The 115343-nt window shown below is 70.7% G+C and carries 93 protein-coding genes, 3 tRNA genes and 2 rRNA genes (1 of these 98 running past the window's edge); 69 read left to right on the forward strand and 29 right to left on the reverse strand.

Going from position 1 to position 115343, the window contains the following annotated elements; all coding sequences use genetic code 11:
- The 17 genes from ABD093_RS02065 to ABD093_RS02145 form a co-directional block, all read left to right on the forward strand.
- Positions 1-82 (forward strand): 23S ribosomal RNA (locus tag ABD093_RS02065); the annotation flags it as partial.
- Positions 83-201: 119 nt separating this feature from the next.
- Positions 202-323, forward strand: a 5S ribosomal RNA gene (gene rrf / locus ABD093_RS02070).
- Between the two features lie 368 nt (positions 324-691).
- Complete coding sequence (locus ABD093_RS02075; RefSeq protein WP_193117471.1) at positions 692-1699, forward strand: polyprenyl synthetase family protein; 1008 nt, start codon at positions 692-694, stop codon at positions 1697-1699.
- A gap of 200 nt (positions 1700-1899) precedes the next feature.
- Positions 1900-3195: an NHL repeat-containing protein gene (locus ABD093_RS02080; protein WP_193117470.1), complete on the forward strand. Its 1296-nt coding sequence runs from the start codon at positions 1900-1902 to the stop codon at positions 3193-3195.
- Entirely contained in the window at positions 3192-4166 is a 975-nt protein-coding gene (locus ABD093_RS02085) for an AAA family ATPase (protein WP_193117469.1), read from the forward strand. The genes ABD093_RS02080 and ABD093_RS02085 overlap by 4 nt, the downstream gene beginning before the upstream one ends.
- A 149-nt stretch (positions 4167-4315) precedes the next feature.
- Positions 4316-5395, forward strand: a complete 1080-nt coding sequence (locus tag ABD093_RS02090) for a DUF58 domain-containing protein (protein ID WP_226850032.1) — start codon at positions 4316-4318, stop codon at positions 5393-5395.
- Complete coding sequence (locus tag ABD093_RS02095; protein WP_193117467.1) at positions 5392-7989, forward strand: transglutaminase domain-containing protein; 2598 nt, start codon at positions 5392-5394, stop codon at positions 7987-7989. The genes ABD093_RS02090 and ABD093_RS02095 overlap by 4 nt, the downstream gene beginning before the upstream one ends.
- Positions 7989-10136, forward strand: a complete 2148-nt coding sequence (locus ABD093_RS02100) for an RDD family protein (protein WP_193117466.1) — start codon at positions 7989-7991, stop codon at positions 10134-10136. The genes ABD093_RS02095 and ABD093_RS02100 overlap by 1 nt, the downstream gene beginning before the upstream one ends.
- The gene (locus tag ABD093_RS02105) at positions 10133-11008 is read left to right on the forward strand and encodes a PP2C family protein-serine/threonine phosphatase (protein WP_193117465.1); all 876 of its coding nucleotides are present in this window, start codon (positions 10133-10135) and stop codon (positions 11006-11008) included. The genes ABD093_RS02100 and ABD093_RS02105 overlap by 4 nt, the downstream gene beginning before the upstream one ends.
- A complete protein-coding gene (locus ABD093_RS02110; protein WP_343922153.1) occupies positions 11005-13380 on the forward strand; it encodes an FHA domain-containing protein in 2376 nt (791 codons plus the stop codon). Before ABD093_RS02105 ends, ABD093_RS02110 begins: the two co-directional genes overlap by 4 nt.
- Positions 13377-15068 (forward strand): serine/threonine-protein kinase, encoded by a 1692-nt coding sequence (locus ABD093_RS02115; protein ID WP_343922155.1) that lies wholly within the window; start codon positions 13377-13379, stop codon positions 15066-15068. The genes ABD093_RS02110 and ABD093_RS02115 overlap by 4 nt, the downstream gene beginning before the upstream one ends.
- 90 nt (positions 15069-15158) lie before the next feature.
- Positions 15159-15869, forward strand: a complete 711-nt coding sequence (locus ABD093_RS02120) for an FHA domain-containing protein (protein WP_193117462.1) — start codon at positions 15159-15161, stop codon at positions 15867-15869.
- A 105-nt stretch (positions 15870-15974) separates the two neighbouring features.
- A complete protein-coding gene (locus tag ABD093_RS02125) occupies positions 15975-20438 on the forward strand; it encodes a type VII secretion EssC family protein (RefSeq protein WP_193117461.1) in 4464 nt (1487 codons plus the stop codon).
- Positions 20439-20598: 160 nt separating this feature from the next.
- On the forward strand, positions 20599-20868 hold the full coding sequence (locus tag ABD093_RS02130) for a WXG100 family type VII secretion target (RefSeq protein ID WP_343922158.1): 270 nt from the start codon (positions 20599-20601) through the stop codon (positions 20866-20868).
- Positions 20869-20989: 121 nt separating this feature from the next.
- Positions 20990-21472 carry a hypothetical protein gene (locus tag ABD093_RS02135; protein WP_193117460.1) on the forward strand — a complete coding sequence of 161 codons (483 nt, stop codon included), beginning with the start codon at positions 20990-20992 and terminating at the stop codon, positions 21470-21472.
- Between the two features lie 341 nt (positions 21473-21813).
- A complete protein-coding gene (locus ABD093_RS02140; RefSeq protein ID WP_193117459.1) occupies positions 21814-22074 on the forward strand; it encodes a hypothetical protein in 261 nt (86 codons plus the stop codon).
- Positions 22075-22133: 59 nt separating this feature from the next.
- Entirely contained in the window at positions 22134-22406 is a 273-nt protein-coding gene (locus tag ABD093_RS02145; protein WP_226850029.1) for a hypothetical protein, read from the forward strand.
- A gap of 103 nt (positions 22407-22509) precedes the next feature.
- Here ABD093_RS02145 and ABD093_RS02150 read toward each other — a convergent pair whose 3' ends face one another.
- The gene (locus ABD093_RS02150; RefSeq protein ID WP_193117458.1) at positions 22510-22998 is read right to left on the reverse strand and encodes a YajQ family cyclic di-GMP-binding protein; all 489 of its coding nucleotides are present in this window, start codon (positions 22996-22998) and stop codon (positions 22510-22512) included.
- Positions 22999-23249: 251 nt separating this feature from the next.
- Here ABD093_RS02150 and ABD093_RS02155 point away from each other — a divergent pair.
- The 11 genes from ABD093_RS02155 (at position 23250) to ABD093_RS02205 (ending at position 30057) form a co-directional block, all read left to right on the forward strand.
- Positions 23250-23331 (forward strand) — tRNA-Tyr (locus ABD093_RS02155).
- Positions 23332-23442: 111 nt separating this feature from the next.
- Positions 23443-23515, forward strand: a tRNA-Thr gene (locus ABD093_RS02160).
- Between the two features lie 54 nt (positions 23516-23569).
- Positions 23570-23646 (forward strand) — tRNA-Met (locus ABD093_RS02165).
- A gap of 97 nt (positions 23647-23743) precedes the next feature.
- Positions 23744-23914: a 50S ribosomal protein L33 gene (gene rpmG / locus ABD093_RS02170; protein ID WP_029360274.1), complete on the forward strand. Its 171-nt coding sequence runs from the start codon at positions 23744-23746 to the stop codon at positions 23912-23914.
- 194 nt (positions 23915-24108) lie between these two features.
- Positions 24109-24558: an FAS1-like dehydratase domain-containing protein gene (locus tag ABD093_RS02175; protein WP_193117457.1), complete on the forward strand. Its 450-nt coding sequence runs from the start codon at positions 24109-24111 to the stop codon at positions 24556-24558.
- Positions 24559-24712: 154 nt separating this feature from the next.
- Entirely contained in the window at positions 24713-25189 is a 477-nt protein-coding gene (locus ABD093_RS02180; protein ID WP_343922162.1) for a MaoC/PaaZ C-terminal domain-containing protein, read from the forward strand.
- The gene (locus ABD093_RS02185) at positions 25186-26313 is read left to right on the forward strand and encodes a UDP-N-acetylmuramate dehydrogenase (protein ID WP_193117455.1); all 1128 of its coding nucleotides are present in this window, start codon (positions 25186-25188) and stop codon (positions 26311-26313) included. Before ABD093_RS02180 ends, ABD093_RS02185 begins: the two co-directional genes overlap by 4 nt.
- Positions 26314-26375: 62 nt before the next feature.
- Positions 26376-27644, forward strand: coding sequence for a serine hydroxymethyltransferase (glyA, locus tag ABD093_RS02190; protein WP_319021567.1), 1269 nt, complete (start codon positions 26376-26378; stop codon positions 27642-27644).
- A gap of 177 nt (positions 27645-27821) precedes the next feature.
- On the forward strand, positions 27822-28718 hold the full coding sequence (locus ABD093_RS02195; protein ID WP_193117454.1) for a bifunctional methylenetetrahydrofolate dehydrogenase/methenyltetrahydrofolate cyclohydrolase: 897 nt from the start codon (positions 27822-27824) through the stop codon (positions 28716-28718).
- A gap of 147 nt (positions 28719-28865) precedes the next feature.
- The gene (locus tag ABD093_RS02200) at positions 28866-29090 is read left to right on the forward strand and encodes a hypothetical protein (protein WP_343922165.1); all 225 of its coding nucleotides are present in this window, start codon (positions 28866-28868) and stop codon (positions 29088-29090) included.
- Positions 29091-29235: 145 nt separating this feature from the next.
- Positions 29236-30057: an exodeoxyribonuclease III gene (locus ABD093_RS02205; protein WP_193117452.1), complete on the forward strand. Its 822-nt coding sequence runs from the start codon at positions 29236-29238 to the stop codon at positions 30055-30057.
- Between the two features lie 106 nt (positions 30058-30163).
- On the opposite strand, the gene ABD093_RS02210 is transcribed toward ABD093_RS02205, so the two are convergent.
- The 4 genes from ABD093_RS02210 to sdhC form a co-directional block, all read right to left on the reverse strand.
- Complete coding sequence (locus ABD093_RS02210) at positions 30164-30934, reverse strand: succinate dehydrogenase iron-sulfur subunit (protein WP_343922167.1); 771 nt, start codon at positions 30932-30934, stop codon at positions 30164-30166.
- A complete protein-coding gene (gene sdhA / locus ABD093_RS02215) occupies positions 30934-32709 on the reverse strand; it encodes a succinate dehydrogenase flavoprotein subunit (RefSeq protein WP_193117450.1) in 1776 nt (591 codons plus the stop codon). Before sdhA ends, ABD093_RS02210 begins: the two co-directional genes overlap by 1 nt.
- Before the next feature lie 81 nt (positions 32710-32790).
- On the reverse strand, positions 32791-33249 hold the full coding sequence (gene sdhD / locus ABD093_RS02220) for a succinate dehydrogenase, hydrophobic membrane anchor protein (protein WP_193117449.1): 459 nt from the start codon (positions 33247-33249) through the stop codon (positions 32791-32793).
- Between the two features lie 2 nt (positions 33250-33251).
- Entirely contained in the window at positions 33252-33629 is a 378-nt protein-coding gene (sdhC, locus tag ABD093_RS02225) for a succinate dehydrogenase, cytochrome b556 subunit (RefSeq protein ID WP_193117448.1), read from the reverse strand.
- Between the two features lie 278 nt (positions 33630-33907).
- Between sdhC and ABD093_RS02230 the strand changes: the two genes are divergently transcribed.
- The 8 genes from ABD093_RS02230 (at position 33908) to ABD093_RS02265 (ending at position 44559) form a co-directional block, all read left to right on the forward strand.
- Entirely contained in the window at positions 33908-35068 is a 1161-nt protein-coding gene (locus ABD093_RS02230) for a mannose-1-phosphate guanylyltransferase (RefSeq protein WP_193117447.1), read from the forward strand.
- Between the two features lie 73 nt (positions 35069-35141).
- Positions 35142-36383, forward strand: a complete 1242-nt coding sequence (locus ABD093_RS02235) for an amidohydrolase (protein WP_193117446.1) — start codon at positions 35142-35144, stop codon at positions 36381-36383.
- 305 nt (positions 36384-36688) lie between these two features.
- Complete coding sequence (locus tag ABD093_RS02240; protein ID WP_193117445.1) at positions 36689-37804, forward strand: BMP family lipoprotein; 1116 nt, start codon at positions 36689-36691, stop codon at positions 37802-37804.
- Positions 37805-37905: 101 nt separating this feature from the next.
- Positions 37906-39477 (forward strand): ABC transporter ATP-binding protein, encoded by a 1572-nt coding sequence (locus tag ABD093_RS02245; protein ID WP_193117444.1) that lies wholly within the window; start codon positions 37906-37908, stop codon positions 39475-39477.
- Positions 39474-41135, forward strand: a complete 1662-nt coding sequence (locus ABD093_RS02250; RefSeq protein WP_193117443.1) for an ABC transporter permease — start codon at positions 39474-39476, stop codon at positions 41133-41135. Before ABD093_RS02245 ends, ABD093_RS02250 begins: the two co-directional genes overlap by 4 nt.
- Entirely contained in the window at positions 41132-42469 is a 1338-nt protein-coding gene (locus ABD093_RS02255; protein WP_193117442.1) for an ABC transporter permease, read from the forward strand. The genes ABD093_RS02250 and ABD093_RS02255 overlap by 4 nt, the downstream gene beginning before the upstream one ends.
- 103 nt (positions 42470-42572) lie before the next feature.
- Positions 42573-43046 carry a cytidine deaminase gene (locus tag ABD093_RS02260; RefSeq protein ID WP_343922173.1) on the forward strand — a complete coding sequence of 158 codons (474 nt, stop codon included), beginning with the start codon at positions 42573-42575 and terminating at the stop codon, positions 43044-43046.
- Positions 43047-43230: 184 nt separating this feature from the next.
- On the forward strand, positions 43231-44559 hold the full coding sequence (locus ABD093_RS02265; protein WP_193117440.1) for a thymidine phosphorylase: 1329 nt from the start codon (positions 43231-43233) through the stop codon (positions 44557-44559).
- A gap of 106 nt (positions 44560-44665) precedes the next feature.
- On the opposite strand, the gene ABD093_RS02270 is transcribed toward ABD093_RS02265, so the two are convergent.
- Positions 44666-45727 (reverse strand): NUDIX domain-containing protein, encoded by a 1062-nt coding sequence (locus tag ABD093_RS02270; RefSeq protein ID WP_319021566.1) that lies wholly within the window; start codon positions 45725-45727, stop codon positions 44666-44668.
- 106 nt (positions 45728-45833) lie between these two features.
- Between ABD093_RS02270 and deoC the strand changes: the two genes are divergently transcribed.
- Positions 45834-46499 carry a deoxyribose-phosphate aldolase gene (gene deoC, locus ABD093_RS02275; RefSeq protein WP_193117439.1) on the forward strand — a complete coding sequence of 222 codons (666 nt, stop codon included), beginning with the start codon at positions 45834-45836 and terminating at the stop codon, positions 46497-46499.
- Between the two features lie 149 nt (positions 46500-46648).
- On the opposite strand, the gene ABD093_RS02280 is transcribed toward deoC, so the two are convergent.
- Positions 46649-48367 carry a phospho-sugar mutase gene (locus tag ABD093_RS02280; protein WP_193117438.1) on the reverse strand — a complete coding sequence of 573 codons (1719 nt, stop codon included), beginning with the start codon at positions 48365-48367 and terminating at the stop codon, positions 46649-46651.
- Positions 48367-49239 carry a purine-nucleoside phosphorylase gene (locus tag ABD093_RS02285; RefSeq protein WP_343922177.1) on the reverse strand — a complete coding sequence of 291 codons (873 nt, stop codon included), beginning with the start codon at positions 49237-49239 and terminating at the stop codon, positions 48367-48369. The genes ABD093_RS02280 and ABD093_RS02285 overlap by 1 nt, the downstream gene beginning before the upstream one ends.
- Before the next feature lie 79 nt (positions 49240-49318).
- Between ABD093_RS02285 and ABD093_RS02290 the strand changes: the two genes are divergently transcribed.
- A complete protein-coding gene (locus ABD093_RS02290) occupies positions 49319-50797 on the forward strand; it encodes an NAD(P)H-quinone dehydrogenase (protein ID WP_193117436.1) in 1479 nt (492 codons plus the stop codon).
- Between the two features lie 11 nt (positions 50798-50808).
- Here the strand turns inward: ABD093_RS02290 and ABD093_RS02295 are convergent, their stop codons facing one another.
- From ABD093_RS02295 to ABD093_RS02315, 5 genes are all read right to left on the reverse strand, one after another.
- Positions 50809-52587, reverse strand: coding sequence for an acetyl/propionyl/methylcrotonyl-CoA carboxylase subunit alpha (locus ABD093_RS02295; protein ID WP_226850026.1), 1779 nt, complete (start codon positions 52585-52587; stop codon positions 50809-50811).
- A gap of 54 nt (positions 52588-52641) precedes the next feature.
- Positions 52642-53421: a Maf family protein gene (locus ABD093_RS02300; RefSeq protein WP_193117435.1), complete on the reverse strand. Its 780-nt coding sequence runs from the start codon at positions 53419-53421 to the stop codon at positions 52642-52644.
- On the reverse strand, positions 53418-55097 hold the full coding sequence (locus ABD093_RS02305) for a DUF885 domain-containing protein (protein ID WP_193117434.1): 1680 nt from the start codon (positions 55095-55097) through the stop codon (positions 53418-53420). Before ABD093_RS02305 ends, ABD093_RS02300 begins: the two co-directional genes overlap by 4 nt.
- Positions 55098-55171: 74 nt before the next feature.
- Positions 55172-55411 (reverse strand): hypothetical protein, encoded by a 240-nt coding sequence (locus ABD093_RS02310; protein ID WP_193117482.1) that lies wholly within the window; start codon positions 55409-55411, stop codon positions 55172-55174.
- A gap of 2 nt (positions 55412-55413) precedes the next feature.
- Positions 55414-57003, reverse strand: coding sequence for an acyl-CoA carboxylase subunit beta (locus tag ABD093_RS02315; protein ID WP_193117433.1), 1590 nt, complete (start codon positions 57001-57003; stop codon positions 55414-55416).
- 237 nt (positions 57004-57240) lie between these two features.
- Between ABD093_RS02315 and ABD093_RS02320 the strand changes: the two genes are divergently transcribed.
- The 13 genes from ABD093_RS02320 (at position 57241) to ABD093_RS02380 (ending at position 72902) form a co-directional block, all read left to right on the forward strand.
- Entirely contained in the window at positions 57241-58287 is a 1047-nt protein-coding gene (locus ABD093_RS02320; RefSeq protein WP_319021565.1) for a biotin--[acetyl-CoA-carboxylase] ligase, read from the forward strand.
- The gene (locus ABD093_RS02325; protein ID WP_193117432.1) at positions 58284-59450 is read left to right on the forward strand and encodes an adenylate/guanylate cyclase domain-containing protein; all 1167 of its coding nucleotides are present in this window, start codon (positions 58284-58286) and stop codon (positions 59448-59450) included. The genes ABD093_RS02320 and ABD093_RS02325 overlap by 4 nt, the downstream gene beginning before the upstream one ends.
- 48 nt (positions 59451-59498) lie before the next feature.
- Complete coding sequence (locus ABD093_RS02330) at positions 59499-60194, forward strand: response regulator transcription factor (protein WP_319021564.1); 696 nt, start codon at positions 59499-59501, stop codon at positions 60192-60194.
- A 3-nt stretch (positions 60195-60197) separates the two neighbouring features.
- Positions 60198-61553, forward strand: coding sequence for an ATP-binding protein (locus tag ABD093_RS02335; protein ID WP_343922183.1), 1356 nt, complete (start codon positions 60198-60200; stop codon positions 61551-61553).
- Positions 61554-61725: 172 nt separating this feature from the next.
- A complete protein-coding gene (locus ABD093_RS02340) occupies positions 61726-62904 on the forward strand; it encodes a 5-(carboxyamino)imidazole ribonucleotide synthase (protein WP_343922319.1) in 1179 nt (392 codons plus the stop codon).
- Entirely contained in the window at positions 62901-63419 is a 519-nt protein-coding gene (gene purE, locus ABD093_RS02345; RefSeq protein WP_193117429.1) for a 5-(carboxyamino)imidazole ribonucleotide mutase, read from the forward strand. The genes ABD093_RS02340 and purE overlap by 4 nt, the downstream gene beginning before the upstream one ends.
- 204 nt (positions 63420-63623) lie before the next feature.
- Positions 63624-64310: an acyltransferase gene (locus ABD093_RS02350; protein WP_343922185.1), complete on the forward strand. Its 687-nt coding sequence runs from the start codon at positions 63624-63626 to the stop codon at positions 64308-64310.
- Positions 64307-65416 carry a DegT/DnrJ/EryC1/StrS family aminotransferase gene (locus ABD093_RS02355; protein ID WP_193117427.1) on the forward strand — a complete coding sequence of 370 codons (1110 nt, stop codon included), beginning with the start codon at positions 64307-64309 and terminating at the stop codon, positions 65414-65416. Before ABD093_RS02350 ends, ABD093_RS02355 begins: the two co-directional genes overlap by 4 nt.
- Positions 65417-65418: 2 nt before the next feature.
- Positions 65419-66432, forward strand: coding sequence for a Gfo/Idh/MocA family protein (locus tag ABD093_RS02360; RefSeq protein ID WP_193117479.1), 1014 nt, complete (start codon positions 65419-65421; stop codon positions 66430-66432).
- The gene (locus tag ABD093_RS02365) at positions 66422-67921 is read left to right on the forward strand and encodes a glycosyltransferase family 4 protein (RefSeq protein WP_193117426.1); all 1500 of its coding nucleotides are present in this window, start codon (positions 66422-66424) and stop codon (positions 67919-67921) included. The genes ABD093_RS02360 and ABD093_RS02365 overlap by 11 nt, the downstream gene beginning before the upstream one ends.
- A gap of 40 nt (positions 67922-67961) precedes the next feature.
- On the forward strand, positions 67962-69914 hold the full coding sequence (locus ABD093_RS02370; protein WP_343922188.1) for a DUF6541 family protein: 1953 nt from the start codon (positions 67962-67964) through the stop codon (positions 69912-69914).
- A gap of 22 nt (positions 69915-69936) precedes the next feature.
- Entirely contained in the window at positions 69937-71781 is a 1845-nt protein-coding gene (locus tag ABD093_RS02375; protein WP_343922190.1) for an ABC transporter ATP-binding protein, read from the forward strand.
- On the forward strand, positions 71778-72902 hold the full coding sequence (locus ABD093_RS02380) for a glycosyltransferase (protein WP_193117423.1): 1125 nt from the start codon (positions 71778-71780) through the stop codon (positions 72900-72902). The genes ABD093_RS02375 and ABD093_RS02380 overlap by 4 nt, the downstream gene beginning before the upstream one ends.
- Here the strand turns inward: ABD093_RS02380 and ABD093_RS02385 are convergent.
- Positions 72889-75171 (reverse strand): glycosyltransferase, encoded by a 2283-nt coding sequence (locus tag ABD093_RS02385; protein ID WP_343922192.1) that lies wholly within the window; start codon positions 75169-75171, stop codon positions 72889-72891. The two genes, ABD093_RS02380 and ABD093_RS02385, sit on opposite strands and share 14 nt — an antisense overlap.
- A gap of 156 nt (positions 75172-75327) precedes the next feature.
- On the opposite strand from ABD093_RS02385, the gene ABD093_RS02390 reads away from it, so the two are divergent.
- The 4 genes from ABD093_RS02390 (at position 75328) to ABD093_RS02405 (ending at position 80215) form a co-directional block, all read left to right on the forward strand.
- On the forward strand, positions 75328-76533 hold the full coding sequence (locus ABD093_RS02390) for a glycosyltransferase family protein (RefSeq protein WP_193117421.1): 1206 nt from the start codon (positions 75328-75330) through the stop codon (positions 76531-76533).
- Positions 76534-76642: 109 nt separating this feature from the next.
- Positions 76643-77824, forward strand: coding sequence for a glycosyltransferase family protein (locus tag ABD093_RS02395; protein WP_193117420.1), 1182 nt, complete (start codon positions 76643-76645; stop codon positions 77822-77824).
- Between the two features lie 103 nt (positions 77825-77927).
- Positions 77928-78992 (forward strand): non-hydrolyzing UDP-N-acetylglucosamine 2-epimerase, encoded by a 1065-nt coding sequence (gene wecB, locus ABD093_RS02400; protein WP_343922195.1) that lies wholly within the window; start codon positions 77928-77930, stop codon positions 78990-78992.
- Positions 78992-80215 carry a glycosyltransferase gene (locus tag ABD093_RS02405; RefSeq protein WP_193117418.1) on the forward strand — a complete coding sequence of 408 codons (1224 nt, stop codon included), beginning with the start codon at positions 78992-78994 and terminating at the stop codon, positions 80213-80215. Before wecB ends, ABD093_RS02405 begins: the two co-directional genes overlap by 1 nt.
- Before the next feature lie 19 nt (positions 80216-80234).
- Here the strand turns inward: ABD093_RS02405 and ABD093_RS02410 are convergent, their stop codons facing one another.
- From ABD093_RS02410 to ABD093_RS02425, 4 genes are read right to left on the reverse strand one after another with little or no spacing between them, the layout of a single operon-like run.
- Entirely contained in the window at positions 80235-81374 is a 1140-nt protein-coding gene (locus ABD093_RS02410) for an acyltransferase (protein ID WP_193117417.1), read from the reverse strand.
- Positions 81361-83313 carry a DUF6541 family protein gene (locus ABD093_RS02415; RefSeq protein WP_343922197.1) on the reverse strand — a complete coding sequence of 651 codons (1953 nt, stop codon included), beginning with the start codon at positions 83311-83313 and terminating at the stop codon, positions 81361-81363. Before ABD093_RS02415 ends, ABD093_RS02410 begins: the two co-directional genes overlap by 14 nt.
- Positions 83310-83735 (reverse strand): DUF2304 domain-containing protein, encoded by a 426-nt coding sequence (locus ABD093_RS02420; RefSeq protein ID WP_193117415.1) that lies wholly within the window; start codon positions 83733-83735, stop codon positions 83310-83312. The genes ABD093_RS02415 and ABD093_RS02420 overlap by 4 nt, the downstream gene beginning before the upstream one ends.
- 4 nt (positions 83736-83739) lie before the next feature.
- Positions 83740-85065, reverse strand: a complete 1326-nt coding sequence (locus ABD093_RS02425; protein ID WP_343922199.1) for a nucleotide sugar dehydrogenase — start codon at positions 85063-85065, stop codon at positions 83740-83742.
- 166 nt (positions 85066-85231) lie between these two features.
- Between ABD093_RS02425 and ABD093_RS02430 the strand changes: the two genes are divergently transcribed.
- On the forward strand, positions 85232-85951 hold the full coding sequence (locus ABD093_RS02430; RefSeq protein WP_193117413.1) for a glycosyltransferase family 2 protein: 720 nt from the start codon (positions 85232-85234) through the stop codon (positions 85949-85951).
- Positions 85952-86004: 53 nt separating this feature from the next.
- Here the strand turns inward: ABD093_RS02430 and ABD093_RS02435 are convergent, their stop codons facing one another.
- Together ABD093_RS02435 and ABD093_RS02440 are read right to left on the reverse strand one after the other, a co-directional pair.
- Entirely contained in the window at positions 86005-87579 is a 1575-nt protein-coding gene (locus ABD093_RS02435; RefSeq protein WP_193117412.1) for an ankyrin repeat domain-containing protein, read from the reverse strand.
- A gap of 187 nt (positions 87580-87766) precedes the next feature.
- Positions 87767-88972, reverse strand: a complete 1206-nt coding sequence (locus ABD093_RS02440; RefSeq protein WP_319021563.1) for an LCP family protein — start codon at positions 88970-88972, stop codon at positions 87767-87769.
- 304 nt (positions 88973-89276) lie between these two features.
- Here ABD093_RS02440 and ABD093_RS02445 point away from each other — a divergent pair, with 304 nt between their 5' ends.
- From ABD093_RS02445 to ABD093_RS02470, 6 genes are all read left to right on the forward strand, one after another.
- Entirely contained in the window at positions 89277-90284 is a 1008-nt protein-coding gene (locus ABD093_RS02445; protein ID WP_343922203.1) for a glycosyltransferase, read from the forward strand.
- Entirely contained in the window at positions 90281-91198 is a 918-nt protein-coding gene (locus ABD093_RS02450; protein WP_343922205.1) for a glycosyltransferase, read from the forward strand. Before ABD093_RS02445 ends, ABD093_RS02450 begins: the two co-directional genes overlap by 4 nt.
- Positions 91199-91316: 118 nt before the next feature.
- Positions 91317-92477 (forward strand): UDP-galactopyranose mutase, encoded by a 1161-nt coding sequence (gene glf, locus ABD093_RS02455; protein ID WP_193117410.1) that lies wholly within the window; start codon positions 91317-91319, stop codon positions 92475-92477.
- 58 nt (positions 92478-92535) lie between these two features.
- On the forward strand, positions 92536-94665 hold the full coding sequence (locus ABD093_RS02460) for a glycosyltransferase (RefSeq protein ID WP_193117409.1): 2130 nt from the start codon (positions 92536-92538) through the stop codon (positions 94663-94665).
- Entirely contained in the window at positions 94662-95597 is a 936-nt protein-coding gene (locus ABD093_RS02465; protein ID WP_193117408.1) for an ABC transporter permease, read from the forward strand. Before ABD093_RS02460 ends, ABD093_RS02465 begins: the two co-directional genes overlap by 4 nt.
- A 13-nt stretch (positions 95598-95610) precedes the next feature.
- Positions 95611-96381 carry an ABC transporter ATP-binding protein gene (locus tag ABD093_RS02470; RefSeq protein ID WP_193117407.1) on the forward strand — a complete coding sequence of 257 codons (771 nt, stop codon included), beginning with the start codon at positions 95611-95613 and terminating at the stop codon, positions 96379-96381.
- Between the two features lie 56 nt (positions 96382-96437).
- On the opposite strand, the gene ABD093_RS02475 is transcribed toward ABD093_RS02470, so the two are convergent.
- Both ABD093_RS02475 and ABD093_RS02480 read right to left on the reverse strand, forming a co-directional pair.
- The gene (locus tag ABD093_RS02475) at positions 96438-97172 is read right to left on the reverse strand and encodes a TIGR03089 family protein (protein ID WP_193117406.1); all 735 of its coding nucleotides are present in this window, start codon (positions 97170-97172) and stop codon (positions 96438-96440) included.
- On the reverse strand, positions 97169-98398 hold the full coding sequence (locus tag ABD093_RS02480; protein WP_193117405.1) for a coenzyme F420-0:L-glutamate ligase: 1230 nt from the start codon (positions 98396-98398) through the stop codon (positions 97169-97171). The genes ABD093_RS02475 and ABD093_RS02480 overlap by 4 nt, the downstream gene beginning before the upstream one ends.
- A 140-nt stretch (positions 98399-98538) precedes the next feature.
- Between ABD093_RS02480 and ABD093_RS02485 the strand changes: the two genes are divergently transcribed.
- The 3 genes from ABD093_RS02485 to ABD093_RS02495 are packed head-to-tail and all read left to right on the forward strand — an operon-like array spanning position 98539 to position 103954.
- On the forward strand, positions 98539-98838 hold the full coding sequence (locus tag ABD093_RS02485) for a WhiB family transcriptional regulator (RefSeq protein WP_343922210.1): 300 nt from the start codon (positions 98539-98541) through the stop codon (positions 98836-98838).
- A gap of 12 nt (positions 98839-98850) precedes the next feature.
- Positions 98851-102315 carry a hypothetical protein gene (locus ABD093_RS02490; RefSeq protein WP_343922212.1) on the forward strand — a complete coding sequence of 1155 codons (3465 nt, stop codon included), beginning with the start codon at positions 98851-98853 and terminating at the stop codon, positions 102313-102315.
- Positions 102308-103954 (forward strand): DUF5719 family protein, encoded by a 1647-nt coding sequence (locus tag ABD093_RS02495; protein WP_226850024.1) that lies wholly within the window; start codon positions 102308-102310, stop codon positions 103952-103954. Before ABD093_RS02490 ends, ABD093_RS02495 begins: the two co-directional genes overlap by 8 nt.
- Before the next feature lie 114 nt (positions 103955-104068).
- On the opposite strand, the gene ABD093_RS02500 is transcribed toward ABD093_RS02495, so the two are convergent.
- Positions 104069-104527: a metallopeptidase family protein gene (locus tag ABD093_RS02500; RefSeq protein WP_193117403.1), complete on the reverse strand. Its 459-nt coding sequence runs from the start codon at positions 104525-104527 to the stop codon at positions 104069-104071.
- Between the two features lie 133 nt (positions 104528-104660).
- Here ABD093_RS02500 and ABD093_RS02505 point away from each other — a divergent pair, with 133 nt between their 5' ends.
- Positions 104661-104987, forward strand: a complete 327-nt coding sequence (locus ABD093_RS02505) for a DUF3499 domain-containing protein (protein ID WP_377802285.1) — start codon at positions 104661-104663, stop codon at positions 104985-104987.
- The gene (locus ABD093_RS02510) at positions 104980-106686 is read left to right on the forward strand and encodes a phosphomannomutase/phosphoglucomutase (protein WP_343922215.1); all 1707 of its coding nucleotides are present in this window, start codon (positions 104980-104982) and stop codon (positions 106684-106686) included. The genes ABD093_RS02505 and ABD093_RS02510 overlap by 8 nt, the downstream gene beginning before the upstream one ends.
- Before the next feature lie 201 nt (positions 106687-106887).
- On the opposite strand, the gene ABD093_RS02515 is transcribed toward ABD093_RS02510, so the two are convergent.
- Complete coding sequence (locus ABD093_RS02515; RefSeq protein WP_193117400.1) at positions 106888-107739, reverse strand: RDD family protein; 852 nt, start codon at positions 107737-107739, stop codon at positions 106888-106890.
- Positions 107740-107855: 116 nt separating this feature from the next.
- On the opposite strand from ABD093_RS02515, the gene ABD093_RS02520 reads away from it, so the two are divergent.
- Both ABD093_RS02520 and ABD093_RS02525 read left to right on the forward strand, forming a co-directional pair.
- Entirely contained in the window at positions 107856-108851 is a 996-nt protein-coding gene (locus ABD093_RS02520; RefSeq protein WP_193117399.1) for a stage II sporulation protein M, read from the forward strand.
- A gap of 41 nt (positions 108852-108892) precedes the next feature.
- On the forward strand, positions 108893-109564 hold the full coding sequence (locus ABD093_RS02525) for a class I SAM-dependent methyltransferase (protein ID WP_343922217.1): 672 nt from the start codon (positions 108893-108895) through the stop codon (positions 109562-109564).
- Between the two features lie 360 nt (positions 109565-109924).
- Here the strand turns inward: ABD093_RS02525 and ABD093_RS02530 are convergent, their stop codons facing one another.
- From ABD093_RS02530 to ABD093_RS02550, 5 genes are all read right to left on the reverse strand, one after another.
- Entirely contained in the window at positions 109925-111223 is a 1299-nt protein-coding gene (locus ABD093_RS02530; protein WP_193117397.1) for a DUF58 domain-containing protein, read from the reverse strand.
- Positions 111224-111234: 11 nt separating this feature from the next.
- Complete coding sequence (locus ABD093_RS02535) at positions 111235-112320, reverse strand: AAA family ATPase (RefSeq protein WP_343922219.1); 1086 nt, start codon at positions 112318-112320, stop codon at positions 111235-111237.
- On the reverse strand, positions 112317-113426 hold the full coding sequence (locus tag ABD093_RS02540; RefSeq protein ID WP_343922221.1) for a DUF4350 domain-containing protein: 1110 nt from the start codon (positions 113424-113426) through the stop codon (positions 112317-112319). Before ABD093_RS02540 ends, ABD093_RS02535 begins: the two co-directional genes overlap by 4 nt.
- 113 nt (positions 113427-113539) lie before the next feature.
- Positions 113540-114292: a DUF4129 domain-containing protein gene (locus ABD093_RS02545; protein ID WP_343922223.1), complete on the reverse strand. Its 753-nt coding sequence runs from the start codon at positions 114290-114292 to the stop codon at positions 113540-113542.
- A protein-coding gene (locus tag ABD093_RS02550) for a glycerophosphoryl diester phosphodiesterase membrane domain-containing protein (protein WP_343922225.1) crosses the window boundary here: on the reverse strand, positions 114289-115343 show its 3' portion. Its footprint extends 82 nt past the window's final position; the window shows 1055 of its 1137 coding nt (coding positions 83-1137); the start codon falls outside the window, past its right edge; the stop codon is at positions 114289-114291. The genes ABD093_RS02545 and ABD093_RS02550 overlap by 4 nt, the downstream gene beginning before the upstream one ends.

Raw genomic sequence — 115343 nt, forward strand, 5'->3', positions numbered from 1 at the left:
AGATGACTGGGTTGATAGGCCAGATGTGGAAGCACGGCAACGTGTGGAGCTGACTGGTACTAATGGCTGATGACTTAACAACACATTTTTTGTTTGCTGCTGTTCGCGTCCACTGTGTGGTTCTGGAGAAACAATTCCTGGACACGCTTGCTTCCTTTGTGGGGTGGGTTGTGTTTTAGGGCTGGTAGGGTCTCGCCGTGTTACGGCGGTCATAGCGTCGAGGAAACGCCCGGTTCCATTCCGAACCCGGAAGCTAAGCTCGATTGCGCCGATGGTACTGCACTCGGGAGGGTGNCCCCGTGAGGGTTTCGCTCCTCCCACTCCCTTTTTTTATGCCCAAAAAAGGCAGCTCACCGATAGTGGGTTCCGCGTCTCGAGGCTCGCCCCGGTGGGCGTGTTCGTTGGCTGGCCGGCGGTGTCAGGCGCGTGGTGGGTCTCCGTGGAGTCGCCCCGCAGAGGTGATGCGTGCTCGAGGTCCTCAATCGGCCGCGTGCTGCCCGGGTTCTACGCGTCACGAAGGGACCACCGGACCGGTCCGGTTGCGTGACGGATGGGTAGACTGGGTGGTCGTGTGGACGGTTGTTCCGCACACGAGAATCTGATGTCGGTGTCGATCAGTTCGCCACCGGCCACCCGCCATCTGCGCCGGGGAGCCACTCCAAGAGCATCCCCGCCGACTTCCAGGAGAGCCATGCCGTCCTCGCTGCCGGTCGTCCCCGAGATCGATGAGCAGCTTGCCTCGCGCGTCGCAGAGCATCTCGCGATCATCGAGAGTCGTCTGCGGGAGTCTGTCGCGACCTCGGATGATATGGCGCGCTGGACTGCCCGGCATCTGATGGACGCCGGCGGCAAGCGAGTGCGTCCGATGCTCGTGCTGCTTGCTGCTTCGCTGGGCGAGATCGACCGGGAGAGCGTGCTGGACGCGGCGGTGCTGGTGGAACTGACGCATCTTGCGAGCCTCTATCACGATGACGTGATGGACTCCGCGCCCACTCGGCGCGGCGCAGACAGCGCCCATTCGCTGTGGGGGAACAACGTCGCGATCCTCACCGGGGATTTCCTGTTCGCGCGAGCCAGTGGGCTGAGCGCGAAGATCGGCGTCGAGGCAGTGCACCTGCATTCGGAGACGTTCGAGCGTCTGTGCCTGGGTCAGCTGCACGAGACCGTCGGCCCCTCGGACGATGAAGATCCGTTCGAGCACTACATCTCTGTACTCGCGGACAAGACTGCCTCCCTGCTCGCTCTCGCTGGGGAGCTCGGTGCGCTGCTCTCCGGGGCGCCTGCCGGGACGGACGACGTGATGCGCCGCTATGGGGAGAAGGTCGGTGTGGCGTTTCAGCTCGCCGACGACGTGCTCGACCTGGGAAGCGACGCCGCGACGAGTGGGAAGACGCCCGGCATCGACCTTCGCGAAGGCGTGCCCACCATGCCGACCCTGCTCGTACGCCGACGAGCCGCGCAGACCGGCGACGCGCAGAGCGTGGAGATCGTGGCCCGGCTGGATGGTGACCTCACCGAGGACAAGGTGCTCGACGAACTCGTCACGATGCTTCGCGAGGATCCCGCTCTCGAAGAGACGCGTGAGCTTGCCGCCCGCACAGCGGATGAGGCAGTGGAGATCCTCGGTGAGCTCCCGGCAGGGGCCGTCCGTGACGCGCTGACGGAATTCACCCGGTCGCTCGTGCAGCGCCGGCGGTAACCGGCAAAGGGGCGGCAGCGTGGTCGAAAGTGTGGCCGCACCTGCGCGTTGTGGATGAACCGAGGGCTCGCTGCGGGGCCGCGATTACGCTGAGGCGGTCGCGCGTGCGGCTGGGATCGATGGTGTGCCCTGGCTGAGGATCCGGGGGTGGTCCGTCATTCGTGACGCGCACTTCGATGCCACCACTGGGGGATCCGGCCATGCTTGACATTGCTGCGCAGACGCGACGCCGACGGCGCACCACGGCCGTCTCCTTCGCGGTGCTGGCAGTGATCGCCCTGGTGATCACTGGGTTCGCCGTCAAGTATCCAGGGCTGTCGCCCTCTGAGGTCGACGTCTCCAACGGCGGAGTCTGGGTGAGGGACGAGGCTGCCGGGCTCGTGGCCCGGGTGAACGTCGATGCTGGGGAGCTCGATGCCCGGTTGACCGTGGCCGGAGAAGATCTCGAGATCATCCAGGACGGCTACACGGTTCTGCTGATCGACGCCCGGTGGATCACGCCCGTCAACACGGCGAGCGTGCAACGTGATCCGCTCGTCGATCTCACCCCCGGCTCGACAGTTCGTCTGGGCCATGACCGGGTCGCCATCGCATCGCCGGAGGGCAAGGTCTGGATCCTGTCCCCGGGGCAGGTGCCCGGGTTCAGTCCTGCGGAGGTCGAGCCCGCCTATACGACCGGTGGCAGCGCGGCCGAGATCGTCGTGGGCTCGGACGGCACGGTCTTCGTGCTCGACGGGACCACCTTGATGACCTTCCCGCACGCCGATGACCCCGGCCGGACCACAGCGGCGGAGCCCGCCGAGCTCGACGCCCTGTCCACCGCCGCCGACCAGGTGCAGCTGAGCGCAGTGGGCAATGTGCCGGTTCTCCTCGACGCAGAGAACAGCATGCTCCGGCTCGGAGTCTCAGGCATGGAGCACGACCTCGCAGCAGACGGAATCGGCTCCCTGGACGACGCTGAGCTCCAACAAGCCGGACCCGCGGCCGACGACGTGGTCCTCGCGACGGAGTCCGCCCTCGTCCGAGTGCCCCTGGCCGGAGGCGAGGCACGCGAATCCGCTGCGGGAGCGCCGGGCACCCCAGTGCCGCCGGCGCAGGTCGGCAGCTGCGCCTACGGCGCGTGGACGCAGTCGAACCTCTACGTGCGAGCGTGCGACGGCGCCGAGGCGATGGTGGCGTCCGTGCCCGACGCAGACTCCTCGGCAGATCTCGCCCTTCGGGTCAACCGGGGCCTGGTGGTCCTGAACGATCAGGGATCCGGTCTGTCCTGGAAGATCGCCGAGGACATGGAGTTGGTCGACGAGGGTCGAGAGGACAAGGGCACGGGCACGGGCACGGTGACGCTCGACATGCGCCAGGAGGGAGAGACGCCCGGGCCCCAGGCTGCCGCTGACGCGGTCACCACGGTGCAGGTCGGCGGGGGTTGGAAGCCTCCGGTCGAGGCGCATCTCCACGCATCGTTGCCCAGCGGCCACGAAGGCAGGCGTATCCCGTGACCATGACCTCTGAGCAGGCCCGCTGGTTTGCCGAGACCTTCGACAAGCTCGTCCAGAACATCAGCACGGCGGTCCTCGGCAAGCACGAGGTGATCCGGCTCGTGCTGACCGCGATGATGGCGCCCGGGCATGTGCTGCTCGAGGATGCCCCGGGTACCGGGAAGACGTCCTTGGCCCGGTCGATCGCCGCCACGGTGCAGGGCTCCAGCAGCCGGATCCAGTTCACCCCGGACCTCCTGCCCTCCGACGTGACGGGTGTGACGATCTACGACCAGAGTTCGAAGTCCTTCGAGTTCCACCAGGGACCGGTGTTCGCCGACATCGTGCTCGCCGACGAGATCAACCGCGCCTCACCGAAGACCCAGTCGGCGCTGCTCGAGGTGATGGAGGAGGGACGGGTCACGGTCGACGGCATCACCCACGAGGTCGGGGCCCCGTTCATCGTGATCGCGACCCAGAACCCGATCGAGCAGGCGGGAACCTATCGCCTGCCCGAGGCGCAGCTTGACCGCTTCCTGCTGAAGACGTCGATCGGCTACCCGGATCACGCTTCGAGCGTGCAGATCCTGCAGGGCGCATCCGTCCTGGACCGCAGCAGTCAGCTCTCCCCGCGGATCTCCCTGCAGGCAGTCGACGACATGACCCAGCTCGCCTCCACGGTGCATGTGGACGCGGCGGTGCTGGAGTACGTCTCCCGCCTCATGGAAGAGACGAGACTGGCATCGGAGGTCCGGGTCGGCGTCTCCATCCGCGGCGGGATCGCGCTGATGCGTGCGGCGAAGGTCTGGGCGGCGGTCAGTGGTCGCCACTACGTAGTCCCCGATGACGTCAAGCATCTCGTCGAGCCGGTCTGGCTCCACCGCGTCGTGCTGGATCCCGAGGCAGAGTTCGCCGGGTCCACCGCGGCTTCGGTGATGGCGAAGATACTCACCGAGGTGGCACCTCCCCAGGAACGGCAGCACACAGCATGAGATCGAGGACCGTGCGCAGCTCGGACACGTCAGGGGGCCCTTCAAGGCGTTCCTGCCGGTGGAGTCGTCGCGTCGGGCCCGTGCTCGACCTCGTGTCACCGATCGGGTGGGCGGTTCTCGCCGGTGCCGTTGGCTGCTGGTCACTCGGGATGCTGCTCCACGTCACCGAGCTGAACGTCATCGCTCTGGCACTGACGGTGATGCTCGTCGTCGCGGTGCTGTTCGTGCTGGGCCGGGCCACCTCTGCGGTCACCCTCGATCTGCAGACGGATCGCGTCGTGGCCGGCACCAGGGCCGTCGGCCGAATCGAGGTGGCCAATCCTTCCGGGCGTTCGATCCTGCCCACACGGATCGAGCTCGCCGTCGGCTCCGCGGCCACCCACTTCCCGGTGCCGCGACTCGCCCCGGCCGGCACCCATGAGGAGCTGTTCGCCGTCCCGACCACGCGACGAGCGTTGCTGGTCATCGGCCCGGTGCGATCGATACGTGATGATCCGCTCTCCTTGGTGCGCCGGCAGGTGACCTGGGTGAGGGAGCAGGATCTGTTCGTCCACCCACGAACCGTGCGTCTGGACGGTGCATCCAGCGGGCTCCTCCGTGACCTCGAAGGCACGCCGTCGGCGGAGCTGTACAGTTCCGACATCGCCTTCCACGCCCTGCGGGAGTACACCCCCGGGGACGACCGACGACACGTGCACTGGCGCACCACGGCACGCACGGGAACGCTCATGGTCCGTCAGTTCGAGGAGACCCGCCGGTCCCATGTGGTGGTGGCGCTGGGCAACCTCGCAGCGCATTACGAAAGGGCCGAGGAGTTCGAGCTGGCCGTCTCGGTCGCCGCCTCGATCGCGGCGCAGACCCATCGCGAGGAGAAGGAGCTGACCTCCTTCACTGTCGATGCCCGCCAGCGCACCCGGACCCACCGACACTTGATGGACGACTTCACACTGGTCGGTCAGCTCGAGAACCGCGTCCCGTTCCATGCGCTCGGGCAGAAGGCCGCCGAACTGGCGCCCGGGGCCTCGGTCGTCATGATGGTCATCGGTCCTCTGACCACGGCGAGCGAGCTGAACACCGCCGCCCATAAGCTCCCGGTCGGGGTCAGGGCCGTGGCGATCCGTTGCGCGGAGGGCGCCGAGATGCGGCGCTCCGCCATCGGCGGGCTCGACGTGGTCACGGTGGGCTCCCTCGACACCCTGCCGCGGGCGCTTCGGGCGGTGGGACGATGACCACGGCGACGTCGAGGTTCGCAGCACCGTCGGAGCCTGCAGCGCCATTGGGGCCTGCAGCACCGTCCGAGCCTGCACCGTCTCCTCCCCGCACCTACTTCGCGAGCGTCCGGAACAGCCGCAGGGCGATCGACATCGCCCTGCTCGGGACCCTGTTCCTCCTGGCCCTGGCCGGATTTCAGCCGGCCTACGGCGGCGTCGACTATCTCTTCACCGGCACCATGGCGACCGTCCTGGGCACGATGATCGCTCTGATCGGTGCCCGCTTCCGCTGGGGCCCCCTGCGCATCGCGGCGCTCCTGGTCCTCGTCTACGCCCTGTTCGGCTCTCTGCTCGCAGCCCCCGTCCGGGCCCTGTGGGGGGTGCTGCCCACCCGGGGGTCGCTCCTGGAGCTGCTCGCCGCGCCGGTGGTCACCTGGAAATCCGCTCTCACGGTGGTGCCGCCGGTGGGGACGGCCCAGGGAGTTCTCGGCGTGGTCTGGATCAGCGTGCTGCTGCTGACGGTGCTCGGGACGAGCGTGGCGCTGCGCAGCCGTCGCTATCTGATCGCCTGGTTCTTTCCTCTCGCGCTGCTGCTGCTGTCCATCGCTTTCGGTACCACGGAGACCTTTCTCCCGGTGGTCCGGGGAGTGCTCTTCGCCGTGCTGTCCGTCGGGTGGCTGACCTGGCGTTACGAGAGCGAGAGGCTGGACGGCGCCCGATCAGCGATCACCTCCGACGTGGCGCTCCCCGGGTTCAGGAGCAACCCCGTACCTCGGCGTCGGATGATCGGTGGCGCGCTGGTCATGCTGCTCGCGGGGAGCGTCGCCGTCGGTGCGCACTCGCTGCTCGATCCGCCGGAGGGGACCGGACGCTTCGCGGTGCGCGATCGGATCACGCCGCCGTTCGACCCGCGGGAGTATGTCTCGCCGCTCTCCGAGTTTCGGGGCTATCTCAAAGATCAGCGTGAGGCTGAGCTGTTCTCCATCACCGGCGTCGCGCCGGGGGAGTACGTGCGATTGGCCGCGATGGACCTGTATGACCTCCAGGCGTACAACGTCGCCGGGAACGTCGAGAAGGACAGTGCCTCCGGAGCGTTTCTGCGGGTCGCAGACGGCGTGGATCTGCATCGGCCGACCGATGAGCAGCGCACCTCCACCGTGCGGATCAGCGACTACACGGGAGTGTGGTTGCCGACCGTCGGCGACCGGACAGACCGGATCGAACTCGACGGCCTGTCGTCGTCGAGAGCCGGAGCCACGGCCGAGAGCCTCTTCCTCAACGACCGGTCCCAGACCGCGGTGAACGCCAGCGGGGTCCGGACGGGGGACGTCTACACGCTCCGGTACGAGCCGTATCGGGAACCGACCATCCAGCAGCAGAACACCGCGACGTTCGCCGAGGTGCGCCTGCCTCAGAACGCGGACATCGACGTGATGACGTCGCTCGCCGCGGAGTGGGCCGGTGACTCGGAGTCGGACTACGAGAGGTTCCTGGACCTCTCCCGCTCGATCACAGCAGATGCCACCTTCTCCCACGGCATCGATGACGGCGAAGCAGCCTCCTTCTCCGGCCATGGCGCGAGCAGGCTGCTGGCGATGCTCGAGCCCGTCGGGTTCGACGAAGCCCCCGCCGCACAGCCCGTCGGCCGCATCGGCGACCAGGAGCAGTTCGCTGCACTCACCGCGGTGATGGCGAGGTCGATCGGGATGCCGGCGCGCGTCGTGATGGGATTCGAGGTCCCGCCAGGTGCCGGGGAGACGGCGTCGATCACCGGCGAGGACGTCACCGCGTGGGTCGAGGTGAAGTTCGAGGATCTCGGCTGGGTGCGCTTCGCCTCCGCCCCTGAGGAGGACGAGACCCCGACGGGCCGCACGCCCGGGAAGGTCGACGGCCCTCTGCCCCAGGTCGCGCACCCGCGTCCATCTCCGGCCGACCCGACTCCGGGTGCGACGAGTGGCGACTCCGAGGGGGACGAGCTGGCGACGGATGAGTCCGTGCCCTGGACCGGGTACGTCGCCTACCCGCTGATCCCGGCGACGCCGGTGCTCGCGCTCGTGGTCGTGGTCCTTGTGGCCAAGTCTGTGCGTCGTGGCCGGCGCCGGACCCGTGGCTCGCTCGCAGCTCGCATCGACGGCGGATGGCAGGAGATCCTCGACCTCCTCACGGACCTCGGGCACCCGCCGGATCCGATGCGGACCCGTGCGGAGACCGCGGAACTCCTGGAGAGGCACCTCCCGGCGATGGGTGCCCTGGCGCTCGCCCGGGAAGCGGATCGCGCCGTCTTCGGACCCGACGACCAGCCCGACTCGACCGCGGAGGAGTATTGGTGGCGCGTGAGGGGCTCCCGCCGCATCCTGACCGATTCTGTCCCGTGGCACAGGCGGCTACGAGCGGCCATCTCCCCGAGATCGCTCTGCATCCGGTCCCGGCGCCGGACGCAGGAGGGGCGACGGGCCCGCACGACGGCGCCTGACCCGGAGCGGGCCGCGCGAGGCTCCGAAGCGCTGCGCCGTCGCCACTCGTCGATACGCGACTCCACCAGCAGGCCGCCGACCACCAGAGCACCCGCCAGCAGGGCATCGAAGAGACCACCGACGAAGGGCCGATCCTGATGAACCAGACCCGATACTGCAGCACCTGTGGGTCCCTGCTGTCCGAGGAGGCCGCGCTGTGCGGGGAGTGCGGTGCGCGCTATCAGCCCTCGCCCTATGCGCGGCGCGCCACCGACGCTCCCGGAGCCTGGTCGCAGGCGCCCCGACCACGGTCCCGGGGCCGGGGCACCGAGGCTCGGCCGGTGGAGACAGTCGCGGCGATCGAGCTGATCTCCCAGGACTCCCTGGACTCTATGGATTCCCTGGACCGGCGCGAGCAGCAGACTCCGGCACCACGCCCCGTAGAACAGTACGATCGGATGATGGTCACTCAGCCACCGCTCACCCAGAACGGCCCCGGAGCTCCCTTCGGGCAGTCCAGCGGCCCCGGCTCGCCGGGCGCAGCGCCGGATCCCACGACCCCGGGCACCGTCACCGGCGCCGAGATGGAGCCGCCATTGGACGGCTGCGTCCCCTCCTCGCCGGTCAAGCGGCTCGTGGCAGCGCTGATCGACGGCGTCATCGTGATGGTCCTGCTGATCCCGATGATCGTCGCCATCGTGCTGCTCGCCGTCCAGGACCCGATCACCCTGTTCACCCAGATCCTGTCCGGCATCAGCGTGGTGATCCCCGTCGCCTACACACTCCTGGTAATCTGGCTGACCGGCGCCAAGGGGTTCTCCTTCGGCAAGCTGATCATGGGCCTGCGCATCGCCCGGACCCACGACGGCAAGGGGATCGGCTTCCTCCGAGCCGCTGGCCGCTGGGTGCTCTACAGCATCATCCCGTGGCTGATGGGCCTGTCGATCTTCCTGGATCCGCGATCCCTCCTGCGCGGCTTCCACGACCGCGCGGTGGATTCCGTGGTCGTCGACGTCAAGAGCGGGCGGAATCCGTTCGTGAAACGGGCCGACGACTACGAGCGCGCCGACGCGGACCACTACCTCGGTGATCCGTCCGTGGCGGTGAGCGCCCACGAGAACCTGCTCGCCGAGCCCGGAGAGGCCTGGACCGGTGGGCATCATGACGTTGCCGCCGACGCTCAGCACTCTGACGTTCAGCACTTTGACGTTCAGCCCAGCGGTGGCTGGGGCGGCCCTCCATCGAGCGGTGCCAGCCCGGTTCCATCCAGCAGCTCCAGCGCGGCTCCATCGAGCAGCTCGAGCCCGGTTCCGTCGAGCGGCGGCAGCCCATTCGCGGCCTCCGCCGGCCCGGCTCCGAGCCCCGCTGCCGCGCCGATGACGAACGTGCCCGTCGGGCAACCGTCGGCGGGCGCCGCCGACGCCGACGCCGCCCAGGTCGGGCGGGGGCCGGACCAAGGCCAAGCCGCCGCGACACCGGAGAACACGTGGGCACCTCCCCGCGATGAGTCCGCCGACCAGCAGCAGTGGGGACCGCCTGCCCCTCAGCAGGAGCAGCAGTGGGGACCGCCAGCCCCTCCTGCACCCCAGCCGGAGCAGCAGTGGGGCCTGCCGGCGCCGCCTGCCTCTCAGCCGGAGCAGCCGTGGGGACCGCCCACGCCGCAGACCCAGACCCAGACTCAGACCCAGACCCAGGCTGAGGGCGGAGCCCCGGAGCTGGACCAGGATCACGCCGAGAGTCAGCTGGCGTCCCCGCAGTGGGATCAGCCGCAGCACACGGCATCCCCGGCGCAGCAGTCGCTGGCAGCGCCGTTCTGGGACGCTCCCCGGGAGGACCCGTCTGAGGCTCCGAACGGGCCCAGCGGCGCCGCAGGGGGCCCGCAGGACCACGACGTCGACGAGCAGCCCCGCCTGATCCCGAGCGAGGAGTCCCCCGAGGACCTCGAGCAGACGAGGATCACTGCCGTCCCGCCGCCGGCCGTCAAGAAGCTCCGCCTGACCGTGGACGACGGCACCGAGCTTCTCGTCGAGAAGGCGGCCGTGATCGGTCGTAACCCGTCGGCCGCGGACGGCGCTGAGCAGCTCGTGCTGAAGGACGGCACCAGGTCGGTCTCCAAGACGCACCTGCGCATCGACGACTCGGGGGAGGACATCACCGTCACCGACCTCGGCTCGACCAACGGCTCGACCATCGTCCACGAGGACGGCTCCCGGGTGGCCCTCCTCCCGGACGCGGCCACGATCCTGCCGCTCGGCGCTCAGCTCACGTTGGGCGACCGGACCCTGTCTGTGGAGCGCGAGCTGTGATCGACCGTTCCCTGTCGGACCCGGACGTCCACGGCACGGTCCGTGTCGTCTCGGCAGCTGCCACCCATGTGGGCCACGTCCGCGCCACCAATGAGGACAGCATCCTCAACGCCACCCCGGTCTACCTGGTCGCCGACGGCATGGGCGGGCACAACGCCGGCGAGGTGGCCAGCGCGATCGCCGTGGAGGAGTTCGAGAAGCTCACCCTGCAGGAGAACGTGACCGTCGAGCAGCTGGGCGAGTCGCTCGGCTCCGCCGCCGAGCGGATCGCAGAGCTCGGTGGCGAGGGCACCCAGGGCGCCGGGACCACGGTCGCCCTGGTCGCCACCATGGTGCTCGACGGAGTGGCGTACTGGGTCGTCATGAACCTCGGGGACTCCCGCGTCTACCGCCTCTCCGGGGACATCTTCGAGCAGGTCAGCGTGGATCACTCCGTGGTCCAGGAACTGATGGACCGAGGCGACATCACTCCGGAGGAGGCTCGTGTCCATCCCTACCGGCACATGGTGACCCGGGCACTCGGCGCCGGTCCGGATTCCGATCCGGACTACTGGCTGATCCCCGTCGAGGTGGGTGACCGGATGCTGGTCTGCTCCGACGGGCTGACCGGGGAGATCAGCGACGCCGCCATCGAACGCGTGCTGCGCAGCTCCTCGGACCTGCGCACCCTCAGCGACGATCTTGTGCATCAGGCCCTCGACGGCGGCGGACGGGACAACGTCAGCGTGGTCCTCGTCGAGGCCGTCGAGGTCGTAGGTCTCGCGCCGGCCCTCGAGGGCACCACCGCGACCGCGACATCCCCCGATCCGGAGGTCGAGGTGGACGAGGACACGCTCCCGAGGGCGGGCGCCGACGGCACGATCGGTGCATGATGACCCCGGAGAGCGACGCTGATCCTGCTGATCCTGCTGATCCTGCTGATCCTGCTGATCCTGCTGATCCTGCTGATCCTGCAGATTCTGCTGATCTGCTCGGGCCCGGTCTCTGGACCCGGCAGGGCCCCGCGACCCTGGTGGCGCGGGAGACGGGATGGGTGGTGCTGGTGCCCGGCGCCCGCTCGGAGCTCGTCGAAGCAGCCTGGAATCTTCTCGGGGAGGCCCCGACTCCCGAGAGCTTCCTCGACGAGCTGGTCGCCGCCGCCGGTCTGGCCAGCACCGATGATCTCGCCGCGATCCTGTTCGCGATCGTCGACGGCACCTCAGCGGTCCTCGGCGTGAAGGGCAGCACCCCGCTCGCGGTCTACACCGCCGCCGGATCGCAGCGGATCGCGGGAACCGAGACAGGCCCTGTCGTCGTGCAGTCTTTCCAGCACGTGCGCCGCATCGCCTTCGGCGACCTCCCGCCGGAGACGTCCCTCGGCGCGCCTCGTGTCGTGGCAGGAGTCGCTCGCGTGCGCGGTTTCGTGCACGCCATAGTGGACCCCGCCTCCCTGGGCGACGAGGGTCGCACTGCGCTCGCCGGGCAGGTCGAGGCCGATGGCCGGTCGATCGAGGACCCTGAGGAGGCACGCTCTCGCGCCGAGCGTCCGGCCCGTACCGCACCCCCGACCCTCGGGGAACAGCCTGCGGCGGTGAGGACCCCTGCACCGGCCCTCGCTGAGCGGGAGCAGGTGTCGATGCACGCCGTGTCCGAGCGAGGCATCTCCTCCGCGTCGTCGACCGCCCCGACAGCGGTCCCGGAAGCCCCCAATGTGTTCGACAGCCTCCTCGCCGGCCCCTCGTCGCCGACCGCAGCGACGGGGAGGGAGCAGCCGGCACCCGGAGCGCTCGGGTCCGAGCCGTCGCAGCAGCAACAGCAGCAACCCGGCCCGCAGGTATTCCCTTCTCAGCAGGATCAGGCTCCGCGACGCCCGCTGGTGAGCACCTCGTTGTTCGATCGACCGCGACGCACTCCCGACAGGCCCGGGAGCACGGCTGACATCGAGAACGGTCGGGAAGCCGCGCCGTCGACGTCGGCCGCCTTCCTGACCTCGGAGGCGCCCGAGGACGACACCACCCGATCGGCAGATACCTTGATCGCCCCGATCGACGAGGGGGAGCGGACGGAGGAGGTCGAGAACTCCGCGCCGCGCCATCGATCCCGATCCCGCAGCGACTCCCGAGCTCGCAACGACTCCCGATCTCTCAGCGCCTCCCCGTCCCTCAGCGACCAGCAGGCGGCGGACCCCGGCCGGACCTCCGCCGCCATCGGGGCGTACGACGACCTGTTCGGTGAGACCCTGCACCGCCGGGTCGAGGATGCGGCGGTGCGCCGGACGGACGGCGAGGAGACCGCGATACCAGCCGCGTCGGCACACCCCGGAGCGCCGATGACCTCGCTCCCCGCGTCGGACGCATCCCCCGAGACCTCCGCGGAGGCCATGTCGAACCCCCAGCTGAGGAGTGCCGACGGTGGCCAGAGTCCGAGGCCTGCGGCACCGGGCGCGGAGACGCGCCCCGAAAGCGACCTCATCGACTGGGTGCCCGGCGTCGGTCGCGCGGCGCCGGAGATCACCCCCGCAGCCGCCCGCCGCACCGCGGCACCGCCGCAGCAGGAGCCCGGCGGCCCGCAGCAGTCACCGTCGGGACAGTCTCTCCCGCAGCAGCCACCTCCGGGGCAGGCGCTCCCGCCTCACCCGCACTCGCAGCAGCCGCCCCCGCATCAGTCCCTTCCGGTCCAGCCCGGGCCGGTGCCGCCCGGTTCCACTCCGCCGCGCCCGGTGGGCCGTCCCGAGACCACGACGCCCCCCACCGGTTCCGTGCCACCCCCGCACGGACACCGGAACGCGGGGTCCACGAGCCTCACTGCCGTGCTGCTGTCCGGCCTGGTCTGCTCGAACGGACATGCCAACTCGCCCGAGCGCATGGCGTGCGGCGCCTGCGGCACGGCGCTGACCGGCACCCCGCGCACGGTCTCGCGCCCACCTCTGGGCGTCATCGAGCTGTCGACCGGAGAGCAGATCGTGCTCGACCGCTCGGCGATCCTCGGGCGTCGGCCGCGCGCCTCCCGGGTGAGTGCGCGCGACGTCCCCCAGCTGATCACCGTTCCCAGTCCGCAGCAGGACATCTCCCGGTCCCATCTCGAGCTGCGCCTCGAGGGCTGGCACGTGGTCGCCTTCGATCTCGGGACGACGAACGGCACCACGCTGTATCGGGCGAACACGGAACCGGTGCGTCTGCGCTCGCGCGAGGGTGTCATGCTCCGCGACGGGGACACCATCGATCTCGGCGACGGGGTCCTGCTCCGGATGAGGGAGCGCATGTGAGCTCTCGTCCACCGTCGGCGCCGCCACAGCTGCCGGGCTACGAGCACGAGCAGCTGCTGGGCTCCGGAGGATTCGCCGATGTCTTCCTCTACCGGCAGTTCCGCCCCCGTCGCCAGGTCGCGATCAAGGTCCTGCTCGCGACTGTGCTGGACGAGTCCGTGAGGCGTCAGTTCGACGTCGAGGCGGACGTCATGGCCCAGCTGTCCACGCATCCGTCGATCGTCACGATCCACCAGGCGGAGGTGTCCGGCGACCACCGGCCCTACCTCGTGATGGAGTACTGCCCACGCCCGAACTACGGGGTTCGCTTCCGCAGGCAGCGCATCACCGTCGCCGAAGCGCTGCGAGTGGGCGTCCAGATCGCCGGCGCCGTGGAGACCGCGCATCGTGCCGGGATCCTCCACCGCGACCTCAAGCCGGCGAACATCCTGGTCACGGAGTACAACCGGCCAGCGCTGACGGACTTCGGCATCTCGATCGCCACCGGGCAGGGCCACGAGGTCGACACCTCCCAGGTCATGTCGATCCCGTGGTCGCCCCCGGAGTTCTTCGCGGATCCACCGCGCGCCGACGTGCGCAGCGACGTGTTCTCCCTCGCCGCGACCGTCTACTCGCTGGTGGCCGGGCAGACGCCGTTCGAGCTGCGGGGGCAGCGGAACACGGCCGCCGATCTCCTCCACCGCATCGACTCCGAGCCCCTGCGACCGCTGATCCGACCGGATGTGCCGCTCGAGCTGAACCGGGTGCTGTCGATCGCTATGGCGAAGGATCCGTCGAGCCGGTACGACACCGCGCTCGCCCTGGGCCGCGGCCTGCAGCGGGTCGAGCGTGCGCTGTCGCTGCCCGTCACCCAGATGGACGTCCTCGATGAGCGGGGCCCACACACCGCGCACGGTGACGACGACGAGCTGGAGATGCATACGCGGATCCGGAAGGTCGTGACCGTCGAACCGGATGCGAGACACGGCGCGGAGGGTGGGCGACGTCCACCGGACCGCTACGCCGGGATCGCTCCAGCGCTCGAACCGCATGCTGCTTCCAGCCCCAGCTCCAGCTCCAGCCCCGGCCCCGCCTCGAGCCCCGGTCCCGGTCCGGCGACTCGTCATCCCGCACCGCCACTCTCGCAGGGTGCGACCGTGCTGCGACCGGCAGGAGCATTGGCGCAGGCGAGCGGGAACCCAGCGGTCCCGCCCGGGGTGGCCGGAGCGGAGAAGGACGAGGAGCAGCGCCCGACGGCGATGTGGCCCTACGTGGTGCTCGCCGCGGTGCTGCTGATCGCCCTCGGGGTGGGCACGACCCTGGGGGTGCGGCACGTCTTCGTCGAGGAGCAGCCCGAGCTCGAGACCACGGACATCAACGTCGCCCAGGCGCCCGTCGAGCCGCCGGGCGAACCGACGGCGGTGTCCGTCCAGATCGTGTCGCCCGAAGCCGCGGGAGGGGTCCGGGCTCGTGCGCAGATCGCCTGGGAGAACCCGCAGGGGTTCTCGGAGGGAGATTCCTTCCAGGTGCGGTGGAAGGACATGCCCGAGGGGTACGAGGAGTACGGCGCCCCGGAATCCGTCACCGGGAGGAGCTCGACCGTGCGCTCCGTCCCGCCGGGACTGACCGGACGCTGCGCGGAGGTGCGCACCGTCGCCGCCGGCGGCGACGCGAGCGAATGGGTCGAGGCCTGCCTCGAGGGCGACTGACCGGTACGGTTCAGGGACGGTGAGAGACCGGACGCGTCGATCCGACGGCGCGACCGAGCACAGCAGGGACGACAGAGGGGAAGCCTGACGATGGCGTCGACGATTTCGGTCGAGTTCTGCGGGGAGTGGTACCGCATCGACGAGGGTGAGGAGCTGACGATCGGCCGGGAGGCTGATCTCGACGTCGACGACGACAACCCCTTCCTGCATCGACGGTTCCTCACGATCGTGCAGGTCGACTCCATGTGGTGGCTGGTGAACGTCGGGTCCCGGCTGTCGGCCACGATCACCGACGGCACGGGCTCCATGCAGGCCTGGCTCGCGCCGGGCGCCAGGATCCCGCTCGTCTTCGACGAGACGAAGGTCGTGTTCACCGCCGGCCCCACCACGTATGACCTCTCCGTCCACGCCGACTCCCCGAAGTTCGCGCGCATCGCCGGTCAGGACGACCCGGCGGGCGAGACGACCATGGGGTCGGTGCAGCTCACCGAGAGCCAGAAGCTCCTGATCCTTGCCCTGTCCGAACCGATGCTCGCCCGGGAGGGCTCCGGCATGAGCTCGGTGCCGACGTCGGCGCAGGCGGCGCAGCGGCTCGGCTGGCAGATGACGAAGTTCAACCGCAAGCTGGACAACGTCTGCGACAAGCTCGACAGGCTCGGGGTGCGGGGCTTGCGAGGTGGCCCGGGGAAGCTCGCCAGCAACCGTCGCGCGAGACTGGTCGAGCACGCCGTGCTCTCCAGGCTCGTCGTCCGGGAGGACCTCCCGCTGCTGGACCGGTCGCAGGAGGCCGACGAGGACTGACCACGTTCCGCCGGATCGAGCTGAACCGGAACTGACCGAGTCGGATCGGCTCCGCGGGAACCGGACCACGGGCGAGGACGGTGCCCACCAGGGGGAGGATGACCGATGCGCATCAAGCTCACGCTGCGCAGGCCCGAGGACCGGATGACGGACCTCGAGGTCACAGCCGATGCGACCGCGACGGTGGCCGATGTGGCCACGGCGCTGTACCGCGCCGACCCCTTGCGCGATGGCGCCGAACCCCCGGAGATGCTCACCCTCCAGGTGCAGGATCCGGGCGCCGGCGAGGGCGCCGACGGCGTGCGCAGCCTGGACCGCGAGATCGATCTGATCCAGGCCGGGCTTCGCTCCGGCAGCGTCGTCTCGATCGCGCGCTCCTCGGCCACGTATCGGACCCGATCGGAGTCGCGCGGCGCGGCGGTCGCCCTGATGCGGATCCTCTCGGGTCCGGAAGCCGGGCGCGAGCACCCGCTGCCCAGCGGATCGAGCATCGTCGGCCGCGAGGGAGATCTCGACATCCGCATCGCCGATCCGATGCTCTCGAAGCGCCATGCCCGGATCAACGTCGGGGACTCCGTCGAGATCGTCGACCTGCACTCGTCCAACGGGGTCATCCTCGGGGGCGAGCAGGTGCGGCGAGCGGTGATCGGCCCGGCGGACACGGTACTGATCGGTCAGACCACGTTCTCGGTCACCGCCCTGCACCGGCTCGGAGGGACCGCCCCCAGCTCCCCGGTGGTCGAGTTCAACCGCTCCCCGCGCGTCGTGCCCCGGTTCCCGTACCGACCCCTCAAGGCACCGACCCCGCCCAAGGAGCCGACTCCACCGTTCTTCCCCGTGTTCATGATGTTCGCCCCGCTGATCCTGGGTGGGCTCATGTTCGCCATGACGCACAGCCCGTACTCGCTCCTCTTCGTGGCCATGATGCCGATGATGGCGACGGCCGGATATCTGAATCGGAAGCTCCAGGGCAAGAAGCAGCTCGAGCGACAGATCACGAACTTCGAGGACGGCCTGGCGTCGCTCAAGCGCCGGGTCAGCGCCGCCCAGGAGCTCGAGCGCGCCGTGCGCCTCGTCGAGACCCCGTCCGCGGCGGACACCGTCGACGCCGCCTTCCGCCTAGGACGACTGCTGTGGACCCATCGTCCTGAGCACAGCGCCTTCGCGACGCTGCGCCTCGGACTGGGGGTCGCGGAGTCCCGGGTCGGGATCGAGATGCCGGGGGAGAACGACGCGATCCTGCGGTACTACGACCTGCTCGACGACATGCACGAGGAGTACCGGTTGATCGCGGGGGTGCCGATCGTCGCGCAGCTGCGTGACGCCGGGAACGTCGGCATCACCGGCGGCGGGGGAGAGGCCGACGGCGTCGCCCGGGGGATCGTCACCCAGCTTATCGCGCTGCATTCCCCGGCGGAGATGGCGATCGCCGCGATCACGTCGCGGTCCAGCCGCGACACGTGGGAATGGCTGAAGTGGCTCCCGCACACCTCGAGCCCGCACTCCCCGCTGCCCGGCGACCATCTCGCCGAGACGCCGGGACGCGGGACAGCGCTGCTGGCACGGATCGAGGAGCTCATCGAGCAGCGCACGGGCGGGGAGGCGCCGTCGCTGCGCACCCCGTCGACCCGCGACATCTCGGAGCCGCCCGAGGTCCCGCCGGAGCCGATCACCCCGAACCTGGTGGTGATCATCGAGGATGACGCCCCGGTGGATCGGGCACGACTGGTGCGCATCGCCGAACGTGGGCCCGATGCCGGAGTGCACGTGATCTGGAATGCCTCGAACATCGCGGCCCTGCCGGCTGCCTGCCGGACCTACGTCTCGGTCGAGGAAGCGGTGGACGGGGCGAGCGCCGGCCATGTGCGGATGGGCGAGAGGTTCTACCCGGTGGCGGTCGAGACGGTCTCCGGGGAGGTGGCAGCCGGGGTGGCGCGCCATCTCTCCCCGGTCGTCGACGCCGGGGTCCCGATCGACGACGACTCCGATCTCCCGCGCGCGATCTCCTACCTCACGCTCGGCGGCGTGGAGCTGGCGGAGGATCCGAGCGCCATCATCGAGCGGTGGAAGGAGAACAGCTCGCTGACCCCGCGGGACGGGTCCGAGCCCCAGCGCCGCCGGCAGGATGCGGATCTGCGCGGACTGATCGGGCACAACGGGCAGGATGCCTTCCACCTGGACCTTCGCGCGGACGGCCCCCACGCCCTCGTGGGCGGCACCACCGGCGCCGGCAAGTCGGAGTTCCTGCAGACCTGGGTGATGGGCATGGCTACGGCCCACAGCCCGGATCGGGTGACGTTCCTGTTCGTCGACTACAAGGGCGGCGCCGCCTTCGCCGACGCCATCGAGCTGCCCCATGCGGTCGGTCTGGTCACCGACCTCTCCCAGCACCTGGTGCGCCGAGCGCTCACCTCCCTGCGCGCGGAGCTCCACCATCGCGAGCACCTGCTGAACCGCAAGAAGGCCAAGGACCTGGTGTCCCTCGAGCGCACTGGTGATCCCGAGACCCCGCCCAGCCTGATCATCATCGTGGACGAGTTCGCGGCCCTGGCCCAGGAGATCCCGGAGTTCGTGGACGGCGTCGTGGACATCGCCGCACGAGGGCGATCGCTGGGCCTGCACCTGATCCTCGCGACGCAGCGTCCCGCCGGTGTCATCAAGGACAACCTGCGTGCGAACACCAACCTCCGCATCGCGCTGCGGATGGCGGACGAGGCCGATTCCCAGGACATCCTCGGCGATCCGTCGGCGGCGCATTTCGATCCGGGCATCCCGGGGCGGGCGGCGGCGAAGACCGGTCCCGGCCGGCTCGCGACCTTCCAGACCGGCTACGCGGGCGGCTGGACGAGCGACGAGCCCGAGCCCACTCGGATCGACATCGTCGAGAAGGACTTCGGCACCGGCGTGCAGTGGGACATCCCGGCACCGCCCGCCACGGAGGTCGCGGACCCCGGCGCCCAGGACATCACGCGGATCGTCGCCACGGTGCGTGCCGCTTCGGCGAAGGCCGGGGTGCCGGCTCCGCGCAAGCCGTGGCTGTCCGAGCTCGCCGATGCCTACGACCTGTCCCGCCTGCCCTCCCGTCGGATCGACGACGAGCTGCTCCTGGGCGTCATGGACAAGCCCGAGGACCAGGCGCAGCCGACGGTGGCGTACTACCCGGACCGGGACGGCAACATGGCCGTCTACGGGACCGGCGGGTCCGGCAAGTCGACGACGCTGCGCACGATCGCGATCTCCGCCGCCTCGACCGTGCGCGGCGGCCCCGTCCACGTCTACGGGCTCGACTTCGGCACCTCGGGGCTGACCATGCTCGAGGACCTCCCGCACGTGGGGTCCATCGTCCCGGGGGAGGACGAGGAGCGGGTGATCAGGCTGCTGCGCACGCTGCGAGAACTCATCGACCAGCGTGCCAAGGAGTTCGCTCGGACCCGGGCGGGATCGGTGACGCAGTACCGCGAGCTGGCCAGCGCGCCCGGGACCCCGCGCATCCTGCTGCTCGTGGATGGGATGGCGGCCTTCCGCGAGGCGTACGACTACTCGAGCCTGTCCGCGTGGTTCACCGCCTTCGTGCAGATCGCGACCGACGGCCGGCAGGTGGGCGTGCATGTCGTCGTCACCGGGGACCGTCCCAGCGCGATCCCGACCTCCTTGGGATCCTCGATCCAGCGTCGACTCATCCACCGCATGTCCGGCCCTGACGACTATGCGGGCTTCGGCGTGGCCAAGGACGTGCTGGATGCCAGCTCACCGGCCGGCCGCGGGATTCTGGACGGGCATGAGGTCCAGGTCGCCGTCCACGGCGGCGACTCCAACGTCGCCATCCAGTCACGGGAGGTCGCCAAGCTGGCCGAGGCCATGCGTCGGGCCGGGGTTCCCGAGGTGCCCTCCATCGACCGTCTGCCCGAGCGGGTGGAGCTGGCGGATCTGCGACCGGTGGTCGCGGGACGGCCCGTGCTCGGTCTGGCCGACGAGACGCTCGCAGAGATCACCGTCGAGCCTCGGGGAGCCTTCATGGTCTCCGGACCGATGGGCTCCGGTCGCACCACCGCGATGCGCACGATCGCCAGCGGGCTCGGGGCGCTGGAGAACCCGATGCGTCTGGTGCGCTTCTCCGCGCGCCGCACCCCGCTGACCGGGCTGCCGATCTGGGACGTGGAGGGCTCGGACCCGGAGTCGGTCCGGGAGCTCGCGGCGCAGCTGCGACGGACCGTCGACTCCGGTGCCGTGGGGGAGGGGCGGCTCGCGCTGTTCGTGGACGGTGTCGCCGACTTCACCGGAACCGGTATCGAGTCGGAGCTCGACACGCTCCTCCGCGCCTGTCTCCGCGAGGGCCAGTTCGTCGTGGGCGAGAACGAGTCGACATCCTGGTCGCAGGCGTACGTCCTGGCCCAGCCGTTCAAGGCCGGACGGCGAGGGCTGCTGCTCCAGCCGGGTGACATGGACGGCGAATCCCTGCTCGGCACGGGACTGGGGAGGATCCGTCGAACGGACTTCCCCGCCGGGCGAGGATTCCTGATCCACGGCGGTCGGGCGATGAAACTGCAGGTCGCACAGGTGACCGGCTGATCTCTTCCTGGGGCACGATCCGCGGCGTACGGAGTTATCCCCAGGGGATGCCTCCCCATGGTCCGGGCTGCCGCATCGCTCTAGAGTGTGCCTGTCCACCCGCGGCGGGCCACATCCCGACGCGGCGGGAGCGCGAGTCACCAGGAAGGGGAACCACATCGTGAATGCCACGAAGGGGATGGACGTCGACGAGGTCCGCCGGATGTCCGGCCAGCTGCGCGAGGCGGCTGCGGAGATCACCAAGATCGAACAGGAGCTCACCTCCGGTCTCGAGGGTGTGGACTGGACCGGACCGGATGCGGATCGCTTCCGGGGCCAGTGGTCGAGCGAGATGGTCCCGGCGATGCAGCGGATCATGACCTCGGTCCACGAGTTGGGGGATATGGCCGATCGCAACGCCGCCGAGCAGGACGGGGCCTCCTCGACCTGATCGCCGTCGTCGGTCCCGTGCAGGAGCCGGAGCAACCCGGGCAGTCGTTCTGCTCGGGAATCCCGCATCTGGCTTGCTGATATGTTTGGCGCCGTTGCCGACGGGAAGAATGGAGTTGTGAATGCCCAGGAGCATTTCGTACCCGAGCCCGGATTTCCCTGGTCCTCCCCGGATCACGGTCGAGGTCCCCGATGACTGGGAGACCCTGACGGTGCCCGGAGTCCAGCTCGCCGTGGCCCAGCCGCGGGTGGACGGTCAGTTCCGCGCGAACGTCGTCGTCACCGTGCAGCGCTTCGGCCCCGAGTTCACCCGGGACGCGGCCAGAGCCGGCCTCGAGCAGCGCAAGGCGGCGCTCCCCGGGCTCGAGGAGATCGGCACGGGCGAGGTCGAGGTCGACGGGATCACCTGGATCGCCAGCGAGTACGGGTACACCCAGGAGGATCGGCCCACCGTGGTGCAGGCGGCCCGCTATGCGGTCGTCGACCGCGGAGGGGTGGCCAAGGACGTGGTGGAGCTCGTGGGCAGCTGCGGGGCGGAGATGGCCGACGACGAGATCGAGACCGTGCGCTCCATCCAGGACTCGGTGGTCCTCGACCTGAGCTGAGGAGTCTCGGGCCGCTGGACCGGGTCTGATCCCACAACCCGGTACTCCTGGTCACTCTGGCAACCCCGGTATCGCTGGCGCGGTACCGGGGTTCTCTGCGTCCGGGACCGCGTTGTCCACAATCGGTCGATACGGTGGAAAATCCCGATGACCTGGGGCTGCAGCGTGTTTTCGGGATGTGGAGGACCATGCGCGAACGCCCCCATGGTGCCCGGCCGAGAGCCCGGTCTAGGGTTGCGCCACCACCTGGAGAGCCGGGTTGAGCAAGCGGCCGGTGGCCGTGGGTCAGCGCTGCGTGTCGAGTAGGTGGGGACCTTGGCAACTACCACATGGAGGACACCATGAAGAAGGGCATGACCCCGGAGTCCGTCGAGCAGATGGGCAGCCAGATCACCGAGGCCGGTGAGCAGATCCAGCAGATCTACACCCAGATCCAGGCCCGCGTCGCGGAGCTCGATTGGACGGGTGAGGACAGGGACCGGTACCTGACCGAGTTCGATGGGGACCTCGGCACGCAGGTCCAGCACGTGGTCACGAAGACCGCCGATCTGGCCGAGCGCGCCGCGCGCAATGCGGGTGCACAGCGGGAGGCGTCGGCCTGATCCGTCAGGGATCACCCGTTTCCGTCGGCGCAGTATCCAGACTTTCCAGCAAGGGGCAGATGATGACTTTCAAGGGTATGAATCCGGATGAGGGGCGCGATGTGGCGACCGCGGTGAACGAGGCGGGTCGCCAGATCCTCGAGCAGGTCGAGACGGTGACCACCACGGTGACCTCGGTCGACTGGCTCGGTCCCGACTATGACGGCTTCCGGGAGGATTGGAGCGCGTTCTGCTCGGGAGCGGTGAACGCGCTGGTCGAGGGGTTCCAGCGTCGGTCGGACGCTCTGAGCACGCACGCCGATCAGCAGGACACCACGTCGGACATGCAGTGACGCGCTGATCGCACGGCCCGCCGGGGTGTGCGAACGGGCATGCAGAAGGTCCCGTCCCCACCAGGGGGACGGGACCTTCTGCATGCTCAGCTGCGGAGCAGCCTCAGCGGTAGTTCACGAACTGGAGCGCGACGTCGAGATCCTTGCCCTTGAGGAGCGTGATCACGCCCTGGAGGTCGTCGCGGCTCTTCGAGGACACCCGCAGCTCATCGCCCTCGATCCGCGCCTTGACCCCCTTGGGGCCCTCTTCCCGGATCAGCTTGGAGATCTTCTTGGCGTCGTCGGTGCTGATGCCCTCCTTGAGGCCGGCGACCAGGCGGACCTCCTTGCCGGACTGCTTGGGCTCGCCGACGTCCAGGGCCTTCAACGAGAGGTTGCGACGGATCAGCTTGGACTGCACGACGTCCAGGATGGCGAGCACGCGCTCCTCCGCATTGGCCGTCATCACGATCTCGTCGCCGCTGAGGGTGATCGACGCACCGGTGTTGCGGAAGTCGTAGCGCTGCCCCACCTCCTTGACGGCCTGGTTGACGGCGTTGTCGACCTCCTGCCGGTCGAGCTTGCTGACGATGTCGAACGATGAATCTGCCACGGTGCGTCCTTCCCTCCTGCGGCCGCCCGATGGCGGCACTGTGGTGTCTGTCCGGCCCGGAAGCGGTCCGGGGCCCTCCTGACGAGCTTGCCCGCTGCGACGGTTCGGCCTGCTCAGGAGCCCTTGTGACCTTCTTCATGCACCATAGACGGCTTCTGGGTTAGCGCCGCCGACGGAGCGCCGGTATGCTGTTTCGAGTCCGCTTCCGCTGGCACCCGATCTGATCGGGCAGGCATCGGAAGTGAACGCCTGGCAGGTTACCCGAGTGGCCAAAGGGAGCTGACTGTAAATCAGCTGGCATCGCCTTCGTGGGTTCGAATCCCTCACCTGCCACCGCGGACGATCCTCGTGATCTGATGCAGCGGAGGGTCCTTGTGACCCGAAGCACGGGGGCCTGACCTCGAATTGCCTCGCGGCAAGGACGAGGGTAAGGTTCACCGGGTTGCCCTGATAGCTCAGTCGGCAGAGCGTCTCCATGGTAAGGAGAAGGTCAAGGGTTCGATTCCCTTTCAGGGCTCTGATGGATGCGGCGGCCCGGTCTCATTCGAGATCGGGCCGTTTCATCGGTCAAGCCGGGGTAGCTCAGACGGTTAGAGCGCACGACTCATAATCGTGAGGTCGCGGGTTCGATCCCCGCCCTCGGTACCACGTCGGCTACCGCCGGAGTGCACGATCCACATCCCCCGAGTACGGGGACCCACGAGGCGCGCCGTCAGGCGCACCACCCGGACGAAAGAGGCGAACCGTGGCGAGCAAGAGCTCTGACGTGCGTCCCAAGATCACCATGGCATGTGTTGATTGCAAGGCGCGCAACTACATCACCAAGAAGAACCGTCGCAACACCCCGGATCGGCTCGAGCTCTCGAAGTTCTGCCCGACCTGCGGCAAGCAGACGGCACACCGCGAGACCCGCTGACCAGGTCGAGCACACGTCACCAAAGGCCACACGGGCATGTCCCGGGTGGCCTTTCGTGCATCCGGAACCGGTGAGCCCAGCATCACAGCGGTCGGCTCCTCCGAGCGCCGTCCTGCGGGGCCCGGGGTTCTCCTGAGATCATCGGTTCGACAGCATCCGTCGGCCCCACCGGCCGTGTCCCCTCGGGAGATGACATGACGACCACCCCAGACCCCGCCTTCGCGGGCCGCACGTACCCGGCCGGTCCTGCGCACACCGTCTCGGCCGCGAAGATCGCCGAGTTCGCCCGGGCGACCGGGGCGAGCTCGCCGCTGCACACCGACCCGGCGGCCGCGCGTGCGGCCGGCCACGCCGACGTGATCGCCCCGCCCACGTTCCTGGTCTCCCTCGCCCAGGCCACCGAGGCCCAGTACATCGAGGACCCGGCCTCCGGCATCGACTTCACGCGCGTCGTCCACGGCGAGGAGTCCTTCACCCTGCATCGACCGGTCGTCGCCGGCGATTCCCTGGTCCCCACGCTCACCGTCGAGTCCGTGCGTGCTGCCGGCGGCCACTCGATGATCGCGACCCGCGTCGACCTGGTCGACGCCTCCGGGGCCGATGTCGCCGCAGTGCGCAGCATGATCGTCGTCCGCGGGGACTGACCCGTCACGCACCGTCGATGATCCGGCGCCGACGATCCGGCATCGATGGTCCGGCGCCGACGATTCAGCGCCGACGATCCGGCATCGACGACAGACCACCCCCACCTGCAGCGGTCGCCTCGTCCCGACCCGCGCAGAGATCCCAGGAGCAGACATGACCGCCGCACCCGCCACCCCTCGCGACCTCTCCGACCTGAGCGTCGGCCAGGAGATCGCCCGCACGACGCATGAGATCACCCGTGACACGCTCGTGCGCTACGCCGGGGCCTCGGGGGACTTCAACCCCATCCACTACAACGACACCGTCGCCACCGACGCGGGGCTGCCCGGCGTGATCGCCCACGGCATGCTGACCATGGGCGTCGCGGTCACCGGGCTGCTGGACGCCCTCGGAGACCCCACCACCGTGCGGGCCTACTCGGTGCGCTTCACCAATCCGGTTCCCGTGCCGGCCACCGGATCGGTGACCCTCGAGGTCGTCGCGGTGGTCGGAGCCATCGACGAAGGTGCCGGGACCGCACGGGTGGACATCGCGGCAGAGGTCGACGGCACCAAGGTCCTCGGCCGTGCCCGCGCCACGATCGCGCTGCCGACCGCGACCGCTGACTCGGACCAGGTCGCCACGGCATGAGGCTCTCCGACCTCACCACGCTGCGCATCGGCGGCGAGATCTCGAACCTGATCGAGGCGAGAACCGCCGACGAGGTCATCGAGGCGGTCCGCGCCGCGGACGCGGCCGGCGAGCCGCTGCTGGTCCTCGGCGGCGGCTCGAACCTGGTCGCCTCGGACGAGCCCTTCCCGGGGACCGTCGTGCTGCTGCGGGATCCGGAGGAGCCGCCCCTGCTCGACGCGACCTGCGAGGTCGGCGCCTCCGGTGAACCAGACGGCATCCCCGTCGACCCGGCGGACCTCACGCCGCTGGATCCCACCTGCGGGGGCGCGATCGTCGAATACTTCGCGGGAGTCACCTGGGATCGGGCGGTGCGCTATGCGATCGCCCGGGAGATGGTGGGCATCGAAGCGCTCTCCGGGATCCCCGGGACCGTGGGCGCCACCCCGATCCAGAACGTCGGCGCCTACGGACAGGAAGTGGCCTCGACGATCTCCCGGGTGCGCACCTGGGATCGCGAGAAGAACGCGGTGCGCACCTTCTTCGCCGCGGACTGCGAGTTCGCCTACCGCGACAGCATCTTCAAGCGCACCCGGTACTCCGGGCCCGTCGCCTCGCCCACCGGGCGCTATGTGGTGCTCTCGGTGACCTTCCAGCACACGATCGGCAGCCTCTCCGCCCCGATCCGCTACGGGCAGCTCGCCGATACCCTCGGCGTCCAGGCAGGGGGCCGGGCGCCGATGCAGGAGGTGCGGGAGGCCGTGCTGGCCGTGCGCGCGTCCAAGGGCATGGTGCTGGATCCCGCCGACCACGACACCTGGAGCGCGGGCTCCTTCTTCACGAACCCGATCCTCGAGGCATCCCAGGCGGCGGAGCTGCCCGAGGGCGCCCCGCAGTTCGACGCCGGGGACGGCAGGATCAAGACCAGCGCGGCGTGGCTGATCAGCCACGCCGGGGTGGAGCGGGGCCACGCCGTGGGGGAGCGGGCGGCGGTCTCGTCCAAGCATTCCCTGGCCCTGACCAACCGCGGCGGCGCCACCAGCGACGACCTGGTGGCCCTCGCGCGCGACGTGCAGGGACGGGTCCAGGAGACCTTCGGCATCCAGCTGGTCCCGGAACCTGTACGCCTCGGCCTCGATCTCTGAGCGCGGCCTAGGATGTAGCCACGGCGCCCGTCGCCGCCCCGACCGTCACCGCAGGAGGCCCCGTGAACGTCCTCGATCAGTCCATCGCCGATCTCGACCCGGATATCGCCGCAGTCCTCGACCGTGAGCTCGCCCGCCAGCAGCGCACCCTCGAGATGATCGCCAGCGAGAACTTCGTGCCGCGCGCCGTGCTCCAGGCCCAGGGCTCCGTCCTGACCAACAAGTACGCCGAGGGATACCCGGGTCGTCGCTACTACGGCGGCTGCGAAGAGGTCGACGTCGCCGAGCAGATCGCGATCGACCGGGCGAAGGAGCTGTTCGGGGCCGAGCACGCCAACGTGCAGCCGCACTCGGGTGCGTCCGCGAACGCCGCCGTGATGCACGCCCTCGCCCGCCCCGGCGACAAGCTCATGGGCCTGTCCCTCGCCCATGGCGGCCACCTCACCCACGGCATGAAGATCAACTTCTCCGGCCGCCTCTACGACATCGTCGCCTACGAGACCGAGCCCGAGACGGGCCTGATCGATATGGACAAGGTGCGCGAGCTGGCCGTGGCCGAGCAGCCCAAGGTCATCGTCGCCGGCTGGTCCGCCTATACCCGGCAGCTCGACTTCCCGACGTTCCGGGAGATCGCCGACGAGGTCGGCGCGGCTCTGTGGGTCGACATGGCGCACTTCGCGGGACTCGTCGCGGCCGGCCTGCACCCCAGCCCCGTCCCCTATGCGGACGTCGTCTCCACCACGATCCACAAGACCATCGGCGGCCCCCGCTCCGGCATGATCCTGTGCACCGAGAAGTGGGCCAAGAAGATCGACTCCGCCGTGTTCCCCGGTCAGCAGGGCGGCCCGCTCATGCACGTCATCGCGGCGAAGGCCGTGGCCCTCAAGGTGGCCGCCACCGAGGACTTCAAGGACCGCCAGGCCCGCACGCTCGAGGGCGCGAAGCTCCTCGCGGATCGCCTCCAGGAGGAGGACGCCAAGGCTGCCGGCGTGAAGGTGATCTCCGGCGGCACCGACGTGCACCTGGTGCTGGTGGACCTGGTTGACAGCGAGCTCGACGGCCAGCAGGCCGAGGATCGCCTCCACGAGGCCGGCATCACCGTGAACCGCAATGCCGTCCCCAACGACCCGCGGCCGCCGCGCGTCACCTCGGGCCTGCGCATCGGCACCCCGGCCCTGGCCACCCGTGGCTTCGGCGCCGCGGAGTTCACCGAGGTCGCCGACGTCATCGCGCTGGCCCTGACCGGCGGCGAGGACCTGGAGTCCCTCCGCCGGCGCACCGCGGCCCTCGCCGACGCGAAGCCGCTGTACGCCGACCTCGAGCAGTACTGATCGACAGGTGGGACCCGGCATCTCCATGCCGGGTCCCACGGCTGTTCCCGGCGCTCGCGCGCACCGGGGAGCCCTCCAGCGCTCCGGTCACCGGCCGCGTCCCCTCGGCACACCCTCCGCACATCCCTTCGGCACGCCCCTCCCACCGACATCAGCACAGACACCCCAAGGAGCGCCATGACGGCTCAGATCCTCGACGGCAAGGCCACAGCGAAGACGATCAAGGAGGAGCTCGCCGAGCGCGTCACCCGCCTCGTCGAGGGCGGGCATGAGCGCCCCGGCCTGGCCACGGTGCTGGTGGGGGAGGACCCGGGCAGCGCCGCCTACGTGCGAGGCAAGCACCGCGACAGCGAGCAGATCGGGCTCCACTCCATCCAGAAGCACCTCCCGGCCGACGCCACCCAGGCCGATGTCGAGGCCGTCGTCGACGAGCTGAACGCCGACCCGACCTGCACCGGATACATCGTGCAGCTCCCGCTGCCGAAGCAGATCGACACCGATGCGATCCTCGAGCGCATCGATCCCGCCAAGGACGCCGACGGCCTGCACCCCATGAACCTCGGCCGCCTGGTGCTGAACGCCTACACCGAGATCACGACCCCGCTGCCCTGCACGCCGCGCGCAGTCATCGAGCTCATGGAGCGTCACGGGCTCGATCTGCGCGGCAAGGACGTCGTGGTCGTCGGCCGTGGCATCACCGTCGGCCGCTCGATCGGCGCGCTGCTGACCCGCCGCGAGTACAACGCGACCGTCACGCTCTGCCACACCGGCACCACTGACCTCCCGGCCCACCTGCGCCGCGCTGACGTGATCGTCGCCGCAGCCGGTGCCGCCCACCTGGTGCGCCCCGAGGACGTCAAGCCGGGCGCGATCGTGCTGGACGTCGGCGTCTCCCGTCAGGAGGACCCCGAGGGCGGGAAGGCGAAGCTCGTGGGCGACGTGGACCCCGCGGTGGCCGAGGTCGCCGCCTGGATCAGCCCCAACCCCGGTGGCGTCGGCCCCATGACCCGCGCGCTGCTGATGAAGAACGTCGTCGAGTCCGCCGAGCGCGCGGCTGCGGTCTCTGCGGACTGATCGGGCGGCCTCGCCGGCCACCTCCGCTCGGAAGGCCGTCATGGGGACCCCTCCCCATGGTGGCCCGTCCAGCCCCTGGATACGGTGAACGCAGTCGCGGGGCAGCAGCGTCCGCAGACGGTTCTGAGCGGGTGGAGACGGGGAGCGATGGGGTCCGGATTCTGGGGGATGAGCGTCGAGCAGGCCGAGCAGCATGCCGACAGGGTGGGCGGCGCCACAGGTATCGCGGTCAGCCAGGGGATCGGTGACGGAGCTGTGCCGTCACCGATCTCCGCCGTCGGTCTCCTGCTCGGAGGGCACCTGGGGGAGCACGGCGGGCCGATCGACCAGATCCTCCTCTCCGCGGCGACGCCGAGCCCGTACCTGCCGTGAACCGGCCCGCCGCACCGGAGTCGCAGCATCCCCATCATCAGGAGCATTCGCACCGTCGGGAGCGTCGGGACCGTCCGGAGCGTCCGGAGCGTCGGGTGCGCGTGGAGCGCGGAGAACGTCAGCTCGGCCTGGAATACTGGCGGGCATGACTTTCACTCTTGCCACCGTCAACGTCAACGGCCTGCGCGCCGCCGCCCGGAAGGGAATGGGCGACTGGCTCGCCTCCACGTCCGCGGATGTCGTCACTCTCCAGGAGGTGCGCGCCCCGGGGGAGCTGCTCGCCGGGCTGGTCGGGGACGACTGGACCATCGTCGGGGAGGCGTCGGAGCTCAAGGGCCGTGCCGGCGTCGCGATCGCCGTCCGCTCCTCGCGCGAGGATGTCGACCTCGACGGAGCACGGGGCGGTCTGCCGGGTCTCACCGAGCCGGCGCACACCGGTCGCTGGTTGGAGACCGACGTCGTTGACCCCTTCGGCGATGGCCGCACCCTCACCGTCATCTCGTGCTACATGCACTCCGGCAACACCGAGAAGCCGCAGACCATGACCGACAAGTACGCCTTCCTCGACATCATGATGGAACGTCTCGAGCAGCTGCGGGCCGACGGGCGCCACGTGGTGCTCACCGGCGACATCAACATCGCCCACACCGAATGGGACATCAAGAACTGGAAGGGCAACCGGAAGTCCGCCGGGTTCCTGCCCGAGGAGCGCGCCTACCTGGATCGCCTCACGTCGGACGCCGGATACGTGGACGTGCACCGCACGCTGCACGGGGACGGCCCCGGCCCTTACACCTGGTGGTCCCAGCGCGGCAAGGCCTTCGACAACGATTCGGGCTGGAGGATCGACTACCAGCTCGCGACGACGGATCTCGCGGCCCGGGCGTCGACGGCACAGGTCGACAGCGCCCCCAGCTACGACACCCGCTGGTCCGACCACGCACCCCTGGTGATCTCCTACTCCTGAGGACGGCACCAGAAATGCCCCCTGCGGACCGATGTTCGACGAAGAATTGGTCCTCAGGGGGCATTGCTCGCGGGTGGCTCCCCAGGGGGCAGCACTCCCGGGCGGCTCAGACGCGGCCGCGGATCACAGCCTGCTTGACCTCGGCGATCGCCTTGGTCACCTGGATGCCGCGGGGGCACGCCTCGGTGCAGTTGAAGGTCGTGCGGCAGCGCCACACGCCCTCCTTCGAGTTCAGGATCTCCAGGCGCTGCTCACCGGCATCATCGCGCGAGTCGAAGATGAAGCGGTGCGCGTTGACGATCGCGGCGGGGCCGAAGTACTGCCCGTCGGTCCAGAACACGGGGCACGAGGACGTGCACGCGGCGCAGAGGATGCACTTGGTGGTGTCGTCGAAGCGCTCGCGCTCCTCGGCGGACTGCAGGCGCTCCTTGCTGGGCTCCTGACCCTTGGCCACGAGGAACGGCATGACCTCGCGGTAGGAGTCGAAGAACGGCTCCATGTCGACGATCAGGTCCTTCTCGACCGGCAGGCCCTTGATGGGCTCGACGGTGATCGGCTTGTCGACGTCGAGGTCCTTCAGGAGCGTCTTGCAGGCCAGGCGGTTGCGACCGTTGATCCGCATCGCGTCGGACCCGCACACGCCGTGTGCGCAGGAGCGGCGGAAGGTCAGGGACCCGTCCAGATGCCACTTGATCTCGTGCATGGCATCGAGCACACGGTCGGTGCCGTGCATCGTGACGGTGAAGTCCTCCCAGTAGGAGCCCTTCTCGTCCTCGGGGTTGAACCGATTGATGCGCAGCGTGACGTCGAAGGAGGGGATCTCCTCGACCTCGGGCTGCGGGGACTCGGCCTGGGACTTCTCTGCGACGGCAGTCATCAGAACGTGCGCTCCTTCGGCTCGTAGCGGGTGATCACGACGGGCTTGGTGCCCAGACGGATCGAAGTGCCTTCTTCGCCCTGTTCGCCTTCCAGGGTGCGGTAGGCCATGGTGTGCTTGAGGAAGTTGACGTCGTCACGCTTGTCGAAGTCCTCCCGGAAGTGGCCGCCGCGGGATTCCTTGCGGTGCAGCGCCCCGATGGCCACGATCTCTGCGAGATCGAGCAGGAAGCCGAGCTCGACGGCCTCCATGAGGTCGAGGTTGTAACGACGCCCCTTGTCCTGGATGGCGACCGTCTCGTAGCGTTTCTTGAGCTCCACGATCTTGGCGAGCGCGATACGGCAGGTCTCATCGGTGCGGAACACCTGGACGTTGGCGTCCATGACCTCCTGCAGCTCGAGACGGATGTTCGCCACGCGGTCCTCCGTGGCGGGACGATCGCGGAGACGCTCGAGCAGCTCCACCGTGGGGGCTTCGAGGTTCTCGGGCAGCTCGGCGAGCTCCACGGTCTTGGCGTGCTCCGCGGCGGCGATCCCGGCGCGGCGACCGAAGACGTTGATGTCCAGCAGCGAGTTGGTGCCCAGACGGTTTCCGCCATGGACCGAGACGCAGGCGGTCTCGCCGGCGGCGTACATCCCCGGGATCACGTCTGTGGCGTTGCGGAGCACCTCACCACGGATGTTGGTGGGGATGCCGCCCATGCCGTAGTGCGCCGTCGGGAAGACGGGCACGGGGTCCGTGTACGGCTCCACGCCCAGGTAGGTGCGGGCGAACTCGGTGATGTCCGGGAGCTTCGCATCGATGTGCGCGGGCTCGAGGTGGGTGAGGTCGAGGTAGACGTAGTCCTTCTTCGGTCCGCAGCCTCGACCCTCGCGCACCTCGTTGGCCATGGCGCGGGCGACCACGTCGCGCGGGGCGAGGTCCTTCAGCGTCGGGGCGTAGCGCTCCATGAAGCGCTCCATGTTCGAGTTGCGCAGGATCGCGCCCTCTCCGCGGGCCGCCTCCGACAGCAGGATGCCGAGGCCGGCGAGGCCCGTCGGGTGGAACTGGAAGAACTCCATGTCCTCCAGCGGGATGCCGCGACGGAACGCCATGGCGGGGCCGTCACCGGTCAGGGTGTGGGCGTTCGAGGTGGTCTTGAAGATCTTGCCGAAGCCGCCGGAGGCGAACACGACCGACTTCGCCCGGAAGATGTGGATCTCGCCGGTGGCCAGCTCGTAGGTGACCACGCCGGAGGCGCGCACGCCCTCGTCGGAGCGGGGATCGCCGGTCATGAGGATGTCAAGCACGTAGTACTCGTTGAAGAACTCCACCTGCTGCTTCACGCAGTTCTGATAGAGGGTCTGCAGGATCATGTGACCGGTGCGGTCCGCGGCGTAGCAGGAGCGGCGCACGGGCGCCTCGCCGTGCTCGCGGGTGTGGCCGCCGAAGCGCCGCTGGTCGATGCGTCCCTCGGGGGTGCGGTTGAACGGCAGCCCCATCTTCTCGAGGTCGAGCACCGCGTCGATGGCCTCCTTGGCCATCACCTCGGCGGCGTCCTGGTCGACCAGGTAGTCACCGCCCTTGACGGTGTCGTAGGTGTGCCACTCCCAGTTGTCCTCCTCGACGTTGGCGAGGGCGGCGCACATGCCGCCCTGCGCCGCACCCGTGTGGGAGCGCGTGGGGTAGAGCTTGGTGACGACCGCGGTGCGGGAGTCCTTGGAGGATTCCAGGGCGGCGCGCATGCCGGCGCCGCCGGCACCGACGATGACCACGTCGTAGTTATGGGTCTGCATGTCTGGTGACTGCTCCGTTTCGGGGTCGACCGGTGAGAACTGGGTCGGGAGCCGGACCTGCCGGCTCCCGGGGGGAGGCCGTCAGCCTTCGCAGAAGGAGGGCAGCAGGCTCGGCTCGGCGCCGACGGGGCACGGGTTGAAGGTGAAGATCACCAGGGTGCCCAGGACGACCGTCACGACGACCGCGAAGTACAGCAGGCCCTTGAGGGTCAGCCGCAGCGTGGAGCTGCGCGCGTAGTCGTTGATGATCGTGCGCACGCCGTTGCCGCCGTGGATGAGGCCGAGCCAGAGCATCAGGAGGTCCCAGACCTGCCAGAACGGGTTGGCCCATTTGCCGCCGACGAAGGCGAAGTCGATGCCCTTGACGCCCTCGCCGAGCCACAGGTTCACGAAGAGGTGGCCGAAGACGAGGATCACGAGCAGGACACCGGAGATGCGCATGAACAGCCACGACATCATCTCGGTGTTGAGACCGCGCTGGCCGGTGCGGCGGTAGCGCGTGGTGGGATCAGGAATCGAGGTTGCAGACTGTGCACTCATCATCAGGCTCCGAACATGTGCATGAGCTGACGGGGGACGAAGCCGACCATCAGGACGGCCCAGACGATCACGACGCCCCAGAACAGGGCCCGCTGATGCGTGGTGCCCTTGGACCAGAAGTCCACGAGGATGATGCGCAGGCCGTTGAGGGCGTGGAACACGATCGCGGCGACGAGTCCGATCTCGCCGAGACCGAACACGATGGTCTTGTAGTGGCCGATCACCTCGTTGTATGCCTCAGGGGAGACCCGCACCAATGCGGTATCGAGGACATGCACGAGCAGGAACAGGAAGATGAGCATTCCCGAGATGCGGTGAGCGACCCAGGACCACATGCCTTCGCGACCGCGATACAGCGTCCCGGATTTGGCTGATGCCACGGAGTTCCTCCAGAAGCGACGGGTGAACGCCGGGAACGGGATGCATCACCGAAGTGGTGGGGCGCGCGGACCCCCGGGGCGTGCCCGGACGGCCTTCGCGGCGCTCGAGGCACCCCGTGGGCACCTGGTTCACGACACGGCGACATCATCATCGCCCCCGACAGGGGCAGAGCCAGCGTAGCACCGTGATGTGCAGGTCGGGGGCACCCTGCGGGGCCCGACGACACATCCCGATGCCCCTGCCGCTGGCGGGTTCCGGGCCCGGATACCCTGGGCAGATGCCTGAGGCTCCGTTCATCCCCGTGATCCCGGCCGGCGGTGCCGGCACCCGATTGTGGCCGCTCTCACGCCGTGCCCGACCGAAGTTCCTCCTGGATCTCACCGGGAGCGGCACCTCGCTCCTGCAGCAGACGGTGCAGCGCCTGGCGCCGTTGGCCGACAGCCCACCGATCATCGTCACCGGGGGCGCGCAAGCCGGGGCGGTGCGGGTGCAGCTGGACGAGATGGGCTCCCCGGGGTCCGGCGTGCGGGCCCGAATCATCACCGAGCCCTCCCCGCGCAGCTCGATGCCGGCGATCGCGCTCGCGGCCGCGCTCGTGGAGCACGAGGAGCCCGACGCGGTGATCGGCTCCTTCGCTGCGGACCATCTGATCTCCGCGCCGGAGGACTTCGCCCGAGACGTCGCGGCCGCGCGCCAGGTCGCGGAGCTCGGCTACCTCGTCACCCTCGGGATCCGGCCGACGTCACCGGCGACCGGCTTCGGCTATATCGAGCAGGCCCCGGCAGAACAGCATCCGGCAGGACCCGGCACGGATCCTGCGGCATGTCGTGCGCTCGGCGCCCTCCCCGTCTCGCGGTTCGTGGAGAAGCCGGATCTGGACACGGCCGAGCGGTTCGTCGCGGCCGGGACCTTCTTCTGGAACGCCGGGATGTTCGTCGTGCGTGCCCGGGTGCTGCTCGACGAGCTCGCTGTGCAGATCCCCGGCCTCGCCCGGGGCGTGCGGGAGATCGCCGCGGCCTCCGGCACCGAGAAGTATGACGAGGTGCTGGCACGGAACTGGCCCACCCTGACCTCGATCGCGATCGACCATGCCCTCGCCGAGCCTCTCGCAGCGGCGGGACGGGTCGCCGTGGTGCCGGCCTCCTTCGGCTGGGACGACGTCGGCGATTTCGCCGCGCTCGCCCGCCAGCTGCGCGAGTGGGGGCCCGACGCAGACGGCTCGGATGTCCGGGTGCTGGGCACCTCGACGGTCGATGCCATCGGCTCTGCGGCCACGGTGTACGGTTCCACCGATCGTCACATCGCCCTGGTCGGGCTGCAGGGCATCAGCATCGTGGACACCGAGGACGCCCTGCTGGTGCTCGCCGACGATCATGCACAGGACCTCACCCGGCTCGTCGACCTGCTCGACGAGCATGGTCGTGGACGCCTGCGCTGATCGCGGCGGGACATCGCACAGCTGGACACGGCAGAGAAGGCATCGAGGATCAGTGGCACGAGGGAGTGGACAGGTGGAGCAGCCGCAGCAGGTCCTGCTGGGAACCGCGGAGCAGCGGTCGATGCTGGGACCCGAGGGTCTCATCGCGCGCACGATCGCCGAGAAGGCCGACGAGCTGCGCGACGTGCGCCGTCACCTCCACCGTCATCCCGAGCTCTCTCACGAGGAGCACGCCACGACCGACTACGTCGTGGACCGGCTCTCCGCGCTCGGGCTGTCCCCGCAGCGGCTCGCGAGCACCGGGGCGATCTGCGACATCCCCGGCAGCGAACCGGATCTCGCGCCGATCGCCCTGCGCGCGGACATGGACGCCCTCGGCATCCCGGAGCTGTCCACCGTGTCCTACCGCTCCACGGTCGAGGGCGTCTCCCACGCCTGTGGCCATGACGTGCACATGAGTGCCGTGCTCGGCGCGGCGACGGCCCTCGTGCGCGTCGCCGACGCCGGTGCGCTGCGGCGCGGGGTGCGCCTGGTGTTCCAGCCGTCGGAGGAGATGCATCCCTGCGGGGCGCTGGACCTCATCGGCCAGGGCGTCGTGGACGGTGTCGACTCGATCCTCGCGCTGCACTGCGACCCGGGCGTGGACGTCGGCCACATCGGGCTCAAGTCCGGGCCGATCACCTCGGCCACCGACCCGGTGTCGATCCACGTGCGCGGAGCGGGCGGCCACACCTCGCGTCCGCACCTGACCCAGGACCTCGTGTACGCGCTCGGCTCGATCGCGACCCAGCTCCCCGCGGCACTGACCCGCCGGATGGATCCTCGCTCCGGGGTGAACCTCACCTGGGGGAGCATCCATGCAGGGTCCGCGTTCAACGCGATCCCCAGCAACGGCACCCTCGAAGGAACTCTGCGGTGCCTGGACCACGACGCCTGGGACAGGGCCGAGGAGCTGCTGGAGTCGGTCCTCGCGGACCTCGTGCGTCCCTGGGGCGTCGAGGCCCGGGTGGACCATGCTCGTGGAGTGCCGCCGGTCTCCAACTCGACCACCAGCGTCGATGTGCTCACGGCCGCCGTCACCAGCGTGCTGGGCCACGAGAACCTCGATCCCACCGCGCAGTCCCTGGGCGGGGAGGATTTCGCCTGGTATCTCGAGAAGGTTCCCGGTGCTCTGGCGCGTCTGGGGACCAGGACCCCGGGCGGGCGCACGTACGACCTCCACATGGGGGACCTGATGATCGACGAGCGCGCCATCGGCATCGGTGCCTCGGTGCTCGCGAGCGCGTGCGTGCAGCGGGACCTCGCCGTCAGCTGATCTGTCGACCCGTCATCGGTGCGGCCCCATCGAGGGTCGGACCGCTGACCTGCCAGCCCGTTGGGGTCCCGACCCGCTGATCGTCCGGTCGCGTGCTCTTCCGGTCGACGGACTCTCCGCGTTGTCACCGTTCGTTCAGCAGGGCGTGGCATCCGCGTCGATTTCATAACGGTTCATACTCAGCGTCGATGAGGGCCTCCTGGAGCCTCCGCGCACGGCTATGGTCCGAGGCGGAACGCGACAATGCTGTCGCCCGAGACCTACCGGGGCCCGATCGGCCCCGACTCTCCAGCGGAGGAACCCCCATGAAGAGCATTACGCGTGCGCTCGCCCTCACCGGGGCCGGCGTCCTCACCCTCGCATCGTGCGGCACAGCGCCCGAGGAGGGCGGCGGCAGCGGCGGCAGCGATGCCGGCGGCGCCTCGAGCGACTACAAGGCCTGCATGGTCTCGGACTCGGGCGGCTGGGACGACAAGTCCTTCAACGAGTCGAGCCACAACGGTCTCAAGGCCGCTGTCGAGAACCTCGGCATCGACCAGGCTGAGGCGGAATCCACCACTGACTCCGATTTCGCCCCGAACATCAACAACATGGTCACGCAGGGCTGCGACCTGATCGTCACGGTCGGCTTCCTGCTGGCCCCGGCCACCGGCGCCGCCGCCGAGGCCAACGCGGACACCGACTTCGCGATCGTCGACTCCACCGCACAGGACGCCGACGGCAACCCGGTCGAGCTCGACAACGTCAAGCCGCTCGAGTTCAACACGGCTGAGGCCGCGTTCCTGGCCGGCTACCTCGCCGCGGGCATGACCGAGACCGGGAAGGTCGCCACCTACGGCGGCATGGATCTTCCGACCGTCACGATCTTCATGGACGGCTACGCCGATGGCGTCGCCTACCACAACGAGTCCAAGGGCACCGACGTCGAGGTCCTCGGCTGGAACAAGGAGACCCAGAAGGGCTCCATCGTGGGCTCCTTCGACGACCAGTCCAAGGGCAAGGCCGTCTCCGACGAGTTCTACAACGCCGGCGCGGACATCATCATGCCGGTCGCCGGACCGGTCGGTGCAGGCACCCTCGCCTCCGCCAAGGAGGGCGAGGATCGCACCGTGATCTGGGTCGACTCCGACGGCTTCGAGACGAACGCGAGCGACAAGGACGCCCAGGACGTCATCCTCACCTCCGTGATGAAGGAGATGGACACCGCGGTCGAGGACGTCATCACCACCTCTGCCGACGGCAAGTTCGACGCGACCTCGTACGTGGGCACCCTCGAGAACGGCGGCGTGGGCCTGGCCCCGTTCCATGAGTTCGAGGACGACGTCCCCGAGGAGCTCTCCGCCGAGCTCGAGACCCTCAAGCAGGACATCATCGACGGCACGGTGACTGTCGAGTCCGAGGCCTCGCCCAAGGCTGCCTGACCCCTCCGGAGAACGGCGGTCCCGGCCCCACCCGGGCCGGGACCGCCTCCTCCTGATCGCTCGGCCGATGATCTCGGCCGTCGCCGACGGAAGCGAGAGATGTGAAGCTCGAACTGCGCGGGATCACGAAGACCTTCGGGTCCTTCGTGGCCAATGACGCGATCGACCTGGTCGTCGAACCCGGGGAGATCCACTCCCTGCTGGGGGAGAACGGCGCCGGGAAGTCCACCCTGATGAACGTGCTGTACGGGCTGTACCGACCCGACGGCGGCCAGATCGTCATCGACGGGAAGCCCGTCTCCTTCTCCGATCCCGGTGACGCCATGGCGGCCGGCATCGGGATGGTCCACCAGCACTTCATGCTGGTCCCCGTCTTCACGGTGGCCGAGAACATGGTGCTCGGCCACGAGCCGACCAAGGGCGGCCTGCTCGACCTGGGTGCGGCCCGCACGCTCGTGCGTGAGATCTCCGCGCGGTTCGGCTTCGAGATCGATCCCGACGCCCTCGTCGAGAACCTCCCCGTCGGCGCACAGCAGCGCGTCGAGATCATCAAGGCTCTCAGCCGTCGGGCCGAGGTGCTCGTGCTGGACGAGCCCACCGCCGTGCTGACCCCGCAGGAGACGGACGAGCTGATGGCGATCATGCGCCAGCTGCGGGACGAGGGCACCTCGATCGTCTTCATCACCCACAAGCTTCGTGAGGTCAAGGCGGTCTCCGACCGCATCACCGTGATCCGCCGCGGCAAGGTCGTCGGCGAGGCGGACCCCTCCGCGGACCAGGCGGAGCTCGCCTCCCTCATGGTCGGCCGTCAGGTCTCCCTCGCCCAGGACAAGATCGAGGCGACCCCGGGCGAGATCGCCCTGCAGGTCACCGATCTGCGGGTGACGGACAGCGCCGGCGTGCGCACCCTGGACGGCGTCACCTTCGACGTCCGCCATGGCGAGGTGCTCGCCATCGCCGGTGTCCAGGGCAATGGGCAGACGGAGCTCGCCGAGGCACTCCTGGGGCTCGAGGACACCGTGCACGGCTCGGCGACCCTGGAGGGCCGCGAGCTCGTGGGCCGCAGCACCAAGCAGGTGCTCGATGCCGGGGTCGGCTTCGTCCCCGAGGACCGCACCCATGACGCCCTGATCCCGGACTTCTCGGTCGCCGAGAACCTCGTGCTGGACCAGCACGACCGCCGGCCCTTCGGCAGCGCAGTCGCCATGTCCCTGCGGGCCGTGCGGGAGAACGCGGAGCGCCTGATCCCCGAGTTCGACGTGCGCACCCAGTCCGCCGACTCCGCCGTCTCCGCGCTGTCCGGAGGCAACCAGCAGAAGGTCGTGATGGCCCGCGCCCTGCACCGCGAGCTCGCCCTGCTGATCGCCTCCCAGCCCACGCGCGGCGTCGACGTCGGCTCGATCGAGTTCCTCCACCGCCGGATCCTCGACGAGCGTGACAAGGGCACCCCCGTCATCATCGTCTCCACCGAGCTGGACGAGGTCACCCAGCTGGCGGACCGCATCGCCGTGATGTACCGCGGCCAGATCCTCGGGATCGTCCCCGGGGACGAGGACCGCGACGTGCTCGGCCTGATGATGGCCGGCTACACGGTCGACGCCGCCCGTGAGGCCGTCGCCGCCGGTGCGCGCACCACCGACTCGCAGCTCGCCGACGAAGGAGAGATCGTATGACCGCCGTCGTCGACCCCGAGAACACCAGCTCCGCCCCGGGGGTAGGGGCCGGGAGCAACGACGCGCCGCCGCCCCCCGAGCAGCAGGCCGAGGACCGCCTCCGCGGGACCCTGCAGAAGATCGCCCGCGGGGACCTGCTCGTGGTGGTCATGAGCTTCATCTTCGCCTTCCTCATCGGATCCGTGCTCATCGTCATCGCCGACACGGAGGTGCGGGAGACGTTCAGCTACTTCCTGGATCGCCCGTCCGACGCCTTCACCGCGATCTGGCAGTCGGTGACCCAGGCGTACGGGGCCATGTTCCGCGGGGCGGTGTTCGACGGCGTCGGATACTCCCGGGTCGCCGATGACCTCCGCGCAGCGGGCGGGAGCGGAACCTACGTCCTCCTCCCCGCGCTCGCCGCCGGCCTGCGGCCGCTCACCGAGACCCTGACCGTCGCCACGCCGCTGATCATCGCGGCCGCCGGCATGGCGGTCAGCTTCCGCGCCGGGCTGTTCAACATCGGCGGCACCGGCCAGCTCATCGTGGGCGCGATGGCCGCCGGATACATCGGCTTCACCTGGGATCTGCCCATCGTCGTGCACCTGCTGATCGCCCTGCTCGGCGGCCTGCTCGCCGGCGCGGTCTGGGGCGGCATCGCCGGCTTCCTCAAGGCGCGCTTCGGCGCCAACGAGGTCATCAGCACGATCATGCTGAACTGGATCGCCACCTATCTGCTGTTCTTCGCACTGAAGACCGCGGCCTTCACCGGGGCCAACCAGTCCCAGCCGACCTCACCCTCGATCTCCGACTCTGCCGTCCTCCCGCAGCTGCTCGGCTCCGGCTTCCGGCTGCACGCCGGACTGTTCCTCGCCGCCGGCGCCGCCGTGCTGCTGTGGTGGCTGATGAGCCGCTCCACGCTCGGCTTCCAGTTCCGGGCCGTCGGCTCGAACCCTCGCGCGTCGCGGGTCGCCGGCATCTCCCCGTCCCGCACCGCCTTCCTGGTGCTGACCGTGGCCGGTGGCCTCGTCGGCCTCGCCGGCGCCGTGCACGTGCTGGGCACCGAGAAGCGACTCACCGAGGGCGTCGCCGGCAGCATCGGCTTCGATGCCATCACGGTCGCTCTGCTCGGGCGCTCCGGCCCGGTCGGTGTGGTCCTGGCCGGGCTGCTGTTCGCCGGTCTGTCCACCGGTGGCCGCTTCATGGAGAGCAGCCAGGGCGTCCCGCTGGACCTCGTGCAGGTCATCCAGGTCCTCGTGGTGCTGTTCATCGCGGCACCGCCCCTCGTGCGCACCCTCATCGGCCTGCGCCGTGTCGACCACCCCTCCACCGGAGCCCGGGGGCGCACCGCCCGACGGACGATGGCCGGCAGCACGTCGACCTCGGCGTCGAACTCAGACTCGACGTCGATCTCGGACTCGATGTCGACCTCGACGACGTCCCCGCCCTCGGCGTCGTCGGCGGATCCCGGCACGAGTGCGGCCGGTGATCTCCCGCCGGGCAGCACACCGGAGGGATCGCCCGGTCGCTCACCGGACCCGGCGGGACGTCACGAAGGAGCTCACCGAGACCCCAGTGCCCCATCTCCCGATGCCCCCTCCTCCGACTCCTCGCCGCGGACAGCACCTCCCGCCGGTGACGTCGAAGATCCCACCGACGCGACGGGAGATCAGCGATGACCGCCACGCCCACCGTGGCCCCGGACGACTCCGAGGTCCAGAAGAAGGTCACCGACGAGCGCCCCGACAGCTGGTGGCACCTCCCGCTCACCACCACCGTGCTCGGCCTCATCGCGCTGGTGTTCTTCGGCCTGCGCGGGGTCCCCGGCGCGGAGTCGTCCTTCGCCCTGGCCCGTGAGGGCGACCTCAACCCCCTCGGTCTGATCCCGGAGCGGATCACCGTGCCCTCGATCGGCGGGGCCGTGGCCCTGGCCGTGATCGCGCTGGCGGCATCGGCGGCGCTGTGGGTGCTCCACGCCCGCGCGGCCCGTCCCCGGCCCGCCGCACGCCTCGGCCTCATCGCCGTCTTCGCCGTGAGCTGGATCCTCGCCTTCATGACCTGGGTGATCTCCGAGCGCGCACTGGACGTGGCCACTCTCCTCCAGGGCACGCTCGCCCTTGCGGTCCCCCTTGCCTTCGGCGCCCTGTCCGGTGTGCTCTCCGAGCGTGCGGGAGTCATCAACATCGCGATCGAGGGGCAGCTGCTCTTCGGGGCGTTCGGCGCGGCGCTCGTGGGCTCCCTCGCCGGAAGCGCCTGGGTGGGTCTGATCGCCGCACCGATCATGGCCCTCGTGATGGGTGCCCTGCTGGCCATGTTCGCCGTCGGCTACCGGGTGCAGCAGATCATCGTGGGCGTGGTGCTGAACGTGCTCGCCATCGGCGTCACCTCGTTCTTCTTCGGCACCGTGATGCGGCAGAACCCGGGTCAGTTCAACTCGCCCCTGCGCCTGCCGACCCTGCGCATCCCGGTCCTGGCGGACATCCCCGTGATCGGCCGCGTGCTGTTCGAGCAGAACATCCTCGTGTACCTGATGTGGATCATCGTCGCCGGCCTCACGATCGCTCTGTTCCGCACCCGCTGGGGCCTGCGCGTGCGCGCCGTGGGCGAGCACCCGCGCGCCGCGGACACCGTCGGCATCCCCGTGAACCGCACCCGGTGGATCAACGTGATGCTCGGCTCCGCCGTCGCCGGACTCGGCGGCGCCACGCTCACCATCGGCACCGGGGTCGCCTTCGGCGAGGAGATGTCCGCCGGCAAGGGGTACATCGCCCTCGCCGCGATGATCCTGGGCCGATACCACCCCGTGGGCGCTCTGCTGGCCGCGCTCACCTTCGCCTTCGCGGATTCCCTGCAGCTGCGTCTGGGGACGATGTCCGCCGCGGAAGGGGGCGTCTCCATCCCGGGCGACTTCCTCCTCATGCTCCCGTACGTCGTGGCGCTGTTCGCCGTCGCCGGCGTCGTGGGCCGGGTGCGGGTCCCGGCGGCCAACGGCGTCCCGTACGTCAAGCAGTGAGGTCGTCGCACAGTGGGAACTTCAGTGGGAGCTTCAGTGAGGACGTCACGCAGTGAGGACGTCGCGCCATGAGAACTTCGGCGAGCAGTGGGACCATCGACCTATGAGCACCTCACAGACCGCAGGCACCGATCCCGCCGGGACCGAACACGACGTCGAGGTGGACGGTGACGTCGACTTCACGGAGCTGCTCGCCGCGGCCCGAGAGGTCGCTGAGAACGCCTACGCGCCGTACTCCCGCTTCCGGGTGGGCGCGGCGGGCCTGACGACCGATGGTCGCCTGGTGCGGGGCTGCAACGTGGAGAACGCCGGCTACGGCGTCACCCTCTGCGCCGAGTGCGGCATGATCAGCGAGCTCGTCGCCGGGGGCGGCGGGCGGCTCTCGCGCTTCGTCTGCGTGGGCGGGGACGAGCACCTCTCCCGCGAGGAGCGCGCCGTGGTGATGCCCTGCGGGCGCTGTCGCCAGCTGCTGTCCGAGCACGCCGCCGAGGATCTCGTGGTCCTCACCCCCGAGGGTCCGCGGACCATGGCGCAGGTGCTGCCCCAGGCCTTCGGCCCCTCCGACCTCCAGGTGTGAGCCGGCGGCAGCACGCGTCAGCAGGAGGCAGCGCCGGCCAGAACCGATTCCAGCCCAGCACCCAGCAGAACCCGGCGAGACCCAGCAGGTCCCAGCGAGACCCAGCAGAACCCCGCCGGGACCTGACCTCACAGACCACTACGACACGACGATCCGACCTCCCCGCGATTCCAGGAGACCTTCCATGACCACTGCATCTGCCGGCTCGACCGGAACCTCTCCCGCCGTCGAGCCCTTCGACGTCGTCGACGTCATCCGCACCAAGCGCGACGGCCAGGCGCTCGCCGACGGCCAGATCGACTGGGTGATCGACGCCTACACCCGCGGCGTGGTCGCCGAGCAGCAGATGGCGGCGCTCGCGATGGCGATCTTCCTGCGCGGGATGGAGCGGTCGGAGATCGCCCGCTGGACTAACGCGATGATCGCCAGCGGCGAGCGGATGGACTTCCAGGCGCTCTCGAAGCCGACGACGGACAAGCACTCCACCGGCGGCGTGGGCGACAAGATCACCCTGCCGCTGGCGCCCCTGGTGGCGAGCTTCGGGGTGGCCGTGCCGCAGCTGTCCGGGCGCGGGCTGGGCCACACCGGCGGCACGCTCGACAAGCTCGAGGCGATCCCCGGGTGGCGCGCGGACCTCAGCAACGCCGAGATGATGGCTCAGCTCGAGAGCGCCGGCGCCGTGATCTGCGCCGCCGGCTCGGGCCTCGCCCCGGCCGACAAGAAGCTCTACGCCCTGCGCGACATCACCGGGACCGTCGAGGCGATCCCGCTGATCGCCAGCTCCATCATGTCCAAGAAGATCGCCGAGGGCACAGCCGCGCTGACTCTGGACGTGAAGACCGGAGCCGGTGCCTTCATGAAGGACGAGGCGGATGCGCGCGAGCTCGCCCGCACCATGGTGGAGCTCGGCACCGACGCCGGGGTGCACACCGTCGCGCTGCTGACCGACATGTCCGCACCGCTGGGACGCACCGCGGGCAACGGCCTCGAGGTGCGCGAATCCCTCGAGGTGCTCGCCGGCGGCGGCCCGGCGGACATCGTGGAGCTCACCTGCGCACTGGCCCGCGAGATGCTGGATGCGGCCGGGGTGCACGATGCCGACGTGGAGGCCGCACTGGCCGACGGTCGGGCGATGGACTCCTGGCGCGCGATGATCTCCGCCCAGGGCGGGGACGTCGACGCCCCGCTGCCGGTCGCGAAGCACGTCGAGGATCTCCGGGCCACCGAGGACGGTGTCGTCACCGGTCTCGACGCGATGGGCGTGGGCGTGGCCGCCTGGCGTCTGGGGGCCGGCCGCTCCCGCCCGGGGGAGGCCGTGCAGGCCGCCGCCGGCGTGGAGATCGAAGCGCACATCGGCGACGAGGTGAAGGCCGGCGACGTCCTGGCCCGCCTGCACACCGACACCCCGGAGCGGATGCCCCGGGCGCTCGAGTCGATCGACGGGTCCTGGACCCTCGCCGCCCCCGGCACCACGGTCCGCGCGCGGAAGATCGTGATGGACCGCATCGCCTGACCGCATCCGTCTGACCGCATTGCCTGAGTGCTGAGTGCTGAGTGCTGAGTGCTGAGCGCCGGGAACTGGGCCCGGGTCCTGGATCCTGAGCCCTGGGTCCCGGGGCCTACAGCGCCCGCAGCGCCGGCAGGATGTGCTCGACCATGAGCGGCGCCAGCCGGGCGCCGGTGCCGGGCTCGCCGATCTGCACCCAGCGGTGATCGGCGAGCTCGGCCTGCACGATGATCGGCTCCGGCAGCGGCGTGCGACAGATGAACACCGTCGAGCACACCATCGTGTTCGGCTCGTTCGCGGCGACCGCCTCGAAGTCGCCCAGCGGCGCGAGGTCCTCGGGAGCCAGCGTCACGCCGATCTCCTCGGCGACCTCGCGGATCGCCGCCTCCTGAGCGCTCTCGTCGGCCTCGAGCTTGCCGCCGACCTGCATATAGGAGCCGGTGCCGCGCTTGCGCACCGCCAGCACCTCGGTGCCGTGCGTCCCCTCGCGCAGGAAGCACACCGCCGTGATCCGCAGGACGTCCCCGGCGCGTGCGGCGTGCGCGTGCCGCTGCTCGCAGTCCGCGACGCCGGTGAGCCGATGCAGCCAGCGGGTCCCGGCGTGCAGTCCTTCGGGACGCATCCCGGCTCGGCTCCAGCCCTCGAGATCGGCGCGCTGGTCCCGAGCCAGGCCCCATCCCCGGCGCAGCAGGGTCAGGGGAGGCTTGCGGTTCTGGCGCAGATCCCTCACGAGCCGCAGAGCGAACACGACGGGGGTGGGGCGGTGCAGCACGATGGCGTCGGCCAGGAGGCCGGCCGCCGCGAGCGGGGCGATCAGCTCGGCGGCGAAGATTCCCTCGGCGATGATCAGCGGCGCGTCCCCGGCCACGACCTGCGTGGTCCCGGTGCGGCGCGAGGCGGAGATCGAGTACTCCGGGACTTCGGCGGCGCCGTCATGGGCGAGAGCCGTCAGCGCCTCGAGAGCGGCGCCGGCGTTCCATGAGGCGGGATCGTCCCAGTCGACGATGCCGAAGCGGCGGGGGAGGCCGGGATCGTCGTGCTCGCGATAGAAGTCGTCGAGCCCCAGGACCGGAAGCCCGGATCGTCGTGACATGACACCCTTGCCGCTCCCTGACGGGCCGGCGAGCAGGACGATGCGGCGGGGCGCGCGGGAGGGGGCGGGAGCAGTGGTCACGACCGCCGATTCTAGGCGCTCGGGGGAGCGCGGAGGGCGGCCTCACGGGCATCGGGGCGCACCTGTGATGGCCTCCTCAGAGCGTCGCTCATGGGAAGATCTCCCTATGACCACTCTCGATCGCGCACAGCTCGCACCCCTCATCGATCACACCCTCCTGAAGCCCGAGGCGACCCGCGCGGATGTCGACGCGCTCGCCCGCGAGGCCGAGCAGCTCGGCACCTACTCGATCTGCGTCTCCCCGTCGATGCTGCCCGTGGAGACCACGGTCAAGGTCGCCACCGTGTGTGGCTTCCCGTCCGGCCAGCACGCCCCGGCGATCAAGGCCGCCGAGGCCGCGGACTCCGTGGCCAAGGGCGCCGACGAGGTCGACATGGTCCTCAACGTGGGCCTCGCCCGCTCCGGGGACTTCGCCGCCGTCGAGGCCGAGATCCGCGCCGTGCGCGACGCCGCTCCGACGCCCGTCGTGCTGAAGGTGATCATCGAATCCGCCGCGCTGGAGGACGAGCAGATCGTCGGCGTGTGCGAGGCCGCGGAGCGCGCCGGCGCCGACTTCGTGAAGACCTCCACGGGCTTCCACCCCGCCGGGGGCGCGAGCGAGCACGCCGTGCAGCTGATGCGCGCCACCGTGGGCGACCGACTCGGCGTGAAGGCCTCCGGCGGTATCCGAACCCGCGAGGCAGCCGAGGCGATGGTCGCCGCCGGTGCGAGCCGCCTGGGCCTGTCCTCCTCGAAGGCCATCCTCGACGGCGGCACCGGCACCGGGTACTGATCTCCGGGAGCCCGAGTGCCCCGGGGAGCCCGTCAGCGCAGTGCGGACAGGCTCCCCGTCAGGTCTCGTCCCCGGAGCGCTCAGCGTCAGGAGCGCTCCGGAGGCGACCTCGGTGCCGAGTCTGTGCCCTCAGACCTGCGCGAGCGCCCTCAGGCCTGACCGAGCACCCCGCGCAGCTCGTCCTTCAGCTGCGCCAGGCGCTCGCCGGCATGCTGGCGGATCGTTGCCATCTCCGGCGCGGACGTTCCCGCGGGAACGTCCTGGACGACCTCCAGATAGCACTTGAGCTTCGGCTCGGTGCCCGAGGGGCGCACCACCACGCGGGTGTCCTCGGCGCTGAGCAGCAGCATCCCCTCGGTGGGCGGCAGGCCCGTCGACTCGACCGAGCCCTGGGACAGGTCCTGGGTGGTGACCACCTCGGAGCCCAGCAGCGCGGTGGGCGGGGCGGAGCGCAGCTGCTGCATCATGGCGGGGATCTGCGCGAGGTCCTCCACCCGGATGGACAGCTGCGAGGTGGCGAACAGACCGTGCGCCGCGGCGAGCTCATCGAGCCGGCCGATCAGCGTGGTGCCCTCCGCCTTCGCGAGAGCCGCCATCTCCGCGACCATCAGCCCTGCGGAGAGGCCGTCCTTGTCCCGCACCACCTCGGGCAGCACGCAGTAGCCGATCGCCTCCTCGTAGCCGAAGACGATGCCGGGGGCACGGGCGATCCACTTGAAGCCCGTCAGCGTGGTGGGGGAGTCCACCCCGACGGCCTCGGCGATCTTTCCCAGCCAGCGGCTGGAGACGATCGAGCGGGCGAAGGCCCCGCGATAGCCGTGCCGACGGATCAGATGGTCGCCGAGCAGAACTCCCAGCTCGTCACCGGTGAGCATCCGCCAGTCGCCCAGATGCGGGTCGAGCACGGCTGCGGCACAGCGATCGGCGTCGGGGTCGTTCGCGATCACGACGTCGGCCTCGACCGTGCGGGCCAGCTCGAGCGCCAGATCGATCGCTCCGGGCTCCTCGGGGTTGGGGAAGGCGACCGTGGGGAAGTCCGGATCAGGGTCGGCCTGCTTGGCGACCGTGTGCACCTCGGCGAAGCCGCTGCGGTGCAGCGCCGCGAGCGCCGTCTCGGTGCCCACGCCATGCATCGCCGTGTGCACGATCCGCACGTCGCGGGGCCCCTGGAGATCGGGAAGGGCGCAGATAGCCGCGAGATAGTCCTCGCGCAGCTGCTCCCCCAGCAGCTCCCAGCCGGCGTCGGCCACCGGGATGTCCAGCACGGGGCCGACGGCGGCGATGCGAGCGGCGATCTGCCCGTCCGAGGGTGGCACGATCTGGACGCCCTGTCCGTCGGACTCCTGGGCCCGGCCTCCGAGATACACCTTGTAGCCGTTGTCGGCCGGCGGGTTGTGGCTCGCCGTGACCACGATGCCCGCGTCGGCGCCCAGCTGGCGCACGCCGAAGGCGACCAGCGGTGTGGGGCCGAAGCGCTCCAGCAGCTGCACGCGGCAGCCGGCCGCCGTCATGATCGCGGCGGAGCGCAGCGCGAAGTCCTGCGAGTTGTAGCGGGCGTCGTACCCGATCACCACCAGGGGCGCCGCGAGCTCGAGATCGCCCAGAAGATGGTCGGCGAGACCACGGGCGGCGCGGGAGACCACCGCGAGGTTCATCCGGTTCGGGCCGGGACCCATCCGGCCCCGCAGACCGGCCGTGCCGAACTCGAGGTCACCGGAGAAGGCATCGGCGATCTCGTCGATCGCGGCCTCTCCGCCGGAGACGGCCTGCTCGAGCAGCGAGCTGAGAGCGGAGCGCGTGGCCGGATCGGGATCGTCCGCGAGCCAGGCCTCGGAGCGCCTGCGCAGGGCCTGGTCCAGCGCGGTCATCACGACTGCTCCCCGGAGGTGGAGGTGGAGGTGGAAGCGGCCGAGGACGGTGCGCCCCCGGTGATGCGACGGACCGTCTCGGCGAGCAGCGCCGAGATCCGCGGACCGGCGTCCCGCCCCGCCTCGAGCACCTCCTCGTGGCTGAGCGCCTGGGCGCTGATGCCCGCGGCGAGGTTCGTGACCAGGGAGATCCCGAGCACGTCCATCCCGGCCTCGCGGGCGGCGATCGCCTCGAGCGCGGTGGACATGCCCACCAGGTGCGCTCCGATGGTCCGGGCCATCTGCACCTCGGCGGGGGTCTCGTACGTCGGCCCCTGGAACTGCATGTAGACGCCCTCGTCGAGCGAGGAATCGACCTCCCGGGCGATGTCGCGCAGCGCCGGGGTGTACAGATCAGTGAGGTCCACGAAGTTCGCTCCGGACAGGGGAGTGGCACCCGTGAAGTTGATCTGGTCGCTGATCAGCACCGGAGTGCCCGGGGTCCAGGACGGGTCGATGCCGCCGCAGCCGTTGGTCAGCACCATCGTGCGGGCCCCCGTGGCCGCGGCGGTGCGCACGCCGTGCACCACGACGCCGACCCCGGCCCCTTCGTAGAAGTGGGTGCGGGCACCGAGCACCAGTGCACGGGCATCGCTGCCCTCGACACGGATCGAGCGGAGTGTCCCGATGTGGCCGGCGACGGCCGGCGGGCGGAAGCCCGGGATGGTGGTGGCGTCGGCCTGCCACACGGTCTCCCCGAGCAGGTCCGCGGCACCGGCCCAGCCGGACCCCAGGACCAGGGCGAGATCATGGGAGGCCACCCCGCTGGCCTCGGCGATCGCGGCAGCGGCGTCGCGGGCGAGCAGGTACGGGTCAGAGGCGGTTTCAGTCATGGATCGAAGGTAACGCAGCCACGCCCCGCACAACACCGGAACCGGGCCCCTGTCGAGCCTTCTGAGACACAATGGAGACGTGAGCGATCCCAGCACTGCCCTTCCGTCCGACCCCCATCGAGTGACCCGTTCCGGTGACCGCACGCGGGTCGTGATCATCGGCGGCGGACCGGGCGGCTACGAGGCCGCGCTCACCGCCGCCCGGCACGGCGCCGATACGGTGCTCATCGAGGACCGTGGGCTCGGCGGGGCCGCAGTGATCACCGATGTGGTCCCCTCCAAGACCCTCATCGCCACCGCCGACGTGCTCGACCAGGTGGCCACCTCCCAGGAGCTCGGCATCCGCCAGGCCGACGACGGCTCCGCCCCGGGGACCGGGGCCCTGACCGTGGACCTCGCGGCGGTGAACGCTCGCGTCCAGCGGCTCGCGACCGCGCAGTCCGAGGACGTCCGCATCTCCCTGCGCGAGGCCGGGGTCCGCGTGATCGAGGGCCGCGGCCGGCTGCTGGGACCGGCCACCGTCGAGATCCGGGACGGCGCGGGGGAGGACGCCGCGGTGCTCGAGCCCGCCTGCGAGGCGGACGTGATCCTGCTCGCCGTCGGTGCCCGTCCCCGCGAGCTGGACTCCGCCCCCTGCGACGGCGAGCGGATCCTGAACTGGACCCAGCTGTACACCCTCGAGGAGCTGCCCGAGCACCTGATCGTCGTCGGCTCCGGGGTCACCGGCGCCGAGTTCGCGAGCGCCTATCGCGCCCTCGGCAGCGAGGTCACCCTGGTCTCCTCCCGGGAGAAGGTGCTGCCCGGCACCGACGGGGACGCCGCCGACGTGCTCGAGGACGCCTTCGCCCGCCGCGGTGTCACCGTGCGCTCACGAACCCGTGCCGCGTCCGCGCACCGCACCGAGAACGGGGTGGTGGTCACGCTCACCTCGGGGGAGGAGATCGCCGGCAGCCACGTGCTGATGGCACTCGGCGGAATCCCCTGGACGGGCGAGCTCGGCCTCGAGCAGGCCGGGGTGCGCGTGAAGGACAGCGGCCATATCGACACCGACCGCGTCTCCCGCACCAGCGTGCGGGGCATCTACGCCGCCGGCGACTGCACCGGGGTGTACCCGCTCGCCTCGGTGGCCGCGATGCAGGGACGCATCGCCATGCATCACGCCCTGGGCGATGCGGTCTCCCCGCTGATCTCCACGCAGGTGTCCTCAGCGATCTTCACCAGCCCGGAGATCGCGGTGGTGGGCGTGAGCGAGCAGGACGTCGCCGACGGGGTCCTCGCCGGCGAGGTGCTCGTGCTGGGCCTGGACACGAACCCGCGCGCCAAGATGCAGGGACTGAGCGAGGGCTTCGTGAAGCTGATCGTGCGCTCCGGGTCGCACACCGTGATGGGGGCCGTGGTGGTGGCCCCACGGGCGAGCGAGCTGATCCTGCCGTACACGCTCGCGGTCGCCCACCGGCTCACCGCGGAGCAGGTCTCCGGGACGTTCACGGTGTACCCCTCGCTCACGGGGTCCCTGGCCGAGGTGGCGCGACGGGCGAGCCAGGCTGGCACGGACTAAGGCGTCGCCCGTCAGTCCTCGATGGAGCAGAGCACGGCGCCCGCGGAGACGGTCGCCCCGATCTCGGCGCCGAGGCTTTTGATGACCCCGGAGCGGTGCGCGGTGATGGGCTGCTCCATCTTCATGGCCTCGAGCACGACGAGGAGGTCCCCGTCAGAGACGCTCTGGCCCTCTTCGGCGACCACCTTCACGATGGTCCCCTGCATGGGGGCTGTGACCGAGTTGCCGTTGGCCGCGGACTCGCCGACGGACTTGTGCTGGCGCTTGCGGCGCGAGCGCACGGCGGCCTGCGGCGCACGCAGCGAGGCGGGGAGGCTGATCTCGACCCGGCGACCGTCGACCTCGACCACGACGGCCTCGCGGTCCTCCGCCTCCTCGGGCTGCGACGGCAGCGGGGCCGCGGGCAGCTCGTTGTGGAACTCGGTCTCGATCCAGCGGGTGTGGACCGTGAACGGCTCCTCCGGGTCCTGCGGCGCGAAGGCAGGATCCTCGACGACCGCGCGGTGGAAGGGCATCACCGTGGGGATCCCCTCGACGTGGAACTCGGCGAGGGCCCGACGGGAGCGCTCGAGCGCCTCCTGGCGCGTGGCGCCGGTGACGATGAGCTTGGCGAGCATCGAGTCGAAGGCGCCGGAGATCTCGTCACCCGCGCGCACGCCGGTGTCGACGCGCACGCCAGGGCCGGAGGGCATCTCGTACCGGTGGATGCGCCCTGGTGCGGGCATGAAGCCGCGGCCCGGGTCCTCGCCGTTGATGCGGAACTCGAAGGAGTGTCCGCGCGACGTCGGATCCTCGGAGCTGATGGTGCCGCCGGCGGCGATGCGCAGCTGCTCGCGCACCAGGTCCACGCCGGCGACCTCCTCGGTGACCGTGTGCTCGACCTGGAGACGGGTGTTGACCTCGAGGAACGAGATGGTGCCGTCGATCCCCACCAGGAACTCGCAGGTGCCGGCGCCGACATATCCGGCCTCGCGCAGGATCGCCTTGGAGGATGACACCAGCTGCGCGTTCTGCTGGGCGGTGAGGAAGGGGGCGGGCGCCTCCTCGACGAGCTTCTGGTGGCGGCGCTGGAGCGAGCAGTCACGGGTGGAGACCACCTGGACGTTGCCGTGCATGTCGGCCAGGCACTGGGTCTCGACGTGCCGGGGCGAGTCGAGGTAGCGCTCCACGAAGCACTCGCCGCGACCGAAGGCGGAGACCGCCTCGCGCACCGCGGAGTCGAACAGCTCGCGCACCTCGGACTCCTCGCGGGCGACCTTCAGGCCGCGGCCGCCGCCGCCGAAGGCCGCCTTGATGGCGATCGGCAGGCCGTGCTCCCGCGCGAAGTCGACGACCTCGTCGGAGTTCTGGACGGGGTCCTTGGTGCCGGCCACCAGCGGAGCGCCGGCCTTCTGGGCGATGTGACGTGCCGAGACCTTGTCGCCGAGCTTCTCGATGGCCGACGGCGGCGGCCCGATCCAGGTGAGCCCGGCGTCGGTGACGGCCTGGGCGAAGTCGGAGCGCTCGGAGAGGAAGCCGTAGCCGGGGTGGATGGCGTCGGCGCCGGAGCGCTTCGCGATGTCCAGGATCTTGTCGACGACCAGGTAGGAGCTCGCGGCGGTGGTGCCGCCGAGGGCGTAGGCCTCATCGGCGATCTGCGTGTGCAGGGCGTCGCGATCGGGGTCGGCGTACACGGCGACGGTGCGCAGCCCGGCGTCCCGGCAGGCCCGCGCGATCCGCACCGCGATCTCTCCACGGTTGGCGATCAGCACCGTGGACAGCGGGCGGGGCTTGGAAGAGCGTGCGGGCATGGGGGAGGGTTCCTTCCGGGAGTCAGCAGTGGCCGAGTCTAGTACCGAGAGCGCTCAGGCGGACGCAGGGCGGGGCGTGGTGCCTGGTGAATCGGCCGTCGCCGGTGCGGGCAGTGCGGAGTCCCACAGCTCGTGGATGCCGATCCCGATCTCCGCGAGCAGACGGCGCAGCAGCGGCAGGGACAGCCCGACCACCGCATGGGGGTCCCCGGAGACGCCCTCGAGGAAGGGGCCGCCCAGGCCGTCGATCGTGAATCCGCCGGCCACGCCGAGCGGTTCGCCGGTGGCGACGTACGCCTCGATCTCCTCGTCGGACAGCTGGGCGAAGGTGACCTCGCAGCTCGCCGTGGCGCCGAAGGTGGCCCCGGTGCCGCCGTCCTCCTCATCGCGGTCGTCGACCAGCCAGTGACCGGAGTGCAGGATGCCGGTGCGCCCGCGCATCGCCTGCCAGCGGGCGGTGGCCCGCTCGGCCGTGCGCGGCTTGCCGATGACCTCGCCGTCGAGCTCGAGCATCGAGTCGCAGCCGAGCACCACATAGCCGCCATCGCTGCGGGAGGTCGCCGCCACGGCCTTCTCACGGGCCAGCAGCAGCACCTCGTCCGCCGGGGTCAGCGCGTCCTCCGGCTCCCCGGTCGCGGCGGCCCGCTCACGCGCGGCCTCGAGGATCGCCTCCTCGTCGAGGTCCACAGGCAGGGTGCCGTGCTCGATCCGGGCGGCGCGCAGCGTGGCGCGGCGCCCGGCCGAGGCGGAGGCGAGCAGGAGCAACGGATCATGGTCGGGGGTCAACTGCTCCGGGGACGCCTGCTCTGGGGTGGTCTGATCCGGGGTCGTCATGACAGGGCTCCTTCGAGGACGGACAGCGGCAGGCTCCCCAGCTCGAGGGCCTGACGGTGGAAATCGCGGGCGGGCAGGGCGGACTGCGCGCGCAGCTGCTCCCAGACCCGCTGGCCGATCTTGTAGGACGGCGCCTGTCCGGGCCAGCCCAGGTAGCGGTTCAGCTCGAAACGCTGCTCCGCCTCGGTGACTCCCCAATGGGCGCTCATGAAGTCCCAGGCCGTGTCGTAGGTCCAGTCGCCGCCGGCGGATCCGGCGAGATCCTCCGGCATCGACAGGCCGACGTGGAGACCGATGTCGAGCACGACGCGACCGGCTCGCAGGCGCTGCGCGTCGAGCATGCCGAGCCGGTCCCCGTCGTCGGAGAGGTATCCGAGCTGGTCCATCAGGCGCTCGGCGTACAGGGCCCAGCCCTCGCCGTGCCCCGAGACCCAGCACATCATCGCGCGCCAGCGGTTCAGGGTGGAGGCCTGCATGGTCTGGGTGCCGACCTGCAGATGATGGCCGGGGACGCCCTCGTGGTAGACCGTGGTGGTCTCCAGCCAGGTGTGGAACTCGGTGGTGGACGCCGGGACGTCCCACCACATGCGGCCGGGCCGGGTGAGGTCCTCGCTGGGGCCGGTGTAGTAGATGCCGCCGGACCCGGTGCGGGCGATGCGGCACTCCAGGCGCCGCAGCGGATCGGGGATGTCGAAGTGGGTGCCGGCGAGCTCCTCGATGGCGCGATCGCTGAGGTCCTGCATCCAGCTGCGAAGCGCCTCGGTGCCGTGCAGGATCCGGGCCGGATCGCTGTTCAGGCTCGCCTTCGCCGCCTCGACCGAGCTCCCGCCGCCGTTGCCGTGGCGGTCGTTGATCCGGCGGGCGACCTCCTCCTGCTCGGCGACCACCGAGCGGAGCCCCTCGATGCCCCAGGCGTAGGTCTCGTCGAGATCGATCTCGGTGCCCAGGAAGGTGCGCGAGGACAGCAGGTAGGCGTCGCGGCCCACCGCGTCGGCCTCCGGGGCGTGCGGGACCAGGGCGGTCAGCTCCTCGGCGAGCGCGAGATAGCCGTCGGCCGCGGTGCGCGCAGCCTCGGCGACCCGGGTGCGCTGGGCGTCGTCCCCCTGGGCCTGCGCGGCGAACTCGGCGAAGAAGCCGTCCTTCGCGGCGAAGCCGCGGGCCTGCTCCGCGCCGAGCAGGAGCTGGCGGCGAGCCGAGACCACGCCGTGGTCCGCCGCCTCTCGGAGCGACTGCGCCCAGCTGGACAGGGATCGGGGCATCGCGTCTAGACGCTGGGCGATCACCTGCCAGTCCTCGGCGGTGTCGGTGGGCATCTGATCGAGCACATCGCGGGACTGCAGCGGGGAGGCGAGGTTGTTGACGGTGGCGATGTCCAGGCGCCGCTCGGCGCGCTCGATCTCGAGGCCGAGGCGCTCGGTCAGGGCGGCGCGGGTGACCGCGTCAGTGGCGTCCTTATCCGGGACCCTCGCGAGGCTCGCCAGCAGGCCGCGCGCCGCCTCGGTCCGCTCCGACACGGCCCCGGGGGAGTAGTCGGTGACCTCGGTGTCGTGCCCGGCGATGCCGAGCTCGGTGGCCAGGAACGGATCCAGGCGGACGCTGAGATCGACGTAGTCGTCGGCGAGGCGGTCCAGGGCGGACGCCGTGCGCGCGGGCTGGGGTGAGGGGGTCTCGGGCATGTCCGCGAGTCTAGTGCCGCACGAGGTGCTGGGCCGGTCCCGGCACGGCGCTCGACGCTCGGTGAGCTGCGCGCTCAGCGGTCGGCGAACTGCCAGGCCGTGGGGGAGGCGTGCCCGCGCAGGGCATGCGCCCGGGGATGGCTGTGCACGGGGCCGTTCCAGGCGCTGGGCCCGCCGCCGCGACCCTCCGCGAGGGCGCGCTCGTCGGCCTCCAGGCGGCTGGTGACGCTCATCGTCGAGACCACCACGGCGATCGCGGCGAGCTCGTCCGCCGCGAGGCGGCCCTGGACGAGCTTGACGTCGGTGTGCGGCATGCTCACAGCGGGATGTTCCCGTGCTTCTTGGTGGGCAGGGTGTCCCGCTTGGTGCGCAGCGCGCGCAGCGCCCGGGCCACCTCGATGCGGGTATCGGCCGGCTGGATCACGCCGTCGATCCAGCCGCGCTCCGCCGCGGTGTACGGGGTCGCGAACTGCTCCTCGTACTCGGCCTCGAACCTGCTGCGCTCGGCCGCGACGTCCCCACCCTGCTCGGCGACCTGGCGCAGGTCCCCGCGGTGCAGGATGTTGACCGCGCCCTGGGAGCCCATCACCGCGATCTGCGCGGTGGGCCAGGCGAGGTTGATGTCCGCGCCGAGCTCCTTGGAGCCCATGACGATGTAGGCGCCGCCGTAGGCCTTGCGGGTGATGACGGTGACCAGCGGCACGGTCGCCTCGGCGTAGGCGTACAGCAGCTTGGCGCCGCGACGGATGATGCCGCCGAACTCCTGGTCGGTGCCGGGCAGGAAGCCGGGGACGTCCACGAAGGTCAGGACCGGGATGTTGTTGGCGTCGCACAGCCGCACGAACCGGGCCGCCTTCTCGGAGGCGTCGATGTCGAGGGTGCCCGCGAGATGGGAGGGCTGATTGGCGATGATGCCGACGCTGTGGCCCTCGACCCGGCCGAAGCCCACCAGGATGTTGCGGGCGAACAGCGGCTGGACCTCGAGGAACTCCTCATCGTCCAGGACCGTGCGCAGCACCGTGAGCATGTCGTAGGGCTGGTTCGGGGAGTCCGGTACGAGAGTGTCCAGCGCCGTGTCCTGCGGCGTCCGGCCCTCCTCGAGGAGCACCGGGAAGGACGGCGCCGGGCTCAGCGTGTTCGCCGGCAGGTAGCTCAGCAGGTCCTTGACGTACTCGATGGCCTCGCCCTCGTCGGGGGCCATGTAATGGGCCACCCCGGAGCGGGTCGAATGCGTGCGGGCGCCGCCGAGCTCCTCGAAGCCGACGTCCTCGCCGGTCACGGTGCGGATCACGTCCGGGCCGGTGATGAACATGTGGGAGGTCTTCTCGACCATCACGATGATGTCCGTCAGCGCGGGGGAGTAGACGGCGCCGCCGGCGGCCGGGCCCATGATCAGGGAGATCTGGGGGATGACGCCCGAGGCGCGGGTGTTGCGCTTGAAGATCCCGGCGAACATGGCCAGCGAGGCCACGCCCTCCTGGATGCGGGCGCCGCCGCCGTCGAGGATCCCGATGATCGGCACGCCGGTGCTCAGCGCGAGATCCTGGATCTTCTGGATCTTGCGGCCGTGGGCCTCGCCGAGGGAGCCGCCGAAGACCGTGAAGTCCTGGGAGTAGATGCACACCTGGCGGCCGTCGATCGTGCCGTGCCCGGTGACGAGGCCGTCGCCGGCGGGCCGCTTGCTGTCGATGCCGAAGCTGCGTGCCTGGTGCTTCACGAAGCGATCGGTCTCCACGAAGGAGCCGTCGTCGAGGAGGTCGGTGATGCGCTCGCGAGCAGTCTTCTTCCCACGCGCATGCTGCTTCTGGACGGCGATCTCGTCCGCTGCGGAGACCGCCGCGGCGTCGCGCTCGCGAAGGTCGTCAAGTCGCTGAGCGGTGGTGAGCGGCCGCGGGGCGTCGGTCACGGAGCCTCCTGCGACGGCCGTCAGGCCGCCAAGAATACGGGGAGATGAACACCGGGATACTACGCTACGACATGCCGACGAGGGCCGACCTGACCCGGCATGGAGTGACATGTCCCGTCGCGGACGGCACAGCGGCATCGGACATCGGCCCCAGGAGGGAGACCACGCGTGCCAGACGACCCAGAGGGCTCAGGTGACTCAGGGGGCCGTGCAGACTCAGCGGACCCAGCGGACACGGTGGATATCGACCCCCGGCCCGCTGTCGCGACGCACCCCCTGGCGGGCTCCGCCCCATCCTCCCCGTCGGCCGCCCGGCTCCCGGCGGGCCTGCAGTCTCCGCCGATCCACCGGTCGGGCGAGGTCAGCTCCACGCAGGACGAGGCCGCGAGGCGGCTCGACGCCGGCGAGCAGGCTCCCTTCGCGGTCACCGCGCGGCGGCAGCAGGCCGGTCGCGGTCGGCTGGGCCGACGGTTCGTCAGCCCCGACGGCGGCAACGTCTACCTCACCTATGCCCATTCCACCCGGCTCGCGCCCTCGCAGCGCACCTGGATGCCGCTCGTGGCCGGCCTGGCCGCAGTCTCCGCGGTGGATGAGGTCGCCGGGGCGAGCGGGGTCCGGATCGGCCTCAAATGGCCCAACGACCTGCAGACGGCGGACGGCCGCAAGCTCGGCGGGATCCTCGTCGAAGGCCGAGGAGCGCACGGGGTGCTGATCGGAATCGGGATCAATCTCCACGGACCCGTGCGCGACGGCGACGGCACCGTCGTGCCCGGAGCGGCCTGGCTGCTCGGCGAGGCCGGGATCCGGGACGGCGCCGAGTCGGCGCCAGGCGATTCGGTGCCCGCCGCGGCAGCTCCCGTCGCGGCATCACCCCCTGGCGGCACGCAGCGCCCGGAGCAGAACGAGGAGCTGGGGGACCGGATCGCGACGGCGATCGTCCTGTCCCTCGGGGCGGAGCTGGCGGCCCTGGAGTCCATGGGCGGGGACGCGGTGACGGCAGGCTCTGCGCACCGTTACACTATGACGTGCCTCACAATTGGGCAGCTGGTGCGGGTCGATCCGCTGGGTGGTGGGGGTGCGCACGGTGCGCCGCTCCCGGCGCTGGTCGGAACCGCCGTGGCGATCGACGACCGTGGCAGATTGATGGTCGACCCGGTCGATCCTCTCGCCGAGGGGCCGGTGGCCGTCGACGTCGGCGATGTGAAGCATGTGAGGCCGGGCGGACCCGCTCGGCTGACGAGAGACGCCGATCGCGGCGTCGAACAGGAGGATCACAGCACGTGACCGGCGGTACCGAAGACCTGGAGCGCACGACGTCCGCGGACGGGAATCCCCCGGCCGGGCAGTCCGGTGTGCCGCTGGAGGAGTCGCCCGACCTCGTGCAGACCCCTCTCGACGATCGCGAGATCCTGGAGCTGAACCGGCGCTTCGCCGAGGTGCGACGCAGCGTCGGCGCCCTCGAGAAGGTGCTGCTGCAGGGTCCGCGGAAGTACTCGCGGCGCGACCTGGCCCAGCAGCAGGACATTCCCGAGCGCCTGACCTCGGTCTACTGGCGCTCGCTCGGCTTCACCCCGGTGGACGAGGACACGGTCGTGTTCACCGAGGAGGATGCCTACTCCATCGGCGACCTCGCGGCCATCGTCGAGGACGGCGTGCTCTCCGAGCGGGCCTTCGCGAGCATCACCCGTGGCCTGGGCTTCCACATGGGACGGCTCGCCATGTGGATCACCGAGGCACTTGTCGACGAGGCGAAGCATGCCGACGGCGCGGACGACGCGGACGCCCGCCAGCAGATGCTCGACTCCGTCCCCGAACTTCTCGAGACCCTCGAATCGCAGGTCATGTTCGCGTTCCGCAGGCAGCTGGCGGCCTATGCGGCCCGGGCCGGCTCCGAGGTGCTCCACCAGGACACCGATGAGCTGTTCCCGCTGCAGCGCGCCGTCGGCTTCGCCGACCTGGTCCAGTTCACCCGCCTCGCCCAGGACCTCTCCGGCGCCGAGCTCGCCGACGTGGTCGGGCGGTTCGAAGCCGTGGGCCGCGACATCATCTCCGTGGGCGGGGGTCGCGTGGTGAAGACGGTCGGTGACGAGATCATGTTCCTGGCGGACACTCCCGAGGACGGCGCGCAGATCGCCGTCAGCCTCGCCGAGAACATCTGCTCCGACCAGGGCCTCCCTCCGGTGCGGGTGGGTCTGTCCTGGGGTTCCATGTTCTCCCGGTACGGTGATGTCTTCGGTCCCAAGGTCAATCTCGCCGCCCGCATGGAATCCGTGGCCCGCCCCGGCTCCGTGATGGTCGACTCCGAGACCGCCGCCGCCATCGGCCTCGCACTGCCGGGCGGCTTCAGCATCTCGGAGGGTGAGGACGTGGATCTGCACGGCATCGGATCGGTGAGGGTGCAGGAGATGCGCCGTGACCGTTCGGCGCCGCTCGATCTGGGACTGTGAGGAGAGGGCCGACCGGCCCGCCACCCATCGCGACGTAGGATGGAACTCGTGACACGACTGCTTCTCGTCGAGGACGACTCGGCCATCGCTGAACCACTCTCCCGGGCACTGGACCGGGAGGGCTACACCGTCACGCGGGCATCGCGGGGCATGGACGCGCTCGCGATCGCCGCCGGGCCCGACCCGATCGACATGGTCATCCTGGATCTCGGGCTGCCCGATCTGGACGGCCTCGAGGTGGCTCGGCGCCTGCGCAAGGGCGGGCTCGAATCGCCGATCCTGATCCTCACCGCACGGGCCGACGAGGTCGACGCCGTGGTGGGACTCGATGCCGGAGCCGACGACTACGTCACCAAGCCGTTCCGCCTCGGGGAGCTGCAGGCCCGCATCCGGGCCCTCATGCGGCGCTCGCAGGCGGTGGAGGAATCCGGCGACGCCTTCGACGTCAACGGAGTCTCCCTGGACGTCTCGGCCCGCCGCGCCTACGTCGACGGCGAGGAGCTGAGCCTCTCTGCCAAGGAGTATGACCTGCTGACCGTGCTGGTGCGCGAGTCGGGCAGCGTCGTCACCCGCGACGACCTCATGCGCGAGGTCTGGGGCGCTGAATGGTGGGGCTCCACGAAGACCTTGGACATGCACATCTCGTGGCTGCGCCGGAAGCTCGGCGACGACGCCACGAACCCGCGTCGCATCACCACCGTGAGGGGTGTCGGTTTCCGTTTCGAGACCGGCGCGGAGAACTGACGCGTGTGGCAACGGGTGCTGCAGGCCACGATCATCACCGTGGTCCTCGTCGTGCTGCTGCTGGGCATCCCGCTGGGCTGGTCCTGGCTGCAGCTCGCTGAGCAGAGGCTCTCCGCACAGGCCAACGGAGTCCTGGACGAGGCGCGGGTCGTCACCGAGACCCAGCTTGCGGATGATCGGCCGCTCGACGAGGCGATGCTGCAGGCCATCGTCGACCAGCAGACGGATCTGGACATCCAGATCGTCGTGACTCTCGACGATGGTGACGTCGTCACCGCCGGGGAGCCACCCGGTCCAGATCCGCTGTTCGTCACGGCCTACGGCTCCGAGCAGCAGCAGATCGTCGTCAACATCCCGAAGTCCGATGTACGCGCCCATACGGCCAGTGCCTGGGTGCTGCTCGTCGTCGCCGGCCTCGCCGCCCTGTCGATCGGGGCGTCCGTCGCCCTCTGGCAGGCCCAACGGATCTCCATGCCCCTGGCCCGGTTGAACCGGCGCGCCGAGGAGATGGGCTCGGGCCGGGCCCGCGGGCCGTGGAACACCTCGGGGATCTCCGAGATCGACGACGTCGCCGAGGAGCTCATCCGCTCCGGCGCGATGCTCACCGAGCGCCTGGAGGCCGAGAGCCAGCTGGCGTCGGACGCCTCGCACCAGCTGCGCACGCCCCTGACCGCGCTCTCGATGCGCCTGGACGAGATCCTCGCGACCAGCTCCGAGGAGTGGGTGCGCGAGGAGGCCCGCATCTCCCTCGAGCAGATCGACCGCCTCACCGAGGTGGTCCATGACCTCATCAATGCCCCGCGCTCGTCCTCGCGTCGTACGCCCGGCGTGGTCGAGCTGCGCGCCGTGCTCACGCAGCAGAGCGAGGAATGGTCCCCGGCCTACCGCCGGGCCCAGCGCGAGCTGCGCATCCAGGTGCCGCGCAGCGCCGCCGTCTGGGGATCGATCGGACCCCTCACCCAGGTCATCGCCACGCTCATCGAGAACGCCCTCATGCACGGTGACGGCCGCACCACCGTGAAGGTGCGCCGGAACGACCACTCCACCGTCATCGAGGTCACCGACGAGGGAGGCGGGATCGACCCCGATCTCGGCACCCGCGTCTTCGAGCGGTCCGTGTCCGGTCGCAGCTCCTCAGGCACCGGCGTGGGGCTCGCGCTGGCACGCACCCTCGTCGAGGACGACGGCGGGCGGCTCGAACTGCTCACCGAGACCCCCGCGAAGTTCGGCGTCTTCCTGATCACCGCGCCCGGCGAGGACAGCCCGGGCGAGCAGGACGGGTCCGCCGGGAACGTTGGCGATCTCGAGACGCTGCCCCAGGGGTCCGTGGTGCGGCGCCGTCCGCGCTCGCGCGCCTGATCCTCGTACACTGGCCGCCGTGTCCGAGACTCCTCAGCCCCTCCCTCCTTCTGCCTCCTCCGGTCTGCCCCACGAGGCGGACCGGTCGCACGGGGTGAATCAGTCCCCCGGGGCGGATCAGCCCTCTGGGGCACGCCGCGTCGGCATCGTCGGGGCGGGCCAGCTGGCCCGCATGATGCTGGGCCCCGCGATCGAGCTGGGACTGGCCACGCCGGTGCTCGCCACCGATCCCGCGGAGAGCGCCGCGGCGGTCGCCGGGCAGGTGCTGCTGGGCCGTCACGATGACGCGGAGGCCGTCCAGGCCCTCGCCGACGAGGTCGACGTGGTCACCTTCGACCACGAGCATGTGCCTGCCGAGATCCTCCAGACGATCCTCGGCGACGGTCGCGCCGCCGTGCGTCCCGGCCCTGCGGCCCTCGTCCACGCCCAGGACAAGCTGGTCATGCGCGAGCGCCTCACCGCGCTGGGCCATCCCTGCCCGCGCTGGTGGCGGGTCCGTTCCCCGGAAGAGCTCTCCGCCGCGCTCGGCGATGCCGGGGGCCGCCTCGTGGTCAAGACCCCGCGCGGCGGATACGACGCCCATGGGGTGCGGGTCGTCGACGATGCCGCTCAGGTCGCGGACTGGTTCGAGGAGCACGGCGACCTCCTCGCCGAGGAGCTCGTGCCCTTCACCCGGGAGCTCTCCGCCCAGGTGGCCCGCCGGCCCGGGGGAGAGGCCGTCGCCTATCCCGTCGTGCACTCGGTCCAGAAGGACGGGGTCTGCTACGAGGTCGTGGCGCCCGCCGCCGGCCTCGAGTCAGCAGACCAGGAGCGCATCCAGGCTCTCGCCCTCGCGATCGCCGAGGACCTCGACGTGGTGGGCATGCTCGCGGTCGAGCTGTTCGAGACGGCGGACGGCGCGATCAGCGTCAACGAGCTCGCCATGCGCCCCCACAACACCGGGCACTGGTCCATGGACGGCGCGGTGACCGGCCAGTTCGAACAGCACCTGCGGGCTGTCGCCGACCTCCCCCTGGGTTCGACCGCCCCGGTCGCCCCGGTCGCGGTGATGGTGAATCTGCTCGGCGGGACCGCCACCGATCTCGCCCCCGGGGTCCACGCCGCACTCGCCGCCGATCCGGAGCTGAAGGTCCATCTGTACGGGAAGTCGGTGCGTCCCGGCCGGAAGATCGGCCATGTCACGGTGGTCGGCCAGGACGTCGAGGAGCTCCTCGAGCGTGCCCACCGCGCCGAGCACCTCATCATCGACGCATCCGCATCCGCATCCGCATCCGCATCCGCATCCGCATCCGCATCCTCATCCGCATCCGCATCCGCAGACCCTGCAGCACCGACGAAGGAGACCCGATGACCGAGACCACGCCCCGCCCCCTGGTGGGCATCGTCATGGGATCCGACTCCGACTACCCGGTCATGAAGGCCGCCGAGGAGGCCCTCGCCGAGTTCGGGATCGCCGTCGAGGTCGATGTGCTCTCCGCCCACCGCATGCCCGAGGACATGATCACCTGGGGCCGCTCCGCCGCCGAGCGCGGGCTGCGCGTGGTGATCGCCGGCGCCGGCGGCGCGGCGCACCTGCCCGGCATGCTCGCCTCGCTCACCCCGCTGCCGGTGATCGGAGTCCCCGTGCCGCTCAAGCACCTCGACGGCATGGACTCGCTGCTGTCGATCGTGCAGATGCCCGCCGGGGTTCCGGTGGCGACGGTCTCGATCGGCGGGGCACGCAACGCGGGACTGCTGGCGGCCCGGATTTTGGGTGCCGGCAGCGATGTGGAGGCCGTGGCGCTGCGCGAGAAGATGGTCGACTTCCAGTCCGAGCTGCGGGAGATCGCGGTCCGCAAGGGCGAGACCCTGCGCTCCTCACGCTGAGTCGCTGACCCACCGAGTCACTGACATCGGCCGACAGCGACAGCGTCAGGACACCGCCAGCGACAGGACACCGACGAGGAGATGCCGACGGAGAGAAGGTCCGGTGTCGTTCCGGTGAACTCGCACGGCGATATGAACAACAGCTCGTCGAGACCGACGAGCTGCTCCAGGTCCCGGCGGGGTCCTCGCGGTATCGTCGAACCCATGAATGACACACCCGCCTACCGGGTCGCCCCGGGGGCCGACATCTCGGATGATGCGACGATCGGCGACGGCAGCTCCGTCTGGCACCTCGCGCAGGTGCGCGAGGGTGCCCGGCTCGGCACGGACTGCGTGATCGGCCGCGGCGCCTATATCGGCAGCGGCGTGCAGATGGGTGATGGCTGCAAGGTCCAGAACTACGCGCTGGTCTACGAGCCCGCCGTGCTGGCCGACGGCGTCTTCGTCGGCCCCGCGGCCGTCTTCACCAACGACCACTTCCCGCGAGCGGTCAATCCCGACCTCACCCCGAAGTCCGCCTCGGACTGGGAGCCGGTGGGAGTCACCTGCGAGACAGGCGCCTCGATCGGCGCCCGCGCCGTCTGCGTGGCCCCCGTGACCATCGGTGCCTGGGCGATGGTCGCCGCCGGCGCCACCGTGGTCAAGGACGTCCCGCCGCACGCCCTCGTCGCCGGGGTGCCTGCCAGGCGCCTCGCCTGGGTTGGACGCTCCGGGGAGAAGCTGGTCCCCACCTCGGACGGCACCGACGCCTGGGTGTGCCCCACCACCGGCGAGTGGTACATCCCCGATGACTCCACGGGCGGGCTGCTGCTCGCCTCCTCACCCCTTGCCGACGCCCCGCGCCCGGCCCCCCTCACCGATCCCGATGGACAGGATGGACTCCCCGCATGAACAGCGAACTCACGATGATTCCGCCGGCGAAGCCGATCATCGGCCAGGAGGAGCGGGACGCGGTGGATCGTGTCCTGGCGTCGGGCATGGTGGCGCAGGGTCCGGAGGTGGTGGCGTTCGAGGGGGAGTTCTCGACGGCGCTGGCCGGTGGCCGGGAGGTCGTGGCGGTGAACTCGGGGACCTCGGGTCAGCATCTGGGGATGCTGGCGCTGGGTCTGGGTGCGGGTGATGAGGTCATCGTGCCGTCGTTCACCTTCGCGGCGACGGCGAACACGGTGGCTGTTTGTGGGGCGACGCCGGTGTTCGTGGATGTCGATCCCGAGACGTTCACGGTGGATCCTGCGGCGATCGAGGCTGCGATCACGGAGCGCACGGTGGGTATCCAGCCGGTGCATCTGTATGGCCATCCGGCACCGATGGATCAGATCATGGCGATCGCGGCGAAGCATGAGCTGTGGGTGTTCGAGGATGCAGCGCAGGCGCATGGTGCGACGTGGCAGGGCGCCCAGGTGGGCACCTTCGGGCAGGGCGGCATGTTCTCGCTGTATCCCACGAAGAACATGACCTCGGGTGAGGGCGGGATGGTCTCGTGCTCGACCCCGGAGCTCGCGCGTCAGGTGCGGCTGCTGCGCAACCAGGGCATGGAGAAGCAGTATGCGAACGAGGTCGCCGGGTTCAACAACCGGATGACCGATATCCATGCGGCGATCGGTCGGGTCCAGCTGGGCAAGCTGCCGGCATGGACGGCGACGCGGCAGGAGAATGCGGCGTTCTTCGATGCGAATCTGGCCGGGGTGGTGACGCCGGTGGTGCGTGAGGGTGCCTCGCACGTCTACCACCAGTACACGATCCGGATCGAGGGCGCGTCGGCGGCGGAGCGGGATGCGTTCGCGACCGCTCTGCGGGAGGAGCATCAGGTGGGGTGCGGGGTGTATTACCCCACGCCGGTGCACCGCTTGGCGACGTTCCTGACGGAGGTGGATCTGCCGGTGACGGAGATGCTGGCGCGTGAGGTGCTGTCGTTGCCGGTGCATCCGAGCATCACGGAGCAGGATCGGGATCGGATCGTGGCGGCTGTGAACACTGTGGCGAAGGCGGGTGCGTGAGCATGGGGAAGAATCTGCGGGCCGGTCTGATCGGTCTGGGCATGATGGGTCGCCATCACGCCCGTAATCTGCAGGCTCTGGAGGGCGTCGACCTGGTGGCGGTGGCGGATGCCTATGGCGATCCGCATGGGGCGGCGCCGGATCTGGAGGTGCTGCCGGATGTGGAGGCGCTGATCGCGGCGGGCATCGACTATGCGGTCGTGGCGGTGCCCACCCAGTTCCATCGGGATGTGGCGATGACGCTGGCGAAGGCCGGGGTGCACACCCTGGTGGAGAAGCCGCTCGCGTTCGACATCGGCGAGGCCGAGGAGATCGCGACCGCGTACGAGCAGGCCGGCCTGGTGGGCGCGGTGGGCTATATCGAGCGGTACAACCCGGCGCTGCAGGCCATGCGCAAGCGCATCGCCGACGGCCAGCTGGGCGAGATCTACCAGATCGTCACCCGCCGCCAGGGCGGGTTCCCCGCCCGGATCGCCGACGTCGGCGTCGTCAAGGACCTCGCGACGCACGATCTGGATCTGACGGCCTGGGTCGCCCAGTCGCCGTACGCCTCGGTCGGGGCGACCTCGACCCGTCGCAGCGGCCGCGAGGACGAGGACATGGTCTCCGTGACCGGCCGCCTCGAGGACGGCACCATCACCAACCATCTCGTGAACTGGCTGTCCCCGTTCAAGGAGCGCGTCACCGTCGTCACCGGCGAGAAGGGCGCCCTGATCGCCGACACCCTGAACGCGGACCTCACCTTCCACGCCAACGGGGAGGCGACCACGAACCTGTGGGAGTCGATGGCCTCCTTCCGCGGGGTGAGCGAGGGCGACTCGATCACCTACTCCCTGCAGCGGCAGGAGCCCCTGGCCACCGAGCATCAGGCGTTCCGCGATGCGATCAACGGGGACGCCTCCAACATCGTCACCATGCGCGAGGGGCTGCACACCGTCCGCACCGTCGAGGCTGTGCTGGAGAGCGCACGCGAGGGCACGGTCGTGTCCTTGGATGGACCCGCCGGTGAGCGCTGACGTCGGACGGCTGACCCAGGACCTGATCCTCGCCGGATCACGGGCCGTGCGGCACGTCCCCGGGGCGGTCGGCGGCCTGGGGACGTATTTCGTCGCCCTCGACGAGCTCGCGGCCGGTCAGGAGAGCCACGACTGGAGGCGTGACGAGAAGATCCTGATCACGCGAGCGGATCGGGCCCTGGAGCGCCGACGTATCACGTCGGCCGTGCGGTGGTTCGACAAGGCCCTGCGCGTCGCCTACCACCCGACCCTCCACATGGGCGCCGAGTCGCCGCTGGTCGAGGACCCGGAGGCGTTCCTGCGCCCCCTGCGCGCCTCCCGGACCGGTCAGGTCCTGCTGGAGTCACCGATCCCCGAGGGCACGGCCCCCCGGCGACCGGGACCGCGCTCCGGCGAGGGGGCGAGCGGAGACGGGGAGCAGGTGGTCCATCTGCTGGTGATCGCGCAGCAGAACTGGACGTTCCTGCGCCCGCTGCTCGACGCCCTGCGCGAGACGGGCCGCTTCGAGATCCTCGAGTTCGAGGTCGACGGTCTGCCCGAGACGGACCGGCCCGACCGGGAGCGCATCCTGCGCGCCCGCTACGACCTGGTCACCGAGGGCCGCAGGATCCCGACCCCTGAGCGATTGGTCGAGGCCTACGAATGGGCCGACGTCGCCTTCGTCGAGTGGGGCCATCACATCCTCAGCTGGATCACGATGCTGGATATGGCCCCTCGCCGCCTCGTCGCCCGCTATCACCGCTTCGAGGCGTTCACGCCGTTCCCCCTGCTGCACGACCACTCCGTGATCGATCACCTGCTGCACGTGTCCCCGCCGATCCGAGGGCTCGTCACCGCGATCGCGCCCGAGTCCACGTCAGTCCCCACAGACATCGTGGGCAACCTGCTCAGCCGCGGTCTGGGCGCCGTCTCCGACGCGCCCCGGGACACCCGGGTCATCGTCCAGGTGGGCTGGAACCGCGAGATCAAGGACGTGCTGTTCTCCCTCGACCTCATCGAGCGCCTGCACCGGGAGGATCCGGCCTACCGCCTCAAGCTCGTCGGCCCCGGGCTCCCGGATCTGCCGGCCGAGGACACCCCGTACCAGAGCAGGGTGCGCCAGAGGCTCGCCGCCCTGCCCTCCGGGGTGGTCGAGCAGCTCGGCGTGCGCCGGGACGTCCCCGAGATCTTCGCCGCGGCCGGGGTCGTGCTCTCGTCCTCCTTCGGTGAGGGGACGCACGAATCCGTGATGGAGGGACTGGCGACCGGCTGCCCCGCCGTGGTGCGCGACTGGCCGCATGCCCGCGACTACGGAGGTGCGTCCTCGATCTACCGGGAGCAGTGGGTGGTGCCCGACGTGGAGACCGCCGCGCAGCGCATCCGGGAGCTCCAGGACCCGGGACGCTACGCCGAGGAGTCTGTGGCCGCCCGCGAGTGGGCTGTCCTGCATCGCAGCCCCGAGCGTGTGGTCGACGACTACGACCACGCGCTCCGCGCCTCGAGGTGCTGATGACGCACCACCGCTGTGCGGGGCCCCGAGGGGCGGGACGATGAGCTGGATCCTCCCGGTGCTGGTCGCCTGGGCGTTCCTCGCCCTGCCGGGATATGTGATGCTGCGGGCGCTCGATGTGCAGGTCTCCCTGCGCTGGGGCTGGGCACCCGCCGTGACCGTGATCCTCGCTGTGCTGCTGAGCACGTTCTTCTCCCTGTTCGGCATCCCGTGGCATCCTCTGACCGTCGTGGCCTGCGTGACGATCCTCGCGGCCGTGGCGGTCCTGCTCCGACGCCTGCATCGGCGCCGTCAGCCCGGACAGCACCGCAGCGGCCAGCCGCCTCGGACGGGCGACCCGCTCCGGAACCCCACAGCGCACGTGGTCACCAGCGGGGGCGTGGTGCTCGCCGGGCTGGCCGTCGTCGCCTCGTCCTCACGCCGGATGGGAGGCATCGAGACCCTCCAGGGCGGCTACGACGCCTTCTTCCACCTCTCCGCGATCGCCTTCATCCGGGATTCCGGCGATGCCGGACTCACCACCGCCCTGACCCCGATCTACGGTGAGCCCACCTTCTATCCGGTGATGTTCGGCGCCCTCGCCGCCCTCCTGCCGTTCAGCACGGTGACGAGCGCGAACGCCATGGTCCTCGCGGTGCTCGCCGCCCTGCCGGCCGCGGTCGCCGCGATGGTCGCGAGCGTTCTCGGGCCGCACCGTGCGCTCCCGGTCGCGGTGACCGCTGGTGCTCTTGCCTCCACGCTGTTCCTCAGTACTCCCGCGATGGCCCTGGTCATGGGCCTGTGGCCGACCGTCCTCGGGGTCCTCTGCCTGCCCGTCGCCCTCGCCTCCGCCCTCCACCTCGCGGACGACCCCCGCCGCACCGTGGGTGTCTGGCCGGCGCTGGGCCACCTCGCCGTGATCGTCGGGGCCGCCCTCGCTCACCCGGCGGTGTTCTTCTCCGTCGCGGTGGCAGCGGGTATGGCCCTGCTGGTCCGCGGGTCGCAGCGGATCGTCCAGCGCGACGACGTGCGCCGGGGAATCGTCCAGCTGACCCTGGCACTGCTCTCGGCCTGCGCGGCAGTCGCCCTCTCCGCGACGATGCTCAACGGGATGAATATGACCGGACCGAGCCCGCTGCCGCTGCGCGACGTCCTGCGGCAGATCCTCGTGGACTCTCCCCGGATCCCGGTGATCGGTGATCCGATCTGGCCAGTCGCCGTGGTGATGCTGCTCGCGGTGATCGGAGCCGTCGCGGGCGCCCGGCACCGTGAGCCGACGACGCTGACCGCCGGCGTCGGCACGCTGGTCTGCCTCGGCCTCTCCCTGGCCACCGAACTGCCCGGCGCGCTCAGCGCGGCTCTGGTCAACCCCTGGTACGGGGCTCGCGAGCGGATCGCCCCGCTGCTCATGTGCATGCTCGTGATCCTGGCCGCCCGCGGTGTGCTCGCGGTCGTCGCCCTGTCGAGGGCCCGACGCCGACGCGCCCAGGCGATCCTGGCGCCCCTCGCCCTCGGCGCTCTGCTGGTCACCGTGGCCGTCGCACTGATCGTCCCGCAGCGGCTGCCTCTGATGGGGTCCCTCGCCTACACGGCGTACGGCGTGCACCTCGCCCCGTACGACACCCAGCAGGAGCGGGACTTCATCGAACGCACGGCGGCCGAGCTCCCGGCGGACGCGGTCGTCCTCGCGGACCCGCGCGACGGCGCGACGCTCTACTGGTCCATCGGCGGTGTCACCACGGTGTTCCCGACCCTCGCGACCCCGCAGACCAGCGACAGCCGGATGCTGGCGGCCTGGTACATGAGTGCCGACGAGGACGAACGGGTCTGCGCCGCCTATCAGCGACTCCACCCCACCCACCTGTACCGTGACACCTCGGAGCACTCCGGCGTCGCCCTGAACCCGGAGGCCTCGGCACCGTGGGACGGGCTCCGCGAGATCCCCGACTCCCTGCTGACGCCCGTCGCCGGCGAGGGACCCTATGCCCTGTACGAACTGGAGGCTCCATGCTGACCCGACCGGAAGAGGACGAGCTGTGAAGCAGACGCTCAGGATCGTGCGGCGCACCCTCTCGGTGCTGCCGGCGAACTCCCGACGGTTCCTGGTGACCTTCGGCATCGTGATGAGCCTGCTGGCCCTGCTCGACGTCGTGGCGCTCGGCGCGATCGCCATCGTCATCCCTGGACTGACCAGCCCTGACCAGTCGGTGACGATCCCGGTCGTCGGCTGGGAGCTGCACTCCTTCGAGGAGATGATGTGGCTGGTCGGGGTGTTCGTCGTCCTCATCATGGTCAAGAGCTTCCTGAACCTGCTCACGATCCGGATCGCCACCCAGCGCTTCGCGCAGCACGAGGTCTCGATCGGACAGACGCTCTTCCGCTCGTACATGTCCGCCTCGTGGGTGGACCGGACGTCGAAGTCCACGCAGGAGATCATCCGCATGGTCGATTCCGGCGTCGCCGCCGTGGTCGCCAATGTGCTGATGCCGTCGATGACGGTGGTCGCCGAGTTCGCGACGATCACGGTGATCGGCGTGGGGCTGCTGCTCCTGGACTGGCAGACCGCCCTGGCGACCTTCGCCTACCTGGGCCTGATCGCGCTGGTCCTCTCGCGGGTGATCAGCCCGCTCGCGGTGAGCAACGGCGCCGCCAACCGGGACAACTCGATCGCGGTGGTCCGGCTGCTCGGCGAGGTGCTCGCGGCCCTCAAGGAGCTCACCCTCAAGGGCAACGAGAAGCAGGTGACGGACATCGTCGCCGACCGTCGTTCGGCGGCGGCACGCACCCGCGCCTTCGCGCAGTACTACAACCAGATGCCGCGTTTCGTGCTCGATGCCGGGCTCGTGGGCGGGTTCGTCGTGGTCGGCGGAGCCGGCTACCTGGCCGGGCTCCCGGACAACGGGGCGGCGTCCGCGATGACCTCGGTCGCGCTCTTCGCCGTGGCCGGCTTCCGCCTGGTGCCCTCCCTGACGCGCTTCCAAGCGACCCAGAACCGCATCCTGACCAACGCGGCCTTCGCGGACTACATCATCGACGACATCGAGTTCGCCCGCACCGCCGTCGAGCGCCAGGACGCCCCGGACACCGCGACCCTGGACAGCGGCCTCCACGACATCGTCTTCGACGACGTCACCTTCACCTACCCCAGCCGGGAGGAGCCGGCGATCCGCGGGGTCTCCCTGCGCATCCCCGCCGGATCCGCGGTCGCCTTCGTGGGCACCTCCGGAGCCGGCAAGTCGACGCTCGTGGACCTGCTCCTCGGACTGCTCACTCCCAGCAGCGGCACGATCCTGGTCGACGGCACCGACATCACCACGGTGCTGCGCCAGTGGCGCTCGACCGTCGGCTATGTGCCCCAGGAGGTCGCCCTCTTCGACGTCACCGTGGGGGAGAACGTCGCACTGACCTGGGACCCGTCCGACGTCGACGAGGAACGCGTGAGCACTGCCCTGTCCCGGGCGCAGATGCTCGGCGTGATCGAGGACCGCCCGGGAGGCACCCAGGGACGGCTGGGCGAGCGGGGGATGACCCTCTCCGGCGGCCAGCGCCAGCGGATGGGGATCGCCCGTGGCCTGTACGCGGAGCCATCGGTGCTGGTTCTCGACGAGGCCACCAGCGCCCTGGACACCAAGACCGAGGCCGCGGTGACCGCTGCGATCCGCAACCTCGGCGGGGACGTCACCACGATCACCGTCGCGCACCGCCTCGCGACGATCCAGCATTGCGACATCGTCTTCTACATGTCCGAGGGCGAGATCGCCGCCTCGGGGACCTTCGACGAGGTCGTCGCCGCCGTGCCCGCCTTCGCCGAGCAGGCCGCACTGGCAGGGCTGGGCCGCTCGCGCGGCGCCGTGGCGGTGCCCGAGGAGGACGCGGAATGACCTCGCTGACCATCGTCTCGTTCTCGACGCTCGCACGGGACCCCCGCGTCCAGCGCCAGATCGACCGCTTCGCGCAGGAGTACGAGGTCACGACCGTCGGGTTCGGACCGACGCCGCACCCCGCCGTGCGCCACATCGAGCTGCCCGAGAACACCCGGGCCTGGCCGAGCAGCAAGAAGTACCTGCTCACCCGTCGCTTCGGCCACGCCTACTGGGACATGAGCGCCGTTCGGGCCGCGCGCACCGCCCTCGAGGCCCACGTCGGCCAGGCGGATATCGTGCTCGCGAACGACGTGAACACCCTGCCGCTCGCCCTGTGGCTCGCCCCCCGCCAGGGCATTCACGCCGACCTCCATGAGTACGCGCCCCGCGAGAAGGAGCACGTGCGCACCTGGCGCTGGTTCATCGCGCCGTACCAGCGGTGGATCTGCCGCACCTGCCTGCCCCGGGTGGACTCCGTGACCACCGTGTCCCCAGGGCTCGCCGCCGAGTACGAGCGGGAGTTCGGCGTGGTGCCTGAGGTCGTCACGAACGCCGCCGCCTACGAGGACCGGGCGCCGCGCCCCACGGGGCAGCGGATCCGGCTCCTGCACACGGGGGTCGCGCGCGCGAACCGTCGGCTGGAGTCCATGGTCGACGCGATGCGCGGAGCCCCTGAGGGCATGACGCTCGACTTCATGCTGGTGCCCAGCGAGCCCGGCTACATCGAGGCCCTGCAGGAACGTGCACGGGACCTCCCGGCGGTCCGCTTCCGTGATCCCGTTCCCTACACCGAGCTGGTGGACGCCGTCGCCGAGTACGACCTGTCCATCGTCGTGTTCCCGCCCACCACCTTCAACCTCGAGCACAGCCTGCCCAACAAGCTCTTCGAGGCGGTGCAGGCCCGGGTGGGCGTGCTGGTCGGACCGTCGCCGGACATGGCGGACCTGGTGCGCGAGCACGGGATCGGCGACGTGCTGCCCGGGCCCGATGCGGAGTCGCTGGGCGCTGTCCTGCACAGCCTGGACGCGTCGCGGATCGACCGCTTCAAGCAGGCGGCGGACGCCTCGGCCTCGGCGCTCTCGGCCGAGGTCCAGATCGAGGCGTGGGCGCGTGCTCTGGAGCGGATCAGCGCCCGCTGACCGCTCCCTGCAGGCGGGGCAGGTGACGCACCGCGAGGGACGCCGCCATGAAGCGCAGCGGGGCCTCGCGGTCCAGCACGAACCGCGGTTCACGCGGGATGAGGGTCGCCGGTCGCCCGTGATGGCGGCGATCCTGCGCCGCGGCGATGAGCTCGGTCGCCGGGACCTCGGGGTTCAGGCAGGCGTCGACGAGTCGACGATCCGCACGGGACAGCGGCTCCAGGCAGCCGGGCGCCCGAGCGATCACCTCGGCCGTGATGGCCGCCAGATCGGTGCGCTCCCGCGAGGTCCAGATGGCCGGATCCTCGCGGTAGAACACCGCCCCGAAGACGTGGATGCGCAGCAGCTTCGTCCCGATCGAGCGGCGAGCCGCCGCAGGCAGCGCCGCGAACCATCCGGCGTCGAGCAGGTCCGGGAAGAATCCGAGCTGCTCCTGCATCGGCCGCACCACATAGGTGACGCGGTCACCGGCGTCCTCCCCGATCACGTAGGCAGGACCACCCCGGTCGTAGGCGGTGCGCCAGGTCGCCATGAGGCGCGTGACCATCGCGACGTCGCCTCCGATGGTCGCCCCTTCGACGAGCTCGATCCCGGTGGACTCGAGCAGCGAACGGCGCATCAGGCCCAGCGGTGCGGACCGGTAGCTCAGGCGATCGGCGACGAGGTCCACCAGTCCCCGACGGTATGCTCGCACCGCCGGCGTCGGGACCCCGGCGGTGGCCGATCCGAGTGCCAGGCGGGTGATCACGAAGTCCGCCCGGGTGCTCTCCTGGACCGCGAGCCATGAGCGGACCGCCCCGGGAGCGAGGGTGTCGTCGGACCCGAGGATCGCGACGAACTCGCTCCTGCTGGCCCGGATCCCGGCGTTGAACGGCCCCGAGGCCGAACGGTAGGAGTCGTGATGCTCCATCAGTCGCACCCGGTCGCGGTGCTCCGGGCGGATCACTGCGGCGATCTCGGCGGCCGCGATGTTGTGGCAGACCACGGTGACGCCTGCCAGCTCGCCGTTCCCGTCCAGGACCGAGGCGACGGCGCGGCCCACGGGACGCTCCGGGGTGTGGCAGGCGATGATCACATCGACGACCGGGCCGGCAGTCGGGTCTCCTGCGCCATCGGTGCCCGGGGCACCTGCTGCCCGTGCGGCACCCGTCGACCCTGCGGCGTGGTGGTCGCTGCTGCCGTGGAGCAGGCGCTCGTACTGATCGCGGTAACCGGCTGCGACGGTCCGGGTCGAGAAGCTGTCGCCGATGGTGTCGGCGATCTCCTGGGCCCCGAGGTTCCGGGTCCGCGCATCGACCTCGAGCACGGCGTCGGCATAGGCATCGGCGTCCTGCTCGGCGACCAGGGCTCCGACCTGCGGCTGGACATACTCGCCCTGTCCGCCGGTGGCGCCGAGCACCACGGGGCGGCCGGCGACGATCGCCTCCGCGGCGGAGACGAAGAAGTTGTCCGCCTTGGTGGGGCCGAAGAACAGATCGGCGCGGGCGAGTGCCGCACGCACCTCGTCGCCGGGAACGCTGCCGGCCAGGACCAGGCGCTCGGAGACACCTCGCTCCGCCGCGCGGCGCACGGTGTCCTCCCGCAGCGGCCCGTCCCCGAGCCACTCGAGCCGCGCGTCGACCCCGCGCTCGACGAGACGGGCGAGCACGTCGACGGCCAGCAGCGGGTCCTTGCGATCGATGAGCCCGCCGGTGGAGACCAGGCGCAGGGAGCCGTCACGTCGGTCGCGGCGCGGGACGACCTCGCCGGGCTCGACGATGCAGGGGACGATCGCGGTGGGTCGCGCGGCGCGCACCTCGCGGATCGGCGCGGCGAGGAAGTCGCAGACGGCGGTCACCCGGTCGGGCAGCGACAGCAGGTGACGGAGCACGGGGAGCCCGAGCTGGGCGGGCCGGGGGAGCGTGGCCGGGGTGGTCAGCGCGGACCAGTGCTCGGTATGGATCCACGGCACGTCCGGGCGGCGCAGCGCGAGGGGGAGTAGCGAGGAGAACGCCATCGAGTGCACGGCGTCGGCGCCGCGCACCGCGTGCTCCAGGGCGCGAGATGCTCGGAGGACCTGGTCCGGCCGCTTGGGGTCCATCGGGATGCGCAGCACGTCGATCCCGTCGTGGACGAGACGGCGGCTGCCGTCATCGTCGGCCGGCGGCACGAGGTGGATCAGCCGGACGTCGGCATGCCGGGCGATCGCCAGGGTGTCGCGGACCACGAAGGATCCCCGGGACGGGGCCACATCGGTGGGGAACCAGGTGGTGATGACCGTGATGCGCACGAAGGTCCCTTCAGGACGGGGGATGAACCATGGATGACGTCATGGTCCCATGACCACGGCATGCGTCGGAGCGCGCTCGTCCCCGCGTACCATGTGGGTGGCCCGCAGGGCCTGCGGCCACGGCCGATCCACGATCCCCGAGGGAGCACTTCGAGCATGCCACGTGCACGTCTTCTGATCATGTCGTTCTCGGTGCTGACGGGGGATCCCCGGGTGCTGCGGCAGATCGAGATGTTCAAGGACGACTACGAGCTGGTGACCGTCGGCTACGGCGGCGCCCCGGCCGGTGTCACGGAGCACGTCGAGGTGCCCGCCCATCTGGACTCCTTGCGTCCGAGCTTCCGGCACCTGATGGTCCTGTACGCCGCACGCCGCTATCGGCGCGCCTATTTCGGGGCCCGACGCACGAGATTCGTCCTGGACCGGGTGGCTCCGCACAGCGTCGACGTGATCATCGCCAACGACGTCAATGCCGTCCCCCTGGCGCTCGCGCTGCGGCCGCGGCTCGGTGTCCACGCGGACCTCCACGAGTACGCACCGCGTCAGCGCGAGGACGAGCGCTGGTGGCGCACGCTGGTGGGGCCGTTCCAGGGCTGGATGGTGCGTCGCCATGTGACCCTCGCGGACTCGGTGACGACCGTCTCGCCCGGACTCGCCGCGCAGTACGCCGCCGAGTACGGGGTCACCGCGAGGGTGGTCCCGAACGCCTCCCCGTTCCGCGGGGACATCGAGCCCTCGACCGTCGGCTCCCCGGTGCGCCTGGTCCATATGGGCTCCGCCGTGCGCGGTCGCGGCATCGCCGAGATGGTGGGTGCGGTGATCGAGGCCGCCGCCGAGGCCCCCGGCCGCCTCACGCTGGACCTGTACCTCAAGGGCGGCGACGCCTCCTACCATCGCGAGCTCGGCGAGCTCGTCGCGGCGCATCCCGACGCCGGTGTGCGGATCTGCGACCCCGTCCCCTTCGCGCAGATCGTTCCGACCCTGGCGGGCTACGACCTGGGCCTGATCATCTACCCGCCGACGAACTTCAACATCGTCCATGCGCTGCCGAACAAGCTCTTCGAGTACGTCCAGGCACGGCTCGGCGTGATCGTCGGCCCCGGGGTCGACATGCGGGAGATGGTCCAGGAGCACGGGATCGGCACCGCCGTCGACGAGGCGACCGCCGAGCAGATCCGCACCGCGCTGCTCGCCGTCGACGCGGAGCAGATCACGCAGTGGAAAGCCGCCGCCGATGCACGGGCGCAGTCGCTCAGCGCGGAGGTCACCTCCGAGCCGTGGCGGGAGGCGGTCGCCGCCCTCGTCAGCTCCACGAACCCGGTCGCCGGCCCGGAGTCCTCGGATCCGTCGGACCGTCGATGAAAGGTCACAGAATGGACACGCCCGTGCCCGGAAGGTCGCCGGGGGCACCGGCCGCGGCGTGCGAGGATCAGCTCGTGATGTGCGAACTCCGATGCCGAGGACGAGCCCGATGAGCCCCTCGATCCTGGTTCTGTCCCTGTCCCCGATCGAACGGGACCCGCGCGTGCTGCGCCAGATCGCTCTGCTCAGCGAGCTCGGCGATGTCCACACGGCCGGGTACGGGGCGGCCCCTGCCGGGGTCGCCTCCCACGTGCAGGTCCCCGAGGAGCTCGGGAACTGGCGCTCGGACTACCGGCGCTTCTACGCCCTGGTGCTGACCAGGCAGTTCCGCCGTCTCTATGACAACGCACCCTGGGTGCGCTTCCTGCGAGGGAAGATCGCCCCGGGCAGCCACGACGTCGTCGTCGCGAACGACGCTCCGTCGGTCCCGCTCGCTCGGGAGCTCGCGCCCCGTCGGGGGGTCCACGCCGACATGCACGAGTACGCGACCCGTCAGCGCGAGGGTGATGCGCTCTGGGAGCGCTACCAGCGCCCCGTCGTGCGCTGGATCGTCACGGAGCACCTGACCCGCGTCGACAGCGTGACCACGGTCTCACCGGGTCTCGCCGAAGCCTACGGCCAGGAGTTCGGGATCGCTGCCGACGTGGTGCCCAACGCCGCCCGGCATCGGGCGGACATCTCTGTGCGCGAGACCCCCCGAGAGGGCCCGATCCGTCTGGTCCACACCGGGGCCGCCGGTCGTGCCCGTCGGCTGGAGATCATGATCGACGCGGTGGCCGCCGCGAACGCGCGGCGGCCAGGTTCCCTGACCCTGGACCTCTACCTGATGCCCGGTGACAGCGCCTACATCGCGGAGCTGACCCGACGCGTCGAGGACCTCGGGGACCCCGCGATCACGGTCCTGGACCCGGTCCCCTTCGACCAGATCGTGCCGACCCTCACGGGATACGACGTCGGCCTGTTCGTGTGCCCGCCCACCACCTTCAACCTCGAGCACACCGTGCCCAACAAGCTGTTCGAGTTCGTCCAGGCCCGGCTGGGCATCGTGATCGGTCCCAGCCCGGACATGCGCCGATACGTCGAGTCGTACGACCTGGGGTCCGTGACCGCGGACTTCGAGGTGGAGACGGTCGCCGACGAGCTGCTGGATCTGACGCCAGCACGGATCGATGCCATGAAGGCCGCGGCGGACCGTGCGGCCGCCGAGCTCGGCAGCGACCGGCTCTCCATCCCCTGGACCGACGCCGTGCGCCGCCTGCTGGCCCCCGGAAGCAGCACCTCAGAGCCCTGACTCCAGAGCCCCGACCTCAGGGCCCAGCGGCTCGAGCCCTGGGGCCGACCCTCGAGACAACCCCCGGCACCGGGGGACCCGTACCCGGAAGGAACCCGAAGCTGTGAAGATCCTGTCCGTCGTGGGCGCCCGCCCGCAGTTCGTCAAGCTCGCCGCGATCGCGGATGCCGCCGCCCAGCGCGACGACGTCGAGCACATCATCGTCCACACCGGACAGCACTACGACGCCGCCATGAGCGACGTGTTCTTCGCCGACCTGCGGATCCCCGCCCCGGACGTCAACCTCGCCATCGGCTCCGGCTCCCACGGCCGCCAGACCGGCGCCATGCTCGCCGGCATGGACGAGGTCCTCGAGGAGCACCAGCCCGACTGGACCCTCGTCTACGGAGACACCAACTCCACCCTCGCCGGCGCCCTCTCCGCCGTGAAGATGCACCTCAAGGTCGCCCACCTCGAAGCCGGCCTGCGCTCCTTCAACCGCCGCATGCCCGAGGAGCACAACCGCGTCATCACCGACCACGCCGCGGACCTCCTCCTAGCCCCCACCGAGGTCGCCCGAGCACACCTCGCCGCCGAGGGCCTCACCGACCGCACTGTCGTCACCGGCGACGTCATGACCGACGTGTGCCTGCGCGTCGCCGCCTCCCTCGAGGACACCCCGGTCGCCCTGCCCGAGGGCATCGACCCCGCCGCGGACTACGCCGTCGCGACCATCCACCGCGCCGACAACACCGACGACCCGGCCCGGCTGCGCGGCATCATCGAGGCCCTCCAGGCCCTCGACATGCCCCTGGCCCTGTTCGCCCACCCCCGCCTCGTCGCCAAGGCGAAGGACGCCGGCATCGAGCTCGCCGGCGGCGCCGTCCACGTCGGCGCCCCCGTCGCCTACCCCGACCTGATCAACGCCGTGCAGCACGCACGCGCCGTGGTCACCGACTCCGGCGGCCTCCAGAAGGAGGCCTACCTCCTGGGCACCCCCGGCTCCACCGTGCGCACCGAGACCGAATGGGTCGAGACCCTCGAGAACGACTGGAACCGCCTCGTGCCCGAACCCGCCGACCTCACCGCCGCCGTGATGCGCCCCCGCCCCACCGCGGACCGCCCAGCCCACTACGGCGACGGCCACGCCTCCCTGCGCAGCATCGACGCCCTCCGCGAGCGCGCCTGATGGCCCGCTCGCGCACCGCCCGCCGGCGCGGCCGCACCAGGCCCCCGCACGTCGTCGTCGCGACCCGCGTCTACACCCCGGAGCCGGTCGCGGCCGCGTTCCGGCAGGAGGCGCTCGTGCTCGCGCTCGAACGGGCCGGCGCAGAGGTCACGGTGCTGACCACCACCGCGCCCGGTGCAGGGAGCGTCCGCTCGCGGGCCCGGAAGGTGTCCCGCTGGCCGGTCAAGCGCGACTCGCAGGGCCAGGTGCGCGGCTACGTCTCGTACCTGAGCTTCGACCTCCCGCTCGCGCTGCGCCTGCTGCTGCAGCGCCCGATGGATGCGCTCGTGCTCGAGCCGCCGCCCACCACGGGCATGGTCGGGATGGTCGCGGCGGCGATCCGTCGGGTCCCGTACACCTTCTACGCGGCCGACGTCTGGTCCGATGCGACCGAGAGCGTCGACGGCGTGCCGACGCTCGTGCGCACCGTCGTGCGCTGGGCCGAGAAGACCGTGTGGAAGCGGGCGGCGCGCGTGCTGACGATCTCCCCGGGGGTCCAGCACCGGCTCGAGGAGCTCATCGGCTCCCGACCGAGCCTGGTGATGGTCGGCAACGGCATCGACACCGACACCTTCAGCGATCAGGGCGGGACCGGCGGCGAGCAGGGCCCCTACTTCGTCTATGCCGGGACCGTCTCCGAGTGGCAGGGCGCGGGTGTGTTCGTCGACGCCTTCGCCCGGGTGCGCGCCACCCACCCCACGGCGCGGCTGCTGTTCTTCTCCGAGGGCTCCGGCCGCGATGCGCTCGAGGCACGGGTGCGCGCGGAGGGCATCGAGGGGATCGAGTTCCGCGACAAGATCCCGCCCGCCCAGGTCGCCGCGCACCTGCGGGGGGCCGCCGCCGGGCTGTCCTCGATCACTCCCGGCCAGGGCTACGAGTTCGCCCTGCCCACCAAGATCTACGCCGCGACGTCGACCGGGACCCCCGTGATCCACGCCGGCGAGGGCGCCGCCCACGACCGGATCCGGGACAATGCGCTGGGCTGGGCCTGCGACCACGATGCCGAGCACGTCGCCGAGGCGATGCGTGCGGCGCTCGAGGGTGAGGGCCACGGCGAGGGCGGGGCGGATCCGCAGCACCTGCGCCGCTGGACGCTCGAGAACGCCTCGCTCGGCGGCTGCGCGATGCAGGGCGCCGAGCAGGTGCTCGCGAGCCTCGAGGAGCGCAGCACCCGGGACGGCTGAGAAACCGCGGGATCCTTCCTCACAGGATCGTGCGCAGTCCCGGGATCCGCTTCCCCATCAGGGTGAAGCCGGTGGAGAGCATGGCCACCACGACGATCAGGGCGAGCACCGCGAGCGGCGACCCCTCGGGGAACCCGGCGCCGCGCAGCGCCACCAGGATCGCGAAGTGCGCCAGGAACACGCCGAAGGTCGCGTCGCCGAGGGTGCGCAGTGCCGACTCCATGCCTGCGGAGGCTCTCCAGCCCCGGCCCAGTGCCATGACGGCGATGACGAGGGCCAGAGCGAGCAGCATCACCGTCGGCGTCAGATAGGTGGGCAGAAGTGCCTGGCCCGGAGGGGTCTGCGTCACGGGGGATCGGTAGGCCCAGGTGGTCGCCGCGGTGAGAGCCGGCACCGCGATCAGCAGCAGGAGCATCGAGGTCCGGCGGGACACCGGCGCGGCCCAGGCGGCGCGGCCCAGGACGTAGTAGCCGATGTACGGCAGGAAGTACGTCATCGACCCCAGCGGGAGCGGCACCACCGCCTCCCCGAGCAGACCCTCGGTGAGGAACGGGAGCGCGATCACCACCAGGGCCCACAGCGCGCACACCGCCCCGGTGACCCAGGCGCGTCGGCCCGAGTCCCCGACATAGGTGGCCAGGACCGGGGAGATGAGGGTCAGGCCGATGATCAGGGGCAGGAAGTACAGGTGGGGATAGGTCTCGGCGGTGACCAGCAAGGAGGCCTGCTCCCGCCAGTCCACGGGGCCGACGGGGACCAGCACGTTCATCACCAGCAGATAGAACGCCGTCCACACCACGGTGGCGGGCAGGAGCCGGCGCAGTCGCCGGCCGAGGAACCGGCCCGAGCCGTGCCGCAGGGCGGCGGGAGCGAGGTTCAGCGCGCCGGAGATCATGAGGAAGGTGGGCACGGCGGTCGACAGCAGGGATCGCAGCATGTGCAGGACGATCGGCGAGCTCGGCTCGAGATGGTCGGCGAGGACGTGCACGCACACGACGCCGAGCACCGCGAGGATCCGGATCAGGTCCAGCACCGGCGCATAGCGGCGCACTGCGGGCGAACTGGGCACAGCGGGGACAGCCTCGGCGGGGGGCGAGACCGGGACGTGCGGTTCCGCCGCAGGTCGGTTCTGCTGACCGGCCTTCTCAGGCAGGGTCATAGCTCCCGTCCCCGGGATCGCAGTCGATCTGGATCATCCGCGAGTGATCCGTCTCGAAGAGCACGATGCCCAGGTCGGGGCCGGCGACGTTCAGGGAGTCGGACGTGGTGTGACGGTTGTATGGCATCCGTTCCTGGTACACGTAGTGGATCCCGTTCTCCTCGAGCACCCGGCACGACGCCGGATCCGTCGCGGCATCCTCGGTCGCGTAGATGAGCTGCCGGTCCAGGTCCGTATAGGCCATCCCGGCCACGGGCAGGCGCACATCCTGACCGAACATGGCGTACAGGTGCGCGCCGCCGGAGAACGGGCTGGCGAGCAGGGTGCCGTCCTGATCCATCTCCGGCACGTACTGCTCGAACAGCGCACGCTCGTCGGCCTGGAGGAACCGGCCCCGGCCGGGATAGTCGGCGGCGAGGTTCTTGGCGGCGTTGTCGGAGCGGCTGGGCACCGACGAGAGGGCCGCGGCGACTGCGGCGATCACGAGGATCACCGTCACCGTCCGAGCCGGTCGGAGATCAGCGCGAGCGGCGCCCGGAGTGCGGGCCTCGCCCCGCGAGCGAACCAGCAGCCTCGCCCAGGCCTGGAGGCCGGGCACCACGAGCACGGCGGAGAGCATCGCGAGCGGCATCGAGACCCGGTCCTGGCCGCGGTAGTACAGGGTCGACAGGTTCAGCGGGGAGTCGAGCGCCGCATCGAGGTAGATCACCGCGATCACCACCCAGGCGACGGCGAGCCAGCGCCAGGTGGCTGTGCGGAACGCCGAGATCAGGCCCGGCCACCACAGCACCGCCAGGACGACGCCGAGCGCCATCGGCCACACCGTCAGCAGGCCCAGAGCGACTTCGCCGAGGGCGAGCCACCACTGCACCACCAGCCCGCCGTTGAACCCGGTCACCTGGGACCCGAGCGGGGTGTACGAGAGCAGGACCACCGGGAGCAGGGTGAGCACCGGCACCACGACCAGCCAGTGACGCCGCCGCCAGGACGAGGCGCCGGTCACCGCGGTGAGCGCGGTGAGCAGGATCAGGGCGGTGACCGCGACGTTCGGATGCATGAGCCCCAGGCCAGCCCCGGCGAGGCCCAGCACGAGGAGCGATGCCACGACGGGCCGCAGCGTGAACCGGGGGAGCAGGGCGCCCCAGAGGGCGGCCGCCGCGGCGATCACCCCGGGCAGCGCGGCGAAGCCGGACAGGTTCGGGACGGGGGAGAGGTGCATCCACAGGTCCACGGGGCTGGCAGGGATCAGCGCGGCCGTGATCGCAGCGGCGAACGGTGCCCATCCGGTGGTGGGGAACAGGGCACGGGCCAGCAGGGCGATGCCCAGGATCCAAGGCACGACCGCCAGGGCCAGGACCGTGCCGTTGAGCAGGGTGGGCGTGGTGACCCCGGGGACCACCGCGGCGAGGGCGTGGAAGGCTGCGGGGTAGAAGGTGGGATCGCCCGCGGAGTTCGAGACGGAGCCGACGTGCAGGGAGGAGGCGTCCCCCGTCTCCCGGATCCGCTGCAGGGCCGAGAGGTGGTACAGGGTGTCCCAGCGCTCGAGGATCGCGTCGGGCCGCCCGGCCCGGATCGCGATCGGCACGAGCGAGACGGCAAGAGCGCCGATCATCCACAGGGCCCCGCCCGGGACCGCACGGCGCGGTGACAGCGCACCGTCCAGGATGGTGGACGGCAGGCGAACGCCCAGTCGGCGCAGCCCGAAGGCCACGGCGAGGAGGACGGCCGCGCCGAGAAGGAACGGCAGCATCGACCAGTGCCATGCCAGGACGGACGCGGCCACCGCGCTGATCCCGGCGATCGCCGCGGCCAGTGCCGGAGCGAGCGCCAGGGCGAGCAGGCGCGACCCGTCGAGCGCCCTCACCGCGACATACCCCGGAAGGTATGCCGCGGCGAGGACGACCAGGATGGTCAGGAGCAGGGAGAGCAGCGGGGTCACCTATCGGATCGGGGCAGCGCCTCTGCGCGGTACTGCGACGGGGGCACCGCCTCGTCGAGGGCGAGCCGACGGGCCAGGTACGTGGTGCGCTTCTCCGCTGCCTTGGTGCGTGCCTCCTGCAGGGCGAGGAAGCCCAGCAGGACGAGCACGGTCGCGTACAGCAGCAGGTCGGCACCACGGCCAACCCCGACCAGGTTCGCCACCCGGCTCAGCATCCCGGGGAACATCACGGTCAGCACGGCGAAGGCCGCGAAGGCGATGACCAGCAGCCGGCGCACGGCCAGCTGCTTCGCACCGCGCTTGATGAACAGCCACGCGATGATCGCCACGATCCCGAGCACCAGCAGGAGCTGGATGATGAAGGTGCGGCTGCCCACGTCGAGCGCGGGGACCAGGGCGAGGATCAGCTCGTGCTCACCCACGAGGTCAGGCCTCCTCGGCCTGCTGGTGGGTGGAGGCGGAGCCGTCGCCGAGGACGAGGCGGGGCGTGCCCGTCCAGTTCTCGGCGGTGGTGATGTTGCGGCCGTCCACGATGAGCTTCACACCGGGCACGTCGGCGGCGGTGAGGTCCTTGTACTCGGCGTGGTTGGTCTGCACGATCACCAGGTCCGCGGCCTCGCCCACGTGGTACGGGGCCCAGCCGAAGCCCTCGAGCTCGGCATCGTCGTAGTACGTGTCGTGGACCGCGACCTCGGCGCCATGCTCACGCAGCGCCTCGACCACGGGGAACACGCCGGAGAACGCGGTCTCCTTCACCCCGGTGCGGTACGAGGCGCCGAGCACCACGGCCTTGAGGCCCTTCAGCTCACCGAGCAGGCCCGAGGCCCGCTCGACGAGCTTCGCGGGGACCGACGCGTTCAGCGTGCGGGCGGTGCGCACCGTCTCGGCCCGCGGATCGGTCGAGAGGTACAGGCGCGGGTAGACGGGGATGCAGTGCCCGCCCACCGCGATGCCGGGCTGGTGGATGTGGGAGTAGGGCTGCGAGTTCGACGCCTCGATGACCTTGTACACGTCGATGCCGTTGTCCTGTGCGAACAGCGCGAACTCGTTGGCGAGGCCGATGTTCACATCGCGGTAGGTGGTCTCGGCGAGCTTCGCCAGCTCCGAGGCCTCCGGTGACCCCAGGTCCCACACCCCGTTGGGCTTGTTCAGATCGGGGCGCTCATCGAACTGGAGCGCGGACTCGTAGAACTCGCGGGCCCGCTGCGTGCCCGCCTCGGTCAGAGCGCCGATCAGCTTGGGGTACTTGCGCAGGTCCTCGAACACGCGTCCGGTCAGGACCCGCTCGGGGGAGAACACGGCGAAGAAGTCGACGGACTCCTTCAGCCCGGAGATCTCCTCGATCATCGGCACGAACCGGGTGCGCAGCGTGCCCACCGGGAGGGTGGTCTCGTAGGAGACCAGGGTGCCGGGGGTGAGGTGCTCGGCGAGGGACTTCGTGGCGGCGTCCATCCAGCCGAAGTCCGGCTCCCAGGTCGCATCGTTCACGAACAGCGGCACCACGATCACCACGGCATCAGCACCGGGGATCGCCTCGGCGTAGTCGGTGGTGGCCGTCAGCTTCCCGGCCGGGACCAGCTCGGAGAGCTTCTCCTGGAGGTGGGCTTCGCCGGGGAACGGTTCGGTGGCCTGGTTGATCAGCTCCACCTGGCGGGGATTGGTGTCGACACCGATCACCTCATGGCCGGCATCGGCGAACTGCACGGCGAGCGGCAGTCCGATCTTTCCCAGGGCGACGACAGCAGTTTTCACGGCGGGGTTCCTCCTAGTCCGACACCGGGATCGGTGTCGCATGCACGACGGTGACCGTCATCAGCGGTCCACCGTGACAGAGTATCGTCATCGACCGTTCCGGAGCGTCGCCCTGCGACGCCTCGACATCGTGCCCTGCCCCGGTCGTCAGCCAGAAGGAGAGCCCGTGAGCACCCCCGAGCCCCCGCGCGAAGCAGTCGTCGAGGAGACGTCCCCGGGAGCGGACACGACCTGGTTCGTCGTCCCCTTGTTCAACGAGGGTCAGGTGGTGGGGGATGTCATCCGTGACCTGCGCACCCGCTATCCGCTCGTGGTCGCGGTCGACGACGGGAGCCAGGATGACTCGGCGGCCATCGCCGCGCGCGCCGGTGCCGCGGTCGTGCGCCACCCCTTCAACATGGGCCAGGGCGCCGCGCTGAAGACCGGCATCGACTACGCACTGCGCGACCCGGGGATGCGGCAGATCGTGACCTTCGACTCGGACGGGCAGCATCAGGTCGATGACGCCGCCGCGATGATCGCAATGCGTGACGCGGAGGGCGTGGACATCGTGCTGGGGTCCCGTTTCCTGGACTCCCGGACCAAGCCCGGCCTGCTCAAGCGCATCGTTCTGCGCGGTGCGGTCTGGTACACGAATCTCACCAGCGGGGTGAAGCTCACCGACGCGCACAACGGCCTGCGGGTGATCGGTCGCGAGGCCTGCGAGAAGATCGCGATCGAGCAGAACCGCATGGCCCACGCCTCAGAGATCGTCGAGGAGATCGGTCGCCATAAGTTCACCGTGCGGGAGCACCCGGTACACATCCTGTACACCGACTATTCCCGCTCGAAGGGCCAGTCGATGCTGAACTCGGTCAACATCGTCATCGACATGCTCTTCCGCTGAGTTCTCCACGTCCGCGGAGTCCGCTGAGCCGGCCCCACGGCGCCCAGCGGTTCTCAGCCGTCCTCGGCGGCGGAGTGCAGGAGCGCCGCGAGCTCGTCGTGCCCGCCGTGCGCGGCCCATCCCCCCGGCGTCGCCCCGTGCTGGGGATCACGCAGCTCCGGATCGGCACCCCGGGAGAGCAGCAGCGTGACGATTCCGGTGTCTCCCCGCACCGCGGCCTCGTGCAGGGCCGTGAGCCCGGCCGGGGTTCGGGCGTCGATCCCGAAGCCGTGACCGAGGCAGCGCTCGATCGCGTCGGCCCGGCCGGCGGCCGCGGCGCGTGCGACGAGGTCGGGGTGACGTTGCCGCACCACGTCCAGCAGCGCGGCGTCGGCCCCAGAGCCTGCTGACCTTCCTGCTGATCCTCCGGCTGGTCCTCCGTCCGATCGTGTGCTGGTTCCGTCGGACCCTGCCGGGGCCAGGAGCTCCCCGACCACTCGCTCCGGGTCGCCGACGGAGGACGTCGCGGCGCCGGCCCTCTCGAGCAGGTCGGAGACCCCAGGGTTCCCCTGGAGCACCGCCTCCTCGTAGGGGCTGCGGCCGAAGTACACAGGATGGGTGCTGCGCAGGTCGGGATCCGCGCCGTGGTCCAGGAGCAGTCGGACCCGGCGGGGGAGCCCCGCATGGGCGGCGTGCTGGAGCGCCTCGGCGAGGAGCTGGCGGGGAGCTGGATGCCGGGGAGCGAGCAGCCGGTGCCAGGGCCCGCCGTCACCGCGTCCCAGCCCGGCCTGCAGCAGCAGTTCGAGGTATTCGGTGTCGTCCCGGGCATGGGCATCGCCCGCGCCGCGGTTGTAGATCGTCTGGCTGTCGTTCGCCGATGCTCCTGCCTCGAGGAGCAGCCGAGCCAGCTCCAGCTCCTGGGGGTGCGGGGGAGCCCCCTGCTCACCGCCACCGAAAGCCCCGGTCAGGGCCGTGAACGGAGAGGTCAGGCCGTCCCAGAGGAAACCCGCGTTCGGATCGGCACCGGCTGCGAGGAGGAGGCGGGCCACGCCCAGGTGATCGATCTGACGCTCGGTGAGCGGCCCCGGTGCGCCGCCGAGCCGGGAATAGGTCAGGTACAGCAGCGGCGTCCAGCCGAATGGCCCGTCCTCGCGGTGCACGGCGGAGGGATCCGCCTCGAGGATCTCGCGAGCCGCGAGCAGATCCCCGGTCGCGGCGGCCGTGGCCAGGCTCGCGCGGGAGAGGGAGGGATCGGCGGCGAGGAGCACGGCCGCCTCCGCTGAGCTGCCACGGGTCGTCGAACCGTAGTCCAGGCAGGCGAGCCGGAGCAGCCGGTCCGCCCCGGTGCCGAGCGGGGCGAGATGGGGCCGACGGGTCAGACGGTGCACCTCGTCGACGTGTCGCCGCAGTGCGGGCCAGGAGGGGAAGCCGTACGCCCGGGAGAGGGTCAGCTGTGCATCGGCCAGCGCGAACGGCGGGGAGGTGCCCTCCGCGCCCAGCAGGGGCACGAGGGCCCGCGCTTCGGGATGGTGGTCGCTCACCTGGTCGATCGCCTGCTGGTCGCCGCGTCGCACGCGGTCGCGCAGGGACTTCGCCTGACGGCGCAGGTGGGAGAGATCGGGATGGTCGGGCAGGTTCAGCTGGGACATGGCGGCCTCCGCTCCGGGCCCGGTGCCCACTGGGTCGGGCAGGAGGGGAGACGGACGTCCTCGTGCTCGTGTCCGGTGCGGGCTGTGCCCTTCCCGTGGGCGGGAGGCGCCACCGGCTCGCCACCATCCATCCTAGGCGGCGGGACGGCCGATGTCCCACGGGTTCACGAACACGGTCAGGAGCGGGTCAGGCACCGTCCGCGGCGGTGGCCTCGGCCGAGCCGTCCTCGACCGAGTCGAAGAAGGTGGCGATGTCCGCGTCGTCGGTGAGGATCGCGACCCCGGAGTTCTGGGTCTGGAACTCCGGATTCTCCACGGGCATCGTCAGCGTTCCCGCGCTCATGGCGCTGCGGGCGGTCAGAGCCATCCGGCCCACCGTGAAGATGCCGGTGCCCTCGCTCGTGACGAGCGAGTCCGAGCCGGCCCCGGCGAGCTTGACCTGGCTGAACGGGTTCAGCAGGACGGCCGGGGAGGTGACGCGGTCCATGAGCGCGCTGACGAACTGCTGCTGGCGCTGCTGCCGCCCGATGTCCGCGGTGGGGTCGAAGTAGCGGGCTCGGACGAAGGCCAGAGCCTGTTCGCCGCCCACGTCGTGGCAGCCCTCGGTCATGGACAGGCCGGACTTCTTGTCGTCCACGTCCCGATCGATGCACAGGTTCACATGGTCCACGGCGTCGACCATGCCCGAGACGCCGTCGAAGCCGATCTCCACGTAGTGGTCGATGGTCAGGCCGGTGAACTCCTCGACGGTCTCGACCAGGAGCGGTGCACCGCCGAAGGCATAGGCGGCGTTGAGCTTGTAGCCGCCGCGGCCGGGGATGTCCACGAGGGTGTCGCGGGGGAGGGAGATCAGGTAGCTGTTCCCGTTGCGCGCCTTGTGCAGGAGCATGATCGTGTCGGTCCGGGCGCCCTCGGTCCCGTCGTCGTCCACGGCGTCGCCGCCGCGCCGGTCGGAGCCCGCGATCAGGTAGGTGGTCCCCTCGGTGTTCTCGATCCCGGAGAGGGCGTCGACGTGCTCGATGCGGCTGTCAGCCCACAGCACCAGCCCGGCAACCCAGCCCACCACGACGACGAGCACCAGCACCATGAGCGTCGCCCCGAGCCGCAGGGGCCGCGGGAACCGGGATCGGCGACGGGTGCTGCGTGCGGGCCCTGGGGGCGGGGGAGCGACCGGGTCGTGCCCGGCCTCAGCCCGCGTGGACGATCCGCTGCGGATCCCGGCATCGGGCTCCTCGGACACCGGGAGCGCCCGGGTGGGCGTGGAACCAGCGGTGGGTCCCTGACGGGGTGATCGCGGGACCGGACGGGCGCTGCCTCCGGCGCGGGCCCTGTGCCCGGCGGGGCGTCGCGGCCCTCCTGGTCGCGAGGAGCGCGGGGGCTGGTGATCGCTCACAGCTGTCTCCTTCCCGGCCGGGATGTTCTGAGGTCTCGAGGGTCTCGAGGGTCTCGAGGGTGCGGGGTGCACGTGGTGTGCTGTTCCGGGGCCGTCCGAAGCCGTCCCCGATGTGCACGGCGTTCGCCAGGGTAGCGGTCCGCGGGGCGACGGCGGGGCTCGGCACGGTCGGAATGTCCAGCATGAGCAGAACCTCCTAGGAACCTTCACAGCGTCGTCATCCCCAGAGGTCCTCGATATTCTGCGGCCTCCGTACACTGGGTGACGTGCCGTTCCGCGGCCACGACCACCCGCAGGAGGCGCTGTGACCCATTCCGCACCCGCAGTCGGCCCGACGCCGCACCCAGGGACCGCGCACCCCGACGCGACGACCGCCCGGATAGTCGCCGTGGTAGTCACCTACAACCGTGCTCAGCTGCTCGGCGAGTGCCTCGACGCGCTCGACTCCCAGGAGCGGCGCCCGGATGCCGTCGTGGTCATCGACAACGCCTCCAGCGACGCGAGTGGCACCGTGGCCGACGAGCACCGGATCGGGGCGGACGTCGTCCATCTCCGCCGCAACGTGGGCGGGGCGGGGGGCTTCGCCGCCGGGATCGCGCGCGCCCTCGTGCGGCACGACGCGGACTGGGTGTGGGTGATGGACGACGACACCGTCCCGCGCCCCGGTGCCCTCGCCGCACTGCTGCACGCTCTGGAGGCCTCGCCCGTGCGGCTGAGCGTCCTCAGCTCGCGCGCGGTGTGGACCGATGGTCGCGACCATCCCATGAACACCCAGCGCACCCGCCTGGACGCGAACGCGCAGGAGAAGGCGGATGCCGCCCGCGCCGGGGGGCGGCCGATCCGCACTGCGAGCTATGTCTCGGCCCTCCTCAACGGACAGGACGTGCGCCGGCTGGGGCTGCCCTATGCCGACTACTTCATCTGGTCCGACGACTTCGAGCACACGGGGCGGTTGCTCCGACACGGCCGTGGTCTGCAGGTCCCCTCCTCGGTCGTGGAGCACCGCACCGTCCTGTTCAGCAACGCCCAGACCAACCCGGGATCGCGCTTCTACTACGACGTGCGCAATCGCCTGTGGGCGCTGGTGCGCACCACCTCCTTCAGCCCGGGCGAGAAGGTGCTCCATGGCGGTCGCACGCTGCTCGGCTGGGCCGGTCAGCTGCTGCGGCACCGTGGCGACCTGCTGGGCGTCGGAGTGCGCGGGCTGATGGATGCGCTGCGCCGCGGGCCTCGCCCGTCGGTGCAGGTGCTGCAGATGGACGCCGAGGTCGCGGCCGACGTGCGGGCCATCGAACGGGCGGCCGGCCGGTGACCGCCCCGCGCGGCGCCCCGGCATCGGACCGGGGCACGCCGCCGTTCGTGGTGCTCATGCCGTTGTGGGGGCGGGACGTCCCGGAGCGGGTCGAGCTCGCCATCACCTCGGCGACCCTCGCTCAGCAGCTGCGCCCCGATCTCCTCCTCCTCACGGTCGACGGGCCCCTTCCCGCAGGTCTGGAGGATCTCGTCGCCCGCGTTCTCGACGGCGAGTTCGGCCCGGCCGAGGTGCTTCGACATGACGCGCATCGCGGCGTGGCCGCGGCGCTGCAGGACGGGCTCGAGGCCTCGCCCCACGAGCTGGTGGCTCGGGCCGACGCCGACGACATCTGCCGCCCGGAGCGCTTCGCGCTGCAGATCCCGCGCATGCAGGGCGGCGCGGGCGCGGAGAAATCGCCCGCCGCTGCCCGTGCATCAGCGGCGCTCGCCCCCCTGGACCTGCTGGGCGGCTCGATGCGCGAGTTCAACGATCGGATCGCTCCGGGCGAGGGCCCGCTGCGCTCCCGCCCGCTGGAGCACGACCAGATCGTAGAGTATCTCCCGCACCACAGTCCCTTCCACCACCCCACCGTGGTGATGCGGCGGTCTGTCGCGCTCGCCGTGGGCGGGTACCGGGTGCTCCCGCTGCTGGAGGACTACTGGCTGTGGGAGAGGATGATGCTCGGCGGCGCCCGCATGGGCAATATCGACGAGGTCGTCGTCGACTACCGCGTCGACGAGGATCTGTTCGCCCGGCGCGGTGGATGGCGCCTGTATTCGAGCGATCTGTTCCTGCAGCGTCGCTTCGTCCTCGACCTTGTCACGACGCCCTTCCAGTTCCTGCGGAACCTGGTGCTGCGTGGCGTCTACCGCTTCATCCCCGGGCAGCTGCGACGAATCGGTTACCGAAAGTTCATCGAGAGTTCGGCCTGAATGTGACGTCCACGGCGGGTCCTGCGAGGACTCGTCGGACCGCAGGAGAGCGGCAGGGACGCTCCGCTACTGTGAACGGGTCCCCAGCGGACCGCCGCCTGCTTCGAAAGGACCTCCTGTGTCGACTCCTGACCTCCTGATCGTGGGTTCCGGCCTGTATGGCCTGACCATCGCCGAGCGGGCCGCCGTCGAGCACGGCGCCAAGGTGACGATCATCGACAGGCGCCCGCACGTCGGCGGCAACGCCTACTCCGAGACCGACGAGCAGACCGGGATCGAGGTCCACAAGTACGGTGCGCACCTCTTCCACACCTCGAACGAGAAGGTCTGGGAGTACGTCAACCGGTTCACCACCTTCACCGGCTACCAGCACACGGTGCACACCACCCACAAGGGCGTCGTGTACCCGCTGCCGATCAACCTCGGCACGGTCAACCAGTTCTTCGGAGCCGCCTACACGCCCGACGAGGCGCGGGCGCTGATCGCCGAGCAGGCCGGTGAGCTCGCGGGCACGGACCCCGAGAACCTCGACGAGAAGGGCGTCTCCCTCATCGGTCGCCCGCTGTACGAGGCATTCATCAAGAACTACACCGGGAAGCAGTGGCAGACCGACCCCAAGGACCTGCCCGCCTCGATCATCTCGCGGCTCCCGGTGCGCTACACGTACAACAACCGGTACTTCAACGACACCCACGAGGGGCTCCCCACCCAGGGCTACACCGCGTGGCTCGAGCGGATGGCAGATCATCCGAACATCGAGGTGCAGCTGGACACCGACTACTTCGACACCTCGCAGCCGCTGAACAAGGACGCCACCCGCGGGAACATCCCGGTCGTCTACACCGGGCCCGTGGACCGCTACTTCGACTTCGAGCTCGGCGAGCTGGGCTGGCGCACCATCGACCTGGAGACCGAGCACCTCGATGTGGGCGACTTCCAGGGCACCTCGGTGATGAACTACGCGGACGCCGAGGTTCCCTACACGCGGATCATCGAGCCGCGCCACTTCCATCCTGAGCGTGACCACTACCCCTCGGACCGCACCGTGATCCAGCGCGAGTACTCGCGCTTCGCGGAGACCGGTGACGAGCCGTACTACCCGATCAACTCCGGCAGCGACCGCGAGCGGCTGCTGGCCTACCGCGAGCTCGCCGACGCCGAGCCCCGCACGCTGTTCGGCGGGCGCCTGGGCACCTACCAGTACCTGGACATGCACATGGCCATCGGCGCGGCCCTGTCCATGGCCGACAACAAGCTGCCCGACCTGCTGCGCGCGTGACCTATGAGCCCCACGGTCAGGATCGTGGGGCCCGTGACGATCGCCGACGAGGAGCATCATGAACGCCAACGCCCCCACCCTGACTCCGTCCGCACAGGACTCCACCGCTGAGGACTCGACCCCCGAGCGCGCCCCGCAGCGGCTGCTGCAACGGCTGATCCTCCCCTACGAGGCCTCCCCGGACATCGTTCCGCTGTACATCGAGGCGGAGGATGCCCGCTCGGGTGCCACCGGAGGTGCCTTCGGCCTGGGCGAGGCCCCGGCGAACGAGGCCACCGCGGATGCCGGCGCCGCGGCGCGCGGCGCGGTGCAGGCCCCGGTGGACGTCAGCGAGCTCAGCGATCGGCACTCGGTGCGGATCCCGGCACGCTCGATGCGGTCCTTCGGCACGTACTTCAACGCCTTCCCGGCCAGCTACTGGCGACGCTGGACCCCCGTCCGCTCAGTGCGGCTCACCATCCGCACCGCAGGCCGGGGCCACCTCATCATCATGCGGTCCACCGCTCGCGGCACCCTCCAGCGCCAGGAGTCGCGCACGGTGACGGCGGGCCGCTCGGAGCAGGTCTTCGATCTGCCGCTGACGGCCTTCGGCGACGGCGGCTGGTACTGGTTCGATGCCTTCGCCGGCGGTCAGGACCTCACGATCCTCGGCGCGGAGTGGACGGCGGACGCCGACCTCGCCCGCACCGAGGGCACCTTCTCCATCGGGATGACGACGATGAACAAGGTCCCGTACTGCCTCGACAACATCCGGACCGTCGCGGAGGACCCGGCACTGCGCGAGCTGCTGGACGTGATGTACGTCGTCGACCAGGGGTCGGATCGGCTGCGCGACCACCCCGAGCAGCTGGCACCGCTGCAGGAGCTCCTCGGCGAGCAGCTGCAGATCATCGAGCAGGGCAACATCGGCGGGTCCGGCGGGTTCTCCCGCGGCATGTACGAGGCGGCCACCACCGGCACCTCGACCTACGTGGTCAACTGCGATGACGACATCGTGCTGGAGTCGGAGTCCCTGATCCGGATGGCGACCTTCGCGGACTTCGCCACGAAGCCGACCATCGTCGGCGCGCACATGTTCGATCTCAACAACCGCAGCGTGCTGCACACCTTCGGCGAGGTCGTCGATCCCTGGAGGATCCAGCCGTCGCTGGCGAACCCGGGCGCCTCCATGGGGCATGACTTCGCCCAGGAGCCGCTGCGGTCCACGCCCTGGCTGCACCGCCGGGCCGACGTCGACTACAACGGCTGGTGGAGCTGCCTGATCCCCACCGAGACGGTGCGGGCGGTCGGTCTCAGCCTGCCGGTGTTCATCAAGTGGGACGACGCCGAATACGGCCTGCGCGCGAAGAAGGCCGGCTATCCCACGGTCTCCCTGCCCGGTGCCGGGGTCTGGCACATGAGCTGGGTCGACAAGGACGATCTGGTGGGCTGGCAGGCCTACTTCCACGAGCGCAACCGGATCATCACGGCGCTGCTGCACTCGCCGTACGCGCGGGGCGGGCGAGTGATCAAGGAGTCGCAGTTCCTGGACATCAAGCACCTGATCTCCATGCAGTACTTCACCGAGGCCGGGCGTCTGCTTGCGCAGCGCGACGTTCTCGACGGCCCCGAGGCGCTGCATCCGTCCATCGGCACCAAGCTCCCCGAGATCCGGGCGATGGCCGCGCAGTTCGACGATGCGACCTCGAAGAAGGACCAGGACCACTTCCCGTCGGTCCATCTGGACAAGCCTCCGCGCAAGGGGAAGCCGTTCACCGAGCCGACGCCCCTGAAGCTGCCGGCGTGGACGGGGAAGGTCCTGGCCAAGCAGCTGGTGAAGACGCCGACCTCGCGCTCGGAGGAGCACCCGCAGGCCGCGATCGCTCACCTCGATGCGAAGTGGTGGCGGCTGTCCGCCTACGACAGCGCCCTGGTCTCGAACGCGGAGGGGACCCAGGTCTCCTGGTACAAGCGCGATCCGCGCCGGGTGAGGGCGATGCTCGGCGCGGCCGTGCGAACGCACCTGGATCTGCACCGACGCTGGCCCGAGCTGCAGCGCTCCTACCAGCAGGCCGCCCAGCACATCACCTCCTTCGCGGAGTGGGAGAAGACCTTCGCCGCGAACCCTGCGCCGGTGCGCGAACAGGATCGTGCCGCCCAGGACCACGGCCCCGAGGCCGCCTCCTCGACGGGAAGCGCTCCGGCGTGACCGCGGAGGCCGTCGAGCCCCGGGCGTCTCTGCCCCTGGTCCCCACCCGCGCCGAGCAGGCGCAGGGATGGCGGGCACCTGGGCAGGACGCGGGCTGGCTGAACCCGATCCGGGAACGGTTCCTGCTGCGCCTGCTGGTGCGCAAGGAGCTGCGTGTGCGCTACCGCGGCAGCATGCTCGGCATGCTGTGGAGCTATGTGAAGCCCGCGGTGCAGTTCATCGTCTTCTACATCGCGCTCGGGGTGTTCCTGCAGCTGTCCAAGGGGACCCCCGGCTACGCCGTCTACCTCTTCAGCGGCATCGTCGTGATCAACCTCTTCGGCGAGGTGTTCGGCAATGCCACGAGGTCCATCACGGGCAACGGCGCGCTGGTGGCGAAGATCTATCTGCCCAGCCAGCTCTTTCCCTGGTCGAGCATGATCGTGGCGCTCGTGCATTTCCTGCCGCAGCTGCTGGTGCTCGTGGTGGGGGCGCTGCTGTCGGGATGGCTGCCATCCCCGACCTCGATGGTCGCCTTCGGGCTGGGCATGGTGATCCTGCTGGTGTTCACGATGGGGCTGGGCATGCTCGCCGCCGCGCTGAACGCCGCGTTCCGCGATGTCGAGAACTTCGTGGACCTCATCGTCATGGTCGCGACCTGGCTCTCGCCGGTGCTCTACCGCATCTCCATGGTGGAGGAGTCGATCGGCGGCACGATCTGGTGGTGGCTCTATCAGCTGAACCCGCTGACGATCGTGGTGGAGCTCTTCCACGTCGCCTTCTGGCGGTACTCCGGTCCGGTGGTGGACAAGCTGCCCATGGATCCGACCCTCGCCACACCGGGGGAGCCGTTCGGTCTGTGGTGGGCCGGTCTGCTCATCGCCGTGGCCACCTTCGTCATCGGCACCGTCGTGTTCGAGCGCTCCAAGCGGCGCTTCGCCCAGGAACTGTGAGGGGAGCGGAGCGATGAGTCCGAACATCCAGGATGTCCCCGAATCCGCGGCCGTCCCCACGGACCGCGAGATGGTGCGCATCCAGCACGTGACCAAAGAGTTCTCCCTGCGTCATGACCATTCGTTCAAGGAGCTGGTGTTCTCCGCGCTGCAGAAGAAGAAGCTCTCCGACACCTTCCTGGCCCTGGACGATGTGGATCTGACCGTGCACGCCGGCGAGACCGTGGGCCTGATCGGCTTCAACGGGTCCGGCAAGTCCACGCTGCTCAAGACCATCTCCGGGGTGCTCTTCCCCGATCACGGCCGCGTGATCCTGCGCGGACGAGTGGCCGGTCTGATCGAGGTGGGCGCCGGCTTCCATCCGGATCTCTCGGGTCGTGAGAACGTCTACCTCAACGGGGCGATCCTCGGGATGAGCCGGGAGCAGATCGATGCGAGGTTCGACGAGATCGTCGCGTTCAGCGAGATCGAGGAGTTCATCGACACGGACGTGAAGTACTACAGCTCGGGCATGTTCCTGCGCCTCGCGTTCTCCGTCGCGGTGCACACGGAGCCGGACATCTTCTTGGTCGACGAGATCCTCTCGGTGGGTGACGAGCCCTTCCAGCGCAAGTGCCTCGAGCGGATCAGGGAGCTGCAGGCCGCGGGCCGCACCATGGTGGTGGTCTCCCACGAGCTCGAGATGCTCGAGAAGCTGTGCACCCGGATCGTGGTGCTGCGCAAGGGCACGGTCATCTACGACGGGGACCCGACCGAGGCCGTCGCGACCCTGCGCGCCAGCTGATCCTCCGGGTCGCGTCAGCGCTCAGGCCGTCCCGTCCCGTCCCATCGCGTCTGCGCTCAGGCGGTCCCCGTGACCGCCTCGTCGCTCGCCTGACGCTCGGTCACCATCGCCGAGGGGCTGACGATCCCGCCCCCGGCGAGCAGAACGCGCAGCACGGCGGGCATCGAGCCGCAGCCGTCCTCCGGGACCAGCAGGCGCGGCGGCGTCCCTGCGGCGGGCTCCGACTGCTCGGAGGTCGACTGCTCGGGAGCCGGGCCGCTCCAGGCAGGCAGGATCACGCCGAGCTGATCCGGATGGGCACGCACCTCGCTCACCCAGTCGTGGGCCAGCGCCGGCAGATGCCCGCTGTAGCGGGGCGTCAGGGAGACGGGCTCGAGCACGAGGAGCTCGTCCGCGGACTGGGCCAGCGGTGACTCCGGACGATCGGTGGCCACCACGCGGGGCTCCTGCGGGACAGCTGCCGGTGCTCCTGCGGGTTGCTCCGCCGAGAGGTCAGCCTCCGCCGACACCGCGGCGCCACGTCCATCGAGCACCGTGACCTCGGCGCCGAGCGACCAGGCCGCGATCGCCAGCACCAGACGCTTCCAGTGGGCGGGGAGATCGAGCACCACCGTGTCCCCGGGCTCGAGGGCGAGCTCGTCATGGAGGTGCCCGATCGTCTTGATCACCCAGTTGGCGAGCACATGCCCGGACAGCTCGATGCGGGCAGCCTCCCCGTACCAGGCGAGGGCCGGATTCGGTCCGCTCCGCTCGAGAGTCGACAGCAGCTGGGTGTTCAGGTCGGTGCTCATCGGTGATCCTCCGGGATCTCGGGGCGGACGATGTCGATCGCCAGGGTCGGCAGAGCGGCGCCGAGGGACTCCGCGCCCAGAGCGACGCGGATCCTCTCGGCGAGGGAGCCGGCCGCGATCCAGTTCTCGGGATCGGGGCCGGCCGGGACGACCTCGATGCGTGCGTCGGTGGAGAGGGCCGGACCACCCAGCCCCTCCAGATCCTCCAGCCCGTCCGGACCACCCGGACCGTCCGATCGGTCGGGACCGGAGGAGGCGGTGCCTGGGGCGGGCACGAGGCGCGCGACGGCACGGTGGCCCGGGTCGCCGTGCCGAGGGATCGCGGCGACCGCGAGGGCACGGTCTATCCGTTCGGCCACGGGCTCGGGGGACATTCTGGCGATCGGCTCCTGATGCGGTTCCAGGCCGAGCGCCACCCAGACGGATTCCAGGCTCGGACGGCGGAACCAGTCGTCCTCGCCGGTGCGGGAGAGCTCCCGGGCGGGCACTGCGCCGTCCGTCGCAGCGTGCACGCCGCGCACGAGAGCGGCGGGCACCCCGCTCGCTTTGCCCTTGACGAGGTCGGCCGCTGCGGCGAGCTCATCGGCGAGGTTGCGCACGGTGACGGTCAAGGCCCGTCCGTCCGCGTCCGCCCCGCCGCGCAGGTCCTGCAGGGAGGTGACCCCGGCGGCTCCCAGGGCGATGTCCCCCACGCCCACCCGCCAGATCCTCGAGGAGGTGTCCGTCAGGAGCACCCCGATCCGGATCCCGAGCACATCGGACAGGGATCGGTGCAGGTCACGCGCGCAGGCGTCGGGATCCTCGGGAAGCAGCAGCGGGCCGTCGGGGGCGTTGGAGGAGTCCACCCCGGCGGCCGCCATCACGGGCCCCGAGGCGATCTGCACCACCGAGGTGACGACGCGGGTATGCCGTCGCCGCGCGACGGTGCGCACGGCGGCCGAGTCCACGGCGGTATCTCGGTGCTCGGGATCGACGCGGAGCCCCAGCGCCTTGGAGACGATCTTGGTCGAGACGCACAGCACGTCGCCGTCCTGGACATCCATCGCCTGCAGCGCGGGGAGCAGCACGCCGGCGAGGTCGTCCCCGGCGCGGATCTCGCCGATCCCCAGCACGGGGAGGATGTTCACCTGACCGGGAACCGGCCGGGACGGCGTCCAGGTCGCCGGCTGTACGGTCGACTGTTCGCCCGCCGCCGCGGAGGCCTGTCGATGCGGTGACGTGGTCACGTGATCCTCCCGGGTCTGTGATTCGGGGCGTTCAGCAGGCGCGACGCGCCGGGCCCGCTTGACGGGCCATAACTACATGCGTGTATTTTAGGTGGTAACGGGCCTTCGGTGGCCACTCAGCAGTGGAAGGAGAGGTGGCTATGGACGAGGAAACAGTCAACGACGACGCGCGTGCAGAGCTGTCCCTGCTCGACTTCGCCGGGCAGGACTCCGACGATGCCGAGATGTCATGGCAGGAACGCGCGCTGTGTGCGCAGACCGATCCGGAAGCGTTCTTCCCGGAGAAGGGCGGCTCGACCCGCGAGGCGAAGAAGGTCTGCGTCTCGTGCGATGTTCGGGCTGAATGTCTCGAGTACGCACTCGAGAATGATGAGCGTTTCGGAATCTGGGGCGGGCTGTCGGAGCGCGAGCGCCGCAAGCTCAAGCGCCGGGTGGTCTGACATCATCTCCCGGTGAGCGAACGTCATGTCACTGCTGTCGTCCTGCTGAGCGGGTCGACCCCTGAACGCTCCCGGATCGCGACGTTCGACGCAGTCCTCTCACAATCCCGACCGGCCGACCGCCTCGTGGTGGTCGCCGGGGCGGAGCTTTCCGACGGCTCCCTCGCCAGGCTCGATCAGCTCCTCGGCGACGGACTGGTCGACGACGTCCGCACCATGTCCTCCACGGTCGGACGCGCCGGAGCGGTGCACGAGGCGCTGGATCTCCTCGAGCGCGGCGGCGGATTCGTCGAGGGCGATCTCGTTGCGGACCTCCCGTCCGGGCATGACTCGACCGATCCGGCCCCGTCCGGCACCGGATCCTCCGCGAAGCAGGCCCCGCTGGGACGGCGTGCGCGAGCCATCGACACGGCGGCGGAGGAGCGACGTCGTACTCAGCAGGCCGAGGACCTGGCCCTGGTCCCCGAACGGCTGCGCACGGAGCGTCAGCGCTCCGGTCGCCGCATCGGTCGCACGGCCGGCGCCGCGGAGGAGAGCTGGCTGTGGTTCGTCACCGACGCCGGGACCCCCGGGCGCAATGCCCTGGAGCGCGAGCTCGAGATGGTGGCGACCTCCCCGAACACCGGTGTGGTCGGTGCCAAGCGCGTTCGTCCGAGGACACGTCCCGCTCCTGACCCCGCGCCAGCGGGCGCTGAGCATTCCGGCGACGAGCCCGATCTCTCTGGCGACGAGGGCGGCGACGCAGCCCTGCTGACGGCGGAGAACGCGGATGCTCTGGTCGACGTCGGTCTCACCCTGACGCACGGCGGACGCATCATCACCGGGGTCGATCCCGGGGAGATCGACCAGGGTCAGGCCGACTGGCGCGAGGACGTCCTCGCGGTCGCCCTGCCCGGCATGCTGATCCGTGAGCAGACCCTGCGCGATGTGGGCGGGCTGGATCCCGACCTTCCCGAGCCCTGGGCGGAGATCGACCTGTGCCGGAGGATCTGGCGATCGGGGGAGCGGGTCGCCGTCCAGTCGGCGGCACGCGTGGTGTCGCCCCATCCCACCCGCCCGCTCCTGGAGCGGCTGCAGGAGCAGCGCACCGGGCAGATCCTCGTGCTGCTGAAGCACCGGTCCCTGGTCATGGCGCTGGTGATGCTCTGCCTGCTGCCCCTGACGACGCTGCTGCGCATGGTCGGTTCCGTGGCGGCCTCGCAGCCGCGGCGTGCCGCCATGGAGCTGCGTGCATGGGCCGCCGCGATGCCGCGAGTGGGCCGTGTGCTCTCCCGAAGCCGGGCCGCACGGCGCCGGGCGCGGGTGCCGAGCGGCCGTCTCGCCCCGCTGTACCTGCCGCGCGGCGACAGCATGCGGCGCTGGCTCGAGGACACCTGGACCCGGCTGTTCGCCGACGACGACCACCGACGTCGCGTCCGCCGTACGACCTGGGGCATCGCCGGCACCCACCACGGCGTGGAGGATGCCGACTACGGCCGCCATGTGCTCTGGACGGTCGTCGTGGCGCTGGCCTCGACAGTCCTGGGGCTGTTCGCGCTGCGAGGTCTCTTCGGCCGCGGCGAGCTGACCGGCCCCGGTCTGCGCGCTCTGCCCGAGAGCTGGGCGGCGACCTGGGCCTCCGCCTGGTCCAGCTGGATCCCCGGCGGACTCGGGGAGCGCGGCCCGGCGGATCCGCTGACGCGCCTGCTGGGGCACCTCCCATTCGGCGGAAGCTCCCTCGTCGAGGTCGTCGTCTTCGCCGCCATCCCTGCCAGCGCGCTCGCCGCCTGGTGGGCGGCCGGAGCGATCACCCGCGCCGTCGGCGCCCGCCTGACCCTCGCGACTCTCTGGGCGCTGGCACCGCCGCTGATCTCCGCCCTCGCGATCGGCGCGTGGCCGCTGCTCGTGGTCCACGCCCTGCTGCCGCTGCTCGCCCTGTGCATCGGCCGTGCGATCGGCCTTCCCCACAAGGTCTCCCAGGCCAGCGTGTCCGCAGCAGCGGCTGGCGGGCTCCTGCTCCTGGTCATCGGCGCCGTGAGCCCGGTGCTGGTGCTGCTGGCAGCGCTGGGCCTGGCCCTCCTCGCGGTCGTCGTGCCCGGTCGGCGCCTGCGCCTGCTGTGGGTCCTGCTGCCCTCGCTCGCGCTGCACGTCCCCTACCTGCCCGTCTACCTCGGCCACCCCGAGACGCTGCTGGCTGTCAGCGGGGTCCAGCCCCGGGCGGTCAGCGCCGACACGCTCGACTTGCTCTCCCTGTGGCCGGTCGCCCCCGGGCTGCAGGAGCTGCTCGTCCCACTGGTGGGCACGACCGGTGCTCTGCTGGCGCCGATGATCCCGGTGGCACCCGTGGTGATCGCCGCGGTCATCTCCCCGCTGCTCGCCGGGAACGCCGGCCGGGCGGGACGGTTCAGCATCCTTCTGGCCGCCGTCGGCCTCATGACCTTGTTCCTGACCCGTTCCGTCGCCGTCGCCGTCGCCGGGGACCAGCTGGTGCCCGCGCCCTGGAACGCCCTGCAGAGCGCGATCCTGCTGATCCTCTCGGTCGGTGCCGCCGCGAGCTTCGACGCCCTGGCCCGACGCGAGGAGGAGGACGGCGGCCTGCGCCGGACCGGCACGACCGTCATCGGTGCCCTCGTCGCCGCGGTCTGCGTCGTGACCGTCGCCGGCTGGACCCTGGCGCTCCCCGGCCAGCTCCGTCTGGACCGCGTCGAAGGTGGTGCGGTCCCTGCTGCCGCAGCGGATCAGGGCCGGACCGAGGCGAGGGCGAGGGTGCTCGTGCTCGACCAGCAGGACGACGGGACGATCGAGGCGAGGCTCGTCGTCCACGGCGGGGACACCGTCATCCAGCACGCCACGATCACCGATGCGCGCGCCGTGGACACGGTCCGCTCCGGCGAGATGGTCGACGACGACCCCGCTCAGGGTGCGTTGCGTGCGTCGGTCGCCACGATGCTGTCCACCGGGACGGAGGGCGCCGGGCCCGATGACCCGGAGCAGGCGGCGGCATCCCTCGCGATCGCCTATGTCGTGGTCGAGGGCGACCCGGCCGAGCAGCTGGATCTCGTCGGCGCGCTCGATGCCTCCACGACCTTGGAGAAGGTCACCGAAGGCTCCCGGGGCGGCATGTGGCGTGTGCTCGGTACCGCGCCCCGCGCCGTGGTCGTCGGCGGCGCGGACCCGGTGGCGCTGTCCAGCGGCGTCATCGACGCCACCGGACGGATCCCCGCGGACAGCAGCGAGCGCACCGTGGTGCTGTCCGAGCGCGCTGACAGCCAGTGGCGGGCGACCCTGGACGGGACCGAGCTCGAACCCGTCGTGGTCGGCGACTGGGCCCAGGGCTTCGCCATCCCGTCCGGAGCCGATGGCGAGATCGACATCCACCGTGAGCAGCCTGCCCGGCTGGTCTGGCAGATCCTGCTGTACGCGGTCCTCGCTCTGACCATCGTGATCTCGATCCCCTGGCGCCTGCGCACCCGGGACGCGGAGGAGATGTATGGCTGACCACGATCCCCAGCATCCCCGCGATGCCCAGGAGCAGGAGCCCCCGCGGCTGTCCCGCCGCGAGCGCCATGGACCGGTGCGCCCGGTGCTGGCTCTGGCCTCCCTGCTCCCGCTCGCGGCTGCGATCGGTATCATCGTCACCTCGCCGACCCCCGAGCCCCCGCAGGTCACCCGCATGGAGAGCCAGTCGCAGCCCGGGGCGAGCGCGCAGTGGTGCCCGGGCCCGCTCGACGTCCCTGATCAGCTGCTCGTCGAGACGGCGGATCAGGACCTCTCGGTCACCCCGCCCAGCTCCACGGTGGGCCTGTCCAGCGTCGCCCTCGAGCAGGACTCCTCGGTGCTCTTCGGGCGGGTCAGCGGCTCCGAGACCCTGCAGGACGAGAACGGGAAGGTGCGCGCCCCGTCGCTCGCCACCGAGACCGCCGACGGCTCTGCCCTGAGCACGGACACCGCCTCGGCGGACCTCGGCGTCGGAACCCAGATCGTCCCCGAGGTCGACGGGTCCTCCGTGGTCCGGGCGGCGACCTCCGAGGGCGGCAGGGCGGTCACGGACTCGGTGCAGTCCACCGCCACGACCAGCGGCGACTACCGGTCGCTCGCGCTGACGCGCTGCGGCGCCCCGATGACGGACGCCACCTTCCTGGGGATCTCCACGGCCACCGGGGACAGCTCCACGCTCGTGCTGCGCAACCCGACCGAGCGCCCCGCCACCGCCTCGGTCCAGGTCTGGACCGAGGACGGACCGGCCGCGATGGAGGGCCGCAGCCAGATCGTCGTCGCCCCGGGTGCCGAGGAGCAGGTTCTGCTCGAGTCCGTCGCCGGCGGTCATGACGCCGTGGGCGTGCGGGCATCGGTGCTCGGTGCACCGCTGTCCATGCACGTCCAGACCACGGAGCGCGACGGGCTCACCCCGGGCGGCGCCGAGATCCTCACGCCCCTGTCCGGAGCGGCCGTCGAGCAGACCATGCCCGGGGTCGACGTCGCCGGGACCGCGCCCCAGCTGGTGCTGGCCAACCCGCAGGGGACGGACACCACGGCGTCGGTCGAGGTCTCCGGACCTGACGGGGTCCTCGATGCGGCCTCGCTCGAGGACGTCGAGATCGCCGCCGGCGCGGTGGTCTCGCTCCCGCTGGACGGGCTCCAGGACGGCACCTATTCGGTCTCCGTGCGGTCCCCGGAGCCGGTGCATGCCGTGACCCGCAGCTCGGCCACCGGGGCGGACCTTCCCGGAGACACCCTCGGAGCACCCGTCGACTTCACGGTCGTCGCTCCCGCGCCCGCCCTCGTCAGCGCCGGGGTCCTGGCCCTGCCCGCCGAGGGTGGCGCCGGAAGCCTGACTCTGACGGCCTCGGAGGCGAGCGGAGCGGCGATCGTGCCCCTCGCCGCCGATGGCAGCGCGGGGAAGCCGGTCGAGGTGGATATCGCCGAGGGGGCATCGGTCACGGTCGCGGCCGACTCCCTGACGATCGACGGCGCCAGCCCGAGCGCGCTCTCCGTGGTCCCGGACGTGCCGGGCGCGGTGCGCGCCGGATGGATGCAGCGGGAGAGCGACGGCGCCGGCGGCCTCCTGCTCTCCTCGCTCCCGGTCACCACGGCGCAGCAGACCAGCGATCCCTTCACGATCAGGGTGCAGGACTGACACAGCTGGACTGATGTTGATGGACCGACGTTGTCGGAATGACGTCGCAGGTCCCACTTTCCAGGACCGAACCCACTGATCCGAGAGTCGTGGAGCACGGTCCGACGGGCCTCGTCAGGCGGTCCACGCCTCCGGGTCGACGTCCTCCGGGTCGATGCCCAGCAAGGAGCCGATCTGCTCGGCCAGCACCTGGCGCACCAGCTCCTCGGTGTCCTGCTCGCCCTCGCACCGGGTCTGGATCGGCCGACGGTAGACGATCACCCGTGCCGGATGGTCCCGGGAGGGCGGCAGGACCCGGCCCAGCAGCACCGTCACGTCCTCCCAGGGCGCAGGATCCGAGGGCGGGACCTCCTCGACCAGCACCTGCAGGTGGGCGAGACGGCGCGGGAAGCGCTCGGCGAGGGCGGCGCCGGCATCGGCGACGGTGTCGTCGAACTGTTCCCGACGCGTGCGATATCCCGGAAGATGCGGAGGGATCAGATCCCAGCGGCGGCCGCGTCCGCGACGATCACGGCGTCGGGGTCCCGAGCGGGGTCCGGGTGCGCCGGGGAGAGACGACGGCTCGACATCCATGCCCCCACAGTAGCGTTCTGCGCCACGTCCTCGCCGGTCAGGGCGCGCCGTCGACCGGCCGACAGCGGGACTGCGTACACTGCTGGACGTGCCAGCTCGTGAATGCTCCAGAACCGCCTGCTCGCGACCGGCCGTGAGTTCGTTGACCTTCGTCTATGCGGATTCCACCGCTGTGCTGGGCCCCCTCTCGCGGGTCAGCGAGCCCCATGCCTATGACCTCTGCCGCGACCATGCGAGCGGTATGACCGCGCCACGGGGCTGGGAGCTGCTGCGGGTTGCCGGGAGCGAGGAGGTCAGCGACGATCTGGTCGCTCTGGCCGATGCCGTGCGCCCCCATCGGCCCCCGGCGGAGCCGACCGGGCACAGCCCGGGCCCGCCCTCGTCCCGCGAACCGAGCCGTCGGCCCGAGGGCACCGAGCCCGGCCGCCACCTCCATGTCCTCAGGAGCACGAATGACTGATCCCGCGCCGTCCTCCGACGGCACCGCCCCGGCTGCGGTCGATCAGGACTCCCATGCTTCTCCCGCCTCCTCCGTGTCCCTCGCCTCGATCGTCAAGGCCTACGACGTACGTGGCACGGCCGGGACCCAGCTGAGCGTCGACGTCGCCCGTGCCCTCGGAGCCGCCTTCGCGGACTTCCTGGAGTCCCAGGAGCTGATCGTCGCCCATGACATGCGCGTCAGCTCCCCGGAGCTCTCTCGTGCGGTCATCGAGGGCGCGGTGCGCCGCGGGGCGATCGTCGCCGATGCCGGACTCTCCTCGACCGACCAGCTGTACTGCGCCTCCGGGCTGCATCGCGCGGCCGGGGTGATGATCACCGCCTCCCACAATCCGGCCCCGGACAACGGCCTGAAGCTGTGCCTGCCGGGCGCGCGACCGATCAGCCGGGACACCGGTCTGGAGGAGATCCGTCGCGGTGCCGAGGCCTACCTCGCGGCCGGCGAGATCCCGGAGCGCGGGGACGGCCGCTCGGAGCCGCTGGACACCCTCCCGGATTATGTCCGGACCCTCCATGAACTGGTCGGCGTCCCCACCCGTCGGCCTCTCCGGGTCGTCGTGGACGCGGCTAACGCCATGGCCGGACTGACTGCCCCCGCCGTGCTCGGTGCCCTGGAGCAGCTGATGGTGATCCCGCTCCACTTCGACCTCGACGGCACCTTCCCGAACCATCGTGCCGACCCGCTGGACCGCGAGACGCTTCGCGATCTGCAGGCGGCAGTCGTCCGGGAGGGGGCCGATCTCGGGCTCGCCTTCGACGGCGACGCCGACCGCTGCGTGGTGGTCGACGAGACCGGCACCCCGGTCCCGCCCTCGGCGGTGACCGCGCTCATCGCGCGCCGCGAGGTCGCCCGGGCTCGTGCCGCCGGCGAGGAGCGGCCAGCGGTGGTCGCGAACCTGGTCTCCTCCCGCCACGTCACCGAGACGGTGCTCGAGGCCGGGGGAGACGTGGTGCGCGCTCCCGTGGGCCACTCGCTGATCAAGGCGATCATGGCCGAGCACGACGCCGTCTTCGGCGGCGAGCACTCTGCGCACTACTATTTCCGGGACTTCTTCTCCGCGGACTCCGGGATGCTCGCGGCGCTCCATATGCTGGCAGCTCTCGCCGAGACCGACGGGCCGCTCTCCGCGCTGGTCGCGGAGCATGATCCGTATCCCTCCAGCGGGGAGATCAACTCCCTGGTGCGTGACTCCGGGGCGGCTCTGGACCGGGTCCGCGAGCAGTCGACGTCGCTGAGAGCCGCGCAGATCGACGAGCTGGACGGGCTGACCGTCGTGCACTGGGACGAGGATCTCGACCCCGAGGACCGCTGGTGGTTCTCGCTGCGCTCCTCGAACACCGAGCCGCTGCTGCGGCTGAACGTCGAAGCAGGAGAGAGGACCACCATGGCCCGCATCCGGGACGAGATCCTCGCCATCGCACGGGACGAGGACGACGCCGACCAGGCGGGGCCGGGCGCAGAAGCCGTCGAGCTTCCTGCCGGAGCCAGCGGTGCCGATGTTCCCAGCTGGGTGCGCTCGCGCCTGCGCTGTCCCGACTGCGGCGGAGAGCTGCGGGACGTCGAGGCGGCTCTTCAGTGCACGGACTGCGCCCGTCGGCACCCGGTCGAGGGCGGGATCCCGGTGCTGATCGCCGGGCGCCACGACGTGCCGACAGCCTGAGACGACGCACGGACACCCGGAGACGGAGAGTCCCCGGCTCCGGCGCAGGTCCGGGCCCAGCTCCAATCCCCGCTCCCGCTGAGGGCCACAGTCTCTGCTGCGGGTGACGCACGTGCGCCTGCGGTGAGGGAATGCTCTGCCGGAGAGCGACCGGGAACGCTCTGCCGGAGAGCGACCGGGAATGCTCTGCTGGAGAGCGCCTCAGGCGGAGAAGCGGACTGCGCGTACCTCCGCGGCGAGCTCCTCCTGGCGCCCCTGCGCTCGACGCAGCCGCTCCTCGTCACGGCGCGACCGCTCCGCGATCACCGCGGCCAGAAACTCCTCGGGCACCGTTCCGGGCGGCGGAGCTGGCGCGACGTGGGGCAGCGTACGACGCAGCAGATCCCGGGAGAGCTGACGGCGCGACTCCGGATTGATCCGGTCAGCCCGCGGCAGGAACGAGCGGATGTCCTGCATGAGGGTGAGCGGGAGCCGGCCCACGTCGGCGGCGGCCACCCACTCCTGCAGGCGCGCGGGCACCTCGGTGCGCCTCGGCTCGAGTGCCGCCATGCGCTCCTGGATCACGAGGGTCCCGGCCAGCAGATCGCCCAGTCGCCGAGACTTGCGATCGATCACCGCGCAGGTCAGCGCGATGGATCCGGCGGTGGACCAGATCTCCAGCATCGCCATCACGGCACGGAGCAGGCTCTGGCGCCCGTGGACGGGACCGCCGTCGTCCCGCACCACCCGCGTGCCCATCGCGATTCGCCCCACCGAACGACCCTGCAGCAGCATCTCGCAGAGCACGGGGTATCCGACGTAGGCGGCCACGGACACGGCCACGATCGCGGCGGCGATCAACCCCTCGTCGAGATCCGCGCGCGCCGCCGTCCATGCCACCGCGACGGTGCAGACGATGAGGATGCCCAGCTGCAGCGCGCCGTCGATCGCGGCGGAGAGCATGCGGGCCGCGAAGGAGGCCGGACGCAGATCCAGGAGGACAGCATCCCCGGTGATCAGCGCGTCACGGTCGGTGCGCGCCGTGACCGGCGCAGCGGAGCCCATCGTTGCCATGCCCCCATCCTGTCAGCCTGCGGTGCCCTCGGTCAGCGCCGAGCGTCGGCTTCCGGCGCCGAGGGCTCCGACTTTCGTCGGCGGTGCGAGGACGGTCGGGACCCTACGCTGGGATCGTGGACACCGACGCATTCATCGCCGTGCACCGCCCCCAGTGGGAGCGGCTCGCGGAACTGACCCGTTCGCGCACTCTCGATGCGCAGGGCATCGACGAGCTGCTGGCTCTCTATCAGCAGACGTCCACGCACCTGTCGACCGTGCGCTCCACCAACCCGGACCCGGCGCTCACGGCACGGCTCTCCCTGCTCGTGCATCGGGCGCGCCTGCGGATCACCGGGGCACGGATCCCGCTGTGGAAGAACGCGCGCACCTTCCTGTGGGAGGACCTTCCCGCCGCCCTGTACGAGGCGCGCTGGGCGGTGGCGCTCTCGGCCGCGATCTTCCTGGTCTCGGCCATCGTCACGGGGGTGTACTTCGGGACGGATCCGGTGGCCCGCGGCCTGGTGCTCCCCGAGGCGGCCCAGCGCTCCCTCGCGCAGCGCGACTTCGTCTCGTACTACTTCGAGGGCGAGGCCACGGGCTTCGCCGCTCAGGTCTGGACGAACAACGCGTGGATCACGGTGCAGGCAGTCGTCTTCGGCGTCACCGGGATCTGGCCGCTGATCATGCTCGTGCAGAACGGGTTGAACGTCGGGCTCTCCGGAGGTGTCATGGGCGCGTACGACGGGCTGGACACCTTCTTCGTCTACCTGCTGCCCCATGGTCTGCTGGAGATCACCGCCGTGCTGGTCGGCGCCGGTGCCGGGCTGCGCACCTTCTGGGCCTGGGTGCGGCCCGGTCCGCTCCCTCGGCTGTGGGCCCTGTCCCGGGCGGCCCGTTCCCTGATCACGGTGGCGATCGGGCTCGTGCCCGTGCTCCTGATCTCGGGCTTCCTCGAGGCCTTCGTGACTCCGAGCGGGCTTCCTCCGGCGGTGCGGGTCGGCCTCGGCGCCCTCGCCTGGGCGGCGTTCATGGTCTTCTTCCTCGTGCGCGGGCGCCAGGTGCATCGCCTCGGGATCACCGGCGACCTCTCCGACGACCTCGTGGGCGATCGCGTCGCCACCGCCGGTTGAGCAGCGCCTCGCCCTCGCGGTCCGCCCCGTATTCTTCCGGGATGCAGAGCAGCAGCGCCGACCGGGACTTCGCCCCGTACAACGCTGCGCAGGAGGGCAGGGACGTCCGCCCTCTGGCGCGCGCCGCGGTCGACGCGGCCCGGCCTGCGGGCGATGCGGCGGGTCCGATGATCACGGGACGGTCGACGGACACGGCCGGTTCAACGGATGCGGAGGGAACGAGGCGGGTGGCCATCGACCTCGGGTGCGGCCGAGGCATCGAGACCCGGCATCTCGCGGAGAGCGGGTACTCGGTGCACGCCTATGACGTCGACCCCAGCGTGGCGCCGGCGATCGCCGAGCTGGCTGCGGAGCTCCCCGTGCAGCACGAGACGCTGGATCTGGCCTCGATCACCGCACTCCCGGCGACGGATCTGATCCTGTCCTGTGCCACTCTGCCCTTCGTCCCGCGGGAGCACTTCCACGGACTGTGGCAGGCGATGCGGGAGGCACTGCGAGCGGGCGGAGTCCTCGCTGTGGATCTCTTCGGGGACCGCGACGACTGGGCCGGCACCGACGGCACGTTCATGGCCCGCGCCGAGGTGGAGACCCTGCTCGCGGGCTTCGACGTGCTCTCCCTGCAGGAGCGGGAGCGTGACGGAGCTTCGTTCCAGGGCCCGAAGCACTGGCACACCTTTCAGGTCCTCGCGCGCCTCAGGTCCTCGCGCGGCTGAGGTCCTCGCGCGGCTGAGCTCCCCGCACGGTGATGCGACCGCGAACCGGTGACCCGAGGAGCACTGTCGAACGGCACTCCACGCGTCACGCGCGAGGTGCCTCGGCACGATGGGCAAAAAGGTTCCATCTAGCTGGTACTTTCCACGTCGTACTTGGGGGTGTGCTCGACGATGGGCAGAAAGGTGCCGTGGGGATGGCACCTTCCACGTCATGGCGTCGCGGAGGGGGGACGCGCGACGTAGGGGGCACGCGCGACGTGGGGGCACGCGCGGAGTGAGGCAGGGTCTTGGGTGCGGGTGCGGGTGCGGGTGCGGGTGCGGGTGCGGGTGCGGGTGCGGGGAGGAGGGCCGGCGGAGAGCTCAGAGCCTGCCGGCGGCCTTCAGGGCGAGGTAGGCATCTGCGAGAGCCTGCGGGGCGCTGTCGGGCGGGGCATCGACGACGTGGGCGCCCACCCGCTCGAGGGTCCGGGAGACCCCGGCCCGCTCGGCGCGCGCCTTCTCAGCGGCGGCCGCACGGTAGACGTCCTCGACGTCGCTGCGATCTGCGGCGAGCTCCTCGAGGGCAGGATCCGCGACCGAGGCGACCACGAGCGGACGGTCCTTGGCCAGGCGTGCGGCGACCGGCAGCAATCCCGTATGCACGACCGACGCATCCACCGGGGTCACGAGCACCACGAGGGAGCCGCGCCGGGCACGGTCGGCGATGACCCCCGCTGCGCGATCCCAGTCGGTCTCCACGAGCGCAGGGTGCACCGCGGCGGTCGCGGTGACCATGTCGTGGAGCACTTTCGTCCGAGTCGAGCCGAGCACGGAGACGTGCGGGATGCGGTCGATGCACAGCAGATCCACGCGGTCCCCGGCCTGCCCCGCGAGCGCTGTCAGCAGCAGCGCGGCGTCGAAGGCGGAGTCCAGGCGGGTCGCGTCGCCGAGGCGGCTCGCCGAGGTGCGTGAGGTGTCCACGACGATCAGCACGTGCCGATCCCGCTCAGGCCGCCAGGTGCGCACCACGACGCTGCGGCGGCGGGCGGTGGCACGCCAGTCGATCGAGCGCACGTCGTCGCCGTCCACGAAGTCACGCAGCGAGTCGAACTCGGTGCCCTGGCCGCGCTGGTGGATCGCCGCCAGGCCCTCGATCTCCCGCAGCCGCTGCACCCGCGAGGGGAGATGGCGTCGTGCACCGAAGGGGTGCAGGGCGAGCAGGCGGCCGGGGGCGTCGGCCCTGGTCGTGCGCCGGGCCAGCCCCAACGGGCCGCAGGAGGCGACCAGGAGCGCGCGGGAGCTGTGCTCGCCGCGTCGCGTGGGGGTGAAGTGCTGGGAGATCGCCCGACGCTCGTGAGCCGGGACCCGGATCGTCGTCCGCTGTGCGGCGAGGCCCGCGGTGGGGTTCCAGGCGTCGCGCACCTCGAGGTGCGCGGCGCGGGCGGTGGTGTTGGTCAGCAGCAGCCGACCGGTGACCTCGTTGCCGAGCCGCACCTGGATCGGTGCCTCGCGGCGCACCCGGATCGCGGTCGGGGCGGGGGCCGCGAAGGCGTCGGCGAGGATCACCAGCGCCCACAGCACGAACAGGGTCAGCAGCATCCACCAGCTCGGCCACAGCACGACCACGGGCAGGGGGATCAGCGCGGCGAGGGCCGCGCGCGGGGTCAGGGAGATCCTCATGGGATGGCGCCTCAGCGCGGCACCGGCACGGAGGCGAGCGTCGCCGCGAGCACGGACTCGACCTGGGTGCCCTCGAGCTCCGATTCGGTGGTCAGGCGCACGCGGTGCGACAGGGTGGCCGGTGCCATGGTCTTCACGTCGTCCGGGGTGATGAAATCGCGCCCGGTCAGGTAGGCCCAGGCCCGCGCGGTGCGCAGCAGCGCGATCGCGCCACGGGGCGAGACCCCGAGCGAGAGGCTGGGGGAGTGGCGGGTGGCCCGGCACACGTCGACGATGTACTGCACGACCGGATCCTCGGCGACGACCTGGGAGACGTCCTGCTGGGCGCGGTGCAGGGACGGGACGTCGACGACCGGGCCCAGCCCCATCGCGGCGAGGTCCGTGGTGTCGAAGCCATCCGCGTGGCGGCGCAGCACGTCGATCTCCACGTCGCGGTCCGGGAGGGGCATGACGGCCTTGAGCAGGAAGCGGTCCAGCTGCGCCTCGGGCAGGGTGTAGGTGCCGTCGAACTCGATCGGGTTCTGGGTGGCGATCACGAGGAACGGATCGGGCAGCGGTCGGCTCGCCCCGTCGACCGTCACCTGCCGCTCCTCCATCGCCTCCAGGAGGGCCGACTGGGTCTTCGGCGGGGTCCGATTGATCTCGTCGGCCAGCAGCAGGTTGGTGAACACCGGCCCCTCGCGGAACACGAGATCGCTGGTGGTGTTGTCGTAGATCAGGGAGCCGGTGATGTCACCGGGCATCATGTCGGGCGTGAACTGCACGCGACGCATCCGCACGTCGAGCGCGGCGGCCAGCGACCGCACCAGCAGCGTCTTGGCGACGCCCGGGACGCCCTCGAGGAGCACGTGCCCGCGGCACAGGAGGGCCACGACCAGGCTGGTCACCGCGGCATCCTGGCCCACGACGCCCTTGTGGATCTCCGTGGAGAGGCTCTGCAGGTGGGCACGGGTGTCCTGGTCGACGGCGTCCTGCGGAGCGGTCGAGGCGCCGCGGGGACCGCTGTCGGACGTGCTGTCGAAGTTGCCTCCGGACACGCGGCCGGGGGTGCTTCCGGGCTCGGGGGCCGGGGCGGCACCGGGGGTGGTGTCGGTCATCGGTCGATCTCCTTCTCAAGACGGTCGAGGTCCTGTGCGAGTCGCACGAGGTCCTCGTCGGTGGTGACGGGGGTGGGGCCGAGCAGCGTGCGCAGCTGCTCGGGAGAGCGGTCCGTATGCGGTGCGAGCGCCGCCAGCAGACCGTCGAGGGCGGATTCATGGCGCAGCCCGAGGCGGTCGGCGAGGCGCGTGGAGGTGGCGGAGCGCAGGGAGATGGCCGCCGCGTCCCGGGCATCGGACCGCTGGAGCAGGCGGGCCCGTCCCAGCACGAGCTCCTGGGGCCGCACGGTGACAGGCAGCGGCTCCACGACCACCGGCCCGAACCGTCGGCCCAGCGCGACCACGGCGATCACGCCCGCGGTGAGGATCCACAGCGCGACCGGCCCGGCCCAGTCCGGGAGGTACCCCACGAGGGACTGGCCGCTCGAGCCCATCGGATCTCCGGCAGAGGGGACGTACCAGGTCAGCTCGCCGGACTCGCCGAGCACGTTCAGCACGAGCGCGGAGTTCTCGGCCTCGGCGATCCCTGCGTTGGTCAGCAGGTCGGCGCTGCCCAGGACGATGATCCCGTCCTCCGCGGCCACCAGCGATCCGTCTCCGGAGTCGAAGCAGCCCTCGGCGCCGTCCGCGGTGCGGTACACGGAGGCGGGCTCGCGCAGACCCTCCGCACCGGGCACGTGGACCTGCCGTGCACCGTGGGCGAGGTCCCCGCATCCGGGGCCTGCGGTCAGGTCCGTCGCGGAGCGGACGGATCCGGTGGGGCTGATCCCGGTGGTGACGTACGACAGCGTCGCGAAGTCGGGCTGGACCAGCACGAGCTGCCCGCCGTCGTCCTCGTGGGCGTCGGCGAGTGCGGTGAGCTGCTGTCCCGAGAGCTCGCTCGGTGCCGTGACCAGCACGGTCCGGCCGGCGTGCAGCGCCTCGACGGCGTCGTCGGTGTGGCGGCCCGTCTGCACGTCCACCCCGAGATCCGTGAGCACCTGAACCGTCGCCTTGGAACCCTGCTCGGTGGGGGCGTCGGGCTCGAGGGGGCCGTCGCGGTAGACACCGCGGGCGACCGAGGCGAGCACGGCGGCGAGCACGGCGATCACGACGAGGATGGTCAACCAGGGTCGCCGTCGTGTGCTTCCAGGGGTCGCGGCAGGCCGCCCGGCGCCGAGCGCTCCGACGGGCGGGGTCGACGGTGGCGTCGGAGATCGGCGCGAGGCGGTCGCGGCGCTCATGAGCGGACCCCGGTCGGGGATTCGGACGCGCTCGCGGATCCGGATCCGGATCCGGTCGCGGAACGGGACTCGCTCTCGGGTGTGCTCGAGGGCTCGGCGGCGTCGACGGCGTCGACGGCGTCGACGGCGGTGAGATCCGGGGCGGACTCGGCGATGTACTCCGCGAGCCGAAGCAGGTCATCCGCCTGCTTCTCCGTGGCGTGACGGGGGGAGTAGGCGGCGGTGTCGAAGGCCGTGGCCCCGCGTTGCAGGCGGCCGCGCAGGTCCGGGTAGGAGAGGGCGGCCCGTTCGGCGGCCTCGTGGGCGGTCAGGCCGGCGGAGACATCCAGCAGGGTGCGTTGGTCGAGGTCGCGCACGAGGGAGCGCAGGGCGAGCACCGCGCCGTCGTCGAACCGTCCCGAGGAGATGGCGCTGCGGGACGCCTCGCGCAGCTCGGCGGCGGTCAGCACGGGATCGGCATTGAGCTCGGGGGCGACGGCGAGGGAATGGCTGCGGCGGATCAAGCCGGTGCGGCGCAGCACCAGGAACGCGACCACCAGCAGGGCGAGGAGGAGGAGCACGGCGATTCCGGCCTGGGCGGCCGAGGAGCCGTCGATCCCCGCCACGAGGTTCGTGTACCACTGCTCGATCTGTCCGAGCAGCCAGTCCACGAAGCCGGGGGAGTTGTCGTACTCCGCCTCGGCCAGCTCCTCGAGGATGCGCGAGCGCGCCTCGTCGGGATCCAGCGGAGGAGGGCCGGCGGGGATCATCGCACGCCGCCTGTGGACCAGTTCTCCCGGGCCCGGCGCGTCAGCTCGATGTCCCAGGCCTCATGGCGCATGCGGTTGTCCGCGTAGACGGCGGCGAACCCGGCGCAGAGGAAGGGGGACAGCATCACGTACGCGACGTAGCTGCCGAGCAGGGTGAGGACGGTCAGCACGATCATGCCCACGACCACGGCCTGTCCGGACGTGGCCAGCATGATGGCCAGGTACACCACGACGGCGACCGTGCTGAACACCCCGGCGACCACCTGGAGCGCGACGGAGTAGAGCGCGTACAGGAGGACGCCCACACCGAGCACCCGCCACAGCTTGCGGCCGCGGGTCATCTGGAAGGAGCGCCGGAGCGCACCGAGGATCCCGGTGCCCTCGACCACGAGGGCGGGGATCGCGAGCAGCGTGCGCGCCCAGATCCATAGTGCGGCGACCACACCGATCACCAGGCCGACGACGATCGCCCCGATGGTGAGCGCGTTCGGCTCCTGGACGAGGACGATGGGCAGGATGCCGAGCGCCGTGGGGAGCGCGAGCAGGAGGAGGCTGAGCAGCCCGATCACGATGCTCACGCAGATCGCGGACACCGCCAGCTTCCGGGTCCGGGCCCACATCTCGGCGCCGGTGAGGCTGCGTCCGGTGGCCTCACCGATCGAGACGGCCGTCAGGGCGACGGTCACCAGCGATGCGGCGATCATCGTGATGACCCCGGTGATCGCGGAGGAGCCGATCGTCAGCAGGAGGTCCGAGCCGGAGAAGACCGAGGCGGACGACGACGCGGTGGGGTCGTCCATCATCGCCTGCATGTCGCCGACGAAGGGGATCATCCCCGCCCCAGTCGTGAACATCATGATCGCGAAGGCGATGCCGTAGACGATCGCCGCCAGACCCAGCACCGTCCGTGCCCGCAGGCGGTAGATGCGCACCGCCGCACCGAGCACCTCCCCGAGCCCCAGCGGACGCAGCGGGAACAGCGGCATGTTCTGCACCAGCTCGCGCCGTGGCCCGGCAGGGGCGGAGCGCCCATCGTTCCCCGACGGGCCGC

Origin of the sequence: Brachybacterium tyrofermentans (assembly GCF_039526165.1) — a bacterium.
GTDB classification, from domain to species: Bacteria; Actinomycetota; Actinomycetes; order Actinomycetales; family Dermabacteraceae; genus Brachybacterium; species Brachybacterium tyrofermentans.

Bases quoted from the DNA above. Each gene is read 5' to 3' on its own strand.
- ABD093_RS02255 (WP_193117442.1), top strand. From the start codon at position 41,132: ATGACCGCCACGCCCACCGTGGCCCCGGACGACTCCGAGGTCCAGAAG.
- ABD093_RS02230 (WP_193117447.1), top strand. From the start codon at position 33,908: ATGCCTGAGGCTCCGTTCATCCCCGTGATCCCGGCCGGCGGTGCCGGC.
- ABD093_RS02380 (WP_193117423.1), top strand. From the start codon at position 71,778: ATGACCTCGCTGACCATCGTCTCGTTCTCGACGCTCGCACGGGACCCC.
- ABD093_RS02410 (WP_193117417.1), bottom strand. From the start codon at position 81,374: ATGACCCTGCCTGAGAAGGCCGGTCAGCAGAACCGACCTGCGGCGGAA.
- ABD093_RS02435 (WP_193117412.1), bottom strand. From the start codon at position 87,579: ATGTCCCAGCTGAACCTGCCCGACCATCCCGATCTCTCCCACCTGCGC.
- ABD093_RS02495 (WP_226850024.1), top strand. From the start codon at position 102,308: ATGGCTGACCACGATCCCCAGCATCCCCGCGATGCCCAGGAGCAGGAG.
- ABD093_RS02470 (WP_193117407.1), top strand. From the start codon at position 95,611: ATGAGTCCGAACATCCAGGATGTCCCCGAATCCGCGGCCGTCCCCACG.
- ABD093_RS02120 (WP_193117462.1), top strand. From the start codon at position 15,159: ATGGCGTCGACGATTTCGGTCGAGTTCTGCGGGGAGTGGTACCGCATC.
- ABD093_RS02475 (WP_193117406.1), bottom strand. From the start codon at position 97,172: ATGAGCACCGACCTGAACACCCAGCTGCTGTCGACTCTCGAGCGGAGC.
- ABD093_RS02305 (WP_193117434.1), bottom strand. From the start codon at position 55,097: ATGCCCGAGACCCCCTCACCCCAGCCCGCGCGCACGGCGTCCGCCCTG.
- ABD093_RS02355 (WP_193117427.1), top strand. From the start codon at position 64,307: ATGAACAGCGAACTCACGATGATTCCGCCGGCGAAGCCGATCATCGGC.
- ABD093_RS02295 (WP_226850026.1), bottom strand. From the start codon at position 52,587: ATGCCCGCACGCTCTTCCAAGCCCCGCCCGCTGTCCACGGTGCTGATC.
- ABD093_RS02135 (WP_193117460.1), top strand. From the start codon at position 20,990: ATGCCCAGGAGCATTTCGTACCCGAGCCCGGATTTCCCTGGTCCTCCC.
- ABD093_RS02530 (WP_193117397.1), bottom strand. From the start codon at position 111,223: ATGAGGATCTCCCTGACCCCGCGCGCGGCCCTCGCCGCGCTGATCCCC.
- ABD093_RS02340 (WP_343922319.1), top strand. From the start codon at position 61,726: ATGATGCTGGGCCCCGCGATCGAGCTGGGACTGGCCACGCCGGTGCTC.
- ABD093_RS02285 (WP_343922177.1), bottom strand. From the start codon at position 49,239: ATGACTGAAACCGCCTCTGACCCGTACCTGCTCGCCCGCGACGCCGCT.
- ABD093_RS02200 (WP_343922165.1), top strand. From the start codon at position 28,866: ATGGGGTCCGGATTCTGGGGGATGAGCGTCGAGCAGGCCGAGCAGCAT.
- ABD093_RS02515 (WP_193117400.1), bottom strand. From the start codon at position 107,739: ATGGCAACGATGGGCTCCGCTGCGCCGGTCACGGCGCGCACCGACCGT.
- deoC (WP_193117439.1), top strand. From the start codon at position 45,834: ATGACCACTCTCGATCGCGCACAGCTCGCACCCCTCATCGATCACACC.
- purE (WP_193117429.1), top strand. From the start codon at position 62,901: ATGACCGAGACCACGCCCCGCCCCCTGGTGGGCATCGTCATGGGATCC.
- ABD093_RS02370 (WP_343922188.1), top strand. From the start codon at position 67,962: ATGAGCTGGATCCTCCCGGTGCTGGTCGCCTGGGCGTTCCTCGCCCTG.
- ABD093_RS02395 (WP_193117420.1), top strand. From the start codon at position 76,643: ATGAGCCCCTCGATCCTGGTTCTGTCCCTGTCCCCGATCGAACGGGAC.
- ABD093_RS02265 (WP_193117440.1), top strand. From the start codon at position 43,231: ATGACCACTGCATCTGCCGGCTCGACCGGAACCTCTCCCGCCGTCGAG.
- ABD093_RS02140 (WP_193117459.1), top strand. From the start codon at position 21,814: ATGAAGAAGGGCATGACCCCGGAGTCCGTCGAGCAGATGGGCAGCCAG.
- ABD093_RS02535 (WP_343922219.1), bottom strand. From the start codon at position 112,320: ATGACCGACACCACCCCCGGTGCCGCCCCGGCCCCCGAGCCCGGAAGC.
- ABD093_RS02210 (WP_343922167.1), bottom strand. From the start codon at position 30,934: ATGACTGCCGTCGCAGAGAAGTCCCAGGCCGAGTCCCCGCAGCCCGAG.
- ABD093_RS02100 (WP_193117466.1), top strand. From the start codon at position 7,989: ATGAACCAGACCCGATACTGCAGCACCTGTGGGTCCCTGCTGTCCGAG.
- ABD093_RS02350 (WP_343922185.1), top strand. From the start codon at position 63,624: ATGAATGACACACCCGCCTACCGGGTCGCCCCGGGGGCCGACATCTCG.
- sdhA (WP_193117450.1), bottom strand. From the start codon at position 32,709: ATGCAGACCCATAACTACGACGTGGTCATCGTCGGTGCCGGCGGCGCC.
- ABD093_RS02195 (WP_193117454.1), top strand. From the start codon at position 27,822: ATGACGGCTCAGATCCTCGACGGCAAGGCCACAGCGAAGACGATCAAG.
- ABD093_RS02510 (WP_343922215.1), top strand. From the start codon at position 104,980: ATGACTGATCCCGCGCCGTCCTCCGACGGCACCGCCCCGGCTGCGGTC.
- ABD093_RS02250 (WP_193117443.1), top strand. From the start codon at position 39,474: ATGACCGCCGTCGTCGACCCCGAGAACACCAGCTCCGCCCCGGGGGTA.
- ABD093_RS02090 (WP_226850032.1), top strand. From the start codon at position 4,316: ATGCTGCTCCACGTCACCGAGCTGAACGTCATCGCTCTGGCACTGACG.
- ABD093_RS02460 (WP_193117409.1), top strand. From the start codon at position 92,536: ATGAACGCCAACGCCCCCACCCTGACTCCGTCCGCACAGGACTCCACC.
- ABD093_RS02175 (WP_193117457.1), top strand. From the start codon at position 24,109: ATGACGACCACCCCAGACCCCGCCTTCGCGGGCCGCACGTACCCGGCC.
- ABD093_RS02310 (WP_193117482.1), bottom strand. From the start codon at position 55,411: ATGCCGCACACCGACGTCAAGCTCGTCCAGGGCCGCCTCGCGGCGGAC.
- ABD093_RS02080 (WP_193117470.1), top strand. From the start codon at position 1,900: ATGCTTGACATTGCTGCGCAGACGCGACGCCGACGGCGCACCACGGCC.
- ABD093_RS02145 (WP_226850029.1), top strand. From the start codon at position 22,134: ATGATGACTTTCAAGGGTATGAATCCGGATGAGGGGCGCGATGTGGCG.
- ABD093_RS02500 (WP_193117403.1), bottom strand. From the start codon at position 104,527: ATGGATGTCGAGCCGTCGTCTCTCCCCGGCGCACCCGGACCCCGCTCG.
- ABD093_RS02545 (WP_343922223.1), bottom strand. From the start codon at position 114,292: ATGATCCCCGCCGGCCCTCCTCCGCTGGATCCCGACGAGGCGCGCTCG.
- ABD093_RS02125 (WP_193117461.1), top strand. From the start codon at position 15,975: ATGCGCATCAAGCTCACGCTGCGCAGGCCCGAGGACCGGATGACGGAC.
- ABD093_RS02260 (WP_343922173.1), top strand. From the start codon at position 42,573: ATGAGCACCTCACAGACCGCAGGCACCGATCCCGCCGGGACCGAACAC.
- ABD093_RS02205 (WP_193117452.1), top strand. From the start codon at position 29,236: ATGACTTTCACTCTTGCCACCGTCAACGTCAACGGCCTGCGCGCCGCC.
- ABD093_RS02110 (WP_343922153.1), top strand. From the start codon at position 11,005: ATGATGACCCCGGAGAGCGACGCTGATCCTGCTGATCCTGCTGATCCT.
- ABD093_RS02075 (WP_193117471.1), top strand. From the start codon at position 692: ATGCCGTCCTCGCTGCCGGTCGTCCCCGAGATCGATGAGCAGCTTGCC.
- ABD093_RS02525 (WP_343922217.1), top strand. From the start codon at position 108,893: ATGCAGAGCAGCAGCGCCGACCGGGACTTCGCCCCGTACAACGCTGCG.
- ABD093_RS02300 (WP_193117435.1), bottom strand. From the start codon at position 53,421: ATGACGACCCCGGATCAGACCACCCCAGAGCAGGCGTCCCCGGAGCAG.
- ABD093_RS02095 (WP_193117467.1), top strand. From the start codon at position 5,392: ATGACCACGGCGACGTCGAGGTTCGCAGCACCGTCGGAGCCTGCAGCG.
- ABD093_RS02185 (WP_193117455.1), top strand. From the start codon at position 25,186: ATGAGGCTCTCCGACCTCACCACGCTGCGCATCGGCGGCGAGATCTCG.
- ABD093_RS02485 (WP_343922210.1), top strand. From the start codon at position 98,539: ATGGACGAGGAAACAGTCAACGACGACGCGCGTGCAGAGCTGTCCCTG.
- ABD093_RS02240 (WP_193117445.1), top strand. From the start codon at position 36,689: ATGAAGAGCATTACGCGTGCGCTCGCCCTCACCGGGGCCGGCGTCCTC.
- sdhD (WP_193117449.1), bottom strand. From the start codon at position 33,249: ATGAGTGCACAGTCTGCAACCTCGATTCCTGATCCCACCACGCGCTAC.
- ABD093_RS02180 (WP_343922162.1), top strand. From the start codon at position 24,713: ATGACCGCCGCACCCGCCACCCCTCGCGACCTCTCCGACCTGAGCGTC.
- ABD093_RS02280 (WP_193117438.1), bottom strand. From the start codon at position 48,367: ATGACCGCGCTGGACCAGGCCCTGCGCAGGCGCTCCGAGGCCTGGCTC.
- ABD093_RS02405 (WP_193117418.1), top strand. From the start codon at position 78,992: ATGGCCCGCTCGCGCACCGCCCGCCGGCGCGGCCGCACCAGGCCCCCG.
- ABD093_RS02360 (WP_193117479.1), top strand. From the start codon at position 65,419: ATGGGGAAGAATCTGCGGGCCGGTCTGATCGGTCTGGGCATGATGGGT.
- ABD093_RS02390 (WP_193117421.1), top strand. From the start codon at position 75,328: ATGCCACGTGCACGTCTTCTGATCATGTCGTTCTCGGTGCTGACGGGG.